General features: G+C 64.2%; 110 protein-coding genes and 5 pseudogenes (2 of these 115 cut by a window edge). 69 read left to right on the top strand and 46 right to left on the bottom strand.

Annotation, left to right across the window (positions count from 1 at the left end):
• The 4 genes from ACIU1A_RS16950 to ACIU1A_RS16935 form a co-directional block, all read left to right on the top strand.
• A protein-coding gene (locus ACIU1A_RS16950) for a sugar ABC transporter ATP-binding protein (RefSeq protein ID WP_404924738.1) crosses the window boundary here: on the top strand, positions 1-157 show its final stretch. 1,421 nt of this gene lie to the left of the window's left edge; only the last 157 of its 1,578 coding nucleotides appear in the window; its start codon lies off the left edge, out of view; it ends in the stop codon at positions 155-157.
• 17 nt (positions 158-174) lie between these two features.
• The gene (locus ACIU1A_RS16945; protein ID WP_404927940.1) at positions 175-1,146 is read left to right on the top strand and encodes an ABC transporter permease; all 972 of its coding nucleotides are present in this window, start codon (positions 175-177) and stop codon (positions 1,144-1,146) included.
• A 57-nt stretch (positions 1,147-1,203) separates the two neighbouring features.
• On the top strand, positions 1,204-2,154 hold the full coding sequence (locus ACIU1A_RS16940; protein ID WP_140499292.1) for a substrate-binding domain-containing protein: 951 nt from the start codon (positions 1,204-1,206) through the stop codon (positions 2,152-2,154).
• A gap of 66 nt (positions 2,155-2,220) precedes the next feature.
• On the top strand, positions 2,221-2,814 hold the full coding sequence (locus ACIU1A_RS16935; RefSeq protein WP_140499290.1) for a DJ-1/PfpI family protein: 594 nt from the start codon (positions 2,221-2,223) through the stop codon (positions 2,812-2,814).
• Between the two features lie 217 nt (positions 2,815-3,031).
• Here ACIU1A_RS16935 and ACIU1A_RS16930 read toward each other — a convergent pair whose 3' ends face one another.
• Genes ACIU1A_RS16930 through ACIU1A_RS16905 form a run of 6 tightly spaced genes read right to left on the bottom strand, consistent with a single transcriptional unit; the run spans position 3,032 to position 9,382 of the window.
• Complete coding sequence (locus tag ACIU1A_RS16930; RefSeq protein ID WP_404924737.1) at positions 3,032-3,538, bottom strand: sarcosine oxidase subunit gamma; 507 nt, start codon at positions 3,536-3,538, stop codon at positions 3,032-3,034.
• On the bottom strand, positions 3,531-6,479 hold the full coding sequence (locus ACIU1A_RS16925) for a sarcosine oxidase subunit alpha family protein (RefSeq protein WP_404924736.1): 2,949 nt from the start codon (positions 6,477-6,479) through the stop codon (positions 3,531-3,533). The genes ACIU1A_RS16930 and ACIU1A_RS16925 overlap by 8 nt, the downstream gene beginning before the upstream one ends.
• Complete coding sequence (locus ACIU1A_RS16920; RefSeq protein ID WP_140499288.1) at positions 6,476-6,742, bottom strand: sarcosine oxidase subunit delta; 267 nt, start codon at positions 6,740-6,742, stop codon at positions 6,476-6,478. Before ACIU1A_RS16920 ends, ACIU1A_RS16925 begins: the two co-directional genes overlap by 4 nt.
• Before the next feature lie 12 nt (positions 6,743-6,754).
• The gene (locus ACIU1A_RS16915) at positions 6,755-8,011 is read right to left on the bottom strand and encodes a sarcosine oxidase subunit beta family protein (RefSeq protein WP_404924735.1); all 1,257 of its coding nucleotides are present in this window, start codon (positions 8,009-8,011) and stop codon (positions 6,755-6,757) included.
• Between the two features lie 9 nt (positions 8,012-8,020).
• Positions 8,021-9,169, bottom strand: coding sequence for a M24 family metallopeptidase (locus tag ACIU1A_RS16910; protein ID WP_404924734.1), 1,149 nt, complete (start codon positions 9,167-9,169; stop codon positions 8,021-8,023).
• Between the two features lie 36 nt (positions 9,170-9,205).
• Complete coding sequence (locus ACIU1A_RS16905; RefSeq protein ID WP_404924733.1) at positions 9,206-9,382, bottom strand: hypothetical protein; 177 nt, start codon at positions 9,380-9,382, stop codon at positions 9,206-9,208.
• Between the two features lie 244 nt (positions 9,383-9,626).
• Here ACIU1A_RS16905 and ehuB (ACIU1A_RS16900) point away from each other — a divergent pair, with 244 nt between their 5' ends.
• The 6 genes from ehuB (ACIU1A_RS16900) to ACIU1A_RS16875 are packed head-to-tail and all read left to right on the top strand — an operon-like array spanning position 9,627 to position 13,435.
• Positions 9,627-10,232: an ectoine/hydroxyectoine ABC transporter substrate-binding protein EhuB gene (gene ehuB, locus ACIU1A_RS16900; RefSeq protein ID WP_404924732.1), complete on the top strand. Its 606-nt coding sequence runs from the start codon at positions 9,627-9,629 to the stop codon at positions 10,230-10,232.
• Entirely contained in the window at positions 10,169-10,495 is a 327-nt protein-coding gene (locus tag ACIU1A_RS16895; RefSeq protein WP_404928090.1) for a hypothetical protein, read from the top strand. Before ehuB (ACIU1A_RS16900) ends, ACIU1A_RS16895 begins: the two co-directional genes overlap by 64 nt.
• 57 nt (positions 10,496-10,552) lie before the next feature.
• On the top strand, positions 10,553-11,281 hold the full coding sequence (ehuC, locus tag ACIU1A_RS16890) for an ectoine/hydroxyectoine ABC transporter permease subunit EhuC (RefSeq protein ID WP_140517355.1): 729 nt from the start codon (positions 10,553-10,555) through the stop codon (positions 11,279-11,281).
• Positions 11,278-11,937: an ectoine/hydroxyectoine ABC transporter permease subunit EhuD gene (gene ehuD, locus ACIU1A_RS16885; protein ID WP_140499281.1), complete on the top strand. Its 660-nt coding sequence runs from the start codon at positions 11,278-11,280 to the stop codon at positions 11,935-11,937. Before ehuC (ACIU1A_RS16890) ends, ehuD (ACIU1A_RS16885) begins: the two co-directional genes overlap by 4 nt.
• Complete coding sequence (ehuA, locus tag ACIU1A_RS16880) at positions 11,934-12,713, top strand: ectoine/hydroxyectoine ABC transporter ATP-binding protein EhuA (RefSeq protein ID WP_404924731.1); 780 nt, start codon at positions 11,934-11,936, stop codon at positions 12,711-12,713. The genes ehuD (ACIU1A_RS16885) and ehuA (ACIU1A_RS16880) overlap by 4 nt, the downstream gene beginning before the upstream one ends.
• Positions 12,710-13,435: a GntR family transcriptional regulator gene (locus tag ACIU1A_RS16875; protein ID WP_404924730.1), complete on the top strand. Its 726-nt coding sequence runs from the start codon at positions 12,710-12,712 to the stop codon at positions 13,433-13,435. The genes ehuA (ACIU1A_RS16880) and ACIU1A_RS16875 overlap by 4 nt, the downstream gene beginning before the upstream one ends.
• A gap of 60 nt (positions 13,436-13,495) precedes the next feature.
• Here ACIU1A_RS16875 and ACIU1A_RS16870 read toward each other — a convergent pair whose 3' ends face one another.
• The 4 genes from ACIU1A_RS16870 to ACIU1A_RS16855 form a co-directional block, all read right to left on the bottom strand.
• Positions 13,496-14,611: an alcohol dehydrogenase family protein gene (locus tag ACIU1A_RS16870; RefSeq protein WP_404924729.1), complete on the bottom strand. Its 1,116-nt coding sequence runs from the start codon at positions 14,609-14,611 to the stop codon at positions 13,496-13,498.
• A gap of 105 nt (positions 14,612-14,716) precedes the next feature.
• Positions 14,717-16,096 carry an aspartate aminotransferase family protein gene (locus tag ACIU1A_RS16865; RefSeq protein WP_140582667.1) on the bottom strand — a complete coding sequence of 460 codons (1,380 nt, stop codon included), beginning with the start codon at positions 16,094-16,096 and terminating at the stop codon, positions 14,717-14,719.
• Between the two features lie 32 nt (positions 16,097-16,128).
• Positions 16,129-17,622, bottom strand: a complete 1,494-nt coding sequence (locus ACIU1A_RS16860) for an NAD-dependent succinate-semialdehyde dehydrogenase (RefSeq protein WP_404927939.1) — start codon at positions 17,620-17,622, stop codon at positions 16,129-16,131.
• Positions 17,623-17,821: 199 nt separating this feature from the next.
• Entirely contained in the window at positions 17,822-18,313 is a 492-nt protein-coding gene (locus ACIU1A_RS16855; protein WP_140517347.1) for an Lrp/AsnC family transcriptional regulator, read from the bottom strand.
• 84 nt (positions 18,314-18,397) lie between these two features.
• On the opposite strand from ACIU1A_RS16855, the gene ACIU1A_RS16850 reads away from it, so the two are divergent.
• From ACIU1A_RS16850 to ACIU1A_RS16780, 15 genes and pseudogenes are all read left to right on the top strand, one after another.
• A complete protein-coding gene (locus tag ACIU1A_RS16850; protein ID WP_140499275.1) occupies positions 18,398-19,783 on the top strand; it encodes a PLP-dependent aminotransferase family protein in 1,386 nt (461 codons plus the stop codon).
• Between the two features lie 221 nt (positions 19,784-20,004).
• Positions 20,005-20,796 carry an ectoine/hydroxyectoine ABC transporter ATP-binding protein EhuA gene (ehuA, locus tag ACIU1A_RS16845; RefSeq protein ID WP_140499274.1) on the top strand — a complete coding sequence of 264 codons (792 nt, stop codon included), beginning with the start codon at positions 20,005-20,007 and terminating at the stop codon, positions 20,794-20,796.
• A 93-nt stretch (positions 20,797-20,889) separates the two neighbouring features.
• Complete coding sequence (ehuB, locus tag ACIU1A_RS16840) at positions 20,890-21,741, top strand: ectoine/hydroxyectoine ABC transporter substrate-binding protein EhuB (protein ID WP_140499273.1); 852 nt, start codon at positions 20,890-20,892, stop codon at positions 21,739-21,741.
• Positions 21,742-21,948: 207 nt separating this feature from the next.
• The gene (gene ehuC / locus ACIU1A_RS16835; RefSeq protein ID WP_140517343.1) at positions 21,949-22,608 is read left to right on the top strand and encodes an ectoine/hydroxyectoine ABC transporter permease subunit EhuC; all 660 of its coding nucleotides are present in this window, start codon (positions 21,949-21,951) and stop codon (positions 22,606-22,608) included.
• Positions 22,609-22,624: 16 nt separating this feature from the next.
• Entirely contained in the window at positions 22,625-23,284 is a 660-nt protein-coding gene (gene ehuD / locus ACIU1A_RS16830; protein ID WP_140521357.1) for an ectoine/hydroxyectoine ABC transporter permease subunit EhuD, read from the top strand.
• A gap of 5 nt (positions 23,285-23,289) precedes the next feature.
• On the top strand, positions 23,290-24,066 hold the full coding sequence (gene eutA, locus ACIU1A_RS16825) for an ectoine utilization protein EutA (protein ID WP_404927819.1): 777 nt from the start codon (positions 23,290-23,292) through the stop codon (positions 24,064-24,066).
• Between the two features lie 28 nt (positions 24,067-24,094).
• On the top strand, positions 24,095-25,081 hold the full coding sequence (eutB, locus tag ACIU1A_RS16820; protein ID WP_404927818.1) for a hydroxyectoine utilization dehydratase EutB: 987 nt from the start codon (positions 24,095-24,097) through the stop codon (positions 25,079-25,081).
• Positions 25,081-26,073 (top strand): ectoine utilization protein EutC, encoded by a 993-nt coding sequence (gene eutC, locus ACIU1A_RS16815; protein ID WP_140674408.1) that lies wholly within the window; start codon positions 25,081-25,083, stop codon positions 26,071-26,073. The genes eutB and eutC overlap by 1 nt, the downstream gene beginning before the upstream one ends.
• A 138-nt stretch (positions 26,074-26,211) precedes the next feature.
• The gene (gene doeA, locus ACIU1A_RS16810; RefSeq protein ID WP_140556274.1) at positions 26,212-27,390 is read left to right on the top strand and encodes an ectoine hydrolase DoeA; all 1,179 of its coding nucleotides are present in this window, start codon (positions 26,212-26,214) and stop codon (positions 27,388-27,390) included.
• Positions 27,391-27,395: 5 nt separating this feature from the next.
• Entirely contained in the window at positions 27,396-28,397 is a 1,002-nt protein-coding gene (gene doeB / locus ACIU1A_RS16805; RefSeq protein ID WP_140879077.1) for a N(2)-acetyl-L-2,4-diaminobutanoate deacetylase DoeB, read from the top strand.
• Between the two features lie 259 nt (positions 28,398-28,656).
• A pseudogene (locus tag ACIU1A_RS16800) lies at positions 28,657-32,465 on the top strand (hydantoinase B/oxoprolinase family protein).
• Positions 32,466-32,536: 71 nt separating this feature from the next.
• A complete protein-coding gene (locus ACIU1A_RS16795; protein WP_404927816.1) occupies positions 32,537-33,532 on the top strand; it encodes a sugar kinase in 996 nt (331 codons plus the stop codon).
• Positions 33,529-34,791: a D-tagatose-bisphosphate aldolase, class II, non-catalytic subunit gene (locus ACIU1A_RS16790; protein WP_140663526.1), complete on the top strand. Its 1,263-nt coding sequence runs from the start codon at positions 33,529-33,531 to the stop codon at positions 34,789-34,791. Before ACIU1A_RS16795 ends, ACIU1A_RS16790 begins: the two co-directional genes overlap by 4 nt.
• 126 nt (positions 34,792-34,917) lie before the next feature.
• Positions 34,918-36,413: pseudogene (locus ACIU1A_RS16785) on the top strand (aldehyde dehydrogenase family protein).
• A 163-nt stretch (positions 36,414-36,576) separates the two neighbouring features.
• On the top strand, positions 36,577-36,852 hold the full coding sequence (locus ACIU1A_RS16780) for a hypothetical protein (protein WP_404927815.1): 276 nt from the start codon (positions 36,577-36,579) through the stop codon (positions 36,850-36,852).
• A gap of 25 nt (positions 36,853-36,877) precedes the next feature.
• Here the strand turns inward: ACIU1A_RS16780 and ACIU1A_RS16775 are convergent, their stop codons facing one another.
• On the bottom strand, positions 36,878-38,104 hold the full coding sequence (locus ACIU1A_RS16775; protein ID WP_404927814.1) for an NAD(P)/FAD-dependent oxidoreductase: 1,227 nt from the start codon (positions 38,102-38,104) through the stop codon (positions 36,878-36,880).
• Between the two features lie 410 nt (positions 38,105-38,514).
• Complete coding sequence (locus ACIU1A_RS16770; protein ID WP_404927812.1) at positions 38,515-39,375, bottom strand: CaiB/BaiF CoA transferase family protein; 861 nt, start codon at positions 39,373-39,375, stop codon at positions 38,515-38,517.
• Positions 39,376-39,497: 122 nt separating this feature from the next.
• On the opposite strand from ACIU1A_RS16770, the gene ACIU1A_RS16765 reads away from it, so the two are divergent.
• Positions 39,498-40,520 carry an LLM class flavin-dependent oxidoreductase gene (locus ACIU1A_RS16765; RefSeq protein WP_140622805.1) on the top strand — a complete coding sequence of 341 codons (1,023 nt, stop codon included), beginning with the start codon at positions 39,498-39,500 and terminating at the stop codon, positions 40,518-40,520.
• Positions 40,521-40,572: 52 nt separating this feature from the next.
• Entirely contained in the window at positions 40,573-41,220 is a 648-nt protein-coding gene (locus tag ACIU1A_RS16760) for a ThuA domain-containing protein (protein ID WP_404927811.1), read from the top strand.
• Positions 41,221-41,243: 23 nt separating this feature from the next.
• Here the strand turns inward: ACIU1A_RS16760 and ACIU1A_RS16755 are convergent, their stop codons facing one another.
• Positions 41,244-41,663, bottom strand: a complete 420-nt coding sequence (locus tag ACIU1A_RS16755; protein WP_404927810.1) for a VOC family protein — start codon at positions 41,661-41,663, stop codon at positions 41,244-41,246.
• 66 nt (positions 41,664-41,729) lie between these two features.
• Entirely contained in the window at positions 41,730-43,757 is a 2,028-nt protein-coding gene (locus ACIU1A_RS16750) for an amidase (RefSeq protein WP_404927938.1), read from the bottom strand.
• A gap of 375 nt (positions 43,758-44,132) precedes the next feature.
• Between ACIU1A_RS16750 and ACIU1A_RS16745 the strand changes: the two genes are divergently transcribed.
• The gene (locus tag ACIU1A_RS16745) at positions 44,133-44,333 is read left to right on the top strand and encodes a hypothetical protein (protein ID WP_404927809.1); all 201 of its coding nucleotides are present in this window, start codon (positions 44,133-44,135) and stop codon (positions 44,331-44,333) included.
• Positions 44,334-44,394: 61 nt separating this feature from the next.
• Here ACIU1A_RS16745 and ACIU1A_RS16740 read toward each other — a convergent pair whose 3' ends face one another.
• Entirely contained in the window at positions 44,395-45,543 is a 1,149-nt protein-coding gene (locus tag ACIU1A_RS16740) for an amidohydrolase (RefSeq protein WP_404927808.1), read from the bottom strand.
• Positions 45,544-45,643: 100 nt separating this feature from the next.
• A complete protein-coding gene (locus tag ACIU1A_RS16735; RefSeq protein WP_140499234.1) occupies positions 45,644-46,087 on the bottom strand; it encodes an SRPBCC family protein in 444 nt (147 codons plus the stop codon).
• A 248-nt stretch (positions 46,088-46,335) separates the two neighbouring features.
• On the opposite strand from ACIU1A_RS16735, the gene ACIU1A_RS16730 reads away from it, so the two are divergent.
• The 10 genes from ACIU1A_RS16730 (at position 46,336) to ACIU1A_RS16685 (ending at position 60,650) form a co-directional block, all read left to right on the top strand.
• Positions 46,336-47,196: a xanthine dehydrogenase family protein subunit M gene (locus tag ACIU1A_RS16730; RefSeq protein ID WP_140499232.1), complete on the top strand. Its 861-nt coding sequence runs from the start codon at positions 46,336-46,338 to the stop codon at positions 47,194-47,196.
• Positions 47,196-47,672 (top strand): (2Fe-2S)-binding protein, encoded by a 477-nt coding sequence (locus ACIU1A_RS16725; protein WP_140499230.1) that lies wholly within the window; start codon positions 47,196-47,198, stop codon positions 47,670-47,672. Before ACIU1A_RS16730 ends, ACIU1A_RS16725 begins: the two co-directional genes overlap by 1 nt.
• Positions 47,673-47,674: 2 nt before the next feature.
• Positions 47,675-49,939: a xanthine dehydrogenase family protein molybdopterin-binding subunit gene (locus ACIU1A_RS16720; protein ID WP_404927807.1), complete on the top strand. Its 2,265-nt coding sequence runs from the start codon at positions 47,675-47,677 to the stop codon at positions 49,937-49,939.
• Positions 49,939-50,184 carry a MoaD/ThiS family protein gene (locus ACIU1A_RS16715; protein WP_140521374.1) on the top strand — a complete coding sequence of 82 codons (246 nt, stop codon included), beginning with the start codon at positions 49,939-49,941 and terminating at the stop codon, positions 50,182-50,184. Before ACIU1A_RS16720 ends, ACIU1A_RS16715 begins: the two co-directional genes overlap by 1 nt.
• Before the next feature lie 192 nt (positions 50,185-50,376).
• A complete protein-coding gene (locus ACIU1A_RS16710; protein WP_140521375.1) occupies positions 50,377-50,784 on the top strand; it encodes a hypothetical protein in 408 nt (135 codons plus the stop codon).
• A gap of 356 nt (positions 50,785-51,140) precedes the next feature.
• Positions 51,141-57,539 carry a hypothetical protein gene (locus ACIU1A_RS16705; RefSeq protein WP_404927806.1) on the top strand — a complete coding sequence of 2,133 codons (6,399 nt, stop codon included), beginning with the start codon at positions 51,141-51,143 and terminating at the stop codon, positions 57,537-57,539.
• Positions 57,499-58,209 carry a hypothetical protein gene (locus tag ACIU1A_RS16700; RefSeq protein WP_140521377.1) on the top strand — a complete coding sequence of 237 codons (711 nt, stop codon included), beginning with the start codon at positions 57,499-57,501 and terminating at the stop codon, positions 58,207-58,209. Before ACIU1A_RS16705 ends, ACIU1A_RS16700 begins: the two co-directional genes overlap by 41 nt.
• 489 nt (positions 58,210-58,698) lie before the next feature.
• Positions 58,699-59,142, top strand: a complete 444-nt coding sequence (locus ACIU1A_RS16695; RefSeq protein WP_404927805.1) for a hypothetical protein — start codon at positions 58,699-58,701, stop codon at positions 59,140-59,142.
• A gap of 327 nt (positions 59,143-59,469) precedes the next feature.
• On the top strand, positions 59,470-60,303 hold the full coding sequence (locus tag ACIU1A_RS16690; protein WP_404927804.1) for a methyltransferase domain-containing protein: 834 nt from the start codon (positions 59,470-59,472) through the stop codon (positions 60,301-60,303).
• A 203-nt stretch (positions 60,304-60,506) separates the two neighbouring features.
• Positions 60,507-60,650, top strand: a complete 144-nt coding sequence (locus ACIU1A_RS16685; RefSeq protein ID WP_181168574.1) for a hypothetical protein — start codon at positions 60,507-60,509, stop codon at positions 60,648-60,650.
• Between the two features lie 9 nt (positions 60,651-60,659).
• Here the strand turns inward: ACIU1A_RS16685 and ACIU1A_RS16680 are convergent, their stop codons facing one another.
• From ACIU1A_RS16680 to ACIU1A_RS16670, 3 genes are all read right to left on the bottom strand, one after another.
• Positions 60,660-62,867, bottom strand: a complete 2,208-nt coding sequence (locus ACIU1A_RS16680) for a cation:proton antiporter (protein ID WP_246675523.1) — start codon at positions 62,865-62,867, stop codon at positions 60,660-60,662.
• A 470-nt stretch (positions 62,868-63,337) separates the two neighbouring features.
• The gene (locus ACIU1A_RS16675) at positions 63,338-64,612 is read right to left on the bottom strand and encodes a DUF763 domain-containing protein (RefSeq protein ID WP_404927803.1); all 1,275 of its coding nucleotides are present in this window, start codon (positions 64,610-64,612) and stop codon (positions 63,338-63,340) included.
• Positions 64,613-64,764: 152 nt separating this feature from the next.
• Positions 64,765-65,457, bottom strand: a complete 693-nt coding sequence (locus ACIU1A_RS16670; protein ID WP_140499219.1) for a DUF2270 domain-containing protein — start codon at positions 65,455-65,457, stop codon at positions 64,765-64,767.
• 228 nt (positions 65,458-65,685) lie between these two features.
• Between ACIU1A_RS16670 and ACIU1A_RS16665 the strand changes: the two genes are divergently transcribed.
• The 7 genes and pseudogenes from ACIU1A_RS16665 (at position 65,686) to ACIU1A_RS16635 (ending at position 68,986) form a co-directional block, all read left to right on the top strand.
• Positions 65,686-66,417 carry a gamma-glutamylcyclotransferase gene (locus ACIU1A_RS16665; protein WP_140516273.1) on the top strand — a complete coding sequence of 244 codons (732 nt, stop codon included), beginning with the start codon at positions 65,686-65,688 and terminating at the stop codon, positions 66,415-66,417.
• A 130-nt stretch (positions 66,418-66,547) separates the two neighbouring features.
• Positions 66,548-66,871 (top strand): ArsR/SmtB family transcription factor, encoded by a 324-nt coding sequence (locus tag ACIU1A_RS16660; RefSeq protein WP_404927802.1) that lies wholly within the window; start codon positions 66,548-66,550, stop codon positions 66,869-66,871.
• Complete coding sequence (locus ACIU1A_RS16655) at positions 66,868-67,299, top strand: SRPBCC domain-containing protein (RefSeq protein WP_404927801.1); 432 nt, start codon at positions 66,868-66,870, stop codon at positions 67,297-67,299. The genes ACIU1A_RS16660 and ACIU1A_RS16655 overlap by 4 nt, the downstream gene beginning before the upstream one ends.
• Positions 67,300-67,372: 73 nt before the next feature.
• The gene (locus ACIU1A_RS16650) at positions 67,373-67,765 is read left to right on the top strand and encodes a VOC family protein (protein ID WP_404927800.1); all 393 of its coding nucleotides are present in this window, start codon (positions 67,373-67,375) and stop codon (positions 67,763-67,765) included.
• Between the two features lie 34 nt (positions 67,766-67,799).
• Positions 67,800-68,024, top strand: a complete 225-nt coding sequence (locus ACIU1A_RS16645) for a hypothetical protein (RefSeq protein WP_140499210.1) — start codon at positions 67,800-67,802, stop codon at positions 68,022-68,024.
• Positions 68,025-68,035: 11 nt separating this feature from the next.
• Positions 68,036-68,488 (top strand): annotated as a pseudogene (locus ACIU1A_RS16640) (DUF1801 domain-containing protein); the annotation flags it as partial.
• 99 nt (positions 68,489-68,587) lie between these two features.
• The gene (locus ACIU1A_RS16635; protein ID WP_140499206.1) at positions 68,588-68,986 is read left to right on the top strand and encodes a DUF1801 domain-containing protein; all 399 of its coding nucleotides are present in this window, start codon (positions 68,588-68,590) and stop codon (positions 68,984-68,986) included.
• Between the two features lie 74 nt (positions 68,987-69,060).
• On the opposite strand, the gene ACIU1A_RS16630 is transcribed toward ACIU1A_RS16635, so the two are convergent.
• From ACIU1A_RS16630 to ACIU1A_RS16610, 5 genes are all read right to left on the bottom strand, one after another.
• On the bottom strand, positions 69,061-71,043 hold the full coding sequence (locus ACIU1A_RS16630; protein WP_404927799.1) for a glycoside hydrolase family 127 protein: 1,983 nt from the start codon (positions 71,041-71,043) through the stop codon (positions 69,061-69,063).
• Positions 71,044-71,064: 21 nt separating this feature from the next.
• Positions 71,065-71,922 (bottom strand): carbohydrate ABC transporter permease, encoded by an 858-nt coding sequence (locus tag ACIU1A_RS16625; RefSeq protein ID WP_140521386.1) that lies wholly within the window; start codon positions 71,920-71,922, stop codon positions 71,065-71,067.
• Positions 71,922-72,848 (bottom strand): carbohydrate ABC transporter permease, encoded by a 927-nt coding sequence (locus tag ACIU1A_RS16620; RefSeq protein ID WP_140630509.1) that lies wholly within the window; start codon positions 72,846-72,848, stop codon positions 71,922-71,924. Before ACIU1A_RS16620 ends, ACIU1A_RS16625 begins: the two co-directional genes overlap by 1 nt.
• A 374-nt stretch (positions 72,849-73,222) precedes the next feature.
• Positions 73,223-74,470 (bottom strand): ABC transporter substrate-binding protein, encoded by a 1,248-nt coding sequence (locus ACIU1A_RS16615; RefSeq protein WP_404927798.1) that lies wholly within the window; start codon positions 74,468-74,470, stop codon positions 73,223-73,225.
• A 63-nt stretch (positions 74,471-74,533) separates the two neighbouring features.
• On the bottom strand, positions 74,534-75,583 hold the full coding sequence (locus ACIU1A_RS16610; protein WP_404927797.1) for a LacI family DNA-binding transcriptional regulator: 1,050 nt from the start codon (positions 75,581-75,583) through the stop codon (positions 74,534-74,536).
• Between the two features lie 748 nt (positions 75,584-76,331).
• On the opposite strand from ACIU1A_RS16610, the gene ACIU1A_RS16605 reads away from it, so the two are divergent.
• Both ACIU1A_RS16605 and ACIU1A_RS16600 read left to right on the top strand, forming a co-directional pair.
• The gene (locus tag ACIU1A_RS16605; protein WP_404927796.1) at positions 76,332-76,538 is read left to right on the top strand and encodes a hypothetical protein; all 207 of its coding nucleotides are present in this window, start codon (positions 76,332-76,334) and stop codon (positions 76,536-76,538) included.
• Between the two features lie 5 nt (positions 76,539-76,543).
• Entirely contained in the window at positions 76,544-76,735 is a 192-nt protein-coding gene (locus ACIU1A_RS16600; RefSeq protein ID WP_140521391.1) for a hypothetical protein, read from the top strand.
• Positions 76,736-76,758: 23 nt separating this feature from the next.
• Here the strand turns inward: ACIU1A_RS16600 and ACIU1A_RS16595 are convergent, their stop codons facing one another.
• A complete protein-coding gene (locus tag ACIU1A_RS16595; protein ID WP_140499190.1) occupies positions 76,759-77,025 on the bottom strand; it encodes a DUF1488 domain-containing protein in 267 nt (88 codons plus the stop codon).
• Positions 77,022-77,270, bottom strand: coding sequence for a hypothetical protein (locus ACIU1A_RS16590; protein ID WP_140499188.1), 249 nt, complete (start codon positions 77,268-77,270; stop codon positions 77,022-77,024). Before ACIU1A_RS16590 ends, ACIU1A_RS16595 begins: the two co-directional genes overlap by 4 nt.
• Before the next feature lie 245 nt (positions 77,271-77,515).
• Here ACIU1A_RS16590 and groES point away from each other — a divergent pair, with 245 nt between their 5' ends.
• From groES to ACIU1A_RS16575, 3 genes are all read left to right on the top strand, one after another.
• Positions 77,516-77,830: a co-chaperone GroES gene (gene groES / locus ACIU1A_RS16585; RefSeq protein WP_140516246.1), complete on the top strand. Its 315-nt coding sequence runs from the start codon at positions 77,516-77,518 to the stop codon at positions 77,828-77,830.
• Between the two features lie 60 nt (positions 77,831-77,890).
• Positions 77,891-79,519 carry a chaperonin GroEL gene (gene groL, locus ACIU1A_RS16580; RefSeq protein WP_404927795.1) on the top strand — a complete coding sequence of 543 codons (1,629 nt, stop codon included), beginning with the start codon at positions 77,891-77,893 and terminating at the stop codon, positions 79,517-79,519.
• A 149-nt stretch (positions 79,520-79,668) separates the two neighbouring features.
• Positions 79,669-79,827: a hypothetical protein gene (locus ACIU1A_RS16575; RefSeq protein ID WP_224681432.1), complete on the top strand. Its 159-nt coding sequence runs from the start codon at positions 79,669-79,671 to the stop codon at positions 79,825-79,827.
• Between the two features lie 17 nt (positions 79,828-79,844).
• Here the strand turns inward: ACIU1A_RS16575 and ACIU1A_RS16570 are convergent, their stop codons facing one another.
• Positions 79,845-80,258, bottom strand: coding sequence for an NUDIX domain-containing protein (locus ACIU1A_RS16570; RefSeq protein ID WP_404927793.1), 414 nt, complete (start codon positions 80,256-80,258; stop codon positions 79,845-79,847).
• Between the two features lie 76 nt (positions 80,259-80,334).
• On the opposite strand from ACIU1A_RS16570, the gene ACIU1A_RS16565 reads away from it, so the two are divergent.
• On the top strand, positions 80,335-80,832 hold the full coding sequence (locus ACIU1A_RS16565) for a GAF domain-containing protein (RefSeq protein ID WP_404927792.1): 498 nt from the start codon (positions 80,335-80,337) through the stop codon (positions 80,830-80,832).
• A gap of 51 nt (positions 80,833-80,883) precedes the next feature.
• Here ACIU1A_RS16565 and ACIU1A_RS16560 read toward each other — a convergent pair whose 3' ends face one another.
• Positions 80,884-81,948 carry a YeiH family protein gene (locus ACIU1A_RS16560; RefSeq protein ID WP_404927791.1) on the bottom strand — a complete coding sequence of 355 codons (1,065 nt, stop codon included), beginning with the start codon at positions 81,946-81,948 and terminating at the stop codon, positions 80,884-80,886.
• Between the two features lie 419 nt (positions 81,949-82,367).
• Between ACIU1A_RS16560 and ACIU1A_RS16555 the strand changes: the two genes are divergently transcribed.
• The 5 genes from ACIU1A_RS16555 to ACIU1A_RS16535 all read left to right on the top strand — a co-directional run bounded on the left by ACIU1A_RS16555 (position 82,368) and on the right by ACIU1A_RS16535 (position 86,227).
• Positions 82,368-82,835, top strand: a complete 468-nt coding sequence (locus ACIU1A_RS16555; protein WP_404927790.1) for a GNAT family N-acetyltransferase — start codon at positions 82,368-82,370, stop codon at positions 82,833-82,835.
• A 20-nt stretch (positions 82,836-82,855) separates the two neighbouring features.
• Positions 82,856-83,239 (top strand): ACT domain-containing protein, encoded by a 384-nt coding sequence (locus tag ACIU1A_RS16550; protein ID WP_404927789.1) that lies wholly within the window; start codon positions 82,856-82,858, stop codon positions 83,237-83,239.
• Positions 83,240-83,393: 154 nt separating this feature from the next.
• Positions 83,394-84,827, top strand: coding sequence for an aldehyde dehydrogenase family protein (locus ACIU1A_RS16545; protein ID WP_404927788.1), 1,434 nt, complete (start codon positions 83,394-83,396; stop codon positions 84,825-84,827).
• A gap of 297 nt (positions 84,828-85,124) precedes the next feature.
• Positions 85,125-85,535: an MbcA/ParS/Xre antitoxin family protein gene (locus ACIU1A_RS16540; RefSeq protein WP_140559857.1), complete on the top strand. Its 411-nt coding sequence runs from the start codon at positions 85,125-85,127 to the stop codon at positions 85,533-85,535.
• The gene (locus ACIU1A_RS16535; RefSeq protein WP_404927787.1) at positions 85,529-86,227 is read left to right on the top strand and encodes an RES family NAD+ phosphorylase; all 699 of its coding nucleotides are present in this window, start codon (positions 85,529-85,531) and stop codon (positions 86,225-86,227) included. The genes ACIU1A_RS16540 and ACIU1A_RS16535 overlap by 7 nt, the downstream gene beginning before the upstream one ends.
• 15 nt (positions 86,228-86,242) lie before the next feature.
• Here the strand turns inward: ACIU1A_RS16535 and ACIU1A_RS16530 are convergent, their stop codons facing one another.
• From ACIU1A_RS16530 to ACIU1A_RS16500, 7 genes are all read right to left on the bottom strand, one after another.
• Complete coding sequence (locus tag ACIU1A_RS16530) at positions 86,243-86,986, bottom strand: amino acid ABC transporter ATP-binding protein (RefSeq protein ID WP_140499166.1); 744 nt, start codon at positions 86,984-86,986, stop codon at positions 86,243-86,245.
• 25 nt (positions 86,987-87,011) lie between these two features.
• Positions 87,012-87,686: an amino acid ABC transporter permease gene (locus ACIU1A_RS16525; protein ID WP_140630521.1), complete on the bottom strand. Its 675-nt coding sequence runs from the start codon at positions 87,684-87,686 to the stop codon at positions 87,012-87,014.
• Positions 87,683-88,354, bottom strand: a complete 672-nt coding sequence (locus ACIU1A_RS16520) for an amino acid ABC transporter permease (RefSeq protein ID WP_140499162.1) — start codon at positions 88,352-88,354, stop codon at positions 87,683-87,685. The genes ACIU1A_RS16525 and ACIU1A_RS16520 overlap by 4 nt, the downstream gene beginning before the upstream one ends.
• Before the next feature lie 128 nt (positions 88,355-88,482).
• Positions 88,483-89,271: an ABC transporter substrate-binding protein gene (locus tag ACIU1A_RS16515; protein WP_140781857.1), complete on the bottom strand. Its 789-nt coding sequence runs from the start codon at positions 89,269-89,271 to the stop codon at positions 88,483-88,485.
• Between the two features lie 110 nt (positions 89,272-89,381).
• On the bottom strand, positions 89,382-89,507 hold the full coding sequence (locus tag ACIU1A_RS16510; RefSeq protein WP_263486587.1) for a hypothetical protein: 126 nt from the start codon (positions 89,505-89,507) through the stop codon (positions 89,382-89,384).
• Positions 89,504-90,010 (bottom strand): Lrp/AsnC family transcriptional regulator, encoded by a 507-nt coding sequence (locus tag ACIU1A_RS16505; protein WP_140499160.1) that lies wholly within the window; start codon positions 90,008-90,010, stop codon positions 89,504-89,506. The genes ACIU1A_RS16510 and ACIU1A_RS16505 overlap by 4 nt, the downstream gene beginning before the upstream one ends.
• A 125-nt stretch (positions 90,011-90,135) precedes the next feature.
• Positions 90,136-91,008 (bottom strand): LysR substrate-binding domain-containing protein, encoded by an 873-nt coding sequence (locus ACIU1A_RS16500; protein WP_404927786.1) that lies wholly within the window; start codon positions 91,006-91,008, stop codon positions 90,136-90,138.
• Positions 91,009-91,163: 155 nt separating this feature from the next.
• On the opposite strand from ACIU1A_RS16500, the gene ACIU1A_RS16495 reads away from it, so the two are divergent.
• On the top strand, positions 91,164-91,379 hold the full coding sequence (locus tag ACIU1A_RS16495) for a hypothetical protein (protein WP_404927785.1): 216 nt from the start codon (positions 91,164-91,166) through the stop codon (positions 91,377-91,379).
• 21 nt (positions 91,380-91,400) lie between these two features.
• The gene (locus ACIU1A_RS16490; protein WP_404927784.1) at positions 91,401-92,150 is read left to right on the top strand and encodes a sulfite exporter TauE/SafE family protein; all 750 of its coding nucleotides are present in this window, start codon (positions 91,401-91,403) and stop codon (positions 92,148-92,150) included.
• A gap of 36 nt (positions 92,151-92,186) precedes the next feature.
• Here ACIU1A_RS16490 and ACIU1A_RS16485 read toward each other — a convergent pair whose 3' ends face one another.
• Entirely contained in the window at positions 92,187-92,636 is a 450-nt protein-coding gene (locus ACIU1A_RS16485) for a universal stress protein (protein ID WP_140552008.1), read from the bottom strand.
• A gap of 214 nt (positions 92,637-92,850) precedes the next feature.
• Here ACIU1A_RS16485 and ACIU1A_RS16480 point away from each other — a divergent pair, with 214 nt between their 5' ends.
• Positions 92,851-93,432, top strand: coding sequence for a histidine phosphatase family protein (locus ACIU1A_RS16480; protein WP_404927783.1), 582 nt, complete (start codon positions 92,851-92,853; stop codon positions 93,430-93,432).
• Between the two features lie 6 nt (positions 93,433-93,438).
• Here ACIU1A_RS16480 and ACIU1A_RS16475 read toward each other — a convergent pair whose 3' ends face one another.
• The 3 genes from ACIU1A_RS16475 to ACIU1A_RS16465 all read right to left on the bottom strand — a co-directional run bounded on the left by ACIU1A_RS16475 (position 93,439) and on the right by ACIU1A_RS16465 (position 95,725).
• Positions 93,439-93,840, bottom strand: coding sequence for a VOC family protein (locus ACIU1A_RS16475; protein ID WP_140516217.1), 402 nt, complete (start codon positions 93,838-93,840; stop codon positions 93,439-93,441).
• Positions 93,841-93,983: 143 nt separating this feature from the next.
• The gene (locus ACIU1A_RS16470; RefSeq protein ID WP_404927781.1) at positions 93,984-94,715 is read right to left on the bottom strand and encodes a pseudouridine synthase; all 732 of its coding nucleotides are present in this window, start codon (positions 94,713-94,715) and stop codon (positions 93,984-93,986) included.
• Positions 94,716-94,840: 125 nt separating this feature from the next.
• Positions 94,841-95,725, bottom strand: a complete 885-nt coding sequence (locus tag ACIU1A_RS16465; RefSeq protein WP_404927780.1) for an aldo/keto reductase family oxidoreductase — start codon at positions 95,723-95,725, stop codon at positions 94,841-94,843.
• Between the two features lie 95 nt (positions 95,726-95,820).
• Here ACIU1A_RS16465 and ACIU1A_RS16460 point away from each other — a divergent pair, with 95 nt between their 5' ends.
• Positions 95,821-96,720 (top strand): LysR family transcriptional regulator, encoded by a 900-nt coding sequence (locus ACIU1A_RS16460; RefSeq protein WP_140516211.1) that lies wholly within the window; start codon positions 95,821-95,823, stop codon positions 96,718-96,720.
• A gap of 83 nt (positions 96,721-96,803) precedes the next feature.
• On the opposite strand, the gene ACIU1A_RS16455 is transcribed toward ACIU1A_RS16460, so the two are convergent.
• Entirely contained in the window at positions 96,804-97,655 is an 852-nt protein-coding gene (locus ACIU1A_RS16455) for a helix-turn-helix transcriptional regulator (RefSeq protein ID WP_404927779.1), read from the bottom strand.
• Between the two features lie 90 nt (positions 97,656-97,745).
• On the opposite strand from ACIU1A_RS16455, the gene ACIU1A_RS16450 reads away from it, so the two are divergent.
• Entirely contained in the window at positions 97,746-98,636 is an 891-nt protein-coding gene (locus ACIU1A_RS16450; RefSeq protein ID WP_404927778.1) for an SDR family oxidoreductase, read from the top strand.
• 18 nt (positions 98,637-98,654) lie between these two features.
• On the opposite strand, the gene ACIU1A_RS16445 is transcribed toward ACIU1A_RS16450, so the two are convergent.
• A complete protein-coding gene (locus tag ACIU1A_RS16445; RefSeq protein ID WP_404927777.1) occupies positions 98,655-99,347 on the bottom strand; it encodes a RibD family protein in 693 nt (230 codons plus the stop codon).
• Between the two features lie 318 nt (positions 99,348-99,665).
• Between ACIU1A_RS16445 and ACIU1A_RS16440 the strand changes: the two genes are divergently transcribed.
• The 5 genes and pseudogenes from ACIU1A_RS16440 to ACIU1A_RS16420 all read left to right on the top strand — a co-directional run bounded on the left by ACIU1A_RS16440 (position 99,666) and on the right by ACIU1A_RS16420 (position 106,080).
• A complete protein-coding gene (locus tag ACIU1A_RS16440) occupies positions 99,666-100,613 on the top strand; it encodes a substrate-binding domain-containing protein (protein WP_140499137.1) in 948 nt (315 codons plus the stop codon).
• 311 nt (positions 100,614-100,924) lie between these two features.
• Positions 100,925-101,353, top strand: a pseudogene (locus ACIU1A_RS16435) (ATP-binding cassette domain-containing protein); the annotation flags it as partial.
• Entirely contained in the window at positions 101,348-102,409 is a 1,062-nt protein-coding gene (locus tag ACIU1A_RS16430) for a sugar ABC transporter ATP-binding protein (RefSeq protein ID WP_404927937.1), read from the top strand. The pseudogene ACIU1A_RS16435 and the gene ACIU1A_RS16430, both read left to right, overlap by 6 nt.
• On the top strand, positions 102,406-103,422 hold the full coding sequence (locus tag ACIU1A_RS16425; protein ID WP_140516199.1) for an ABC transporter permease: 1,017 nt from the start codon (positions 102,406-102,408) through the stop codon (positions 103,420-103,422). Before ACIU1A_RS16430 ends, ACIU1A_RS16425 begins: the two co-directional genes overlap by 4 nt.
• Positions 103,423-104,997: 1,575 nt before the next feature.
• Positions 104,998-106,080, top strand: coding sequence for a calcium:proton antiporter (locus ACIU1A_RS16420; RefSeq protein ID WP_404927936.1), 1,083 nt, complete (start codon positions 104,998-105,000; stop codon positions 106,078-106,080).
• Positions 106,081-106,102: 22 nt separating this feature from the next.
• Here ACIU1A_RS16420 and ACIU1A_RS16415 read toward each other — a convergent pair whose 3' ends face one another.
• The 4 genes from ACIU1A_RS16415 to ACIU1A_RS16400 all read right to left on the bottom strand — a co-directional run bounded on the left by ACIU1A_RS16415 (position 106,103) and on the right by ACIU1A_RS16400 (position 108,412).
• On the bottom strand, positions 106,103-106,678 hold the full coding sequence (locus ACIU1A_RS16415; protein WP_404927775.1) for a hypothetical protein: 576 nt from the start codon (positions 106,676-106,678) through the stop codon (positions 106,103-106,105).
• Positions 106,675-107,295: a hypothetical protein gene (locus tag ACIU1A_RS16410; protein ID WP_404927773.1), complete on the bottom strand. Its 621-nt coding sequence runs from the start codon at positions 107,293-107,295 to the stop codon at positions 106,675-106,677. Before ACIU1A_RS16410 ends, ACIU1A_RS16415 begins: the two co-directional genes overlap by 4 nt.
• A complete protein-coding gene (locus ACIU1A_RS16405; RefSeq protein WP_404927772.1) occupies positions 107,292-107,888 on the bottom strand; it encodes a hypothetical protein in 597 nt (198 codons plus the stop codon). Before ACIU1A_RS16405 ends, ACIU1A_RS16410 begins: the two co-directional genes overlap by 4 nt.
• Before the next feature lie 155 nt (positions 107,889-108,043).
• Positions 108,044-108,412, bottom strand: a complete 369-nt coding sequence (locus tag ACIU1A_RS16400) for a hypothetical protein (RefSeq protein WP_404927771.1) — start codon at positions 108,410-108,412, stop codon at positions 108,044-108,046.
• 173 nt (positions 108,413-108,585) lie between these two features.
• Between ACIU1A_RS16400 and ACIU1A_RS16395 the strand changes: the two genes are divergently transcribed.
• Positions 108,586-108,957: a hypothetical protein gene (locus ACIU1A_RS16395; protein ID WP_404927770.1), complete on the top strand. Its 372-nt coding sequence runs from the start codon at positions 108,586-108,588 to the stop codon at positions 108,955-108,957.
• Here the strand turns inward: ACIU1A_RS16395 and ACIU1A_RS16390 are convergent.
• Positions 108,951-109,654, bottom strand: a pseudogene (locus tag ACIU1A_RS16390) (XRE family transcriptional regulator). The gene ACIU1A_RS16395 and the pseudogene ACIU1A_RS16390 overlap by 7 nt on opposite strands.
• Positions 109,655-109,953: 299 nt before the next feature.
• Here ACIU1A_RS16390 and ACIU1A_RS16385 point away from each other — a divergent pair.
• The gene (locus ACIU1A_RS16385) at positions 109,954-110,100 is read left to right on the top strand and encodes a hypothetical protein (RefSeq protein WP_246675522.1); all 147 of its coding nucleotides are present in this window, start codon (positions 109,954-109,956) and stop codon (positions 110,098-110,100) included.
• A 123-nt stretch (positions 110,101-110,223) separates the two neighbouring features.
• Positions 110,224-110,368: the 5' end (the start) of a GcrA cell cycle regulator gene (locus tag ACIU1A_RS16380; protein ID WP_140499116.1), read on the top strand. It continues 440 nt past the right edge of the window; 145 of the gene's 585 nt are visible here — the first part of the coding sequence; it begins with the start codon at positions 110,224-110,226; its stop codon lies off the right edge, out of view.

Raw genomic sequence — 110,368 nt, 5'->3', positions numbered from 1 at the left:
GATGCAGGAGCTGGTCGGCATCTGCGACCGCGTCCTGGTCATGCGCGAAGGCAGGATCAGCGGCGAGGTCTCGGGCGAAACGATGATCGAAAGCAACATCGCGCTGCTGGCGACCAGTGACAAAGGCCATGACACGGCCCAAGGAGGAAGACAGTGACGGCGCTTACCCATTCCATGTCTGCCCGAAGCGACAGGCAGCACCATTTCTCGTGGACGGATGCCGGCCCTTTCCTTGCACTGTTCGCACTACTGGTGGCGGGATTCCTCATCAATCCGGATTTTCTTTCCGCGACAAACCTGGGCAACGTGATCACGCGCAGCGCTTATGTCGCCATCATAGCCGTCGGCGCCACATTCGTGATCTCATCAGGCGGGCTCGACCTTTCGGTCGGCTCGATGGTCGCCTTCATCGCCGGCTTCACGATCATGTTCATGAACATGATGGCCCCCAGCCTCGGCCTTTGGGCCATCCCGGCAGGCATGGTGATAGCAGTCGTCGCGGGGCTTCTATGCGGCCTCGCGAACGGTCTGATCGTCACGGTCGGAAGGATCGAGCCGTTCATCGCCACGCTCGGCACAATGGGTATCTTCCGCGCACTGATCACCTATATGACCGATGGCGGCACGATCCCGATCGATCGCTCGCTGCGGGACGCATACCGGCCGGTCTATTTCGGCGCCGTCGCGGGCATTCCGGTGCCGATCCTTCTGTCGGCGCTCGTTGCGGTGGTCGGCGCATTTGTCCTCTACAAGACCAAATATGGCCGCAAATGCGCGGCGGTGGGCGCGAACGAGGACGTCGCCCGCTATTCGGGCATCTCGGTCGTCAAGACGCGCACCATTGCCTATGTCATCCAGGGTGCATGCGTGGCGGTCGCCGCCATCTGTTACGTGCCTCGTCTGGGAGCCGCCACCCCGACCACCGGACAGCTTTGGGAGCTGCAGGTGATAACGGCCGTTGTCATTGGCGGAACGGCGCTGCGGGGCGGCAAGGGCCGCATCTGGGGCACCATCGCCGGTGCGGTGATCCTGGAACTGATCGCCAACCTGATGGTGTTGTCGGATTTCGTTTCCGAATACCTCGTCGCCGCGGTGCAGGGCGTCATCATCATCATCGCCATGCTCGTGCAAAGATTTTCGAAATAGCTCGTCTTCGGACCGGACGGGCGCCTGTTGTGTGGTCCATATCTCTGGGAGGTATTTATGTTTAGCAGGAAATGGGTTGCCGTTGCGGCAGTCGGCGCACTGATGGTGGCCGGCCAGGCGCTTGCAGCCGACAAGAAGGTGGTCGCGGTGTCGATCCCGGCGGCGGATCATGGCTGGACGGCCGGCATCGTCTATCACGCGCAGGCCGCCGCAAAGGAAATCAACGCGGCCTTCCCGGATGTCGAAGTCGTCGTGAAGACGTCGCCCTCGGCGGCCGACCAGGTAAGCGCGCTGGAGGATCTGTCGGCCAGCCGCAAGCTGGATGCGCTGGTGATACTGCCCTACACCTCCGAGGAACTGACCCAGCCGGTGAAAGCCATCAAGGAGATGGGTACGTTCATCACCGTCGTCGACAGGGGATTGACCGACCCTTCCATTCAGGACCTGTATCTTGCCGGCGACAACATCGCGGTTGGCACCAATACGGCGAAGTTCATGATCGACAAACTGGGCGGCAAAGGTGACGTCGTCGTGCTGCGCGGCATTCCCACCGTCATCGACGACGAGCGCATCAAGGGCTTCGAGGATACCATCAAGGGCACCGGCCTGAAGGTGCTCGACATGCAGTATGCCCACTGGAACAGCGACGAGGCCTTCAAGCTCATGCAGGATTACCTGGCCAAGCACCCGCACATCGATGCGGTCTGGGCCAATGACGACGACATGCTTCTCGGTGTGCTCGAGGCCGTCAAGCAGTCCGGCCGAACCGATATCAAGCTAGCGCTCGGCGGCAACGGCATGAAGGACATCGTGAAGAAGGTGATAGACGGGGATGCGATGACACCGGTCGAGACGCCGTATCCGCCGGCGATGATCAAGACCGCTATCTACATGACCGTGGCCAACTTGATCGGTCAGGCTCCGGTTCGCGGTGCCGTCAAACTCGACGCCCCGCTCATAACCCAGGCCAACGCCAAGGAATATTACTTCCCCGACTCCCCGTTCTGAGGCCCGCATCCGAATGAGGCAAGGCGCGTGATGCGCCTTGCATGCCAACAACAGAGAGGAAGAGCTATGCCAGGCAAGAAGATATTGATGCTGACCGGTGAGTTCACCGAGGAATACGAGATTTTCGTTTACCAGCAAGCGATGGAAGCCGTTGGTCACACGGTCCATGTCGTCTGCCCCGACAAGAATGCGGGCGACCTGATCAAGACCTCGCTGCACGATTTCGAAGGGGACCAGACCTACACCGAAAAGCTCGGGCACTACGCGCTGATCAACAAGACGTTCTCGGATGCGGAAAAGCAGCTCGACCAGTACCACGCGGTCTACTGCGCGGGCGGACGCGGACCGGAATACATCCGCACCGACAAGCGGGTGCAGACGATCGTTCGACACTTTCACGAGACCAAGAAGCCGATCTTCACGATCTGCCATGGCGTGCAGATCCTGATCGCGGTCGACGGTGTCGTGCGCGGCAAGAAGGTTGGTGCGCTGGGCGCTTGCGAGCCGGAAGTCACTCTCGCGGGCGGAACTTATATCGACCTCTCGCCGACGGAAGCCTATGTCGATGGCACGATGGTGTCGGCCAAGGGATGGACGGCGCTGGCCGCCTTTATCCGTGAGTGCCTGAAGGTGCTCGGCACGGAAATCCGCCACAACTGAGCCACGAACCAGGTGGAGGCCGGCGCGCTGCCGTGGCGTGTCGGCCTCCACAGTGATACCGAGGCCTTCGCCGATGCGGACAACTATATCGACCGTCGTGCAAAAGGTATGCGCGCGGTGCGTCCTGCCGGTTTAGCGGCCGCTGCGCCGGACAGGTCCAGCTTTTTCCTTATGCAATCGCGAGCGGAAAAACGTTACCCACTTTCCTGGGGTTGCTTCAACGCGCGGCGGCAATCCAGTCGGCAAGGCTGCGGGCGAAGCTTCGCGGCACGATCAGGTCGCAGCTGCTCTCGCCTGTTCGCAGATAGAGCGCCGGCACGTGATGGACGGACGTCTGTACGGCACGGCCGGGAGCCGAAGCGGCGGACGACCAGTCGACCGGCATGCAGGCAGAGAGAATGTCCTGAAGACGCGCACCCTCCATCCTGAACCGCACCCGGCCTTCGCCGAGCAGAACCGAGCAGCCCAATTCAGGATCGATCGCAATGGCCGGCGGTTCCGCACCTGTCTCGACGATCAGCCAAAGACGGCGGGGGGTGATCCTGACGATGAGGGCGCCAGCATGCCGAACCGTCTCGCCGACGTCGGCAGGAAGCGTCGCGCCCAAGGCCTGCGAGACGCTCGTTTCGAATCTTGTCAGCGTTTCTTCCCAGCCCTCGATTTGAACGATCGGGCAATCGGAGGCCCACAGGTTGAAGTCCTTCGACAGCACAGGCTCAACCATGCATGCGCTCTCCCTTGGGATCTAGGAAAACAGAAGGCACGACGCGGGCGCGAACCGTCTCTGTCCGCATCGGGTAGACCGCGGTGATCTCGTCTCCTTCGGCCGCGGCATTGCCGGCGAACAGCGCCAGTCCGACATAGTGGCCGAGTTCCGGGCTGAAGGTAACCGAGGTGATCCGACCGCGCCCGTGGCCGGTGACGGCATCGCCAGGCAGGAACAATATGGCGCCTCCGCGCAGCCGCTTGCCGTCCTCGATGCATTCCAGCCCGATGAGGCGCTGGCGGTCGGGTGCCTGAAAGGCCGGACGACGACGCAGGACGTCGCCGACGAATCCGCCGCGTTTGCCGGCCATGCGCCCGAGGCCGAGATCGTCGAGCGTGGTGCGGCCATCGATCTCGGGCCCGGCGACGTGGCCCTTTTCAACGCGCAGCGCACCAAGCGCCTCGACGCCATAAGGTTTGAGGCCGAACGGCGCGCCTGCTTCGATGAGACGGCTCCAGGCCTGTTCGCCGGCGCTGGCGCCGACATAGATCTCGTAGGCGCGCTCGCCGGAATAGCTGAGGCGGATAACGCGCAGGGCCCGTCCGTCGAACCCGGCTTCGATGACGCCCATATGCGGCAGCGTCTCGTTGGAGACATCGAGCGTGGGAAAGGCGGCGGCAAGGACATCGCGGCTTCGTGGCCCGGCGATCGACATCGCCGCCCACTCGTCGCTTACCGATGAGACCGCGACACGCAAATCCGGCCAGGCGGTGTCGAGCAGGAATTCCAGCCGCGACAGGACGTCGGCGGCCTTGGCGGTAGAGGTGGTCATGAAGAAGCGATTTTGCGACAAGCGCGTGGTGGTGCCGTCGTCGAAGACGATGCCGTCGTCGCGCAGCATGACGCCGTAGCGCGCGCGGCCAACCGGAAGCTTGGCGAAACCGTTGGCGTAGATGCGGTCGAGGAAGATGGCCGCGTCCGGTCCCTGCACGTCGATCTTGCCGAGGGTGGAAATGTCCATCAGCCCGGCGCCGCCGCGCACGATCCGCATCTCCGCGACATAGGCTTCATTCACGTCGCGTCCGGCATCGCGATAGAAATACGGACGCATCCAGAGGCCGACCTCGAGCATCTCGGCACCGTTTGCCAGGTGCCAGTCGTGCATCGGCGTGCGACGGACCGGCTTGAAGTGATGACCGACGGCGCGACCGGCCAGCGCGCCGATCGCGACCGCCGCGTAGGGCGGGCGAAAGGTCGTGGTTCCGGTTTGCGCAATCGTTGCCCGGCGCAGCGCCGCCATGGCCGAAAGTGCTGCGAAATTGCTGGTTTTGCCCTGGTCGGTCCCCATGCCGAGCGTGGTGTAGCGCTTCAGGTGTTCGACCGATTCATAGCCCTCGCGATGGGCGAGCTCGATGTCCTTGGTGGTCACATCCATCTGTAGATCGACGAAGGCCTTGCCGCGCCCAGCGGAAGAGATCGCACGAAAGGGAGCGGCCGGGGCCCCTTCGAGATCGAGTTCATCCGGCGCCGGCATGGCCGCCGGTTTTCCACAGAAGCATGCCGCTTCGACGCCGGCGCGGTGGCCGTCCTCGATCGCGTCGGCGGTCGAGAAGCGCCCCATCATCGCGCCGGCGCCGAACTGGCCTGCCGGAAAGCCGCCCGGAACGAAGCCGTCGATGTCGTCGCGATAGACGGGCCTGACGCCAAGATGCGAGGTGAGATGCACGGTCGGCGACCAGCCGCCGGAGACGCAGACGAAATCGCAGGCGATTTCCGATTTGGCGCTCGGGCCGGCAAGCCGTACGGCCTTCACCGCATGGCTGCCGCGCAGATCGGCGATCCGGGTTCCGGAGCGGATCTCTACGTTCAGGCGTCCGGCTTCCGCCGCCAGACCGGCGGGCGGAGCGCCGCGCTGGTCCGCGACCGTCACCTGCGCGCCGGCGGCGGCGAGGTCGAAAGCAGCGCGATAGGCACCGTCGTTCATCGTGGCCACGAGGATATTCTTCCCCGGCAGCACGGCGAAGCGGTTGAGATAGGTCCGGGCGGCGGACGCCAGCATGATGCCTGGCCGGTCGTTGTTGGAGAACACCAGCGGCCGTTCGATAGCACCGGCCGCAAAGATGATCGAGCCGGCGCGAAGCACGGTGAAAACCTGCCGCGCAGCGCCTTGCGCGACCTGGCCGTCATGCCGCTCGATCAGCCCCAGCGTGTTGCCGTCATAGGTGCCGAAGGCCATCGTCTTGCGCATCAGGGTGACGTTGGGCTGGCCTGCAAGCTCCGCCTCGATCTTTGTCAGCCAGGCTGCCGCCTTGCCATCGGTGCGCTCGGCAAGAAGTTGGCCACCGAGCAGAAAGTCCTGTTCGACGAGGACGACCCTGGCGCCGCTGGCTGCCGCGGCGCGCGCCGCCGACAGGCCGGCAGGGCCGCCGCCGACGACTGCAACATCGGCAAATGCATGCCGGGTCTCGTAACGGTCGGGATCGGGTTCGGTGCCGGCCCGGCCCAATCCCGCGGCTTTACGGATGAAATGCTCGTAGAACATCCAGGCGCGGCGGGTCGGACCCATGAAGGTCTTGTAGTAGAAGCCGGCAGAAAGAAGGGGCGCAAACAGGCCGTTGACGCTCTGCACGTCGAAGGCAAGGGACGGCCAGCGATTCTGGCTTTCGGCAGTCATACCTTCAGCCAGTTCCAGTGTCGTGGCCGGAAGGTTCGGTTCGCGCCGTCCACCGCTTCCGAGCGTAACCAGCGCGTTGGGTTCTTCCGGGCCGGCCGAGAAGATGCCGCGCGGCCGATGGTATTTGAAGCTGCGGCCTGTCAGCATGAGCCGATTGGCAAGCAGCGCGGAAGCAAGCGTATCGCCTCGATAGCCGCCCAGCTCGCGGCCGTCGAATGTGAAGCGGAGCGGCTGCGTGCGGTCGATGCGGCCGCCGGCGGCCAGACGATTTCCAATCATTTTCATGCTGGCATTTTCCTGGCGAAGCCGACCGATGCGATAGCGTGGTTCCTCGTGTCGCGCTCGATGACCAGCCATTGCCGGCAGCCGGTCACGTGCTGCCAGAATTCACGGTGCGGTCCCGCCGGGTTCTTGCGCACGTAGACATAGCGATACCACGCCTCCGGATCGGGATCGTCATGCGCCGGACGCACCGCGGAAGCGTCGCCGCCATAGCGGAACTCGTCATGGTCGCGCAGGCCGCAGCATGGGCAGTCGATGCGAAGCATTTCTCTCGTTCTCTATTGCAGCCAGGCCGAGGGGCCGGCGCCGGCTTCGTCGAGCGTGTGGCCGGTCCGGAAACGGTCGAGCGCGTAGGCGGCGGTCAGCGGATGCGGCTTGCCGGTGGCCAGCATATGGGCAAAGCACCAGCCGGAGGCCGGCGTCGCCTTGAAGCCGCCATAGCACCAGCCGCCATTGAGATAGAGCCCTTCTATCGGGGTCGGGCAGATGATCGGACTGGCGTCCGGCGTCATGTCCATGACGCCGCCCCAATGGCGCAGCAGCCTGACACGCGAGATGCAGGGCATCAGGGCTATCGCCGCCTCCGCCACTTCGCCCACGACGCCGAGATTGCCGCGCTGGGCGTAGGAATTGTAGCCGTCGAGATTGCCACCGAAGACCAGCCCGCCCTTGTCCGACTGGCTGACATAGAAATGGTCTGCGCCATAAGCGACGACGTGATCTACCAGCGGCTTGAGCGGCTCGGTGACGAAAGCCTGGAGCACGTGGCTTTCGATCGGCAGTTCCAGGCCGGCCCTGGCGGCGAGGAGCGAAGTATGGCCTGCGACGGCGAGGCCGACCTTGCCGGCGCCGATGCGGCCCTTGCTGGTCTCGACACCGACGATCCTTTCGCCGTCGCGGACAAAGCCGGTCACCTCACAATTCTGGATGATGTCGACCCCGTGGCCGTCGGCAGCGCGCGCATAGCCCCAGGCGACGGAATCATGGCGGGCGGTGCCTGCGCGGCCTTGCAAGATCGCACCATGGATCGGAAATCGCGCGGTTTCGGAGAAATCGAGATAGGGTACCAGCCGGCGCACAGCGCCGCGGTCGAGTATGTCGGCGTCGATGCCGTTCAGACGCATGATGTTGGCGCGATGGCTGAATGTGTCGAGTTGATCGGCCGAATGGGCAGTGACGATCTGGCCGCGCTGCGAAAACATCACGTTGAAGTTCAGCGCCCGCGACAAGCCTTCCCACAGCTTGACCGAGAATTCGTAGAACTGGGTGTTGCCGTCAAGCAGGTAGTTGGAGCGGATGACGGTGGTGTTGCGGCCGACATTGCCGCCGCCGACATAGCCCTTTTCCAGAACGGCGACATTGCGGATGCCGTGGTTCTCGGCGAGGTAGAAAGCCGTCGCAAGGCCATGCCCGCCGCCACCGACGACGATCACGTCATAGGCGGGCTTCGGCTCGGCCGCGCGCCAGGCGCGCCGCCAGTTCTTCTGGCCGGAAAGGGCATTGCGGAAAATCGAAAACGCCGAATAGCGCGCCATGTTCATGGTCTAGCGGACGATCGGGCCGGCCGGGGTGCGGGTCAGCACTTCGGCCCCCGCATCGGTCAGCAGCACGGTGTTGGAGATGAAATGGTCGCCGCGGCCGGTGCCCATCAGCCAGGACAGGATGTGGAAGCTCATCCCGGTCTCGATTTCGAGATCGGAATCGTGCCTGAGGCCCGTCACCGAATTGCCGCCGGTCCATGAGGGCGGCTGGCCGATGCCGACGAGATAGCCGCAATGATGGCGGCGATAATGCGACAGGCCGGCCTCGTCGGCGACGCCTTGCCAGGCGGCGTAGACATCGCGCGCCCTGGCGCCTGGCTCGAGCGCCCTGACGACGGCCTCGAATGCCTTGGCCGTGACCTCGGCCATGGCGGCATCTTCGTCCTTGATGTTGCCGATGCGGATCAGCCGGCCAAGCGGCGCGTGATAGCGCGAGACACAGCCCGACAGTTCGACGAAGACCGGCTCGCCGCTGCGATAGATGCCGTCGCCCCAGGTCGTGTGCTCCTCGCCGAGCCGGGCGGCGGGCCGGATGAACGGGCCGAAGCCCGGCGCGTGGCCGCCGGCGCGCACCATCGCCGCCACGCATTGGGCGGCAACCTCCTGCTCGGCGGCGCCGTCGGAGATGGCAGCGATGGCGGCACCTGCCGCAGCATCCGTGACCGTGGCGGCGCGGCGCATCAGCACCTGTTCCTCGGCGCTCTTCACCAACCGCATCTTGTCGACCAGTCCCGAGACGTCGCTCCACTTGGCGTCGGCCTGCGCCTCAAGCTTCAGGGCGAGGCCGTGGCTGAGGCCGGAGGTCCAGTTTTCGATGCCGATCCGTTTGCCGGCCAGGCCGAGTTCGGAAATGACGCGCGCGGCGAGGTCGGCCGCCGTCTCGCTGTCAGAGTGACCGCGGAATTCTGCTGCCTTCACCTGATTCTCGATCGTCACCTTCTCCATCGACCGGGTGACCAGGATAGGGCGCCGGTCGAGCGTGACGATCAGGAGGTGCGGCGCGAAATAACCCCAATGGTCGAGACCGGTGAGGTAGAAAACAGTCTCCGGCGAGGCGAAGACGGCGGCGTCGAGCTTGCGCTCTGCCAATGCCGTGCGAACTTTCGACAAGCGGCCGGCGATCTCGGCTTCGGAAAAGGGATTACGGTCCATTGAGGTGTCCTTGAGTTGCCGGTCCTGGGCTGATGGTCAGTCGATGAAGATGGGATCGCGGGTCACGTCGCAGAGCCGCTCGCCGCCGCCTTCGCTGGCGCTGGGATCCTGGCAGATGATGAGATCGAAGCCGGCCTTTGCCATGCGTTGCTTCACGTCGGCCAGGCGCCGCGCGTATTCCGCCTTGGTGGTGGGCCCGCCCGACGCGTCCAAAGCCGTTTTCCTTCCTGCCCTCATCCAAAGGCGGTTCGTATCCGCATCGAGAAAGCACACCTTAATTGTGCACAACTTGCGCATCACAAGGCCGCACAATCAAGCCCAACGGCGATTTTTCCAGATTCGTACAGTGCGTCTTGCGATATGTCCAGATGAGTTGTATACGTCTTAGTGCGCTTGACGCGATGGTGGAGAAACATCGTTCGAGCCCGATAATTATCGAAGAAGAAAAGGGGAAAGCATGTTCACGTCACAGATATCCCGCCGCGCGCTCGTGAAGGCCGCCGCCTGTCTTGCGCTCGCCGCGACCGCATTCACGTCACTGCCGGCCCATGCCGAAACGACGCTCGAACGCGCCAAGAAGGACGGCTATATCCGCGTCGGCTTCGCCAATGAGGCGCCATTCGGTTTCGCCACGCCTGACGGCAAATTGACCGGCGAAGCGCCGGAAGTCGCCAAGGCGGTGCTCGCCAAGATGGGCATTGCGCAGGTCGACGGTGTGCTGACCGAATTCGGCTCGCTCATTCCGGGTCTCAAGGCCGGCCGCTTCGACATCATCGCCGCCGGCATGTTCATCAATCCCAAGCGCTGCGCCGAGATCAATTTTTCCGAACCGTCCTATGGCATCGGCCAGGCCATGCTGGTCGCGAAGGGCAATCCGAAAGGCGTGAAGGACTATTCGAGCATCAAGGACAATCCCGATCTCAAGCTCGCCGTGATGGCGGGCGCCGTCGAGGGGGATATGCGAAGGACGCCGGCGTTGCCCAAGGACAAGTCGTTTCCTTGCCCGACCAATCCAGCCTGGTCGCGGCGGTCCAGTCTGGCCGTGCCGATGCTGCCGCGCTAACCGCGCTCTCGATCGCCGACATGGCCAAGAAGGCCGATGGCGTCGAATCGACCAAGCCCTTCGGTGAAGTTGCCGGCAAGTCGGTGAAGGGCCATGGCGGCTTCGGCTTCCGCAAGGAGGACACCGATCTGCAGGAAGCGTTCAACGCCGAACTGAAGAAGTTCCTCGGTACGCCGGAGCATATCGCGCTGGTCGAGCCGCTCGGCTTCGGCAAGGACTATCTGCCGAACAAGACGACTGCAGAGCTCTGCAAGGGCGAATAAATTCCCAACTGCTGGGCGGCGTGAAAACGCCGCCCTTTTTTTTCCTCGGAGAAGCAGATGGGTATCCGTACGCTCGTTGCCATGCTGGTCGTTTCGCTGGCCGTGATCGCGGCGCTGGCGACGCAGGAGACATACAGGCTGTTCCTACCGGGCCTATTGCAGGGTGCCGTCCTGACGATCGAGATCGCCGTCCTCGGCAGCCTGCTGGCGGTCGTGATGGGGGTGCTCGCCGCGCTGGCGCGCATGTATGGTCCAGCGCCCCTCAGATGGCTGGCGACGGTCTATGTCGAAATCTTTCGCGGCACCTCGGCGCTCGTGCAATTGTTCTGGCTGTTTTTCGTGCTGCCGCAATTCGGGGTCACGCTCGACGCGTTTCCCGTCGCGGTGCTGGCGCTTGGCTTGAATGTCGGCGCCTATGGATCCGAATGCGTGCGCGGCGCAATCCAGTCGGTCGCGCGCGGCCAATGGGAGGCGGGAACGGCGCTCAACATGAGCCGCGCGCAAATGCTACGCCGGATCATCCTGCCCCAGGCCTTCGTCGCCATGATCCCGCCCTGGGGCAATCTGTTCATCGAGCTTTTGAAATCGACGGCGCTGGTTTCGCTGATCACGCTCACGGACCTCGCCTTCAAGGCGCAGCAGATGAACCAGAACACCTTCAAGACCATTCCTATCTTCACGCTGGTGCTTTTGATGTATCTCGCCATGTCGCTCACCGTTTCTATCGGCATGCGGCTTCTCGAAAGGCGGGCCTCGCTCGGTCTGGCGCGGGGGAGGGCGGCGTGATCTGGGATTGGAGTTTTGCCGCCGAGATCCTGCCGGTGCTCGCACGCGCCGCCGTCGTCTCGATCGAGGCGACGCTGCTCGGCTTCGTCATCGCGGCTTTGCTCGGGCTGGTCCTCGCGGTAATCCGTATCGCGGTGCCCTGGACCGGCTGGACGATCTCGGTGCTGGTCGAACTGATCCGCTCGACGCCGCTGCTCATCCAGATCTTCTTCCTCTATTTCGTCTTTCCGAAATTCGGCGTCGTGCTCGACGCATTCACGGCCGGCGTTCTGGCCATCGGCATTCACTACGCCGCCTATTGCTCGGAAGTCTACCGCGCGGGCTTCGACAACATCCATCGCGGCCAGTGGGAAGCCTCGATCGCACTCAACCTCTCCTCCTGGACGACCTTTCGCGACATCATCATCCCGCAGGCGATACCGCCGATCGTGCCGGCGCTCGGCAACTATCTCGTCGCGCTGTTCAAGGAGACGCCGCTGCTGTCGGCCATCGCCGTGCTGGAACTCATGCAGACGGCCAAGATCATCGGCTCCGAAACCTTCCGCTACACCGAACCGATCACGCTGGTCGGCCTGTTCTTCCTGGCCATGAGCCTGGTTTCGGCCGCGCTCATCCGTGCTCTCGAACGCCTGCTCAACCGGAGGACCGCGCGATGACCGAACAACCGATGGTCCGTTTCGACAATGTCTCGAAGCGTTACGGCGCGCTCACCGTGCTCGACGGGCTGAACCTCGAAATCGCGCGCGGCGAGAAGGTTTCCGTCATCGGACCGTCCGGTTCCGGCAAGACCACGGTCTTGCGCATGCTGATGACGCTGGAGACGATCAATGACGGCGTCATCTGGGTCGAAGGCGAGACACTGACACATATGAAGCAAGGCGGAAAGCTGGTGCCCGCCAATCTTGCCCATATCCGCCGCATCCGGGCGAAGATCGGCATGGTGTTCCAGTCTTTCAACCTGTTTCCACACATGACGGCGATGGCCAATTGCATCGAGGCGCCGATGACAGTGCTTGGCATGAAGCGGGCCGATGCCGAAGCACGGGCGGCCGAGCTTCTCGACATGGTCGGGCTGTCGCAGAAGAAGGATCATTATCCTTCACAGCTTTCCGGCGGCCAGCAACAGCGCGTCGCCATTGCCAGGGCGCTGGCGATGCGGCCCAAGATAATGCTGTTCGACGAGGTGACGTCCGCGCTCGATCCGGAACTTGTCGGCGAAGTGCTGCAAGTGATAAGGCAAATCGGCCGCGAGCATGATTTGACGATGCTCATGGTCACCCACCAGATGGGCTTCGCCAAGGAATTTTCCGATCGCGTCTGCTTCTTCTACCAGGGTAAAATTTGCGAGCAGGGGCCGCCAGCAGAGCTTTTCGGCGCACCCAAGAATGAGCGGACGCGGCAGTTCCTGCACGCGGTCCTGGAGGCTGGATGACGCTTGATACGGATGCCTCGGCCAAGACAGTGCCGCCTTCGCGTCCGCTTTCGGCGCGCGAACGGTTCGAACGCATCTACCTAATCCTGCGCGACCGTATCTGCCTTCTCGATTATCCGCCGGGGAGCCGGCTCTCCGAAGAAGAACTCGCCCAGGAATTCGAGATCAGCCGCACACCGGTCCGACGCGTGCTGGCGCGGCTCGAGGCCGAAGGGCTTGTGCAATCGATCCACGGCGTCGGTACGATCGTTACCGACGTCGACATCGAGGAGTTGCAGCAGGTCTATCATCTGCGACTGGAACTCGCGCTGCTTGTCGGCAAGCTTTCGCCAATGCCCCGAACGGCGGTCGACCTCGATCGCATCCGAGCGCTCATCGCGCGCTGCGATTCCGATATGCTCAACCCGGATCAGCGTGCCTTCCTGCAGCTGAACATGGACTTCTTCACTGAACTATCCGGCATGACCGGGAACCAGCCCCTGCGCGAAATAAGCGAAAGACTGTATTTTCAGGTTGCGCGCGTAGTCCTCAAGATGATGCCGCAACTCGGCCTTGTGGAGGAGTTCACGGCCTTCCGGCGCGAAATGGAGGAAGTGCTGGCCGCGGCGGAAATCGGGGATTGGGAATCGATCGGGCACATCAGGCGAGCCCATATCTCGATGAGCTTTCGGCGCATGGTGCGCCATGCCGGCCGACATGATGAATTTGACGGCAAGACCTGACGGTCGTCCTTTGGCACGGTGACGCATCCGGCGCCGAGAAGCGCTGCTGCTCCGTCCTCTTTATTTAGGGTGCCGCCGTTCAGCCACGGCGTCAGGCACCACCACCAGCTTGCCGACGAAATCCTTGGCGATGAAATCGGCTTGGGCGCGGTGGAAATCGGAAAGCCTGTAGACGCCGCCGACCAGCGGCCGGATCTTGCCTTCCTCGATATAGCGCACGATACGGCGGAAATCCGCACGTGTGCCCTGGCTCGAGCCGTGAAGCTGAAGCTGCTTGAGATACATGGTCCTGAGATCGAGCTGGACGACCGGGCCGGCGATGGCGCCTGCGGTGGTGTAGCGGCCCTCGGGCCTCAGGATGCGCAACAGATCGTTGAAGATCGCGCCGCCGACAAGGTCGGCCACGACGTCGATGGGCTGGCCGCCGGTCACCTTGGCCACGGCTTGCGGCAGGTCGGCCACGCCACGGGTGATCACGGCTTCGGCGCCGATGTCGAGCACTGCCTGCTCCTTGCCCTTGCCGACGACGGCATAGGGAATGGCTCCGCGCGCCCGCGCCAATTGCACGATGCCGGAGCCGACGCCGCCCGAGGCGCCGGTGACCAGCACGCGTTCGCCGGCATTGAGCCCTGCACGTTCCAGCATCTGCTCGCCGGTGAGATAGGCGCAGCAGAAGGTGGCGAGTTCGAGGTCACTCAAGTCGGTGTCGACGACATGGGCGTTCTCGGCCGGCACAGCCTGGTATTCGGCGTAACCGCCGTCGCGGCCGTGGCCCATATAGTCGATGTCGGCGAGCGAATCGTCGTCGCGATTGTAGATCGAGAAATCGACCATCACTCGCTCGCCGATGCGATCCGGCGAGACGCCTGCGCCAACGGCGGCGATGGTGCCGACCGTGTCGGTGCCCTGGATGCGGGGGAAGGTCAGCGTGTTGCCCTGACGCCGCCATGTCGACACGGCCCCTGCGTCCTCCTCCGTGCCATAGGCGCCCTGGCGAACCCAGACGTCGGTATTGTTCATGCCGCAGGCGGTGACCTTGACCAGCACTTCGCCGGCGGCGGGCACAGGCACTTTCACGTCGGTGCGGTAGACGAGCTTTTCCGGGCCGCCGTGGCCGGTAAGCTGCACGGCCGCCATGGTGGCGGGGAGGGTGGGATGAGAGGTCATCGCGTTCACTTCCGAATACTTTGTACGTTGGCGCTGCCCCTCACCTTTACCCTCTCTCCGTGAACGACGAGAAGGTGCCGGCAGGCGGATGAGGGGCAGCGCCGATCTCGACAATTAGAGATTGGCGAACACGCTCCTCACGGCATCGGCGGTCTTGGCCACCACGGTGTCAGCCTCCTCGCGCGTCAGGCAAAGCGGTGGGGCGAAGCCCAGAATATCGCCCTGCGGCATGGCGCGGCCGATGACCCCGCTTGCGGCGAGGGCCGTGGCGATCTGCGGTCCGATCTTCTGCGCCGGATCGAAGAACACACGGTCGTCCTTGTCGGCGACGAACTCGACCGCCGCCAGCATGCCGTCACCGCGCACCTCGCCGACGTTTTTGTGGCCGCCGACGGCCTTGGCCAATTCGGCGCGGAAATAGGCGCCGGTCTCGCCGGCATTCCTCACCAGATCCATCTCATCGATCAGTTCGAGATTGGCCACACCCGCGGCGACGCAGATCGGATGCGCCGAATAGGTCCAGCCGTGCCCCAGTGAGCCGAGCTTGTCGGAGCCCTGCACCAGCACCTGCCACATCTTGTCGGCGACGATGACGCCCGACAGCGGCGCATAGGCGGAGGTCAGGCCCTTGGCGATGGTGATCAGGTCCGGCTTGATGCCGTAATGGTCGGAGCCGAACATGGTGCCCAGTCGGCCGAAGCCCGTCACCACTTCGTCGGCGACCAGGAGCACGTCGTACTTCTTCAGCACCGCCTGGATTTTCTCCCAGTAGCCGGCGGGCGGCGGCACGATGCCGCCAGTGCCGAGGATCGGCTCGCCGATGAAGGCGGCGACGGTCTCGGGCCCTTCGGCAAGGATCATCTCCTCCAGCTTGTCGGCGCAATGCTGCGAGAACTGCTCCTCGCTCATCGAGCGGTCGGCGCGGCGGAAATAATAGGGCGCCTCGGTGTGCAGGATCGGCGCGCGCGGCAAGTCGAAGGCGTTGTGGAAAAGATCGAGCCCGGTCAGCGATCCCGTCATGATGCCGGAGCCGTGATAGCCGCGCCAGCGCGAGATGATCTTCTTCTTCTCCGGGCGGCCAAGCACGTTGTTGTAGTACCAGATCAGCTTGATGTTGGTTTCGTTGGCATCCGAACCGGAGAGGCCGAAATAGACCCTCGACATGCCCTTCGGCGCACGGTCGATGATCATCTTCGACAGCGTGATCGAGGCCTCGGTGCCGTGGCCGACATAGGCGTGGTAATAGGCGAGGTTCGTGGCCTGGGCGGCGATGGCGTCAGCGATCTTCTGGCGGCCATAGCCGACATTGACGCAGTAGAGGCCGGCGAAGGCATCGATACTTTTTCTGCCGTTGCTGTCCCAGACGGTGACGCCTTCACCGCCGGCCATGATGCGCGTCGGCGATTCACCGCGCGCGTGGGTGCCCATATGCGTCGAGGGATGGAAGAAGTGATCACGATCCCAGGCGGCGAGTTCGTTGGACTGGTCGAGCATTCTTTTGACTCCTTGAGGAACGTGGACGCGGCTTAAGCGACGTCCAGGCAAAGATATTTGAGATCGGTGAAAGCTTCGAGCCCCTGACGCGAACCCTCGCGGCCAATGCCGGACTGCTTGACGCCGCCGAACGGGATCGGCGCACCGGTGATCTTGACGCGGTTGATGGCGACCATGCCGTAGTCCAGCGCCCTGCCCAGGCGCTGCTGGCGGGCGCCGTTCTCGGTCACGACATAGGCGACCAGACCATATTCAGTGGCGTTGGCGCGCGCGGTCACCTCGTCCTCGCTGTCGAACGGCGTCACGGCTGCGACCGGACCAAACGTTTCTTCGCGCATGATCAGTGCCTCGTCAGATACGTCAGCCAGCAGCGTCGGCTGGTAAAACAACGGGCCGGCCTGGTGCCTTATGCCGCCAACGAGGCAGCGGGCGCCATGGGCGAGCGCGTCGGTGACCTGCTCCTCGACCTTCTTGACGGCGCGCTCATGCATCAGCGGGCCGATGTCGCTTTCGTCGGCAAGGCCATTGCCGGTCCGCAGCGCCTCGATGCGCTTGGCGAAGGCGGCGCAGAAACGATCGTAGATCGGCCGCTGGACATAGATGCGGTTGGCCGCGAGGCAGTCCTGGCCGGACGTGGCGAATTTGGCGTCGACGGCGATGCGCACGGCCTTGTCGAGATCGGCGTCGGCAAAGACGATCAGCGGCGCGTGGCCGCCAAGCTCCATAACCAGCCGCTTCATCGTCGGCGCGCTCTGGGCCGCGATCAGCCTGCCGATCTCGGTCGAACCGGTGAAGCTCATGGCGCGCACGCGAGGGTCCTCGCACATTCGCCCGACAATGATCGACGCCTTGCCTGTGACGACATTGAAGACGCCGGCGGGCAGGCCGGCGCGCTCGCCGAGTTCGGCCAGTGCCAGCGCCGAGAGCGGCGTTTCCGAAGAAGGGTGGGCGACGATGGTGCAACCGGCGGCAAGGGCCGCAGCCGCCTTGCGGGTCAGCATGGCGGACGGGAAGTTCCACGGCGTCACGACGCCGACGACGCCGAGCGGCTCGCGCCGCACCGTCATTTCCGCGTTCGCCAGATGGCTGGTTACGCTTTCGGCGTTGAGGCGCTTTGCTTCCTCGGCATACCATTCGACGAAAGAGGCGGCATAATCGATCTCACCGAGCGATTCCTTCAAGGGCTTGCCCTGTTCCAGCGTCATCAGCAGAGCGAGGTCATCCTTCGCGGCGATGATGAGATCGAACCATTTGCGCAGGATTTTCGAGCGCTCCTGCGGCAACAGCGCCCGCCAGGCAGGGAAAGCGCGCGCCGCCGCGTCGATCGCACTTGCCGTCTGGCGGCCATCGAGCGCGGCGACGAAGGCCACCGTGGCGCCGGTCGCCGGGTCGGTGACCTCGAAGCTCTCCGCCGCCTCGCTTGCCGTCCAGTGCCCGTCGACATAGGCAAGCTCGCGCAGCAGCCGGCGGTCGGCGAGGCGGTCGAGCGCTTCATGGCGGTACGAACGGGCAAAATGCGCGGACATCATCGATTGCTCCCGATTGGGGTGATGCCGCAAGACTAGGGGCGTCGGCGCGAAGGATGAGGCTGTTTAGGTGCAGCTATATAGAGAGATTCTCTCTATTCGGCTGGGGAGCAGGACGATCTGTCTAGCCGCAGGGGTGGGGCGGGTGCTTTCGCGCATTCTCCGAGCGTACGGTGCCAGATGAACGCTGGTTTCGATCTCAGGACTGCACCGGCAACAGATCGGCAAGCGGTAGCACGGTCTCGTCCTTCACCGTCTTGATGACGATGTAGGTGAAGTAGCGATCGATGCCGATTTCGCGTTCGAGCAAGGCATCGACCAGCCGCTGATAGGTATCGATATCGCGCGCCATCACCTTCAGAACGTAGTCGACGCCGCCGCCCACCGACCAGCAGGCTACAATCTCAGGTATGTCGCGGATGACGCGCTCGAAGCGGTCGAAATCGGCCTGGCGATGGCTGGCCAGCGTCACCTCCATCAGCACGGTGGCGACGGGTGCGACGACGCGCATGGCAATCGAGGCATGATAGCCGGAGACGATGCCAGCCTTTTCCAGCTTGCGCAGCCGCATCCAGCACGGCGTCGGTGACAGGCCGACCTTGTCGGCCAGCGCCAGCTTGGTGATGCGCCCGTCACGCTGGATCGCGTCGAGGATTCTGAGGTCGATCGGGTCGAGTTTCGCGGCGGCCATCTGTATCCACTTTTTGGTCCCGCCGTACCATGACGGCGCATTATTTCGATTGTCAATTGCACTGATTTCGATCTCTAATAAGTCATGACATTATGGCAACCTGATCCCGCGCTCATCCGGCGGCCCGCCTACCAGTCGCTGGCCGACCAGTTCGCGCGCGCCATTCATGATGGGCGGCTCGCCAACGGCGCGCGGCTGCCGACGCATCGCCGGCTGGCCGACGAGTTGAAACTATCGGTGCAGACGGTCAGTCGCGCCTATGAGGAACTGATTCGCCGCGGCCTGATCTCGGGCGAGATCGGCCGCGGCAGCTTCGTCCAGACGCAGCGGCGCGAGCCGGAACCGCCCTATCTGCCGGAGCGGCTGGGCGAAGTGATCGATCTTTCGATCCTGAAGCCGGTCTGCGAGCCGATGCATCTGGAGCGGCTAAAGCAGGCGCTGGGCTGGCTGGCCGACAACCTGCCGTCGAGCTCGGCGCTGTCGTTCCGGCCCAACATGGTGTTTCCCCGTCACCGCGCCGTGGCGGTCGAGTGGCTGAAACTGTGCGGTCTTGATGCGTCGCCGCAGAATATCAGCCTTACCAATGGCGCTACCGCCGGCATGACGGTGGCGCTGATGAGCGTGGCGCCGCCCGGCTCGACCGTCGCCACCGAGGCGATCGGCCACCATACGCTGGTGCCGCTCGCCCGCTATCTCGGCTTCAACCTCGAAGGCCTGCCGATAGACGGCAATGGCCTTATCCCGGAAGCGCTGGACGAGGCCTGCCGGATCTCCGACATCCGCGCCGTGTTCGTGCAGCCTTCGGTGATCAACCCGACGGCGACGCTGATGGATGCGGCGCGGCGCGAGCAGATTGCGGCGGTTGCGCGCAGGCACGACATAGCCATCATCGAGAACGATGTGCTGGGGCCGCTGGTCGAGGACCGGCCGCCGCCGGTCGCCGCCTTCGCGCCTGAACGCACGCTCTACGTCACGTCCTTCACCAAGATCGTGGTGCCGGGCCTGCGCATCGGCTATCTCGCCGCACCCGACCGCTATGTCGCCGCGGTCGCCAACCGGCATCTGGTTTCCAACTGGATGGCGACGCCGCTGGTGGCGGAAATCGCCACCAAATGGGTGACCGACGGCACCGCGATGGAACTGGTGCGCTGGCAACGCACAGCATTGCGGCGACGCCAGGACATCGTCGCCGAGGTGCTGGCCGGCGTCGACTATCGCACCCGGCGCGACGGACTGCATGTCTGGTTGCAGTTGCCGGCCGACCGTGCCGAGGAGAGCTTCGTCGCCCAGGCGCGCCTGCAAGGCGTGGCGATCGCGCCCGGCGCCTCCTTCCGCATCTCGCAAGCGCCCTGGCAACCGGCGGTGCGCATCTCGCTGGGCTCGACCACCGAGGGGGAACTGCGCGCCGGCCTCGGCGTTGTCACCAAGCTGCTGCTTGGCGACCCCGAGCATCTGCTGCTCGCAATCTAGCGAGATGTGCCGCTATCCAGACGATGCCGACCGCCAAAGGCGTCCCCGGTGCTGTCATTTTCGGTTCGACTTGATTTCGATCTCGGCACATTGCTAGGCACTGAATGTCCAAGAATTGTGCGGGATCAGAATAATTGTCATGATATTATTTTCCCAATTGACATGATTTGGCGGGTTCCGCATCGTTAAGGGCATAGGCTTCTCCAGCACGGGAAATTCGTTTGTCCGCATCCGCGCCTATCATCAAGGTCGATGGCATTTCGAAAAGCTTCGGCACTTTCAAGGTGCTGGACGGCCTGTCCATGCAGGTCATGCCCGGCGAGAAGCTGGCGCTGATTGGCCCGTCCGGCTCGGGCAAGACGACGATCCTGCGCATCCTGATGACGCTGGAGCGCATCGATGGCGGCCACATCCAGATCGACGGCGAGCATCTCTATCACATGGAGCGAAACGGCCAGCTGCTGGCCGCCGACGAGCGGCATCTGGCCAGGATGCGCCAGAAGATCGGCATGGTCTTCCAGCTGTTCAATCTGTTCCCGCACAAATGCGTCATCGACAATGTCACGCTGGCGCCGATGCTGACCAAGGGCACGCCGCGCGCTGCCGCCGAGAAGCGGGCGATGGAATTGCTCGACATGGTCGGCATGGCCGACAAGGCCAAGGCCATGCCGGCACAGCTTTCGGGCGGCCAGAAGCAGCGCGTCGCGATTGCCCGCGCGCTGGCGCTGTCGCCCCGGATCATGCTGTTCGACGAGGTCACCTCGGCGCTCGATCCCGAACTGGTCGAGGAGGTGCTCAACGTGATGCGCAAGCTCGCGGCCGAAACCGACATGACGATGCTGCTCGTCACCCATGAAATGGGCTTTGCCCACGACTTCGCCGACCGGGTGCTGTTCTTCGACCGCGGCCGCATCGTCGAGGAGGGCAAACCCGATGAGATTTTCCGCCATCCCAAACAGGAGCGCACGCAAGGTTTCCTGAAGAAGATCATCGCGGCCGGACATCGCGTCTGACCGCCATGCCAGAGGCGGCGACACCGTCCGCAAGGGCGGTATTGCCGTCCTGAAATGACTGCAACCAAGAACACAAACATGGAGTTGGGAACAATGAAAAAACTTGGCATTCTGGCCGGCGTCGCCGGTCTTGCGCTGACCGCCGTGCTCGCGGCCTCGAACATCGGATCGGCCGACGACAGCAAGCTCGAGCAGCTGAAGGCGCAAGGCTTCGCCCGCCTCGCCATCGCCAACGAGCCGCCCTACACGGCGGTCGCCGCCGACGGCAAGGTTTCGGGCGCCGCGCCCGACGTGGCACGGGAAATCTTCAAGCGGCTGGGCGTCGCCGACGTCGCCGCGTCGATCTCGGAATATGGTGCCATGATCCCCGGCCTGCAGGCCGGGCGTTTCGATGTCGTCACCGCCGGCCTGTTCATGAAGCCGGAGCGTTGTGCGGCGGTTGCCTATTCCGAGCCGGTGCTGTGCGACGCCGAGGCGATGCTGGTGAAGAAAGGCAATCCGAAGGGCTTCAAGAGCTACGAGGATGTCGCCAAGGACACCTCCGCCACCATCGGCGCGCCCGGCGGCGGCACCGAGGAGAAGCTCGCGCTCAACGCCGGCGTGCCGCGTGACCGCGTCATCGTCGTGCCCGACGGCCAGAGCGGGCTGAAGATGGTGCAGGACGGCCGCATCGACGCCTATTCGCTCCCCGTCCTGTCGATCAACGATCTGATGAAGAAGGCCAATGACCCGAGCCTCGAAGTCATAGCACCCGTGCAGGGCGCGCCCGTCTATTGCGACGGCGCCGCGTTCAAGAAGGGTGACGAGGCGCTGCGCGACGCCTTCGACGTCGAGCTCGCCAAGATGAAGAAGTCGGGCGAGTTCGCCAAGATCATCGAGCCCTACGGCTTCTCGGCGGCGGCGGCGATGTCGACGACGCGCGACAAGCTCTGCGCGGCGAAATAAGCTCTTTTCCTTCTCCCCGTCCACGGAGAGAAGGTGGCCCGAAGGGCCGGATGAGGGGCAGCGCGCGTTTCTGCGAGCTTGGAGCCGCCTCTCATCCGCCTGCCCGTCCTTCGCGGCAGCTGCGCTGCAGCTAAGGAGGGTGAACCTGCATCTTCTCCCCGTGAGAGGGGGAAGTTGTTAAAACCAAACGTTGGAAGCCTCTGATACATGACCCAGTGGTCCGGCTATCTCGGCCTGATATTGCAGGGAGCGCTTGTCACCATCGAGCTGACGCTGATGGGGTCGGTGCTGGCCCTCATCATGGCCTTCCTGGCCGGGATGGGGCGGCTGTCGCGCTTCTTCGCGTTGCGGGCGCTCGCCACCGCCTATATCGAGTTCTTCCGCGGCACATCGATTTTCGTACAGCTGTTCTGGGCCTATTTCGTGTTGCCCCTGGCGGGCGTCGAGCTCACTCCGCTGCAAGCCGGCGTGCTGGCGCTGGGCCTCAATGTCGGCGCCTATGCGGCGGAAGTGGTACGCGGCGCCATCCAGTCGGTCGGCGCCGAGCAATACGAGGCCTGCACGGCTCTCAATCTCGGCCGCTGGCAAGGCATGCGCCATGTCATCCTGCCGCAGGCGCTTCTGGTGATGCTGCCGACCTTCGGCAACAACGCCATCGAACTGCTCAAGGCGACATCCGTCGTCTCCCTGATTTCGCTCGCCGATCTCACCTTCCAGGCGCAGGTGGTGCGCTCGCAGACCGGCAGCACGCTGATGCCGTTCACCACCATCCTGGTGATCTATTTCGCGCTCGCGCTCGTCATCTCCTGGGGCGTGCGGTCGCTGGAGCGGCGCATGGCGCGCGGCCTCGACGGAGTGCGCGTCTGATGGATTGGGCCCTGTAATGGATTGGGACTGGGATTTCGTCCGGCAGATCCTGCCGACGCTGATCGAGGGGGTGAAGATCACCATCCTGGCGACGGTGCTCGGCTCGGTGCTGGCGGCAATCGTCGGGCTGGGCATCGCACTGGCCCGCCGCTCGCCGAACAAGATGATGTCGCGCACGGTCGGCTGGGCGGCCGAATTCATCCGCGGCACGCCGCTGCTGGTGCAGCTCTACTTCATCTTCTACGTGCTGCCCGATTTCGGCATCCTGCTGCCGCCGCTGGTGGCCGGCGTCATCGGGCTTGGGCTGCACTACGGCACCTATACGGCGGAGGTCTATCGCGCCGGCATCGAGAACGTGCCGCGCGGCCAGTGGGAGGCGGCCAAAGCCTGCAATCTCAGCGCTCGCCAGACCTGGACCCACATCGTCATACCGCAGGCAATCCCGCCGATGATCCCGGCGCTGGCCAATTATTTCATCGCCATGTTCAAGGAGACGCCGCTGCTGTCGGCGATCACCGTGCTGGAGCTGATGAACCAGGCCAAGAGCGTCGCCAACACCTATTACCGCTATGTCGAGCCGATGACGCTGGTCGGCGCCTTCTTCCTGATCATCAGCCTTTTCTCGGTTATGCTGCTGCGCTGGCTGGAACATCGCTACGGCAAGATCGAAAGGTAGTTCCCATGAAGCCGCTTCCCGAAATCAGGCTGATGCCGACAAGGCCCGCACTCGAGGTGCGCCCGTTGGAAAAGCGCGTCGGCCTGATCATCCTGGCCACCGACCACACCAGCGAGCCGGACTTCCGTCGCATGGTGGCGAGTGAGAGGATCGGCATCTATGTCGCCCGCATCCCCTATAAGAATCCGACCACACCTCAGAATCTGCGCAAGATGCAGCACGAACTGACGGCTGGCGCGGCGCTGATCCTGCCGGACGAACCGCTCGATGCCATCTGCTACTCCTGCACGTCGGCCTCCGTGGTGATCGGCGATGCCGAGATCGAGGCGGCGATCCAGGCGGCCAAGCCTGGCGTGCCCGTGGTCACGCCGCCGATGGCGGGCGTGCGCGGACTGAGGGCTCTGGGCGCGAAGAGGATCAGTATTCTCACCCCCTACACCGTCGAGACGAGCCGGCCGATGGCGGCCTATTTCGCCGAACGCGGCTTCGAGATCGCCAGCTTCACCTGTCTCGGCTTCGAGGATGACCGCGAGATGGCGCGCATTGCGCCGGCAGCCCTCGTCGATCTGGCGTGCGAGGCGACTGACCCGCAGGCCGAGGCGTTGTTCGTGTCCTGCACGGCGCTGCGCTCGGCGCTGGCGGTTGCCGCGATGGAACAGGCTATCGGCCGCCCGGTCGTCACCAGCAACCAGGCGAGCGCGTGGAATTGCCTGCGACTGTGTGGCGATGATGTGCCGCGTCCGGAGTTCGGGCGGCTGACGACCTTGCCGCTTGGACAGTAAGGTCATGTCCTGCATGCACGAGCGACCCATGACGCACGCCGTCGCCCTTTCAGACATCCGCGCCGCGCGCCAACGCATCACCGGCAAGGTCGAGCCGACACCGGTCGTGCCGTCCGAGAGCCTGTCGGAGCGGCTCGGCCTTCCCGTTCACCTTAAGCTGGAGCACCGCCAGACCACGGGCAGCTTTAAGCTGCGTGGCGCCTCGAACGCCATTGCTTCGCTCAATGCCGAGCAGCGGGCACGCGGTGTTGTCGCGGCCTCGACCGGCAATCACGGCCGCGCACTCGCCCATGCCGCCAGGCTCGAAGGCATGCGCGCGGTTGTCTGCATGTCGCGGCTGGTGCCTCGGAACAAGCTCGATGCCATTCGCTGCCTCGGCGCGGAAATCCGGATTGTCGGCGACAGCCAGGACGACGCGCAGCAGGAGGTCGGGCGGCTGGTGGGGCAAGAGGGTCTGGTGATGCTGCCACCCTTCGACCATCCCGACATCATCGCCGGGCAGGGCACGCTCGGGCTGGAGATCATGGAGCAGGTTCCTGACGCCGCTCTGGTGCTGGTGCAGCTCTCCGGCGGCGGGTTGGCTTCCGGGATTGCCGCAGCGGTCAAGGGCGTCAGGCCGAGCACAAAGGTCGTCGGCATCTCGATGGCGCGCGGCGCGGCGATGAAAACCAGCCTCGATGCAGGGCGCCCGGTGCAGGTGGAGGAACTGCCGACACTGGCGGATTCGCTCGGCGGCGGCATCGGCCTCGACAACCGGCTGACCTTTTCCATGTGCCGAGACCTGCTCGACGACGTCGTGCTGCTTTCCGAAGACGAGATCGCCGCCGGCATCCGCCATGCCTATGAACAGGAGCGCGAGGTCGTAGAGGGCGCCGGCGCGGTCGGTATCGCTGCGCTGCTTGCCGGCAAGGTGAAGCCAAACGGACCGGTGGTCGTTCTGCTTTCCGGTCGTAATATCGATATGAGCCTGCACAGAAAGATCGTTTGCGGCGAAGTAGTTGCGGAGCGCGCCTGATGAACCGGATGACCATCCTTACCGAGAAAGAACTACGCGAGATCGTAGCTCTCGATCTCGACGCCGTCGCCTGCGTCGAAAACGCCTTCCGGGCGCTCGCTACCCTGCCGGTGGCGATGCCGCCGATCCTGCGGCTCGACATCCCCGAGCATCGCGGCGAGGTCGACGTGAAGACCGCCTATGTGCCTGGCATCGACGGCTTCGCCATTAAGATCAGCCCCGGCTTCTTCGACAATCCCAAGCTCGGCCTGCCCAGCGTCAACGGCATGATGGTGCTGCTGTCGGCAAAAACCGGTCTGGTCGAGGCGTTGCTGCTCGACAATGGCTATCTCACCGACGTCCGCACCGCAGCCGCCGGGGCGGTCGCCGCAAAACATCTGTCGCGGCCGGATTCATCCATTGCCGCGATCTTCGGCGCCGGCGTGCAGGCCGGATTGCAGCTCGAGGCGCTGCGCCTGGTGCGGCCGATCGAAGAAGCTCGCATCTGGGCGCGCGACGCGGCCAAGGCGCAAGCCGCGGCCGGCGCCTTGAGCGAAAAACTGGGCATCGTGGTGCGCGCAGAACCGGATGCGGCCAAGGCGGCCGCCGGCGCCGACATCATCGTCACCACCACGCCCTCGACAGAACCATTGATCAAGGCCGGCTTCGTCTCGGCCGGCCAGCACATCACCGCCATGGGCTCGGACGCCGAGCACAAGAACGAGATCGCACCGGCAATCCTGCGCATGGCCGATCTCTATGTCGCCGACAGCGCAAGGCAGACGCGCCGGCTCGGTGAATTGCACCATGCCATCTCCGCCGGCGTGATGGCGGCGGACGCGGAGGTGGCCGAACTCGGCCAGATCATCGCCGGCGAACGGCATGGCCGGCGCGCGGCGGACGACATCACCATCGCCGACCTGACCGGCACCGGCGTGCAGGACACCGCGATCGCCACGCTAGCCCGTGACCGGGCCCGGGTTGCGAAAGCCGGAACCATTTTTGAAAGTTGATGCTGGCCGCAAGAGCATGATCCGGAAAAGTGGAAACCGGTTTTCCGAGGAGATCATGCTCAAACAAAAAATTACCTGGAGCCAGGTTCAACGGAAGTTGAAGCGGGTTCCAGGGCCCAACAAACGAGGACCAACAAAATGCAACCGAACTTGAAATTCTCGCGAAGCGAGTATGCGGATCGCCTCGCCAAGACGCGGAAAGCCATGGCGGTGAAAGGCGTCGATCTGCTTATTGTCAGCGACCCCTCCAACATGGCCTGGCTCACCGGCTATGACGGCTGGTCCTTCTACGTGCATCAGGCCGTCATCGTGCCGCCGTCGGGCGAGCCGGTCTGGTATGGCCGCGGCCAGGACGCCAACGGCGCCAAGCGCACCGCCTATCTCGCGCATGACAACATCGTCGGCTATGCCGATCACTATGTGCAGTCGACCGAGCGCCATCCGATGGATTTCCTGTCGAGCGTGCTTGCCGATCGCGGCTGGGGCAAGCTGACCGTCGGCGTCGAGATGGACAATTACTGGTTCTCGGCCGCCGCCTTCGCCTCTTTGCAGAAGCACCTGCCCAATGCCCGTTTCGTCGACGCCACCGCGCTGGTCAACTGGCAGCGCGCGGTGAAGAGCCCGACCGAGATCGACTTTATGCGCAAGGCCGCCCGCATCGTCGAGGCGATGCACCAGCGCATCGTCGACAAGATAGAGGTCGGCATGCGCAAATGCGATCTCGTCGCCGAGATCTATGATGCCGGCACGCGTGGCGTCGACGGCATCGGCGGCGACTATCCAGCGATCGTGCCGCTGCTGCCGTCGGGCGCCGACGCCTCGGCGCCGCACCTGACCTGGGATGACAAGCCGATGAAGTCGGGCGAGGGCACGTTTTTCGAAATCGCCGGGTGCTACAACAGGTACCACTGCCCGTTGTCGCGAACAGTGTTCCTCGGCAAGCCGACACAGGAATTCCTCGATGCGGAGAAGGCGACGCTCGAAGGCATGGACGCGGGGCTCGCGGCAGCCAAGCCCGGCAACACGTGCGAAGACATCGCCAACGCCTTCTTCGCGGTGTTGAAGAAATATGGCATCGTCAAGGACAACCGCACCGGCTATCCGATCGGCCTTTCCTATCCGCCGGACTGGGGCGAACGCACGATGAGCCTGCGCCCCGGAGACCGCACCGAGCTGAAGCCCGGCATGACCTTCCATTTTATGACCGGCCTGTGGCTGGAGACGATGGGGCTGGAAATCACCGAATCCATCCTGATCACTGAGACGGGCGTCGAGTGCCTGGCCAATGTGCCGCGCAAGCTGGTGGTGAAGAATTGAAACCGATGTCCGACCTTCGTCCGTCGCCGGTCTCGCCCTCGGTCGATTTCGATCGCGACGGCGCACAGCACGGTTTCCTGCGCCTGCCCTACAGCCGCGACGATTCGGCGTGGGGCTCGGTGATGATCCCGATCTGCGTCCTGCGCAACGGCAAGGGGCCGACGGCCCTTCTGACCGGCGGCAATCATGGCGACGAATATGAAGGGCCGCTGGCGCTCTATGATCTGGCGCGCACGCTCGATCCCGCCCAAGTCAGCGGCACGGTCATCATCGTGCCGGCGATGAACTATCCGGCCTTCCGCGCCGGCACGCGCACCTCGCCGATCGACAAGGGCAACATGAACCGCAGCTTTCCAGGCCGGCCAGACGGTACGGTGACGGAAAAGATCGCCGATTATTTCCAGCGGGAGCTGCTTCCCCGCGCGGATATCGTGTTCGACTTCCATTCCGGCGGCAAGACGCTGGACTTCGTGCCGTTCTGCGCCGCCCATGCGCTGCCGGACAAGGCCCTGGAACAAAGGGCCTTCGCGGCGGTCGAAGCCTTCGCGGCGCCGTTCTCGATGCGCATGATCGAGATCGATGCCGTCGGCATGTACGATACCGCCGCCGAGGACATGGGCAAGGTGTTCGTCACGACCGAGCTCGGCGGTGGAGGCACGTCGAGAGCCGAGACGGTGCGGATCGCCCGGCGCGGCATGCTCAACGTGCTGAGGCATGCCGGCATCGTTGCCGGTGAGGTCGAAAAGACGCCAACCCAATGGCTCGACATGCCGTCCGGCGATTGCTTTGCCTTCGCGGAGGAAGACGGCATGGTCGAGACGATGGTCGATCTCGGCGAGCCCGTCGAGAAGGGCGCGGTGCTGGCACGCATCCATTCCACCGGCCGAACCGGCATCGCCCCTCAAGAGATCCGGGCAAAAATGTCGGGCATGTTGGCGGCGCGGCACTTCCCCGGCCTGGTCAAGGCCGGCGACTGCGTCTCGGTGGTTGCCGCATTGGTCGATTGACGGAAGGGCCCCCGCCTTCAGGCAAGTTCGGGCCTATCCCGCATTTTTCCATCCTGGATCCAGATAGCGGCCGGCGAGCCAGCCGGCCGCGCTCACGGCTCCGGCCGGCGCGCTGCGGAGGCGCGTGCCTTGCCAGGGCCTCAGACATCCAAAGCCACCGTCATCGAAGAGGCGATGGCGCGACGACTTGTTCCGGCGCGAACTCGGGTATCAAAGAGTATGACTTTGCTGCCATACTCGCGATAAAGAGGGTGTCGGAATGCAACAAAAATGGGATTTCTGGATCGACCGCGGCGGCACGTTCACCGATGTTATCGGCCGTGATCCCGAGGGCGGCCTGCATCCGCGCAAGCTTCTGTCCGAAAATCCCGAGGCCTATGCCGACGCAGCCATCCAGGGCATTCGCGACCTTCTCGGGCTGCGCCCCGGCGAGCCTATCCCCGCCGGGCTGATAGGCGACCTAAAGATGGGCACCACGGTCGCCACCAACGCGCTGCTGGAGCGCAAAGGCGACCGCGTGCTTTTGCTCATCACCAAGGGATTTCGCGATTCGTTGAGGATCGCCTATCAGGCGCGGCCTGACATCTTCGCCAAGGAGATCGTCCTCCCAGAACAGCTCTACGAGCGCGTCATCGAGGTCAACGAACGCGTGCTTGCCGACGGCTGCGTCGAACGGCTGCTCGACATCGCTGCCTGTCGCCCGGCAATCGAACAGGCAAAGGCGGACGGCATTGATGCGGTCGCCATTGTCTTCATGCACGCCTGGAAATATCCCGATCACGAAAAGGCCGTCGCAAAGGTCTGCCGCAAGCTCGGTTTCGGCCAGGTTTCGGTCAGCCACGAGGTGTCGCCGCTGATCAAGCTGGTCGGCCGCGGGGACACCACCGTGGTCGACGCCTATCTGTCTCCGATCCTGTCGAGATATGTGCAAAGGGTAGGCCAGGAACTCGGCGTTCTCTCCCCCTCGAGGGGGAGATGTCGGCGAAGCCGGCAGAGGGGATCGCCGCAGAAGGCACCACCAAGACGTCGAACCCCGTCGACCCGACCCGACCCGGCAGCTTCGCCGCCACTCTCCCCTCGAGGGGAAGGGAAAATCCCCGCCTGATGTTCATGATGTCTTCTGGCGGGCTCACCGCCGCGGACCTGTTCCAGGGCAAGGATGCGCTGCTGTCTGGCCCGGCCGGCGGGGTCGTCGGCATGGTCGAGACGGCCAGGCTCGCCGGCTTCGAAAAGGTGATCGGTTTCGACATGGGCGGCACCTCCACCGATGTCGCCCATTATGACGGCGAATATGAGCGCGCCTTCGATACCGAGGTCGCAGGCGTGCGCGTGCGCGCGCCGATGATGCGCATCCACACCGTCGCGGCCGGCGGCGGCTCGGTCCTGCACTACGAAGCAGGCCGCTTTCGCACCGGCCCGGACTCCGCCGGCGCCAATCCAGGCCCCGCCGCCTACAGGCGCGGCGGCCCGCTCGCCGTCACCGACGCCAACGTCATGCTCGGCAAGCTGCAGCCGGATTTTTTCCCGGCCATCTTCGGCCCCGGCCAGAACGAGCCGCTCGACGCGGAGATCGTGCGCCAGAAATTCACCGCGCTCGCCGCTAAAATCGGCGACGGCCGCTCGGCCGAAGCGGTGGCCGAAGGGTTCGTCACAATCGCGGTGGAAAACATGGCCAACGCCATCAAGAAGATCTCGGTGCAGCGCGGCTACGACGTCACCGAATATCTTCTGAACTGTTTTGGCGGCGCAGGCGGCCAGCACGCCTGCCTGGTCGCCGACGCACTCGGCATGGAGGCGGTGCTGATCCATCCGTTTTCCGGCTTGCTGTCGGCCTACGGCATCGGCCTGTCTTCGGTCTTTGCCTCACGCCAGCAGGCCTTGCTTGCACCGCTCGCGGAAGAATCGAGGCCGGCAATCGAAGGCCTGATCGCGGCCTTGCAAACCGCCGTTGTCGCGGAACTCGCCGCACAAGGCATCGCCGAGGACGCGGTGACCGCCAGACCGGCGTTGCAGATCCGTTATGACGGCACCGACACCGCACTTCCGGTGCATTTCGACCATGGCTCGATGTTGCGGGCGAGGGTCGATTTCGAGGCTGCCCACAAGGCGCAATTCGGTTTCGTCTATGAGGACAAGCCGATGATCGTCGAAGCTGTGAGCGTCGAGGGGACGGAGGCGGGCGGCGAGCAGAATACCGAAGTCTATGCGCAGGCGGGGCAGCCATCAAAAGCCAGGGCCGAGGAGGTCCGGCGGATCTATACGGAAGGAAAATGGCACGAAGCCGACGTCTGTCGGCGCGAGGCGTTGCGGCCGTCCGATCGGGTCGCTGGCCCCGCACTGATCATCGAGCCCAACCAGACTATCGTCGTCGAGCCGGGCTGGCAGGCCGAGATCACGGCCAGGAACCATGTGTTGATGCGGCGTACCAGCAAGAAACGCCGGCAGGCGGCACTTGGCACCGAGGCCGATCCGGTGATGCTGGAAGTGTTCAACAATTTGTTCATGTCGATCGCCGAGCAGATGGGCGTGACGCTGCAGAACACCGCCTATTCCGTCAACATCAAGGAAAGGCTGGATTTCTCCTGCGCCGTTTTCGACCGGAACGGCGCGCTGGTCGCCAACGCGCCGCATATGCCGGTGCATCTGGGCTCGATGGACCGCTCGGTCGAGACCATCATCCGGCTGAATTCCGGCGACATTCATCCCGGCGACGTCTTTGCCCTCAATGCCCCCTATAATGGCGGCACGCATCTGCCCGATATCACGGTGGTAACGCCGGTTTTCGAGGAAGAGCGGCCGATTTCCCCCACAAGAGGGGAGATTGGCCAATCGCCCAAGATCCTCTTCTGGGTGGCCTCGCGCGGCCACCACGCAGATATCGGCGGTACCGCGCCGGGCTCGATGACGCCACTTGCCACCACGGTCGACGAGGAAGGCGTGCTGTTCGACAATTTCCGTATCGTCGATCGCGGAAAGTTCCGCGAGAATGAGCTGCAGACGCTGCTCACCGATCACCGCTATCCGGCCCGCAATCCGCACCAGAATATCGCCGATCTCAAGGCGCAACTCGCTGCCAACGAAAAGGGCGTGGCGGAGCTGCGCAAGATGGTGGCGCATTTCGGGCTCGATGTCGTCGAGGCCTATATGGGCCATGTGCAGGACAATGCGGCCGAAAGCGTGCGGCGCGTGATCGAGCGGTTGCCGGATACATCGGCCTATGAATATCCCACCGACACCGGCCAGGTGATCAAGGTGAAGATATCGGTCGACCGGCAAAAGCGTGAGGCGACGGTCGACTTCACCGGCACGTCGCCGATGATGAAGAACAATTTCAACGCGCCAGAGCCTGTCGCCCGGGCCGCGGTCCTCTATGCCTTCCGCGTCATGGTCGAGGACATGATCCCGATGAATGCCGGTTGCCTGAGGCCCATCAACATCATCATCCCGGATGGCTCGATGCTGAAACCCGCTTATCCCGCCGCCGTCGTCGCGGGCAATGTCGAGACCTCGCAGCACGTCACCAACGCCCTGTTCGGCGCCATGGGCGCCATGGCCAATGCGCAAGGCACCATGAACAATTTGACCTTCGGCAACAGCAAGTACCAGTATTACGAAACGATCTGTTCCGGTTCGCCCGCCGGCCAGATGAATTCCGGCCGCGGCTTTGCCGGCACGTCGGGCGTTCACACCCATATGACCAATTCGCGCCTTACCGACCCCGAAATACTGGAGCTGCGCTTTCCGGTGATGCTGGAGGATTTCCACATCCGCGAGGGCTCCGGCGGCAAGGGCAGGTGGAATGCCGGCGACGGCACGAAGCGCACCATCCGCTTCCTGGAGAAGATGGAATGCGCCATCCTGTCCTCGCATCGCAACCGGCCGCCGCAAGGGCTGGACGGCGGTGGCGATGGCGAGGCCGGCTCGACCAAGGTGCGCCGCAAGGACGGCACGGTCGAGGTGCTGAAAGCCTGCGACCAGACGGTGCTTCAGGCCGGCGACGCCGTCATCGTGACGACGCCGACGCCCGGGGCGTTTGGAAGGCCGGAGCCAGGGCCGTCCAACGTTTGATAGAATCGCGGAACCGCTCTATCCGTTTTTGGAATCCGCATTTCCCTTGCCTTTCACACCGGGCCTTCGCCATGCCAAGCAAATCCTTATTGAAGACACTGGCGCCCGATGGACTCGGGCCGACCGTCACCGTGGGCGAGATCCTGGTGGAGATCATGGCCACCAGCCGTGGCAACGGCTTTCTCGAGCCCATCGCGCTGACCGGACCCTATCCGAGTGGGGCGCCGGCGATCTTCGTCGACCAATGCGCCAGGCTTGGCGGGCGGGCCGGCATCATCGCCTGCGTCGGCGATGATGATTTCGGCCGGATCAATGTCGAGCGCCTGCGCCGGGACGGTGCGGATGTCTCGGCCATCGCCGTCAGCCCAGACTATCCGACGGGCAGCGCCTTCGTGCGCTACCGTGAGGACGGTTCGCGCGACTTCGTCTACAATATCGGCAAATCGGCCGCGGCGCGGGTCGGCTTGACCCCTGAGGCCAGGGCGCTGCTGGCGCGTTCGGGCCATTTGCACGTCATGGGCACCGCACTCAGCATTCCCGTCATTTGGGAGGTGCTCGACCATGCCATCGATGTGGTCAAGGGACGTGGCGGAAGCATCTCGCTCGATCCCAATCTTCGCAAGGAACTGCTCGGCCATGGCCAGACGCGCGAGCGCTTCGCACGGCTTCTCGACATTGCGGATCTGATCCTGCCGTCGGGTGAGGAACTCCACACCGCTTCGGGCAACGACAATGAAGCCGACGCGCTCGCCTCGCTGTTTGCCCGCGGCGCCGGCGAGGTCGTCGTCAAGCGGGGCGCGTTGGGCGCGTCCCTGTTCGGCGCCGACGGCAGCCGCGTCGAGTCGCCCGGCTTCCTGGTCGAGGAGATCGATCCGACCGGCGCGGGCGACTGTTTTGGCGGCGCCTACATCGCCTGCCGCAGGCTCGGCATGCCTGCCGTGACCGCGCTCGATTACGCGAATGCGGCAGGCGCGCGCAACGTCACGCGGCAAGGCCCGATGGAAGGAGCCGGTACGCGCGCTGAACTCGATCTGTTCATTGCCAACACGCCGAGGCGACGCCCGTGACCGATCCATTGCTGAAACTTGCAAATTCCCGGCGGCGGGGCGCGGCGGAAGGCATCACCTCCGTCTGCTCGTCCCATCCGGTCGTGATCCGGGCCGCAGTGCGCGACGCCGCGCTGTTCTCGCGGCCGCTGCTGATCGAGGCGACCTGCAACCAGGTCAACCAGTTCGGCGGCTATACCGGCATGCAGCCCGCCGACTTCGTCGCGGCGGTGACCGCTATTGCCGGCTCCGAAGGCCTTGCGCCCGAGCGGGTCATCTTCGGCGGGGATCATCTCGGTCCCAATCCATGGCGAAAGGAAGATGCCGGCGCGGCCATGGCGAAGGCCGAGGACATGGTGTCCGCCTATGTCCGGGCCGGTTTCCGCAAGATCCATCTCGATGCCTCCATGGGATGCGCGGGCGAGCCGGCGGCGCTGGATGACGCTACGATTGCCAGGCGCGCCGCCCGCCTGGCGCGCAAGGCCGAGGACGCCGCCAGCGGGACCGACCGGCCACTCTACGTGATCGGCACCGAGGTTCCGCCGCCGGGCGGAGCGGATCATCTCATCGGCGAAATCAGCCCCACAAGCCTGTCCGCGGTCCAGCACACACTGGCGGTGCATCGGCAGATCTTCCACGAGAACGGCCTCGCAGACGCCTTCTCGCGGGTCATCGCCGTGGTGGTGCAGCCGGGCGTGGAGTTCGGCAACGAGAACGTGGTCTTCTACGATCGCGCCAAGGCGCTGCATCTGCGCGAATTGCTCGACCAGGAAGCGGGCCTGGTCTACGAAGCCCATTCCACCGACTATCAGACGCAAGCGGCCCTACGCGAACTGGTCGAGGACGGCTTTGCCATCCTCAAGGTGGGGCCGCAGCTGACTTTCGAACTGCGCCAAGCGCTCTATGGGCTGGACCTGATCGCCTCCGACCTGTTGCCTGACTACGGCGCGCGCCCGCTTTATCAGACCATGGAAGCGCTGATGACGGCCGATGCCAAGGACTGGCACAGCCACTACCACGGCTCTGCGGCGCAACAGCGCGTGCAGCGGCACTATTCGCTGTCGGACCGCATACGTTACTACTGGAACCATCAGGAGGCGATGGAAGCTGTCCAGCGATTGACGGCCGCCTTGTCAGGCAAGGCCGTGCCGGTGACGCTGTTCCATCAGCATCTGCCTGCGCTCGACCGCTTCGCCGGGCAGCCGCTCGATCCGGAGGCGGTGTTGGTGGCCGCGGTTCAGCAGGCGCTGGAGGGCTACCGCTTCGCCTGCAGCGGGTGAGGCGGACGATATCCGGGAGCGTGCAAACGGGGTCTCCGTCCGATCGTTCCGACGACTTGTCGGCTTCCTGCTTGAGGTGTGCCGGCGCCGGAGTAATAGTCGCGGCGGAATTGCGAGGAGGAGAAGATGACGCTGAACTTCGACCCGAGGGCGAAGGCCGCGACGCTCTACCATGGCGAATTCCGGCCGATGTTCATCGGCGGCAAGTGGGTCGCGGCGCAGTCCGGACAGGAGATGCAGCGCTGAACCCGGCGACAGGGCAGGTGTTGGCGACGGTACCTCGCGGAGGCGTCGCCGACATCGACGCGGCGGTGGCGGCTGCGCGCACCGCTTTCGAAGGCCCGTGGTCGGGATTTTCTCCTTACGAGCGGCAGTGCGTGCTGCTCAGGATTGCCGATCTCTTCGAGAAGAACTGGGAGGAGCTCTGCGTCTCCGACACGCTCGACATGGGCCTGCCGATCACGCGCACGCTCGCCAACCGGCGCCGCGTCATCGGCATGCTGCGCTTCTATGCCGGGATGGCGACCGTGCTGCATGGCGAATCAATCGACAATTCGATCCCGGGCGAGATCGTCACCTTCACAAGGCGCGAACCGGTGGGCGTGGTCGGCGCCATCATTCCCTGGAACGCGCCGACCGCCGCCTCGATCTGGAAGATCGCGCCGGCCCTCGCCACCGGCTGCACCATCGTGCTGAAGCCCTCGGAAGATGCGTCGCTGACGCCGCTCTTGATCGCGCGGCTGATGCAGGAAGCGGGCGTTCCCGACGGGGTCGTCAACATCGTCACCGGAACCGGGGCCGAAGCCGGCGCGCGGCTGGCCGAACATCCCGACGTCAACAAGATCGTCTTCACCGGCTCGACGCTCACCGGCCAGGTCATCGCCCGGGCGGGTGTGGCCAATCTCAAGCGCGTTTCGTTGGAGCTCGGCGGCAAGTCGCCGTTCATCGTGTGCCGCGACGCCGATATCGACAAGGCCGTTCCGATCGCGGCGATGGCCGTCTTCGTGCATTCGGGCCAGGTCTGCATCGCCGGTTCGCGACTGTTCGTGGCACGCGAAATCCATGACGAGTTCGTGCGCCGGCTCGCCGATTTCGCCGGCAGGCTGCGCATCGGCCACGGCATCGAGGCCGAAACCGAAATAGGGCCGCTTATCAATGCCAGGCAGGCCGGCAAGGTGGAGGGCTACATCAAGGCCGGCAGCGAGGAGGGCGCGGAACTGGTCGCCGGCGGATCGCGCCTGACCGGCGGTCTCTATGACGGCGGCAATTTCATCGCCCCAACCGTCTTCGGCGCGGTGTCCGACACGATGACCATAGCGCGCGAAGAGATCTTCGGGCCGGTTATCTCGGCAATGCCCTTCGATACGCTTGACGAAGCCGTCGCCCGCGCCAATGCGACGCCCTATGGGCTGGCCGCCGGCATCTTCACCAGCCATCTCGGAACCGCACAGAAGCTCGCCCGCCGCGTCAAGGCGGGTTCGGTCTGGGTCAACATGTACCACGCCATCGACCCCGCCGTGCCGTTCGGCGGCATGAAAATGTCGGGCTACGGCCGCGAGGGCGGCATCGAACATCTGCACGAGTATCTGGAGACCAAGTCGGTATGGATCCAGACCGACTAAGGCTTTTGTCGGTTGTCAGGCGAGCCGGCCTGCGCCGCCGGTTCCCAGGCTGCCGCTCATGCACGCCGGCTGCAAATCAACCGGCGCCCGTTCTCAGGAACTTTTCTTTATCCGGCGATTTTGGATATAAGATGAAATCCGGTTGGCCAGGAAGGTGTTGTCGATGACGACGAAACGCTTCGCGATCTGCGCTCTCGCCCTTGTGATGGGCTGCGGCATCGTCTCTTCGGCGTCCGCCGGGGCCAGGCACCGCCACCACCAGGGCGAACCCGTACGCTATGTTCCCGCTGACGGCGATATTATCGACATACTGTTCGGCAGCCCGCGCTACTATGACCGGCAGCTTGTCACGACGGCCGCCGGCGCCTGTTCCTACCACCGGGTGGGGCCGGATGCGAATGCGCTGAACAAAATCAACGATCACCATTGCGGAAAATAGCGGGCCGACCGCTCCGCAAGCAGGCTCATGACGCTTCCCATCCGGGAAAGCGGTCCGGCCGCAGCCATGTCTGGGCTGGGCTGCCATTGCCGGAAAACACGGCGTCAACCAGCCAGCGCGCGGTGGCGGGGGCGGCATGCATGCCGATGGAACCCATGCCGCCATGCACGAACAGGCCCTCGACGGCCGTCCTGCCAGCGACCGGCAAGCCATCGGACAGCATCGGGCGGTTGCCGGGATAGACGTTCCTGACCTGCGGCGCGCCGAGGCCCGGCAGCATGCGCAGCGTGCGGCTGGCGATCCGGCTCGCCATGTCGGTGTTGCGGACGAGATCGCGGAAGGCCGGCTGGACGGAGGCGCCAAGCCTGGCATCGCCGCCGCCCATGGGGTTGAGGCAGATGGCTTCCACCGCCGGCTGGTCGTCGCGCTGCGCGGCGACATCGGCAAGGCCGTCGAGCCTCATGCGCCGGCCGAGCTCTTCCTGATCCGGCCAGGTCAATTCCTCGACGATCCAGGGCAGCTCGAAGTCGAGTTTTCCCAACTGGACCAACCAGCCGCGGCCGGCGGTGAAGGGCAGGCCGGGCAGCGGTCCGTCGCCGACGGTGCGGCGCAGAAGGTCCGACATCCACAATCCGTTAGCGATGAAGACGAGATCGGCGGGAACGATCCCCTGGTCGGTCAAGATACCCTGGACCTTGCCGCCACTGGAGAAGATCTGGGCGACGCGCAGGCCAGTACGGATCGTCGCGCCGGCCTCACGGGCGGCGTGGGCGAAGGCATGTGTCGCGCCCATGGGTTCCAGCGTCCATGCACGGCCGGCGGAATAGGCGCCTGCCACGTTGAAGCCGACACGCGGGTGGTCGCGCGCCAGTTCCTTGCCCGTGATCTTTTCCATCGCCACGCCGGCTTCCCTGTAGCGGTCGGCCACGGCGGCAGCCGCCTCGAAACTCGCCTCGTCTTCGGAAATCAGCAGATGTGCGATGGCGGCGAATTCGAAGGGAACGGGTCCGTCGGCAAGCTCGGCATAGATCGCGACGCTGGCGTCCAGCAGTTCGACGACCTCTTTCTGCGGGCCGGTGAGCAAGGTGCCGGTGTTTCGTCCTGAGGACTCGGCGGCGATCATGCTCTGCTCGAGGATCGTCGTCTTGAGACCGTGGCGGGCCAGTTCATAGGCGAGCGTGCAGCCGGCGATGCCGCCGCCGATGACCACGGCATCCATTGGTGTCTGGACGCGAGTCGAGTTGAAGGACATGGAGCGCAGCCTCCTCCCAATGAAAGCATCTCGTATACTCGTATACGAGATGCTTTTCAAGTATGCCGCCCACGACTGCCGCAAGTGCCGCCACGATATCGTCTTCGGTCCGAGCCGGGCGCAGGCCAGCCGGCGATTTCCTCAGCCAAAGGCGGGTAGCCGAAAGCTGCCTTTTCAACGACTTGCGGTTGGATCCGCAAGTTCGGCACGAATCTCCGCACCATGTTCGTCGCGTGCCGGACTTTTTCGCCGGTGCCTTTGCCGTCCGTTTGGAAAAACGGGGGGCAGAGGCAGCTTGGAGGGCGCCATTCTCGACCAACCAGGAGCCGCGTGCGGCCATGTGCGGATGCAGCGCCGCCTCATGCGGGCTGAGCACAGGCCCGACGCAGGCATCCGTCCCTCGAACAATTTCATCCACTCGTCTCGGGATTTTTCGGCAAAGATCGCTTCAGCCGGCTGCCGAGCTCAGGCCAGAGGCCGCGGTCGAACTGAGCGGCGAACTGCGGATCGCCGCCCAGGCTAAGCCTGTCGAGGAACAGCGCATAGAATTTCGGCTCGACGCACTGGACGCTGATGAAGCCGCCATCTGCCGTGCGGTACACGCGGCACCAATGCGGTCCGTCCAGAAGACTCCGGCCACGCTCGGCGGCAAGCACGCCGGATTGTGCGAGGGACATCAAAAGATTCATCATGTGGGCCGAGCCGTCGACGATCGCCGCGTCGACGACCGTGCCTTCGCCACAGGCGCGGGCGTTCATGATGGCGGCCAGCATGCCGATCACCAGATAGAGCGCGCCGCCGCCTATGTCGCCGACCAGCGTCGGCGGCGCCATTGGCGGCTCGCCCGGCAGGGAAGCATACCAGAGTGCGCCCGACACGCCGGTATAGTTCATGTCGTGGCCGGCGGTGCGGGCGAGCGGGCCTTCCTGCCCCCAGCCGGTCATGCGGCCATAGGCCAGGCGAGGGTTGGCGGCCAGACACACATCTGGACCAAGCCCGAGACGCTCCATCACGCCCGGCCGGAAGCCCTCGATCAGGCCGTCGGCGGTGGCGATCAAGCGCATCAGCACGGCAACGTCCCCGGCATCCCTGAGGTCGAGCGCGATAGAGCGCTTGCCGCGATCGAGCAGCGAGCGCTCGGGAAGGCCCGGCACGGATGCATGCTTGCGGTGGACGACGATCACGTCGGCGCCGAGATCGGCGAGCAGCATGCCGGCAAAGGGCGCCGGCCCCAACGCCTCGATCTCGACGATGCGGATTCCCCTGAGCATCCCACCCTCCACGGCATTCAAACTTTCGGTAAGGCACACTTTTGGTGTCACGCAGGGGCGACGGTGTGTAACCCTGCTCTTTTGGCATTGAAGCACGTGTCGCCGGTATATACGTCAGGGCCATGAAAAAAATCGGTTTCCTGTCATTCGGGCACTGGACGCCCTCGTCGCAATCGCAGGTGCGCTCGGCGTCGGACGCGCTGTTGCAATCCATTGATCTCGCCGTCGCGGCCGAGCAACTCGGCGCTGACGGCGCGTATTTCCGCGTCCACCATTTTGCCCGACAGCTCGCCTCGCCATTTCCGCTGCTGGCGGCGGTCGGCGCCAAGACCAGCCACATCGAGATCGGCACGGCGGTCATCGACATGCGCTACGAGAATCCGCTCTACATGGCGGAGGACGCGGGTGCCGCCGACATCATCGCAGGCGGGCGCCTGCAGCTCGGCATCAGCCGGGGCTCGCCCGAACAGGTGATCGATGGCTGGCGCTATTTCGGCTACGCGCCGCAGGAAGGCAAAAGCGACGCCGACATGGCGCGGCATCACGCCGAGGTCTTCCTCGACACGCTGCGCGGCGAGGGCTTCGCCCAGCCCAATCCGCGGCCGATGTTTCCCAACCCGCCCGGCTTGCTGCGCCTGGAGCCGCATTCTGAAGGCCTGCGCGAGCGCATCTGGTGGGGTGCCGCCACCAACGCCACTTCGGAGTGGGCGGCGAAGCTGGGCATGAATTTGCAGAGCTCGACCCTCAAATTCGACGAAAGCGGCAAGCCCTTCCATATCCAGCAGGCCGAGCAGATCCGGATCTATCGCGAGGCCTGGAAGGCGGCCGGCCATGAACGCGAACCGCGCGTCTCGGTCAGCCGCAGCATTTTCGCGCTGGTCGACGACCGGGACCGCGCCTATTTCGGGCGCGGCAATGAGGGCCGCGACCAGATCGGCTTCATCGAGGAAAACACGCGGGCGATCTTCGGGCGCAGCTATGCCGCCGAGCCGGACGTGCTGATCAAGGAGTTGGCCGAGGACGAGGCGATCGCCGAGGCCGACACGCTGCTGCTCACCGTGCCCAACCAACTCGGCGTCGACTACAACGCCCATGCCATCGAGGCGATCCTGACCCATGTCGCGCCGGCGCTGGGTTGGCGCTGACAGCCGAGCCGTGTAACCATCGCTGCTGCGGACAGTTCAGGAGGTTCACTGCATGGCAAAGAAGGCCTTGATTGCCTGGGGTGGGTGGGAAGGCCATACGCCCCAGCGCAGCGCCACTGTGGTGCGCGACATGCTGGAGCGCAATGGATACACGGTCACGCTCGGCGAGGGCACGGGGATGTTTGCCGATCCGGAGCTGAACTCATTCGATCTCATCGTGCCCGTCATCACCATGTCGAAGATCGAAAAGTCCGAGCTGCAGAATCTGACGCGCGCGGTTCGACAGGGAACGGGACTCGGCGGTTTCCACGGCACGATGGGCGACAGTTTCCGCAACGAGCCGGACTATCAGTTCATGACCGGCGGCCAATGGGTCGCGCATCCCGGCGACATCATCGACTATCGCGTGGTCATCACCAAACCGGACGATCCGATCACGAGAGGCATTGGCGACTTCGCCTACCGGTCGGAGCAGTACTACATGCATGTCGACCCGAGCAACGAGGTGCTGGCGACGACCACCTTCACCGACGAGCATTTCCCGGGCATCGGCGGCGTCGACATGCCGGTTGTCTGGAAGCGAAGATATGGCGCAGGCAAGGTCTTCTACAGTTCGCTCGGACACACGGCGGATGAGTTCGCGATGCCGGAAATGGCTGTCATCGTCGAGCGTGGTTTGCTCTGGGCCGCGCGGGGGTAGCTGCCCACTGAAACCGCGACAGCCTACCAATCGGCGACGCGATCGCCGCCTGTGAATTGCGCGCTCTTGCCGGTGTATTCGAACAGTTCGATCTTCACGCCGTCGGGGTCGCGCAGCCAAGCCTGATAGGTGTCGTCGCAGGCGAGCTTTTTCGCGGTGACCTCCACGCCCCTGGACGCGATATGCCTGATCGCGGCGTCGATATCCTCCACCTCCAGGCAGAAATGGTTGATCTGGTTCGTCTCACCGAACCGCGCGCCCTCTTTGTGAAAAACCTCGATATGGCTGCGGCCGCCGCAATTAAGGTAGAAACCGAAAATCTTTCCGTCGCGCAGGAAATTGAACTGGATATCAATGCCCAGGACATCCTCGTAGAAGCGCCGTGTCTCGTCCAGATCATTGGCGAAGATGCAGACATGGGCGAGTTGTTTGACCTTGATCATGGCTGGCTCCTCATAATTTCGCAGGTTCACATAGCCCGGCGCGAAATTGGCCGCGCGCGCTCACCATCATCCAATACCGCCGGTGACCACATAGGCGCCCGCGCTGCGTCCATCCCGCAGCCGCATCACCGCCGTGACGATCGAGCCGTAGGGGCCGCGCCAGACGCTGTGGATCCGTTGATGCTCCGCGGCCGGGACAAACGCCCGGCCGGTCAGACGCGCGCCGGCTCGGCGCATCGCGACGGCCTCTCCGTTGACGTGCACCTTGATGCTGGCGTGCTCCGTCTCGGTTGCGTCGACGGGGAGGTCGAGCGTGATGACGATCTCGTCCTGATCGCCGCTGTCGCGCGTCTCGGCCGCAAGCTTGATCGCGAGCGTAGGCGCCTTGCCATTGCCGGCTTGATTGGCCCGGCGCGAAAACACATCGTCTGCCAGTTCCGGCGTGCGCGGCGGCTGGGTGCGGCGCTGCGTGGAGCGCTCGTAATCGCCGGCTATGCGCAACAGCCTTTCATCGTCATAGGCCTTGCCGGCGAAGGTCAGGCCGACCGGCATGCCGATGTCGGCCATGGTGCCCATCGGCACGGTAACGGTCGGGATGCCGAAATGCCGCCACACCAGATTGCCGTTGGCGACCCAGGTGCCGTTGCGCCAGGCAAGCGCCGCGGAGGCCTCAGTGATGTCGGCATCGGCGGGCCCGACATCGGCGACGGCAGGCAGCACGACAGCATCAAGCCTGTTCGCGTCCAGCCAGTCCTCGAAATCGAGCCGCCGCGTCGCTTCCAGCCCTTTCAGCCCGTCCTCCATCGTCGGAATGGCCCGGAACGGCGTGACGCCTGATTTCGCGCGCTCGACATACTGTGCCAAGTCGAAACCGCCTTCATAACGGTCGGGCAGCGTGCCCGGTGGCTGCGGAAAGATTTTCGGGCCGTCGACCGAAACGAGATCGGGAATGTTCAGATCATCGTTCGCGCGCAAAAAATCATCCCAGGCTGAGATGCAGAGGTGCCAGATCTCGCGATCGGCGAAGTCCGGCGGCACCAGAGCGCGGTCGACCATGGTGCGCGCGCCGGGGCGATCGCGCTCATAGTTGGAGACGACAGGGAAATCGACCTCCAACACTTCGGCTCCAAGCCGTCTCAGATCCGCCGCCGCCTGCTCCCAGAGATCAAGCACCGAGGCGCGGGTTTCGATCGGCCGGTCGGCGCCGCTGTCGCGGCCGATATACATTCTGGGCACGCCAAGCCGCACGCCTTGCAGCGACCCTGCAAGTGTCAGATCGGTGTAGCGCGGCGGCCGAATTTCGGAACTCTTCGGCAGTGCGACCCAGGGCTGCGCGCGCCAAAAATCGCCCCGCGTCTCGGGATCGTCGGCGACGATCACATCCAGCAATTCGAGCGTGTCGGGCACGCTGCGCGTGTGCGGCACGACGACATCCATGGTCGGCACCAGGGGCCAGTTGCCGCGCACCGAAATGACACCGCGCGAGGGCGTATAGGCGACCAGCGCGTTGTTGGTGGCCGGCGCACGGCCGGACGACCAGGTTTCTTCGCCAAGCCCGAAAGCGCAGAAGCTCGCCGCTGTCGCGGTGCCCGAGCCATTCGAGGAGCCGGACGCGAAGGCGGCGGTCAGATAATCGGCATTGTAGGGGCTTTCGGCGCGGCCATAGACTCCGCGCTGCATGCCGCCATTGGCCATGGGCGGCATGTTGGTGAGGCCGATCAGCACCGCGCCGCCGGCGCGCAGCCGGGCGACGGTGAAGACGTCCTCGTTGGCGATGAGATGCTCGAAGGCCGGCGAGCCGGCGGCAACAGTCAAGCCGGACACTTTGTAACTGTCCTTGGCGGTGTAGGGGATGCCATCGAGCGGGCCGAACGTCTTGTTCTGACTGCGGCGCCGGTCCGAAGCCGCGGCTTCCTCGAACATCTCAGGATTGAGAACCGGCACCGCATTGAGGCTGATGCCGTGCCGGTCGAAGTGCGCGATGCGCCTGAGATAAGCACCGACAAGTTCGACGCTGCTCACCGTGCCGTCGTCGAGTGCGCGCCGCAACTGTTCGATCGTCGCTTCGACGATGTGAAAGCTGGCATCGGTCATCTTCTGGCCCCTGGCGATCGTTTCCAGGCATGGATGAGCGAGGCCGCCGGCTTCGGCAAGGGCCAATTGCGATTGACGGTGGTCCTGGCGCGGGTCAGGCACGATGCCGCGGTTGCATATCCCGATTGGCAAAAAGCGGCTGACCGATGCAACCTCTAATAGAGACGGCGCGTCAGGTGCCTTCTGGAGCGGCGAGGTCCGGATTCGGCAACGAGGAGTTGCGCCTCTGGTGTAGTCCGTGGGCAACTATTCGCCAAATAGTGAATATCAGTCCCTCAAAACGACTTGCAAGCGTAAGCTGAAGCTCGCAGAAGTTGCGGCGGAAGCATGCATTGAAGAAAACTCATGCCGCCACCCCAGCATGAAAGGGGGATCATGCCTGACCAGAATGCCCTGATCCGCGCTGCTATTGGGCGGCTGCTCTCCGAAAAAACCGGGGTTGCCGCCCTTTCAATGAAGGAAAGCATTGAGGAATTGCTGGAGCGAACCGGCGAAACGGTGACCGAGGACCGCCTGCAGGACCTGCTGCTCGAGATGGCCGAGGTCCGTGGAATGATGGTCGTTCTCGACGTTTAGCGAAGTCCGTTCCGCCACAGCCCAGCGTTCTGGCTCGCCCCGATCGGCCATTTGGCAGCTCTCACCCCAGCAAATTGCGCGCCGTGCGCATGAAGATCCTCGAGCCGATCGGGATCAAATCGTCGGGGAAATCATAGTCGGGATTGTGCAGGGCAGGGTGGCGTTCGCCGGCGCCAAGGAAGAACATGGCCGACGTCGCGCTGTGGCCGAACAGGCCGAAATCCTCCGAGGCGCGCATCGGCAGGGCTTCCTCCGAGTGCGCGACGCCTTCTTCCTGAAGGGCTCGCTGGAGATGCCCCACCGCGTCGGGCGCGTTGACGCTGGCGACGAAGATCTCGTGATAATCCCAGCTTGCGGACAGGCGATGCTGGCCGGCGATCTTCGTGACCAGCGCTTGCGCGGCGGCGCACAGATCCGCCATGCGCTCGTCGCGCCGGGTGCGCAGCGTCGCCCAGACTTCGGCGTGGGCCGGCGCGATGCCGAACACGGCTTCGCCCATCTCGGCGTGGGTGACGGTGACCATGGCGAAATCGTCGTCGGCGAAAGTTCCGCGCCCGAGCGCGGGCAGGGCAGGCATCAGTTCGCTGATCGCCGGCATCGGCGAGATTCCGGTCTCGGGCATGGAGGAATGCGCGGTCTTGCCCTCCAGCACGATGCGCATGCCGCGCGAGGCACAGTTGACCACGCCGGGCTTGAGCCGCACCTCGCCGAACGGCACGCCGGGCAGATTGTGCAGCGAGAAGGCGAAATCGGGCGCGATCTCGCCGAAGCGGGGATCGGCGACGACGCCGGCGGCGCCATTGCCGGTTTCCTCCGCCGGCTGGAACATCAGCACGACGCGACCGCTGGCGGGCCGCTCGCGCCCCAACTGGCGGCCCAGCGCCGCCAGGATCGCGGTGTGTCCGTCATGGCCGCACATATGCGACTTGCCGGGCACTTGCGAGGCATGCGGCACGCCGGACAGTTCTTCGATGGGCAAGGCGTCGAGTTCCGAACGAAACAGGACGGTTGGTCCGTTTTTGCCGCTGTCATAGACCGCTGCGACACCATGTCCGCCCAATCCGGTCAGCACCTTGTCGGGATTGGTATCGGCGAGGAAGTCGACGACGGCTTTCGCCGTCTTTTCCTCCTCGTTCGAGATTTCCGGCTGCTGGTGCAGCTTGCGCCGCCACTCGGTCAGCTCGACGATGTCCCGGTTGGTGAGAGTCATGCTTTTTGGCCTCCGCTAAATTCTTCCCGACGCGCCCGGTCACCTGGGCGCGTCGGGAAGATAGCTAGCGGCAAATGGCTGAGACCGCCACCGTCTTGACCTATTGATTAATCTCGGGTTCGACGAGTTTTGCCAGGTTGCGGAGCGATTCCTGCCAGCCGAGATAGCAGGCCTCGACCGGGATGACGTCGGGAATGCCGGCCTGGGTGATGTCGATCTCGGTGCCGACAGATACTTTTTTCAGGGTGACGGTCACCTGGATCTCGCCCGGCAGATTGGGGTCGTCGAACCTGTCGGTGTAGCGCAGGCGCTCACCGGGAACGAGTTCGAGATACTCGCCGCCGAAGGCATGGCTGTCGCCGGTGGTGAAGTTGCGGAACGACATCTTGAACGTGCCGCCCACCTTGCCCTCGAAGTGATGAACCGTGCAGGTGAAGCCGTTCGGCGGCAGCCACTTCGCCAGCGCGTCGGCCTCGACGAAGGCGCGATAGACTTTTTCCGGGCTGGTGGTGAGAACACGGTGCAAACGTACGGTGCCGGGCATATCATATCCTTTCATAATGCCTGTTCGATGCCCCAAGGACGAGCGGGGCCCGGCCAGTCCGACACCGGCTCCCGGAATTTTTTCAGAGCCTCGGCCGCGGCCTGCGCGACTGGCTTACGCCAGTTCAGCCTGGGTTGGGACTCGATTTTGCGGCGGCTGGCCCAATCGTCGAAAATGACGAACCGGATAGCCATTATGAGGAGACTGTTTATAACGGTCGCTGAGATCGCTGTGACCAAGGGGAGACGATGCGCTACATACGTCCACTTTCAATCGAAGATGCCGTTGGCCACTTGGCCGGATCGGCCGGAACGGCGGCCATTCTCGCCGGAGGCAGCGACCTGCTGGTGAGGATGAAGGGCGGCTTCATCGAACCCGAACTGATCGTCGACATCAAGGCGATCGCGGCCTTGAGCGAAATCAGGGAAACGGCCGACGGCTTCAGCATCGGTGCGGCGGTGCCCTGCGCGGTGCTGGGAGAGAACGCGGCCCTGAAGAAGGCCTGGCCCGGCGTCGTCGAGGCGGCCAAGCTGATCGGCTCGAAGCAGGTGCAGGGACGCTGCACCATCGTTGGCAATCTGTGCAACGCCTCGCCGGCGGCCGACAGCGTGCCGGCGCTGGTGGCGGCCGGCGCCAGGGCGGTGATCGTCGGGCCCGCGGGCCGGCGCACCATTGCGGTGGAGGCGGTGCCGACCGGACCGGGCAAGACGTCGCTCGCCAAGGGTGAGATCATCGAGGCGATCCTGCTCGACAGCCAAGCGCCGCGCTCGGGCGACGCGTATCTCAGATTCATTCCCCGCACCGAGATGGATATCGCGGTGGTCAGCGCCGGCGTGAACCTGACGCTCGACGAGCAAGGTGTCGTCAAGGCGGCCCGCGTGGCGCTGGGCGCCGCCGCGCCCACGGTGCTTCTGGTGCAGGAGGCCGCCGAGGCCCTCATCGGCAGGACGCTGGACGAAGCCGCGCTCGAGCGGCTCGCCAAGGTCTGCTCCGGGGCCTGCCGGCCCATCGACGACAAGCGGGGCACGATCGAGTTCAGACGGAAAGTCGCGGGCGTGCTGGCCAGGCGGGCCGCCACGTCAGCCTACAAGCGTGCAGGAGGCAAGTGATGGCCGGTGTAGCAGTTTCAACCACGATCAACGGCGACAGCGTCGAGTATCTCTGCCAGCCCGACGAGACGCTGCTCGACGTGCTGCGCGACCGGCTCGGGCTGACCGGCGCCAAGGAAGGCTGCGGCACCGGCGACTGCGGCGCCTGCAGCGTCATCCTCGACGACCGGCTGGTGTGCTCGTGCCTGGTGCTGGGCGCGGAGGCGCAAGGGCGCCGCGTGGAGACCGTCGAGGGCATGGCGCATGGCGAGCGGTTGCATCCGCTCCAGCAGAAGTTCCTGGAGCACGCCGCGCTGCAATGCGGCGTCTGCACGCCGGGCTTCCTGATCGCGGCGAAGGACCTTTTGGCCAAGAATCCCGACCCGACCGAGGAGGAGATCCGCTTCGGGCTGGCCGGGAATCTCTGCCGCTGCACCGGCTATGACAAGATCGTGCGCGCCGTCCAGGACGCCGCAAGCGTGATGAAGGGAGCCTGACCATGAATTTCGATCCGCGTTTTTCCAATCGCAATTTCGCTTCGGTCGGCACGCGTCCCATCCGTCCCGACGGCGTCGACAAGGTGACCGGCCGCGCCCGCTACGGCGCCGACTTCAACATGGCCGGCCAGTTGGTCGGGCGCGTGCTGCGCAGCCCGCACGCCCACGCCAAAATCAGGAAGATCGACACTTCGAAGGCGGAAAAGCTCGCCGGCGTGAAGGCGGTGATCACCGCCGCCGACCTGCCCGACCTCACCGACGGCGATGCCGCCATGTACGACATCCTCGACAATTGCATGGCGCGCACCAAGGCGCTCTATGACGGCCATGCGGTGGCCGCGGTCGCCGCGATCGACGCCCGCACCGCCAGGCAGGCGCTGAAGCTGATCGAGGTCGACTACGAGGTGCTGCCGCATGTCACCGATGTCGACGAGGCGATGCAGCACCACGCGCCGCTGATCAACGACGCCGTCTTCACCGAGGGGCTGGAGGAAAAGCCGGTCAAGCCGTCCAACGTCACCAAGCGCAGCCAGTTCGGCCATGGCGACGTGCATCAGGGCTTTGGGCAGGCCGACTTCATCGTCGAGCGTTCCTTCAAGACCGAGCAGACGCACCAGGGCTATATCGAGCCGCATGCCTGCGTGGCCAATGTCAGCTCCGACGGCACGGCGGACCTGTGGGTCTGCACGCAGGGCCATTTCGTCTACCGCCAGCATTGCGCCCAGTTGCTGGGCATGGAAGCCTCGAAGCTGCGCGTCACCTCCTCCGAGATCGGCGGCGGCTTCGGCGGCAAGACCCATGTCTGGGCCGAGCCGGTGGCGCTTGCCCTGTCGCGCAAGGCCGGCCGCCCGGTGAAGCTGGTGATGACGCGCGACGAGGTGTTCCGCGCCTCGGGCCCGACCAGCGCCACCTCGATCGACGTCAAGATCGGCGCCCGCAAGGACGGCACGATCACGGCCGCGGAAGCGACCTTGCGCTACACCAGCGGCCCCTATGCCGGCACCTGGGCCGAGATCGGCGCCATGACGGCGTTCGCCTGCTACAGGCTGGAGAACGTCAGGACCGTCGGCTACGAAGTGCTGGTCAACCGGCCGAAGACCGCGGCCTATCGCGCTCCGTCGGCGCCGATGGCGGCCTTCGCAGTGGAAAGCGCCGTCGACGAGCTCGCCAAGGAGCTCGGCATGGACCCGGTCGATTTCCGCATCAGGAACGCCGCGCAGGAAGGCACGCGCTCGTCCTACGGCCCGGTCTACGGCCCGATCGGCATCGGCCCGACGCTGGAGGCGGTGAAGAACCATGCCCACATGAAGGCGCCGCTCGGCCCGAACCAGGGCCGCGGCATGGCCTGCGGCTTCTGGTTCAACTTCGGCGGCCAGACCTGCACCGACCTCAACATCGGCATGGACGGCTCGGTCTCGCTTGCCGTCGGAACAGTCGACGTCGGCGGTTCGCGCGCGTCGCTGTCGCTGGTGGCGGCGGAGGAGCTCGGCATCGATTATTCGCAGGTCAAGGCCGTCGTCGCCGACACGTCCAGCCTCGGCTACAACGACATGACCGACGGCAGCCGCGGCACCTTCTCCTCCTCCATGGCGACCATCTCGGCCGCCCGCAACGCCATCAAGATCCTGCGCGAGCGCGCCGCGCAGATGTGGGACATTTCGGTCGACGACGTGGTCTGGGAACAGGGCCACGCGGTGGCCAAGGGCGAGAAGCACGGCAATCTCGGCAAGCTGTCGCTGAAGGAGATCGCCGCGCAATCCGGCAAGACGGGCGGGCCGATCGCCGGCCATAGCGAGCTCGTCGCCGACGGCGCCGGCGTCTCCTTCGCCACCCATATCTGCGACATCGAGGTCGATCCCGAGACCGGCTCGACCAGGGTGATCCGCTACACGGTGGTGCAGGATGCCGGCAAGGCGGTGCACCCGACCTATGTCGAGGGCCAGTACCAGGGCGGTGCCGCGCAAGGCATCGGCTGGGCGCTCAACGAGGAGTATATATACGGCAAGGACGGGCGGCTGCAGAACGCCGGCTTCCTCGACTACCGCATCCCGGTGTGCTCCGACCTGCCGATGATCGACACGCAGATCCTGGAAATTCCCAACCCCAACCACCCCTATGGCGTGCGCGGCGTCGGCGAGACCTCGATCGTGCCGCCGCTGGCGGCGATCGCCAATGCCGTGTCGAACGCCGCCGGCGTGCGCATGACGCACATCCCGATGTCGCCGCCGCGCATCCTGGCGGCGATCGAGGCGGAACGGGAAGGCTGATGGTGCAAGTGACGCTCTGGGGGGCGCTTGCCGCGACCGCCGGAGGCCAGAGCAAGGTCGAGGTCGAGGCCAAGGACATAAGGGAACTGTTCAGGAAACTGGCTGAACAGTATCCCGGGCTTGAACCGCTGATAGATCGGGGGATCGCGGTTGCGATCGATGGGGTGATTTATCGCGATACGTGGGGGAAGAAGCTGCCGGAAGGGGCGGAGATTTTTCTGCTGCCGCGCTTGGCTGGGGGGTGAGGGGGATAGGTATCGCTTGGCCGAAGGTGCGAACGTCTTGTTAGGGGCCGGTTGCGGACTGGCCGCTTTTGGCCTCCTGAGCGCCAACCCGGACGATCGTCGCCGAGTGACGAGCGAAGATGCCTGTGTCAGTATGACCGTATGGAGATAGAAGACATCCAAGCCCGCTTCGAGAAGGCTGTCGAGTTGTTCATGAACGACCAAAGCCAGTTGCTCGAACTTAATGCTAATGAGCGCGCCATCGGGGCGACGCTCGCCCATTTGTTTGTGCGAGAGATGTTTCCTGACCATCGTGTCGATGCCGAGTACAACCGTGTCGGCCTTGATGGTAGTGCCAAGCGCCTAAATCTTCCGATGGAATGCGGCGGCGAGAACGCGCGCGTGTTTCCGGACATCGTCGTGCATCGGCGCGGCGACAATCAAGAGAACATTCTTGCAGTCGAAATCAAGTTGACCACAAACAGGCAGCCACGCCGCTGCGATCTCATAAAGCTTGAGGCCTTCCGTGAGCAGCTTCAATATCGGGTTGGCGTTTTTCTCGAACTGCCTGCGGGCAAGGACTTTGGACAAAAGGATGCCAGCATGCAGTGGTTCACCTAGCGCACCCGTTCTTGAAGTGGTCGATTGGGTGCTTGATCGTTCGAACCGCAGCTACATCCTAGTTCATTCGGAGGTCGACCTCCTCCGTGGGCTTTGAACTAGGACGGACACACATGAGAAAAATCCGTCACATCCCATTTGCTCTCAGGTCTATCCGCCTCCCAAGCCCATGGGGCCGGAGCGGTGTGTCAGTTCAAGAATGGAAGACGCGGGACGCCGTCCAGTCCATCGTTACGGTATCCAACTAGGCATAGTCCATCAGGCTGCGAGTTCACTTGGTCAATTCGACGACTAACATAGATTACCGCGGGGCGCGGGGCTCTAACGCAGGGGACCAATTCCACGAGCTTTGGGCTTTGCTGCAAATTCTTGAACTGTTAAAGCCGGGAACCAGCCTTACCGCAGTTGGCGTTGAGGGAGTGAAGGCGGACACGCCGGCTGGCACCGATGGCCCGACATGGGACGGCGTTGATGTCGCTTTGTATTATGGAGCTGCGTCGCTCGAAGACGCCGACCGGGTTGAATTCGCTCAGCTAAAATATTCCTCGGCGAATCCTGAGACTCCGTGGACCGTAGCCCGGATGACTTACAACACCGCGAAAAAGGGAAACAACTCTCCACTGCGTAAGTTGGCAGACGCCTTCAAGGGTGGACGAGCCCGTATGAAAACCGGAACGGCGATGAGAATCCGCTTCGTTAGCAATCAGGCGATTGCTGACGACCTCGGTACGGCGCTGGCGGCACGATGGACAGGCGATCTCGCTACGGCGGGGCTGCCGGAGATTGTTGTTGCAAACCTGCGCGATTTACAAAGCGCTAGCGGCTTGAACCAATCAGAGTTTGCCGAATTCGTCGCCTGCCTCGATGTCACTGAATGCGGCGTTGGTTCGCGCTTCAAGCTTCAGGAGAACATTGTCAGCGTTGTCGCAGAACATCTTGGCGACGATGTTTCCTCGGAAGCCCGCGATCTTCAGATGCGTGTCCGCGAGCTGATGTTGCCGGAACGCGCGAATGAGGTGGTCACAGGAAAGAATGTCCTCCTGTGGTTCGGTTTTTCTGCTCGTGATGGACTGTTTCCATCGGAACCCGATATCCGTCTTCCCGCCAATCCCATTAAACGCGCTGCCGCCCATACCGTGCTGAATCAGTTGAACAATGGATCACGCGTCGTCTTGGTCCACGGTGTTGGCGGCTGCGGGAAAACCACACTCATGCGGCAGGTTCAGGATGGACTTCCGTCAGGATCCGTTTCTGTGAACTTTGATTGCTTTGGCGGCGGCCGGTACATCTATGCGGACGACAAACGTCATCTGCCGGAAAAAGCCTTCTTGCAACTAACCAACGAGATTGCATTAGCTCTGCAATTGCCGCTTTTTATCCCTCGCGACCTGAAGTATCCGGCCCATATCGGGCTATTCCTGTCAAAACTTAGAACTGCGGCGAAAGCGCTAGAACAACTCGACCCCAATGCGTTCCTCGTCATCATCATAGACGCGGCCGATAACCCCGTGGCAGCGGCCAGTGCCGCAAACCCGCAGGAACGTTCGTTTGTCCACGATCTCGCCAACGCCAATCTTGCGGAGCTTCCGGACAATATTCGCTTCATTCTTTCAGCACGCACGGCACGCAAGGACACGCTCCTGCTGCCGTCTGATATCATCGAAGTCGAGTGCCCTTTATTCGACCTATCGGAGACGAAGCAAAACCTAGAGACTGTGGTGTCAAACCCCTCCGATACCTATGCTGAACAGTTCCATGCGCTTTCACACCAGAATCCCCGCGTGCAGGCATACGCGATTTCTGCGTCGAGCTCGGATCGTTCCAAGCTTCTGGACGTCCTACGCCCTGGTGGAAAAACGCTGCCCGACGTTCTCAGATTGACGTTTGACTCAGCGTTAAAGAAGCTCGGGCAGTCCGCGATATTTGACCGGCTGCTGGCGGCGCTCGCGTTCCTTCCTGCCCCAGCCAATGTCGGCGCCATAGCTCGCGTCGCAGGTTCACAAGATGGCATCGTTCGCGATTGGGCGGGTGACCTCTTACCGGGCCTCAGGCTCGATGACGGAGCGATCTCTATCGCGGATGAGGACTTCGAAGCATACATAAGAGAGACATCGTCTAAGGACAGAATCCCCACTCTCGCACGCATTGCGGATGATTTCCTGTCGAACTTCGCAACCGACGCCTATGCCTCCCTGCACGTAGCTGATGCGCTTGGCGCCGCTGATCGGGCAAACCAGCTTCTTACGGTTGTCGAACGCGACCCGCAGGTAGGCGCTATCGGTGATGCCGTTTTGAAACGCCAGGTTCAGGTGCGGCGGCTATGGCTCGCGCTGCGGGCGTCTCGGCATGCCGGTACCGTAGTTGATGCGCTGAAAACCATTCTCATTAGCGCCGAGGCCGAGAAGGACGACAGCACGCTCACCGACTTGCTCGAAAAGGAACTGGACTTGTCCGTCGAGTTCAGCGGGGCCTCTCTGCGACGGACCATATTGCTGGAGCGTGATCGTATTGCCGAGCACGGCACTTTTCTCGCCTATGACGCGGCAAGAGCCGGCCGCGCGGATGACGGCATAACAACCAGGGAACAACTCCATTTTTACGATGCATGGCTCCAGGAACGCCGGAATGTTCCGGAGGACAAAATCAAGGACTGGGAGATTGAAGATCGAGAAATTGCCGCGCGGACGGAAGCAATCCTTTACCTTGGAGGGCCGGAGCAAGCGTTTCTCAATCTGATGCGGTGGTCACCACGCAGCGTGCCTCTTCGCGTCGCTTTCATCCTCATTCCCCAACTTATCGCCACGGGCAAGTCGAGCGTCCTGCGCGACTTGCTGAATCAAAACCTCGTTCCTAGGCCATGGGACTTGGTCGTTTGGACGGCTCTTGCGAGCGCGGGTGAGAGCGTTGACGCCAAGGCCATCGAACAGTCATTGAAACGTGTCCGGCGCAGACTCGTACCGGACCCTGGAGAATTCTTGAGTTCGTATGGTGAAGAAGGCTGGCAAAAGAGCCTGCTGGATTCGCTCATCGTTTCATGTGAGCTCGCATACCGCCTCAATGTAGATACGACGGTACTTCTCGGAACATTGAACGAAATTATGAAATGCGTGGAGGGCAAGCCGCGTCATTTATATAGCCACGATTTCTACCGCATCGATGCGCTATATCGCTGCTGGTTGTTGCGCACCGAACTTCGCGGTGACGCATCGGACATCAAAGAGTTTTCAAGCTACGTTAAGTCGTTGGAGCCACCACCACCGCCGGAAGACAAACCCAAAAGGGGTTCGAAGAAAGCGACACCCCATTCGCCGCGAGACGATCAAAGGGATCGCCGCCTTCAGATCATCCTGCACACATTGTTTCCTGTGTATGCAGCTCGTCTTGCCGTATTGATTGCTAGCCGAAATGCGCAGTCCATATCTCCATCGCTTCTTGAACCGCTAGGTTCAATCGGCTCTTCGGCATGGGAGTTCGACCAGGACCACGACAGTATCTATCTGCGCGCTGTCGCCGCTCGCGCTGTTATGAGCCTGCTAATCGTTCCCCGGCTTACGGCCGTCGAGCTTGAGGCAAGGGCTAGCGGCCTGCTGCGTGGCAAATACGGCGATTGGCTCGCCGTACGCCGAGCCAAGCTCTGGGAGCAGATGCGGGTACGCCCAGCGGAGGCGAATGCTCTCATCGAGCTGATCGCCAAAGCTTCGGCAGAGGTGCGCGATGCGCGGGCTTCCGCTTCCGACAAATTGGAAACGATGGTCCGCCTGGCACGGCTAGCGCTGCCCGTCAGCCGGTCCGATTCCGAAGCCCTGTTCAACGATGCCGTCGGCATCGCGAAGGAGATCGACCACGAGGCGATCGATCAAATCGAGTTTGCCGAGGCGGCAGCCCAAGCGGCTAGCTTCGAGGACCCGCAGGAAGGCCGCCGTATTGCCGGCAATTTGTTCACGTTCGTCTCCGGGGCTTACGAACGGCTGTCCAGTCGAGATTTCAATTGGAATGCAGCTGTTGAGGCTTTGGTCGCTACCGACCTGCCTTGCGCGCTTGCTGCCGTTTCGCGATGGGCGGATGAGGGGGCGGTGCAAATAGAGATCACTTTAGAGACGCTGATACCTCTCGAGCTAAAAAGGGAACTGATCGGCGCCCGAGAGGCGGCAGCGCTGGCCCTTGTCATGGAATCCGCTGATGCGACGATCTGCCGGGAAGTAGCGGTCCACGCGGCCGGTTCCGATCCTGAGGTGGTTGAGGAGGTCGCCAAAGACGCGCTGCTGCTCGCTTCCCAGTCGGGACGCGTCAGTAATTCTAGTGCCATCCTTGAACAACTCCCAGCATCTGCGCACCGGTCGTCCTGGACAGCGCGGCTTCAACGGACCGTTGAATTCCACAAACTGCTTGGAAACCGAGAACAGCCCGCGCGAGTGGCTGGCCGTGGCCGCCCGGCCCGCTCGAAAATAGCCGACGAACTCGCCAAGGAATTTGTGTTTGAACCGACCGGACCGTTTGCTAACGCGGAAGCGATTGAGACGGTTCTCAAGGAGGCTACCGCGTCGGGGTTGCGCCACACTGATCGTGTGCTGCTCGAGAAGATGATGGATGCGTCGTCGGATGTGAAGCACCGGGTTCCATTTCTCAAAGCGATTGTTTCCATCTCGGATGAGGCGATTTGGAGGGGGACCAGAGAGGAGGCTCTCTTCGCAGCCATCAAACGATGGAAAGGCACGCCAGGCGTAGATCGATGGTGCCGTGACGAGCTTCCCGCTGTTGTCGTCAGGTGGTTTGGCAGCCTCGCGCGCTGGATCAAGCAAGGCCAATCGACGCTAGGAGAAATGCTGCAACTGACCGGCCTTGATGCCAGCGGCAAGCTGAGCTTGATCCTCTCAGGAGTAGCTGAAGATGGCGATGCTTTAGGAAGCCGTTCCCTCTTTGGCGTCGCTGAGTTGATTTGCGAGAACATCGGGCCCCATGACCTCGGCCTTATCTTGAGTTGGTACAGCGACCGGATGCTCGCCCGAATCCCAGCGGCACAACGCCAAAGCTTCCCGCTTCAAAACGTCCCGTTGCGGACGGCAGAGGCGATCGGCCGATTTGTCGTTGCGCTCATGAGCGACATCGACACGCGCATCCGTTGGCGTGCCGCTCATTGCTTCCGGAGGCTCGCGAGATTTAAATGTCAGGACGCTGTCAGTGCGACGATCTCGCAAATGGACCGCGCTGACGACCCGGCATTCCGCGATCCCACCGCGCCCTTTTTCTTTCTCGGTGCGCGCTTGTGGCTTGCGCTCGCGATGTATCGAGTCAGCGCAGAAAGCCCCTCAGCGCTTGCGCCGTTCAAAGATGTCATTCTGAGCCTTGCGACCTCACGGGTTCTGCCACACGTGGGGATCCGCGAATATGCCAAACGCACGCTCATTCAACTGGCTTCGTCGGGCGACATCGGCTTGGATGCCGCCGAGAAACTAGCGCTTGATAGCGTCAACCTTCCTCTCAAAGGCGAGACTGGCAAAGAAAGAAAATTGGGCGCATCATTTGACAAATATAGCCGGGATGAAAAGCGGCGGTTCAGGTTCGATGGCCTGGACACCTTGCGATACTGGTACGAAGACATTTTGCGTATCTTTCCGACCGTCTTTCCGGACCAGGTTCTGAAGATCGCGGAGCGATGGATCGTTGACAAATGGGGGGCGGATCCCGAGGCAACCCGGTGGGACAAGGAGTCGAGAAAGGGCCGTTACAACGAGCGACGTTTCGGTCTCTGGAGCACCAGCCACGGTTCGCTGCCCACCATTGAGCGATACGGAAGCCATCTTGAATGGCATGCCATGCACTGTACGATCGGCGAACTCTTGGAGACTCATCCGGTCGCAAAAGGCGAGATGTACTATGATCGCTTCGACTACTGGCTAAGCCGTTCTCTCCCAACATCGCCGCCCGAGTGGTTGTCCGACCACCGCACTACAACTCCGCTGGAAGCGCAATTCTGGCGCGAAGACCCGCGAACTGACCAAGGTTGGCTCTCAAATGCGGGACGGGATGATGTTCTGAAGGAAATCGGGCTCTTAAAGTCCTCCCGGCCCGGATGGATCGTTGTCAAAGGCTACTGCACCGCGCATTTTCCCAAACGGGAAGCCAATACCGCCATTCATACCGCGCTGGTTTCATCCAAACCTGCCTTGTCGCTGGTCCGGGCGCTTCAAACGGTGAGCAACCACTATGATTTCCGTATTCCCGATGAGGGTGACGATGATGAAATCAACGAGCCCCTCTACAAGCTGACCGGCTGGCTCGCCCATTTTCAGGGAGATACCCGCTTCGATGACCGCGATCCTTCTCGTTATGAGGTCGGTCGAATCCAAGCCGGCCCGGGCCAAGCGCTGGTCAATTCATTCGAATTGGTGCAGCAAACGGATGGTGAGGTAGTTTGGGTTTGTAAAAAATCGGGCGAGGCTGCTTTAATATACGAAGCATGGTGCGATGAGCCGTCTCGCGAAGACGATTACCCTCGCCAAACCAAATCGGACGGTTGGCGGCTTTGGGCACGGACGGGTATAGTTCAATCGTTCTTAATGGAAAAGAAAATGGACTTGGTCTGCGAAGTGCGGATCGATCGCAGACTTAGGAATGAATACCGGAGCTCTTACGACTCGGATGAAAAAAAGAAAACTCATGACAAAATCCTCCTCCTCGCAGGGGACGGCTCCATCCGCGACTACAGAGGACACTTTGGCGTTTGGCAAACGTCTCGTCGCCGAGTACGGGCTTGACTCCAGCGTAGATACCCTTGGTCGGTGGCTGGTTCATCATATCGCCGAGCTTATCCGAGACGCTGAAGATGGAGCCGCTGCAGATGTCAGCGATCGCCGGGCCGCTGCTGTGGCCGCAATCTTGAAGTTTTGGGAGCACCGCCGGTCGATGGATAGAATCGATCCGCTCCGCGAGCTCAAACCTATGCTCAGCGTCATAAGAACGTTGAATCCCGATGAAAATAGATGGGGCGGGTACAGAGGAAACGGAAGCACCGCGCTTTGGGACCTCTATTCCGCTGTGCGGCAGATCATCATCTTCCGTCTGCTGGATAAAGCGCCTGCCACCCAGGTTGAACAAAGCAAGTTTCTTTCAGACGAGGAGGCTGAAATAGTCGGCGCATTGAATATTTGGCTTGCCGAGTATCAAAAGGAAAGGTTGAAGGCGAAACCTAAACGGCGGTCGCGAAAGCGCCAAGCAGAGGCCAATGATTTTGACCCCAAGACTTACGTGCTTTCAGAGATCGAAGATGCCCGACAGGCGCTCGACGCTCTGGAACGGGAGGTGAGTGGCCTCCCTCCCATCCCTAAACCCAATCCGTACGAACTCCTGATAAATGAAGGGCTCCCGCAAATCCGGATAGTCACGGTACCACCTAACGAGGACGAAGACGACAACTCGGAATTATAGTCTGGCCGGGCAGAGCGCTCCTTCGCATAGAGGCGAGAGAAACAGAACGCGCATGACACGCATCATGATCGAATCTGTTCTCGATATCTGAGATGAAGACCCGAGCGGCTATTCTGTTGGCCTCGGCTCGAACGTACGCTTCCGGCTACAGGCAAGATTTGGTTGAACGTCCGATTTGCGGCGCAAAGCAGCCGTTCAGGATTTGACCTGCTACGCTCTCAACGTGGGCCCCGTATTCACCTCCAGCGCCTCTTCCGCCTGATGCGGGCCGACCGGCTCGCACAGTTGCCCAGGCGCACGCGGAAGCGTTCGCCTATGCGCAGGCGCAGCCATTCGACCTGCTTGCCGCTCGGTCTGCCTGACATAGTAGATATGGGCGTGATAGTTGGCGATCTCCGAAGTGACTGAAATGGCCGTGTTCTCGCTCAATTGGAATCGACCTGACGGCAGACCTGTGCTCTAACTACCAGACCTTGGGAGGGGAGCACAATGTATCGGGGTGTCATTTTGACTGCCGCGCTAGCACTTGCTGGCTGCGCAACTACTTCCGAAATGCCGCTGGCTCCGAACGTGGTACGGTTGGATACTCACGCAAGCGGCGCCTTTTTTACCGGGTCTGCAGGTGCGATCACGTTGAAGAAAGCAGCCGAGGCGACACTGTCTCGCGGCTATACACACTTTCGTTTTGACCAAGCCTCGACTGCCAGCGGTTCTCGGTTTGTCGGTATGTCCAGCAATACATTTGGGAATGCAAATGCAACAATCATGGGCAATACGGCTTACGGTACTTATAGCGGAACAACCATCAACACGCCCATGTATGCTCCGACGGCTGATATCGGTGTCACTGTAATAATGTTCCATGCCGATGAATCCGGCGCCCAAGGCGCGTTTGATGCCGCTGAAGTCCTCAAGAAAGGTGGACGGGTGTGACGGGGGCGATCGAAGACTCCAACAAGAGGCGGGACAAGAAGCAGCGGGCCACACTCCGTCCTGGGTGAGCCTAGGTGTTGGTGCGGGTTGCCGGTCCAGACTGCGGATCGCTTCTAGCGCAACGCGTACAACGCAACGCCGCATTCAGACGTCTGCTTCTGGGTAAGTGCAATCAACGTCCTTGCGGCCCACTTGCGGCGCATCCTGTCCATCCAACCTTCAACTGACGAGGGCAATCACCGGCGCTAATTCACTCAGCTTCGTAGCCATTGCGTGATGCCGCTCGGTGCGCTTCTATCCGTGGCGCGCCATTGGGGGGGAAATCATTTGTCTGCCAGGAACCAAACGTCGACCGGCCACGAAGCGAGCGAGGCCGGGTGGCTCGATCTTCATTTTGAATCGTCGCGGCCTGAATATGAGGCGGCCTTGCTCGATGTCGGCATCCGCCCGGGCTGGCGCGTGCTCGATGCCGGCTGCGGCAGCGGCGGCTTCCTGCCGCTCATCGCCCGGGCCGTCGGCCCCTCCGGCTTCATCGCGGCGCTCGACCTCGCGCCCGAAAACATTGCCCGGGTCGAGGCGCTCGCGGGCACGCTGTCCGAGCCACCGGACATTGCCACGCATGTCGGCAGCATCCTGTCGCTGCCATTCGCCGACGCATCGTTCGATTGCGTCTGGTCCGGCAATGTCATGCAGTATCTGACACCGGCCGAGTTCGAGCTTGCCGTCGGCGAGGCCAGGCGCGTCTTGAAGCCGGGCGGCATCTTCGCGGTCAAGGATTTCGATTCGACCATCCTGCAGATCCTGCCCATGGACCGGGCGCTGCTGGCGCGCTTCATGGCAGCCAGGCTGCAGGGATTTCGCGACCGGGGCGTGCTCGGCACCGATTGCGGTTCGACGCTTCCGGCGCGCCTGCGCCAGGCGGGCCTGCAGGTCATCAGCCGCAAGGGCTGGCTTGTCGAGCGCTGGGCGCCCGCGCCTCGCTTCACGCGTGACTATGTTCGCGACCTGCTGGCCTATTTTGCCAGCGTCGCACCGGGTTACGCCCTGCCTGACGCCGACCAGGTCTATTGGCGGGACCTGAAGGAGCGGCCGGATAGCCTGCTCGACGATCCGGACTTCTGCTACCGCGAATTCTTCGTCATGACGGTCTGTCGGATTTAGCGCTCCGCCGCGACGGCGGAAGCCTCGGGGCGGGTGCGCGAGCCGCAGGCAAACCCGGTTCCGAGATCGAGGCTGAACCAAGCCGCATTCGCCAACCCTCCGCTCAAATGGCCGGCTTTCGAGCGAATTTCTTCGCGAACCGTTAATTCGGCCGTGCTGTTAATAAGCATCTGCTAATGAACTGGTTCGCGCGGGGGTACGCAATGACCAAGAATCTCGGCAATGCACGCTATGTGCCGCCAAAGGAACAGCAAGGCTCGGCCCTCGGCAAGGTCGCGCCGGCCTTGTTTCCGCTGGCCGTGGTGGCGCTGGGCTATGTGATCGGCAGGCAGTTCTTCGGCCTATAGGCTCGGCCATCAGGCACCGGTTTCGGCCGCGGCTTCGGGCCTTGCTTCGGCGCGGATGCGGTCGCTTGCCACGAGCACGACCGGGCAGGGGACGGCGGCCAGCACCGCCATGGCGGTGTCGCCGAAGAACAGTTCCTCGCCCGGCCGCTGCGTGACGCCCATCACCACCATCGCCGCCCCCTTGGCCACTTCCCTGGCGATCGCCTTGTCGGGGGTGGCGCGGGCGCGGATGGCGGTGTCGACGGCGACGCCGTAGCGGTCGGCGAGGTCGACGACGTCCTTGAGCACCGCCTCCTCGCGACGATGCGAAACGGTGCCTTGCCGGGCGCCTTTGCGCGCCTGCGAGACATAGAGCACCTTGACCCGCGCCCGGTGCGGCCTTGCCAGCGCCAGGGCGAAATCGGCGGCGCGGCGCGACACTTCCGTGCCGTTGACGGGCACCAGGATGGTGGTTCCGGCGCGCAGCACCGGCATCTTGCCCCCGGCGCCGGCACCGTTCAGCACCAGGCAGAGCGGACCGTCGAAGCCGCTGGTCATGTCGTTCAGCGCTTCGGTGAACGATCCCTTCTCGGTCAACATGGCCTCGAGCCCGACCAGCAGCAGGCCATAGCCCTTGCGCGCCTCCTCGGCGATCGTCCGCGCGGTCGCTTCGCGTTCGCTGCGGGCGGTGAGATGCACCTTCTCGACCGGCGTGTCCTCGGCCTTGCTGACCGCTTTGGCGCTTCTGGCGGCGCCCTTCTTGACCTCCTTCAAGGCACGCTCCGGGCCCTTGTCGCGGGCCGGGCCGGCAAGCCTGCCGTCCTTGAGGTGGAGAAGCGTGGTCGGCATGCCGCTGCCGCCGCCGACCAGGCCTGCGAGATAGGCGGTGAACTTGCCGACGGGGCTGTCGTCGACCAGCAGCAGCAGCCGCTCCAGCTTGGAGACGAAGCCGCGCTCGTCGAGCAGCTCGCGGTCGACGCGCTGCTTCTCGGCGTCTTCGACGGGCAGCCGGCCGAGCGCCCAGCGCAGCATGGGCGGCATGGCGAGGGTGGTGATGACAGCCATGGTGACGATCATGGTGAACAGATTGTGGGACAGGATGTTCATCGACAGGCCGATCGAGGCGACGATCACTTCGGTCGAGCCGCGCGCGTTCATGGCGCTGCCGACGGCGGTCGCCTCCTTCAGCGTCATGCCGGCGAAGCGGCCGCCGATGAAGGCGCCTCCGAACTTGCCGATGCTGGCGATGAGCACCAGCGCCAGCGTCAGCAGCGCCAGCGTCGGGTCGGCGAGCACGGTGAGGTCGGCCGAAAGCCCGGCCATGCCGAAGAAGATCGGCATGAAGAGCGCCGTGATGACGCCGCGCAACTGGCTCTCGATGTGGCTGGACAGGATCGGCGATTCGCCGACCAATATGCCGGCGACGAAGGCGCCGAGCACGGTATGGACGCCGATCAGGTTGGTGATCAGCGCCATCACGCCCATGATGATCAGGATGACCGATATGACGGCATATTCGCTGCGGAAACTATCGTTGCTCCAGCGGATCAGCGTAAACACCAGCCGGCGGCCGATGGTGAAGGAGAACACCATGAACAGCGCCACTTCGGCCACCGTGACCACCAGCGGCACGATTTGGAGGCTGCCGTTGGTGGCGATGCCGAAGGTGACGGCGATGATCAGCCAGCCGATCGTGTCCTCGATGATGGCCGAGGAGATGATGACCTGGCCGAGATTGCGGCGCATGAAGTTCATCTCGCGCACCACCATGGCGACGATCTTGACCGAGGAGATCGACAGGGCCGTGCCCAGGAAAAGCCCGGCGACGACGCGCTCGCCGGGGTCGGGCAGCAGCGTGCCGGGCAGGAACTGCGCCAGCGCGAAACCGCAGGCAAAGGGCACGACGACGCCGGTGACCGAGATCGAAAAACACGCCGCGCCCACCCGGCGCACCAGGCGCAGGTCCGTCTCCATGCCGGTGAGCAGCAGGAGCAGCAGGACGCCGAGCTGGGAGACCGCCTCGATCATGCTCTTCTGCGCGGGGTCGGTCGAGAAGATCAGCTGCTGCGCGCCGGGCCAGAGCCAGCCGAACAGCGAAGGCCCCAGCAGGATGCCGCCGATCAGCTGGCCCATGATCGCCGGCTGGCCGTAGCGCTGGAAGATTTCGCCCAGGCCACGGCCGACCAGAAGCAGAAGCACGATCTCGGCGACGAAAACGCCCTCCGCCGAGCCGCCCATGCCCGCTGCGTGGCTGCTTGCCTGGGCGGCCCAGGCCGGGCCTGCTAAGGCAAGGACGGCGGAAGGGATGAGAATGGCAGGAAGAAATCTCGTTTGCGGCCAGTGCCTAGTCATCCAACCCCTCAACGCGGATCAAGTCCGCTGCGCATAAACGTGCAATGCCGCGCAAGGTTGCGGCGGGTCGGGCCAATCTGTTCGGGCCAATCTGTTGGGGTAAGTGCCGACATAAAAGACAGCCCTCTTCTCCCCGTCTCTATACGGGGAGAAGGTGCCGGCAGGCGGATGAGGGGCAGCGCCGACATGGGAGAAATACAGGATCCAGATGCTATTTGCCGAAAGCTTGGCGCCGCCCCTCATTGTCCTGCCGGACATTTCTCCCCGTATAGTGACGGGGAGAAAGGCCCATACCGGCTGGACGCCGCCCGCGGATTGCTTCGCCAATTGTCGGCGTAGCGGCCGCGATCGGCGATCTAGCCCGACTTCTTGGCGCCGCCCGGCAAAGCACCCTCAGGCGGCGGCTCCGGGCCGAAGACGCTGCGGCCGCCGAGCAGATGCGACTGGTCGAACTCGCCGGCGACGATCTCCTTCAGGCTCGGACCGGTGACGTAGCGCTCCAGTCGCCGCGCCTGGCCGTCGAGCCGCTGCAAGGCGGCAAGCTCCTCCTCGCGGCCGAGCTTGGCCTTGGCGACCGCCGACTTCATGACGGCGATGGTTTCGTCATAGACCTTCAGCGGCACCGGAAAGGGATGCCGGTCCTTGCCGCCATGCGCCAGCGAGAAGCGCGCCGGGTCGGAAAAGCGGCACGGCGCGCCATGCACCACCTCCGCCACCATCGCCAGCGCCCGCACCGTACGGGCGCCGACGCCCGGCACCAGCAGCAATTCGGGAAAGTCCGTCGGGCCGCTCTCGATGGCGGCGGAGATGTTGCCGTGCAACCGGCGCATGACGATGTCGCTTTCGCGCACGTCATGATGCGCCGGCATGACCAGATTGGGCAGCATCGGCTGTGCATTGTCGCGCTTTGCTTCAGTCGCCGCAGGCTCGATGGCGGCGAATTCGTGCACGATCCGGTCGGGACCGAGCTGGCGCAGAAGATCGAGCTGGCCGCTGCGCGAGGCCTCGGCGCGATGGTCGGTGAGGTTGACGATCTCGCCCTGCCGCTCGCCCTCGATGGCCGCGTGCGGCTGGTCGACGAAACTCTTCAGCCCTTCCGACAGCCAGTGGTAACGGCGCGCCTGCCTTCTGTCGCCGTTCATGCCTTGCTGGACGACCACCCAGCGGCTGTCGTCAGTGACGATGAAGCCATGCAGATAGAGGTCGAAACCGTCCTGAACGGCGGCGCTGTCGACCTTGGCGACCAGGCGGCTGGCGGTGGCAAGGGCCGCGCCGTCGAAGCCGACACGTTCGCCGATCATCTCCAGCTCGTGCGGCGTCTTGCGCGAATGAGCGCCACGACCGCCGCAGACATGAATGCCGAGCTCGCCCGACAGCGGCGTCAGCCCGCGCTTCAGCGCGCCAATGACGCTGGTGGTGATGCCGGACGAATGCCAGTCCATGCCCATCACCGCACCGAAGGACTGGAACCAGAAGGGATGCGCCAGCCGGCGCAGCAGCTCGTCGCGGCCATAATGGTGGATGATCGCCTGGCACAGCACCGCGCCGAGCCGCGTCATGCGGTCGCCCAGCCATTTCGGGACCCGTCCGCCATGCAGCGGCAGGTCGGCGCTGCCGCTTCGCTGCGTCACTTGTTTCGATGCTCCGTGGCCGACCCCCCAGAGGCCGGCTCTCTCCCTCTAGATGGCATCCATGCGGCTATTTTCCAAGCCGGCACACAGGCGCTCATTCGCGGTTTGATTCAGGATGGCGCCTCACCCGGTTGTTCGCAAAGAATCGCGGACTAGACATGCACGTCTCCGAAGGAGAGTTCGCCGTTGTCGTCGGGCGTCAGTAAGGCGACGGCCAGCAGGCCGGCAAAGAGGATGGCGACCAGCGTGACGATGACCAGGCCGGGCACGGGACCCAGGGCGGCGGCGCTGACGGCCTCGCGCAATGTGCCGACGAAACCCACCGGCGCGGCCCGATCGAGCAGGCTCGGCGTCGACAGTTTGAGGATCCAGGCGAGCAGCAGGATCAGCATCATATGGATGTAGTTGCGGCGCAAACGGCGCGCCAGCGCCACCCGCTGCGAGACCAGGAATTTCGGCGTGCGCAGGCTTTCGCCGACGATCAGCAGCCAGTCCGAGGCGAAGTCCGGCTGCGGCGAGAATATCTGCGCGAAATAGTGGCGCTCGAACTGGCGCACGCGGGCGCGGTAGACATCGAAGAAGCGGTAGCGCCGCGCCTCGATCCACAGCAACAGCAGCACCAGCAGCATGGCGAACAACAGCACACCGTGATGGGCACTGGCCGTCGACAGCGACACCGACAGCATCGCGGCCACGACGGTGATCGCCCAGTTGCTGGTCCTGTCGATACGGTCGCGCCATCCCGCCATGCGCGCAATCTCGGCGCGATGGAAATGCGACATCACGGTGACCATTTCGCTGGGCGAAAGCGTCCTGCCGATGGGCGTTGCCGGCGCATCGTTCATAGTTCCCTCCCAACCCAATGAAACGCGTCGAACGCGATCTCGTTCCGCCGGCGGCGGATGGCGCCGACCCAGGCGGACTTTCGGCCACTTCTGTCGCGACGGCGGTGCGCCGAGGCTTTTCAAACGCTTGGGCAGGTCCGCTCAGCTTCTGAGTCAGCGTCCGAGTGGCCCTGGCTCTTGAGAATCCCTTTGCCTTGGGCAACATGGCGGCAAGGCTGGAGTACGAAGATGAACAGTCCGATATCCGCCGCACGTTCACAGTCCACGTCGCGAACCGCGGCGATGGCGCTGACGGAGGCGCTGGTCGCCCGCACCTTGCGCGCGGTCGAGGATGCCGGGCCGACGCCGGGTATGGTCTACATGACCGATGCCGACTATGCGCGTTTCAGCGACGAAATCCTGGCCGATGCGCCGGCCGGGCCGTTGAAACTGTTCGCCTATGGCTCGCTGCTGTGGAAGCCGGCGGGCGAGGTAAGGGGCGGTGAGCGCGCGGTGGCGACCGGCTGGCACCGCTCCTTCTGCTTCACCGTGCAGCGGTTTCGCGGCACGATCGAGCAGCCCGGCCTGATGATGGCGCTCGACCGTGGTGGCCAATGCCAGGGCATGGTGTTCGAGATCGCGGAGCCGGTTGCCGACAATCTCGAGGCGCTGCTGCGCCGCGAGATGACCATCCTGCCCGCCGTCAACGTGCCGCGCTGGCTGCGGGTCAGGACCGAGGGCGGCATGTGCCGCGCGCTCGGCTTCGTCGTCGATCCCGCCAATGCGCGCTATGTCGGCAGGCTGGACAAACGGGCGATCGCGGCGACGCTGGCCCGGGCCGCTGGCCATTGGGGCTCGGGCGCGCAATATCTGTTCGAGACCATCCGCCACCTCGACGCCTGCGGCATTCGCGATCGCAACCTGTGGCAGTTGCAGGCGCTGGTGGCCGAGGAGATCAACCGCGTCCACGCCACGGTTTAGCGATCGGCGTTTCCAGCGCAACGCGACCCGGAAGTTTCCGGACGCCTTCCCGCCACTCCAAATCTTCCGCTTGACGAATACATATCCCGACGGTTATACGTCGATCAATAGCCAACGGGTTATCGATTAAATGCCGGATGCTCATAATGCGCTCTTCAGGACGCTCGCCGACCCGACACGGCGCGCCATCTTCGAACGGCTGTGCCGCCAGGGAGAGCAGACGGTGGGAGCGCTGACGATCCAGTCGGGGGTCTCGCAGCCGGCCGTGTCGAAGCATCTGGGCGTGCTGAAGCAGGCCGGGCTGGTGCGCGACCGCCATGAAGGCCGCCAGACGCATTACAGCGCGCAGCTCGGCGCGCTGGCGCCGCTGATGGACTGGACGCGTGAGATGGCCGGGTTCTGGGAAAGCCGGTTCGACGATCTCGAGGATCTGCTCAAAAGGATGGACCAGTGAACGACACTGCCGCCGACACCCGCACTGTCGTCGTCGAGCGGCAGATTTCGCATCCGCCGGAAAAACTCTGGCGCGCACTGACGCAACCGCATCTGATTGAGGAGTGGCTGATGAAGAACGATTTAAATCCGGTCGTGGGCCATCGCTTCAAGCTCAGCACCGCCTGGGGCGGCGTGCTGGATTGCGAGGTGCTTGCCGTCGAGCCGCACAAGACGCTGTCCTACACCTGGAACCTCGCGCACCAGGACCCGGCCTTCGATCTCAGGAGCGTGGTGACCTTCATCCTCACCCCGACGGCTGCCGGAACACATCTGCGCATGGAGCAGTCCGGTTTCCGGCCCGAGCAGAGGCGGGCCTATGGCGGCGCCAAGATGGGATGGCCGAAATTCCTGGAGAAGCTGGAAGAGCTCCTGGCACGGACGGACTGAAATCCGCCAGCCGGGGTTCATGGCAAGGCTGTTCGAAGGCGGCCGCCGCAACAAAACCTATGGAGGACATGCGATGAAGATCAAATTGACCCGCGTCTATGTGGACGACCAGGAGAAGGCACTTGCCTTCTACACCGACGTGCTGGGCTTCACCAAGAAGGCCGATTTCAGCAACGGTCCGTTTCGCTGGCTGACAGTGGCCTCGCCGGACGAGCCTGAGGGAACCGAGCTGCAGCTTGCGCTGAACGACAACCCCGCGGCCAAGGCCTACCAGCAGGCCTTGTTCAAGCAGGGCCAGCCGGCGCTGATGCTCTTCACCGACGACATCAAGGCCGATCACGAGCGCATCAAGGCGCGGGGCGGGGCCTTCGTCATGGCGCCGACCGAGGTGACCGGTTCCACCATTGCGCAGCTCAACGACAGCTGCGGCAACCTCATCCAGATCACGCAGCTGGCGCGCTGGTAAGCGGCGTTTCGTTCATTTTTCAAGAGGAGGTAGCATGGATTGGAACAAATGGGTCCGGCAAACGCATCGCTGGCTATCGATCATCTTCACGGGGACTGTCCTCGCCAACTTCGTCGCCATGGGCTTGGGGCAGCCGCCTGCCTGGGTGGTCTATTCGCCGCTGCTGCCGCTTTTCCTGCTGCTGTTCAGCGGCCTCTACATGTTCGTGCTGCCATACGCTGCCAAGCGGCTTAACGGGCGGCAGCGCGCGAGCCAGTAAGGACGGGATGGATGGCGAAGACGCAGGGACAATCAGCCAAAGGCGCCGCCAGACCTGCAACCGCCGGTCCGGTCCTGCTTTCTGGCGGCAATCCGCACATCGCCAAGGGCGAAGGCAACGCGCCCGTCCAGGCCTATATCGCGGCCATGCCGGGCTGGAAGAGCGAGGTCGGGGGCCGCCTCGACGCGCTCATCGAGCGTGCCGTGCCTGATGTGCGCAAGGCCGTCAAATGGAACTCGCCCTTCTATGGCGTGGAAGGCGAGGGATGGTTCCTCAGCTTTCATTGCTTCACGAAATACATAAAGGTGGCCTTCTTTCGCGGCATGTCGCTGGACCCGGTGCCGCCTGGCCAGTCCAAAAGCAAGGACACGCGTTACCTTGACATTCATGAGGACGACCAGTTCGACGAGGCCCAGTTCACCGAGTGGGTGAAGCAGGCGAGCCGACTGCCCGGCGAACGGATGTGGGATTTGCGCGCCGGGCCCGGATTTGCCGCGCGCAACAGAGCGCCTATGATCGGGCGGACGGGCGGTGACCGCCCTCAAGGCTGAAGGAGAACGGACATGACGAAGAGCGGGTCGCCAGAAGGCAGGTCTCCTTCGCAGCTCATAGACGGCAGGATCGAGGAACTCGGCGACTGGCGGGGCGAGATGCTGAGCCGGCTGCGCGGCCTGATCCGGCAAGCCGACCCCGAGATCGTCGAGGAGTGGAAATGGCGCGGGGTCCCGGTGTGGGAGCATGCCGGAATGATCTGCACCGGCGAGACCTACAAGAACGTCGTCAAGCTGACCTTTGCCAAGGGTGCGGCGCTGCCCGATCCGTCGCGCCTGTTCAACTCCAGCCTGGAAGGAAACACCAGGCGCGCCATCGATTTCCAAGAGGGCGAGGAGGTCGACGAGGAAGCGTTCAAGGCGCTTATCCACGCCGCCGTCGCTCTGAACAAGTCAAAGGCCCGGCGATAGGGTCCGTGTGACTGGCACCGAAGAACGCGGCGGGCAGAACGAAGCCTGTCGCGCTCCTTCGCGCCCTTCTGGCCTCATCCGTCCCTCAGCCACACCAGCATCTCGCCGGGCTCGCGGTTGTCCCAGGCGAAATAGGGAATGGCGGTCAGCCGCGTCTGTCTGGCAGAGGGCGGATCGGTGCGGTAAAGCCCGTTTTGCCAGCCCTCATCGGTATCGGCCAGCGCTGTGGTCGAAAGCGCCACCACGCCGCCCAGCAGGTCCGGCTCGTCATGCGCCTCGATGCTTGCGGTGCGCGGCAATGCGATGCGGTGCAGGCTGCCGTCATTGTCGGTCGCCTCGACGCAGTAGATCAGCGGGCCGCGCGAGAGCGCCACGCGGCCGGCGTCCTGGCGCACCTGCGGGTTGGCGTAGAGCCGTTCGATCGGCATTTCGAGATCGAGGCGGACGCTATCGCCCTTCTTCCATGTGCGCCGGATCGCCGCGTAGCCATCGCTGGTGACGTCCTCGAGCTTCACCGTCTCGCCATTGACCTTGAGCGCCGCGCCGGCGCTCCATGCCGGCACGCGCAGATGCAGGGTGAACGCGACCGGCGCCTGCGGCTCGATGGTGATGGCGACCGCCCCGTCCCAGGGGTAGCGGCTCGCCTGCGTCAGCGTGACCGGCACGCCCGCTATGTCGAAACGAGCAGTGGAATCGCCATAGAGATGGACGGCAAGCGCGTCGTCCGCCAGGCTGTAGAAATAGCTGCCGATGGAGGCCACCATGCGCCCGATATTGGGTGGGCAGCACGGGCAGCGGTGCCATTTCCATCTGTTGTGCCGGCCCCGGCTTTCCAGCGGGTTTTCGTAGAAGAACAGCGAGCCGTCGAGCGACAGGCCCGAGATCGAGCCGTTGTAGAGCGCCCGCTCCATGATATCGGCGTAGCGGGCGTTCGGCCCCATGCCGAGCATGCGGCTGGCCCAGAACACCAGGCCGACAGCGGCACAGGTCTCGGCGTAGGCGCTCTCATTGGGCAGGTCGAAATCGCTGGTAAAGCCCTCATTGTGCGCCGACGGTCCGAGCCCGCCGGTGATGTAGAGGTTCTTGCTGGTGAGATCGTCCCACAGCCGGTCGAGCGCCACCCGCAAGCTGTCGTCGCCATATTCGGTGGCGATGTCGGCCATGCCGGAATAGAGATACATCGCCCTGACCGCATGACCGACGACCTTGTCCTGCTCGCGCACCGGAATGTGCGACTGGCTGTATTCATAGGTCTTGAAATGATAGGCCTTGGGATCGGTGCCGCGGGCGCGCGCCTCCTCGTCGAAATAATGCGGTTGCTGGCCGCGCTGGTCGATGAAGTATTTCGCCAGCTCCATGTATTTGTTCTCGCCAGTCACCCGCGCCAGCTTCACCAGCGCCAGCTCGATCTCCTCATGGCCGCAATAGCCCTTCTTCTTGCCCGGCTCGGGCCCGAGCACCGAGGCGATATGGTCGGCATAGCGGCACATGACGTCGAGCAGCTTGCGCTTGCCGGTCGCCTGGTAATAGGCGACGGCGCCCTCGATCAGGTGGCCGGCGCAATAGAGCTCGTGGCAATCGCGCAGATTGGTCCAGCGCAGGCCGGGCTGGATGCGCTGGTACCAGCTCGAGAGATAGCCGTCCGGCTGCTGCAGCTTTTCGTAGAGGTCGATGACGGCGTCGATCTTCTTCTCCAGCTCCGGGTTCTTGGCGCGGTAGAGCGAATAGGCCGCCGTCTCGATCGTCTTGCCCCAGTCGGAGTCCCAGAACATCTGCGTCGTCACCGTCGAGCCGGTGAAGCCGGGGGAAGCCGCCTCGTCGGGCGAAGGGGAATGGAACGGGATGACGACGCCGGGCGAGGGCCGGTCCGGATCGATCTGCTCCAGCATGCCCGCCTCGACGCAGCGGTCGTAGAGGATATCGGCGGTGCGCGCGGCGACGGCATCGGCACGGTCGCCCCAGAAGCCGTGCACGTCGACCTGCGGTACCGGTAGCGGCCGGAAGGCGAGTTTGGGCCTGGAGGCGCTGGCAGGCCTGGCGGAAGACGATGCGGTCATGAACTTACTCCATTCGATCGATCACTTGACGGCCCCGGCCATCAGGCCGCGGATGTAGAAGCGCTGCAAAGCCAGGAACAGGATCAGGCACGGCACCATCATCACGGTGACGCCCGCCTGCACCGCGCCCCAGTCGATGGCGCCGAAGCGGCCGGACTGGAGTGCGGTCATCATCACCGGCAGCGTGAACTTGGACTGGTCGGTCATCAGCACCAAAGCGGCGAGGAACTCGTTCCAGGCGCCGAGGAAGGCGAACAGCGCAATGGTGACGACGCCCGGCCAGACCAGCGGCAGCATCACCTTCAACAGCATGGTGGCGTTTCCGGCGCCGTCCATGCGTGCGGCCTCCTCGATCTCGCGCGGCACCGCGTCGAAGGCGTTGCGCATCATGAAGATCGAGAACGGCAGTTGCAGCGTCACATAGACGCCGACCAGCCCGGTCAGCGTGTTGTGCAGGCCAAGCTTGGTGAGCACCAGGAAGATCGGCGTCAGGATCGACTGGAACGGGATCATGATCGTCGACAGGATGAGGACGAAGAACAGGTCCTTGAGCGGAAATCGGAAACGCGAGAAACCGTAGCCGGCGAGCACGGAGACGACGACCGAGACCAGCACCGTCATGACAGAGACGTAGATGCTGTTCTGCGCCGAGACCCAGAGCCCGTCGCCGAAGGTGTTGAGCGTGGCGTAGTTCTCCAGCGAGAAGCCTGTCGTCGGCCAGGGCGGCAACGGCGGCTGGCGCGCCTCCTGCGCCGGCTTGAAGGCCGACAGCGCGGCCCACACGATCGGCGCCACGAACAACACCGAGGCGACGATGCCGGTGGAGTGCCTGACGACGCTGGCGGCGAGCTTGCCTTGAGCGGACATTGCCTGCGCCATCAGTCGACGCCCTCGGGCTTCCTCAGCAGCCAGAGCTGGACGAGGCTGAGCGCCACCAGGATCACCAGCAGCACCATGGAGAGCGCCGCGCCATATCCGAGCTTGAACGACACGAAGGACTGGTTGAAAATCCAGTACACCGCCGTCAGCGTCTGGTTGCGCGGGCCGCCGCGCAGGATGATGTAGAACTGGTCGAAGGCGAGGACCGAGCCGGCCACCGACAGGATCAGCGCCAGCGCCAGCGTGCGGCGCATCAGCGGCAAGGTGATGGCCCGGAACCTCGCGAACGGGCCGGCGCCGTCGATGACGGCGGCCTCCTGCAAATCCTGCGGGATCGATTGCAGGCCGGTCATCAGGATGATCATAGTGAAGCCGGCGACCTTCCACACCACCATGGCGATGATCGACCAGAAGGCCGGCTGGAAGGTGGCCAGAAGATTGAATTTCCTGTCGATCAGGCCGAGGTTGTAGGCGGCCGGGCTGAACAGGCCGGAATCGACGTTGAGCAGCCATGACCAGAGCAGGCTCGCCGAGGCGAAACCGACCACCGCCGGCATGAAGAAGGCGGTGCGGTAGAGATTGGTGAACGGGCGCGGCCGCTCGATGAAGATGGCAAGCGGGAAGGCGACGGCGAAGATCGCGATGGTGACGATCACCGTGTAATAGCCGGTGAATTTCAGCGCATTCCAGAACCTGGTGTCGCGCAGGATCGCGACGTAATTGTCGAGGCCGATGAAGGAGTGCACGCCCATCAGGGGCCAGTTGTGCAGCGACATCCACGCCGTCATGCCGAGCGGGATGACGAAGAACACCATGACCAGCGCCACGGCCGGCGCGACGTAGATGAGACCGATCCATTGCCGTCGCCCGGCGCCGACGAGTTTTCGGGCGCGGGGCGGGGCGGTGGTTGCTGTGATGGTGGTCATGGCTGGCCCGCTTTTCCTTCTCCCCTTGTGGGGTGAGCGGCCGGTTCGCCGGAGGCGAATTCATCGTGCCAGTGGCACGATGAAAAGCCGGCGAACACCGGGACGCTGCGAAGCAGCGGGGACCCGGCAGAGTGGATCGGCCACCACCCGGCCCTTCGCAGGCTCAGGGCGTTCGAAGCTCGAAAAGCCAAGCAGTTGGCTTTTCGTCCGCTGCGCGGACCGCTTCTCACCCCACAAGGGGAGAAGGGGAGGCGAAGTGCGCTAGGTCCCAAGCTGTCGATGCTAGTGAGTCTTCTCAACGCGATAGCCCTGTATCTGAACCAAACAATATCCGGCCACCCGCTCAGGGAGACAGGCGGGCGGCCGGCAGGCGCCTATTTCTGCGGCGCCTGGTCGATGATCGACTGCATGGTCTCCTGCGCATTGGCGATGGCGCCGTCGACGTCGTCGCCGAAGAACACCTCGTTGACCATCTGCGTCCACGGGCCGTTGGCGGAGTTGATCAGGTCGTTGAACACCACCGAATAGGGCGTCTTGCCCTTGGCCATGGCCTCGGCTGCGACCTGGTAGCGCGGGTCGAGGTCCTTCAGCGCGTCCTTGGCGATGTCGCCGCGCACCGGCAGGCTGCCATATTTGGCCAGGATCGTCTGGCCCTCCAGCGAATAGGCGAAGTCGAGGAACTCCTTCACCACATCGATCTTCTTGGTGCCCTTGGTGACGACGAAATTGTCGCCGCCGGCAAAGGACGACCAGCCGCCATCCTTGCCCGGCAGGAAGGTGATGCCGTAGTCGATGTCGGGATACTGGGTGTTGAGCGCGCCGATAGCGAAGGCACCCGACGGCGAGATGCCGATGTTGCCGCCGGCGAAGGCGGCGAAGAAATTGGCGCCGGTGTCGGTCTGGGCGCCTTCCGGCACCAGGCCCTTCTTGACCATCGAACGATAGAGATCGATGGCGCCGCGCAGCTGCGGGCTGTCCAGCGTCGCCTTGGAGCCGTCCTGCGAGAGGATGTCGCCGCCCGAGGCCCAGACCAGCGGCGTGAAGGTGAAGATGTTGCAGCCGCCGCAATTGCCGGAGAAGTAGAAGCCCTTGATGTTGCCGCCGAGCGCGTTGACTTTTTCGGCGTCGGCTTGGATCTCGGCCCAATTGGCTGGGCCCTTTTCGGGGTCGAGGCCGGCCTGCTTGAACAGCTTCTTGTTCCAGATCAGCACCGAGGCGTCGGCGGAGAAGGGCAGGCCGTAGATGCGGTCCTTGTAGGTGCCGGTCTTCACATGAGCCGGCGACAGGCTGGCGAAATAGGGGAGCGACTTGGCCCAGTCGGTGATGTCCTCCAACTGGCCGGCGGCGGCGAAGGAGGGCGTATAGATCAGGTCGAGCGACAGCGCGTCAGGCGCCGTGCCGCCGGCGGCGGCAGCACCGTATTTCGGAATGATCTCGGCGTTGGGGATGATGTCGAGCTTGATCTGGTTGGTGTGGCCCTTGTTGTAGGCATCGACGATGCGCGGCATGAAGTTCGAGCCGTCGGCGCGCACCCAGATGTTGGCGGTCTCGGCGGCGGCAAATTGCAGCCCGCAGCCGAATACGGCGGCCGTCAAGGCCAGCCTGGCAATCAAAGTCCTCATATTCTCCTCCTCCACGTTTTGGCCGCGACGCGCGGCTTGCCGCCGATTGCGGCGTTTGGTTCTTCAGCCGTCCGGCAGGCGGCCGCAGGACTGACGCACCACCAGCCGGCACAGCAGTTTCCGGATGCCTGGCGCGGCGGGCTTGCCGCCGACCAGGGAAAGCAAGGTCAGCCCCGCTTCGCGGCCGAGCGCAGCCAGGTTCATGTCGACCGAGGTCAGCGGCGGGCGCGTCGCTTCGGCCACGATCTCCCAATTGTCGAAACCGATGACGCCGACATCGCCGGGCACGTCGAGACCGCGTTCGCGCAAGGCATCGATGACGCCGCGCGCGATCTGGTCGTTGCCGCAGAAGACGGCGTCCGGTCTTTCGCTTGCGTCGTCGGCCGCGCCGTCGAACAGCCTCGCCACGGCTTCGTGTCCCCAGGCCTCCGACCACGAGCCGAGCAGCGGCTCGGTGACCGACAGGCCGTTCTCGGTCAGAACATCGCGATAGGCCTGCGCCCTGGCGTGCACCACGGCAAAGCTCGCCGGTCCCGAGACATGGGCGATGCGCCTGCGGCCGAGCCGACAGAAATGCTCCACCGCCAGCCGCGCGCCGCCAGCGTCGTCGGAGACGAAGGCGACGGCGTCGGGATCGGGCTGGGTGAAGGCATAGATCACCGGAATGCGCAGATTAGACAGGTCGACCGGCAGATGACGGTCGATGCGCTTGCCGGTGGCGATGATGCCGTCGACGCGCTTGTCGAGCATGGCCTCGACATGGAGCTGGCCGAGACGCGGATCCTCCTCGACATTGCACAGGAACACCGAGACGCCGGCGTCGACCAGCGCGTCGGAAATGCCCGACATCAGCGGCAGCGAGAAGCGGCCATAGGTATCGTTGGTGAGCAGGCCGACGGTGAAGGAGCGTCGCCGCAGCAGGCTCTGCGCCAGGCTGTTGGGCCGGAAGCCGAGGCGCTGCGCGGTCTCGCGAATGCGCTCGCGGGTCTCGGCGGTCATGCGGCCCTGATCGTTGAGCGCCTTCGAGGCGGTGGCGACGCTGACGCCAGCCTCGGCCGCTACGTCACGCAAGGTGACGGGCTTGGGAAAGGCTGACTGATCGTCCAATGCCATTGCGGCGAAAATCCCGATTGGGAAAAGGTTTTCTCTTGCAGGCCGGAATGAGACCCGGCCGAGGGCCGAGCCCGATCGGAAATGTTTGGAAAAACCTTTTCTCAACCCAAACTAGGCCAGATTCAGAGGCTGTTCAAGAGGAAAAGTGGCTGGTCCTCCGGTGGTGCGAAGCGGCCGCCGGAGGGCGGGCTCACGGGCTCGGCGCCCGGCGAGTTCATCAGGCGAATTCCTGATCGGCAGCCGTCAGTGCTGCCATGGCGCGAGCCAACCAAAGCAGCAATCGGCGACATGTCTACAAACTACTCTTCGGTCTTAACGCTTGCGCAAATATTATCGGTTAGTTCGCTAGTCATGGCCTCGTGGCGGAGCGGCTACGCTGGAGACGGCAAATCTCTGAAGCCTCGGTTCGATCCCGAGGCGAGGCCTCCAAAAATCATATGACGTAGAGAAAAATCATATGACGTAGAGCCTGCGTCGGACCATCAAGGGCGATGGGCCTTGCCAGCTTGCATTTGCGGCCCGGGCCGGACAGGTCCTCGTCTTCGTCGTGACACTGACGCGCCGGCAAGAAGACTGCTACCCAGCCGCCTTGCGCGCTTTCAGCATCTGACGATCGGGGTCACGTGGCATGCGGCCGGCGTTAAAGCAGCCTATTTGCATTTGGCATGCAGGGCACTCGCCAAAAGAGTGCTATGGAAGGGCGAGAGCTTGCCCGCTCCGACTTTCCCCGACATTCGAGGCCATTTTCGTGCGTGAACCGTCGCTGTTGCCCGTCTTTGGAAAACTTGGCGCCAAGGGACCCCGTGTCGTCGCGGTGGAACCGGTCTCGTCGGCAGGTATCGCCCCGCGGCTGCGGGAGGCTCTGGCCGCCCATGGCGGCATGGTGTTGAAGCTGTCGGTCGTCGCCTGGACGATATCGGTCCTGGGCATGGTCTTCTTCATGTTGCAGGGCTGAGGCAAATGGCCAACCGCTACGCACTGCGCATGGACTTGCCCCAAAGCTGGGCCATCATCGACGTCTTCACCGGCCAGCCCGTCGTCGTCAGGCAAAGGGCGATGGTCGGCATGAGCCCGCGCGACGCCAACGCCATGGTCGATCAGATGAATGTCCGGGACGTCAAGCGCCGGGAGAAGGCGGAGCGTAAATCCTGATCCAGCGCCGTCCGCCTGTCGTCTCAGCGGAAGTCGTCGGCCGTCAGCACATACATGCTCTTGCGCGTGCGGTCATAGGCCTTTGACGCTACGTCGCGGATAACACTGCTCTCGGTGTCGAAGGTGGCGAGATACCCGGCTTCATTGGCTGCCGTCGCCGGCTGCATCCTGGTCATGGCATCGGCGGCGACCGAGAAGGAAATCTGGAACATGCCGTCATAGCCGACGAAACGGATGCGCTTGCCGGCCTCGTCGTAGCTGCGGCTGCGGTTGGGGAAGGTCAGGCTCATGATTTTGCCTCCGTCGTTTTCTTCACCGCGCGTTTCTTCTTCGGCGTCGGGTTCAGGGCCTCGGCCACGCGGTCGGCTTCTTCCTTGGCCAGCCGCAATTGCCTCAGCCTTGCCGTCTTGATCTCCCTGGCCCTCGCTTCGGACATATATTCGGCGGTTGCCTTGTTGCGCTCCGCCGTCTTCTTCTGCTTGTCGACAAAGCGCGCTTCAGCTTTTTCCATGATCGTCTGGTTGCCGTCGGCCATCGAGGAAATCTCCCTTGCGTCTGAAATCGTGAAAATGAACTTGTCCGATAAATAGGCACTCTGTCGGGAAAATTCAAATTTTTGAAATATTTGGTCGTTTTCCGACCCGATGAAACCGGGCGCCGACATAATACTATGATTATTCAATATCCGCTCGGAATAAATTTTGGCACTCCTATCTATCGAGTGCCAAAGAGCCTATAGAAGGGGGCGGCCGCCTATGCCGGCCCCAGAAAGAAGTTCTCATGAAATTTCGGCCACTCCACGACCGCGTCGTCATCCGGCGCGCCGAAGGCGACATCAAATCCAAGGGCGGCATCATCATTCCCGACAATGCCAAGGAAAAGCCGCAGGAAGGCGAAGTGATCGCGGTTGGTCCCGGCGCCCGCGACGAAAACGGCGCACTTGTTCCGCTCGACGTCAAGGCCGGCGACTTGATCCTGTTCGGCAAATGGTCGGGCACGGAGGTCAAGATCGACGGCGAGGATCTTCTGATCATGAAGGAAGCCGACATCATGGGCGTTATCGAAAAGAGCGTCGAAGCCAAGAAGGCCGCCTGACTGAAGCGCCGCGCCTCTGCGCGGTGACGGCTCCACTCCAAATGCGAACTGGATAAAATCATGTCTGCCAAGGAAATCAAATTCTCCACCGATGCGCGCGACCGTATGCTGCGCGGCGTCGAGATCCTCACCAATGCGGTCAAGGTCACGCTCGGCCCCAAGGGCCGCAACGTCATCATCGACAAGGCCTATGGGGCGCCGCGCATCACCAAGGACGGCGTCACCGTCGCCAAGGAAATCGAGCTTGCCGACAAGTTCGAGAACATGGGCGCGCAGATGGTGCGCGAAGTGGCCTCGAAGACCAACGACCTCGCCGGCGACGGCACCACCACTGCCACGGTGCTGGCCGCCTCGATCCTGCGCGAAGGCGCCAAGCTGGTTGCCGCCGGCATGAACCCGATGGACCTCAAGCGCGGCATCGACCAGGCCGTCGCGGCCGTCGTCGTGGAAATCAAGGCGAAGGCCAAGAAGGTCAAATCGTCGGCCGAGATCGCGCAGGTCGGCACAATCGCCGCCAATGGCGATGCCAGCGTCGGCGAGATGATCGCCAAGGCGATGGACAAGGTCGGAAATGACGGCGTCATCACCGTCGAGGAAGCCAAGACCGCCAACACCGAGCTCGACGTCGTCGAAGGCATGCAGTTCGACCGCGGCTATCTCTCGCCTTATTTCGTCACCAATGCCGACAAGATGCGCGCGGAGCTGGAAGAGCCCTATATTCTCATCCACGAGAAGAAGCTCGGCAATCTGCAGGCAATGCTGCCGATCCTGGAAGCGGTGGTGCAGAGCGGCAAGCCGCTGCTGATCATCTCCGAGGACGTCGAAGGCGAGGCTCTGGCGACGCTGGTCGTCAACAAGCTGCGCGGCGGCCTCAAGGTCGCGGCCGTCAAGGCGCCGGGCTTCGGCGACCGCCGCAAGGCGATGCTGGAAGACATCGCGGTGCTCACATCCGGCCAGATGATCTCCGAGGATCTCGGCATCAAGCTGGAGAACGTCACCATCGAGATGCTCGGCCGCGCCAAGCGCGTGCTGATCGAAAAGGACACCACCACGATCATCGACGGCGCCGGCACCAAGGCGACCATTCAGGCGCGTGTCGCCCAGATCAAGGGCCAGATCGAGGAAACCACCTCCGACTATGACAAGGAGAAGCTGCAGGAGCGGCTGGCCAAGCTCTCCGGCGGGGTTGCCGTCATCCGCGTCGGCGGCGCCACAGAGTCGGAAGTCAAGGAAAAGAAGGATCGCATCGACGACGCGCTGAACGCCACGCGCGCGGCGGTCGAGGAAGGCATCGTGCCAGGCGGCGGCGTGGCTCTGCTGCGTGCCAGGACGGCGCTTGCCGGCCTGAGCGGCGCCAGTGCCGATGTCACCGCCGGCATCTCGATCGTGCTCAGGGCACTCGAAGCGCCGCTCCGCCAGATCGCCGAGAATTCGGGCGTCGAAGGCTCTGTTGTCGTCGGCAAGCTCTCCGACAGCAAGGACCACAACCAGGGTTTCGATGCCCAGAACGAGGCGTATGTCGACATGATCAAGGCGGGCATCGTCGATCCGGCGAAAGTGGTGCGCACCGCGTTGCAGGATGCCGGCTCGATCGCCGCGCTTTTGATCACCGCCGAAGCGATGATCTCGGACATTCCGGCCAAGGATGCCGCGCCTGCGGGCGGCGGTGGCGGCATGGGCGGCTACTAAGATCTGGCCGGCTCGCGAACGTGGTTTCATAAAAGCCATCTTTCAGACCTGATCCGTATCTCGCCAAAACGGTCTTTGCCACAGGCGAGACGACTATCGCCGGGGGATTCTCTCCCGGCGCGTAGGCCTCTGGCCCAGGAGATCGATCCATGATCATGTTCGTGCAGAAGCCACAGACGGTCGTCACGACCGAAACGACAGAGGAAAGCCGCTTCGACCGCATCCGCAGGATTGCCGCCGACAAGCACAAGAAATCCGAGCCCGATCCGGCAACGCCACAAAAGGGCGAACCCAAGCGTCCGATGTAATAGCGGCGCCGCCGCCGCTACATTCCGCTCAACCTCAGCACCACATCGCGCGTCAGCGGCGCAAGTTCGACGGAATTGGTCGAGCCGGGCTCCAGCCAGATGATCTCCTCGATCTCGGCGGCGGCTATCGGCTGGCCGTCGATGGAGAGCGCGAACAATTCCGCCTCGACCGTGCTGTCCGGCTCGTTGGCGGCCGTGGCCGAGAACAGGCCGAGCCAGGAGGTGGTGGCGGGGTCGATCGCCAATCCGAGTTCCTCGCGCAGTTCGCGCACCAGAGCATCGAGCGGAGCCTCGCGCGGCTCGATCTTGCCGCCGGGCTGCATGAAGGCGCTGGTGCCGCGCTTGCGCACCAGAAGCAGCCGGCCCGACGCATCCGCGATGACGCCGGGAGCGATCCTGATCTTGCGGCTTTCGTGGCGGGTAGGATTCACGGTAGACTGTTCCGGTGGTCGTTTGGTGCAGAGCCTGCGGAAAACGGAACCGCGATTCTCAGTTCGGAGACAAGCCATGTTCGCAGCCAAGGCCATCGACACTTCGAACAAGGCCGCGTTCTACCGCGATCTTGCCGCGCAACTGAAGGCGCTGCTCGAGGGCGAGGGCGACTCGATTGCCAATGCCGCCAACACCGCGGCGCTGATCTTCCAGATGGTGCCCGATCTCAACTGGGCGGGCTTCTATTTCCTGGCCTCGGACGAGGAATTGGTGCTGGGTCCGTTCCAGGGCAAGCCGGCCTGCGTGCGCATTGCCGTAGGCAAGGGCGTATGCGGCACGGCGGTCGAACTCGGCACCTCGATGCTTATTAAGGACGTGCACGATTTCCCCGGCCACATCGCCTGCGACGCCGATCTGCGTTCGGAACTGGTCGTGCTTCTCGAAGACGATGAAGGCGTCTTCGGCGTGCTCGATCTCGACAGCCCGCTGCCCGGCCGCTTCGACAAGGCGGACCAGGCCGGCATCGAAACGCTGGCCGCGATCTATGTCGCGGCCAGTTCGTTCGAGGATTAGGCGCTTTCCTGCCGGACAGAAGGGGGCGCCGTAGAGCGCTACCTTTGGGGCCTAGGCCAACTTCACCAGCATCAGGCTGAAGCCGCCGATGAACAGGAAGGCCGAGAAGGCGAGCGCCAGCGGGCGCAGGCCGCGCGAGCGCAGCTGCGAGATATCGGCCTGCAGGCCCATGGCGGCCAGCCCCATGGTCAGCATGATGGTGGTGGCGAGTGCCATCGCCGACTTCACGTCGGCGGGTATCGCGACAAGGCTGTTCAGAGCCGCGACGGCGACGAAGGCGGCGACGAACCATGGCATGGGCGGGCGCGCCGCCTGCTGGTCGCTGCTGCTCTTGCGGCGCGCCATCAGGCCCAGCGCGATGACCATCGGCGCCAGCATGGCGACGCGGGTGAGCTTGGCGACGGTGGCGATCTCGCCCGACTGGGTGCCGTTCTGGAAGCCGGCGCCGATGACTTGCGCCACCTCATGGATCGAGGCGCCCGCCCACAGGCCGAAAGCATGCTGGTCGAGGCCGAGCAGCGGCGCCAGCAGCGGGAAGCCGAGCATGGCGACGGTGCCGAACAAGGTGATCGAGGCGACGGCGTAGGTGACGTCCTCGTCGCGCGCGTCGGTGACGATGTTGGTGGCCACGATTGCCGAGGCACCGCAGATCGAGGTGCCGGCGGCGATCAGCTGCGCCAGTTTCGCGTCGACGCCGATCAGCCGGCCGAGCGTGATGGTGAAGACGAAGGTGGCGCCAAGGGTGGCTGCCACGATGCCGACACCTCCGGCGCCGATCGACACCACCTGGCCGAGCGTCAGCTGGAAACCGAGCAGCACGATGGCGAAGCGCAGCAGCCGGCGCTGCGAAAACGCGATGCCGGCCTTGGCGTGCCCCGGCGTGCCGAGCACGTTGGAGTAGATCATGCCGGCGACGACGGCTATTATCATCGGGCTGAACAGGGCAAAGCCGGAGACGTTGCGGGCCGAGAAGGCCACCGCAGTGATCATCGCGACCAATATCATACCGGGCACGGGTCCGGCCTTGGTCGAGTCGAGCGCCTTGCGGCGCTGCGCGGGTTCGGCGGAAATCAGGCTTTTTGGAATATCGTTCGCAATGTGGGATAAGGAAGACAACGTCATGCTCCAGGCGACTTCGCCCGGGGAATGCCATTCCCCGACTAATCTTTCCAATGAATTATTTTCGTTAGAATGATCGATTTTCCAGGACGGTTTTCCGGCTTACGTGACCAAAATGCGGTCGTCGGCCAAGGGCCGATACGGCATGCCTCTAATCAGGGTTGGTGAGGCAGCGCGGTAAAGAGGCTGGGGCACCGCCAGAAGGTGGCTTGGCGTCGGCTTGACGAGCCACTCATGCTGCGCCAGCTTGGCGCCATGTTCGTTCTTCCCCGCGCCAATGTCATGCGACGCCGAACCTGTACACTGCGAGGCGGCATGATTGCGCGACGACGAGGAGTGGCCCGTTAATTCCGGTTCGTTCTTCCCAGCCCCGCCCGCGAAACCGCCGGCGGGCTTTTCATGTCTGGAGCCTCTCGATGAGCATCAATCCTTCCATCCAGTTCCGGCAGGCCAGGCCGGCGGACGCCACCGCCATCCGGGACATCGTGCGCTTGGCCTATGCCAAATGGGTGCCGCTGATCGGCCGCGAACCGCTGCCCATGCGTGCCGACTATGACATAGCCGTTGCCGAGCATGAGTTCGACCTTGCGATCGAGGAGGGCGAAATCGTCGGCGTGATCGAAACCATGCCGGCCGACGACCATGTCTGGATCGAGAATGTCTGCGTGGCGCCGCATGCGCAGGGAAGGGGGATCGGCCGGCTGTTGCTGGAGCGGGCTGAACGCAAGGCGGCCGAAGCGGGCCGCAACGAACTTCGCCTGCTGACCAATGGCGCCTTCGCGGCCAATGTGTCGCTTTACAAGAGGCACGGCTATAGGATCGACCGGGAGGAGCCGTTCATGAACGGTACGACTGTTTATATGAGCAAGAGGCTCGCTGGATAGACCGCAATCGGAGTTCGACAATGGCTGCCAAAATCAGGCTGAAGCAACTGCCCGGGCTGTACGCGATTTCGCGGCTCGAGCCTGGAGCGAGCATTCCCGGTTGGGCGGACGGGCCAGGCTTCGTCAGCATCACCAGAACCGAGGATGAACTTTCGATCGTCTGTCTGCAGGATCGCGTTCCAGATGCCGTCAAGCGGGATGACGAGTGGATCGCCTTCAAGCTCCAAGGGCCTTTCGCTTTCGATGAAACCGGCATCGTGTTGTCGGTCATCAGGCCGCTGTCGGAAAACGAGCTGGGCATTTTCGTGGTTTCGACTTTCGACGGCGATCACCTGCTGGTGAAAGCCGCCGATCGGGTCGCGGCGACACGGCTTCTAGGCGAAGCCGGGCATACTCTGCTGTAATTCGTTCTGCTCCAGCTATCGCCCGCCCGGCTGGTTCAACCGCTCGCGGCTCGCTCACCAGTTCGGGGGTTGCGTTTGACAGTGCCGGTCGCGCATCGTTATTTCTAGCCAGATATCACGCCGGACGGCTGTGCGGCGCCCCTCAGGAGAAATCATGTCACACAATCTGCAGTTCTACATCGATGGCGCGTGGGTCGATCCTGTCGTGCCCAACACGATCGATGTCATCGATCCGTCGAACGAAGATAGCTTCGCGCAGATTTCGCTGGGTTCCAAGGCCGACGTCGACAAGGCGGTGGCCGCCGCGAAGCGGGCCTTCGGCACATTCGGCTTCACCTCGGTCGAGGAACGGCTCGACATCCTCAACCGCGTCATCGAGGTCTACAAGAAGCGCAGCCAGGACCTTGCGCTCGCCGTGTCGCGCGAGATGGGCGCGCCGCGCCGGATGGCGCTCGACAGCCAGGTCGGCATCGGGCTCGCGCATCTGGCCAAGATGGCGGAAGTGCTGAAGAGCTTCCAGTTCCGGCAGGTCAAGGGCTCCTCGCTGATCGTCAAGGAGCCGATCGGCGTCGTCGGCCTGATCACGCCATGGAACTGGCCGCTGAACCAGATCACCTGCAAGGTGGGTCCGGCGCTTGCCGCCGGTTGCACCATGGTGCTGAAGCCATCCGAGATCGCGCCGCTCGACGCCATCGTCTTCGCCGAGATCCTCGACGAGGCCGGCGTGCCGAAGGGCGTGTTCAACCTCGTCAATGGCGACGGTCCCGGCGTCGGCCAGGCGCTGTCCAGCCATCCCGATATCGACATGATGTCGTTCACCGGCTCCACCCGGGCCGGCATATTGGTGGCCAAGGCCGCCGCCGACACGGTCAAGCGCGTGCACCAGGAACTTGGCGGCAAGTCGGCCAACATCCTGTTCCCGGACGTCGACCTCGCCACCGCGGTGACCAAGGGCGTCGCCGGCTGCTTCAGCAACAGCGGCCAGTCCTGCAACGCGCCAACCCGTATGTTCGTGCCACGCGACCGTCATGACGAGGCGACTTCCTACGCCAAGGCGGCGGCGGAAAAGTTCGTGGTCGGTCCGGCCGACGCTCCCGGCACCAAGCTCGGCCCTGTCGTCAGCCAGGCCCAGTTCGACAAGATCCAGGACATGATTCAGAGCGGCATCGACGAGGGAGCCACGCTGGTCACGGGCGGCCCCGGCCGTCCGGCCGAACTCAACCGTGGCTACTATGTCAGGCCGACCGTGTTCGCCGATGTCACCCACGATATGCGCATCGCGCGCGAGGAGATTTTCGGGCCGGTGCTGGCCATCATGCCCTACGACACGGTCGAGCAGGCGGTCGAGCAGGCCAACGACACCGTCTACGGCCTTGCCTCCTATATCCAGGCCAAGGATATCCAGAAGGCGCGCGACGTCGCGGCGCGCATGCGCTCCGGCAACGTCTACATCAACTATCCCCAATGGGACGCCGGCCTGCCCTTCGGCGGCTACAAGCAATCCGGCAACGGCCGCGAATACGCCGAATACGGGCTGGAGGATTTTCTGGAGATCAAGGGTATCGCGGGGTATGAGGCGGCGGAGTAGGCGGACAAGAGCCGCCCTCACAGAACGTGGGTTCCTCGGCCCCGCAAAGCGGGGGAGAGGTGGCGGCGAAGCGGTCGGAGAGGGGGCTGCGGCGCTGGAAGGTTTTCACGGCATATCCACGCCGCGCCATTCCCCCGCTCCGTCTCGGCTTCGCCGAGCCACCTCTCCCCCACCTTTGTGGGGGCGAGGAACCCTGGTCTGTTATGCCGCGCCACCTTTTTAGGTGGCCGCTCTGGTCCTGTTTCCTTGCCAATTGGCAAATACATGCTATATGTCTGCCAATAGCGGGAGCAGAAAATGCAGCTTCAGTCCATCGTCACCACGCCGGCCGCGGTCGGCAGCGCCATCTCGGATGAAGAGGCGGGCGCCCTGGCGCGCACCACGGTCAATCTGTTCAAGGCGTGGGGCCTCACCGACCTCGAGGCCTGCATCCTGCTCGGCGGCATGTCGGCGCGCACCTGGGCGCGCTGGAAGGAAGGCGGCATCGGCCGGATCGACCGTGACCTGCGCACCCGCATGGCGCATCTGATGGGCATCCACAAGGGTTTGCGCTATCTCTTCACCGAGCCGGCGCGCGGCTATGCCTGGATCCGCAAGCCCAATGCCACGTTCGGCGGCCAATCGGCGCTCGACCTGATGCTGCGCGGCGAAATCTCCGACCTTGCCGCGATGCGCGAATGGCTCGACGCGGAGCGTGGTGGATGGTGAGTGGGCTCGCGGTCCGGCGCCGCGTCCACTGGCCCCAGACCTTCCGCATCATCCGCTCCATCCATCCGCCTATCGACCTCTTCGAGGACATTGCCGACCCGCGCGATTGGGAAGCGCTGGCCGCCGTCGAGGAGAAGACCAATCCGCGCATCCGGCTGGAACTCGGCGACCTCGGCAAGGTTCCTGCCGAAAGGCGGGTGTCCGGACCCGGCGCAAGTTTCGTGATGGCGCCCTTCGTGCATTGCTCGACCTTGCGGCCCGGGCGGTTTTCCGATGGCAGCTACGGCATCTACTATGCCGGCGACAGCGAGGAGGTGGCGCTGGCCGAAACCATCCACCACCACCAGAATTTTATGCGCGCCACCAAGGAGGAGCCGGGCTGGACCGCGGATTTCCGCGTGCTGATCGGCAGCGTCGATCGCGACCTCGATAACGTCAACGCGGTGCCCGGCGCGCTCGACCCGGACGACTACACCGCCTCGCAGGCCGAAGGCCGCGCCTTGCGTGCGGCCGGCAGCGACGGGCTGGTGTGGAACAGCGTGCGCATGCCAAGCGGGCAGTGCATCGGCATCTTCTGGCCGGATGCAATCACCGTTCCCGTCCAGGGGAGGCACTACAGCTACCACTGGGACGGCCGCCGCGTGGATTTCGTGCGCCAGCACGATACAGGCAAGGTGCTGGCGGTCACTTGAAGGCGGCGGCGCCGGTCAGTGCCGCAGGATCTTGCTCAGGAAGGCGCGGCTGCGATCGGTCCTGGGGTGCGAGAAGAACTCGTCGGGCGTGCCGCTTTCGACGATGGCGCCGGCATCCATGAACACCACGCGCTGGGCGACCTTGCGGGCAAAGCCCATCTCATGCGTCACCACCATCATGGTCATGCCTTCCTCGGCAACCGCGACCATGACGTCGAGCACTTCCGAAATCATCTCGGGGTCGAGCGCGGATGTCGGCTCGTCGAACAGCATGATCTTGGGGCGCATGCCGAGACAGCGGGCGATCGCCACGCGCTGCTGCTGTCCGCCTGAAAGCTGCGCAGGATAGGCGTTGACCTTGTCGGCAAGCCCGACCTTGGCCAGCAGTTCGCGGCCGGCCTGCTCGGCCTCGGCGCGCGGGATCTTGCGGACATGGATCGGCGCCAGCGTGACGTTTTCGAGCGCGGTCTTGTGCGGGTAGAGGTTGAAGGACTGGAAGACGAAGCCGATCTCGGTGCGCAGCTTCGTCATGTTGGTGGCGGGGTCGCCGAGCCGCTGGCCGTCGACGACAAGGTCGCCGTCCTTGATCGTCTCCAGCCCGTTGATGCAGCGGATAAGCGTGCTCTTGCCCGACCCGCTCGGGCCGCAGACGACGACCACTTCGCGCGGCTCGACGCTGAGCGTGATGTCCCTCAGCACGTTGAGCGGGCCGAACCATTTGTTGACGCCGCGAAAATCGATCATGCCCGTTTTGGTCATGTGGTCAGAACCTTTGGGTTCGATGTCATATCTGCACCTCGCCATGGGCGGCACCCATGCGCCGTTCGAGCCGGCGGGCGAGCATGATCAGCGGATAGCAGACGATGAAATAGCCGACGCCGACGAGGAAGAACACCAGCAGGCCGTTCGGCACGCGCTGCACCACCAGCCAGCCGACGCGGGTGAGGTCGGTCAGGCCGATCGCCGACACGACCGAAGAATCCTTGATCAGCAGCACATATTGCCCGACCAGCGGCGGCAGCACGATGCGCATCGCCTGGGGCAGCACCACCTGGCGCATGCGCTGCCAGCGCGACAGGCCGGACGCCAGTGCCGCCTCGACCTGGCCCGTCGGAACCGAACGAATGCCGGCGGCGACGATCTCGCAGATGAAGCAGGCGGCGAGGTTGGTCAGCGCGATGATGCCGGCGGTGAAGGCGTCGAGCTCGATGCCCAGCTCCGGCAAGATGAAGAAGATCAGGAATATCTGCACCAGGAACGGGGTGCCCCGGATGAGGTCTACCCAGGCACCGATCACGCCGGAGATCAACCGGTTGCCGCCGGTCCGCAAGATGCCCAGGCCGAAGCCGAGCAGGGTGCCCAGCACCAGGCTGATCAGCGACAGCACCACGGTCATGCCGAGGCCGCGCAGCGCCAGCGGATAGCTGCCCGCTAGGCTTTGCAACTGCTGCCAGATCATATGCGCGCTCCCGCCGAGCCGAGCCAGCGGCCGGAGAGAACCGCCAGCCCTTTGAGGCCGTAATAGAGCATGAGGTAGAAGGCGGCGATGGTGAGAAATCCTTCCGCCGGCATGAAACGGTCGGAGGCGAGCAACTGGCCGGCGCGCGTCAGCTCGGCAACCGAGATCAGCGACAGGAGCGCCGAATCCTTGACCAGCACGATCGCTTGTCCCAGCAGCGGCGGGATCGTCACCTTGAACGCCTGCGGCAAGACCACCAGGCGCATGCGCTGGACATAGGTCATGCCCGAAGCAACACTGGCCTCAACCTGGCCGCGCGGGATCGACAGGATGCCGGCGCGAATGATTTCAGCGACATAGGCGCCGCTGTTCAGTGACAACGCGAGGATGCCGACGACGAGTTCGGGCAGCACGAAACCGAGGCGCGGCAGGCCGAAATAGAGAAAATAGAGCTGCGCCAGCAAGGGCGTGGCGCGTACGGCGTCGATATAGGCCTTGGCCGGCACCCGAAACAGCCAGCCGCGCTGCAGGTTCATCGCGCACAGCAGGATGCCGACCGCGAGCGCGCCGAAAAAGGACAGCGCCGACAGCCACACGGTCGTGACCAGGCCCTGCCCGAACAGGGGCAGGTATTCGACGATGGTGCGGAAGCTGAAATTCTCGAGCATGGGCGTGAATGGTGGGTAGGGAATAGTGAGTAGTGAGTAGTGAGTAGTGAGTAGGCAGGCGGATCCGGAATTCCCTATCCACTACTCACTAATTCGCTACTCACTAATCCCTAATCCCCAATTCCTAATCAGTGATCTTTCTTCCAGTCTTCCGAATTGACCCAGTAGTCGAGGTTCTTCTGCAGGCGGCCGTCGATGGTGACCTGGTTGAGGAACAGGTTCATCCAGATCAGGAGATCCGGCTCGTCATAGCGGGTGGCGAAGGCAAGCGGCTCCTTCGAGAGGAGGTCCGGCATGATTGTGAAGGTGCCGGCCGGATAGGCCGTCGACTGGCCCTTGACCGCCGAGACATCGTTGACGCCGCAATCGGCCTGGCCGTTGTTGACGGCGTCGAGCAGCAGCGGACCGCCGCCCTTGTAGCTCTTGATGTCGGCATCGGGGAAGGCGGCCTTGGCTTCCTTCTCGCCGGTGGCGCCGAGCAGCACGGCGATCTTGGTGCCCTTGGCCTTGCAGTCCTCGGTGGTCTTGAACTTGCCGTCGGCCTTGGTGAAGACGGTGCTGCCCGTATACATGTAAGGCGTGGTGAAGGCGACCTTCATGCCGCGTGCCAGCGTCGGCGTCATGTCGGCGACCAGAAGGTCGGCCTTGCCCGAAAGCAGCGCCGGGATCAGGCCGTCCCAGTCGAAGTCGAGGAAGGTGATCTTGACGCCCATTTCCTTGGCCATCAGTTCGGCCAGTTCCACGGAACTGCCGGTGCGTTCGCCATTGGCGCCGACCAGCGAGAAGGGCGGTCCCTGCGTCTGCACGGCGACACGCAGTTCGCCGCGCTTGGTGATGTCGTCGAGCGATCCGGCGCTGGCGGCGGCGGTGAGACCGGCCAGTGCGAGGCCGGCGATGAAAAGCTTGGCAATCTTCATTGGTTTCATTGGGCATTCCTCCTTTTGTCGTCTTGTTGTCTACCCTACAGGGTGCTTTTTGCGCGGCGGCGCCGTTGCCAGCGGCGGCCACCGTTCGAAAATCCGTCTCCTCAGTGCCGGGCCGCCGTTTCGGCGACCGCGATGCCGCGCCTGGGCAACGCGCCGAAGAAAGGCGCGTCCGGCACATGCAGCAGCGGGTTGAGCAGGCCGAGGCTCTCGAGAACCGCTATCCTCATGCCGGCTCCTTGCGAATGCTGTCGTCCGACCAGCAGCCTTCCGGCAGACTGACCCATTTGTTGCAGGATGCCATGACCACGAAGGTCTCGCTGCGCACGACCTCGCCCGGCTCGCCGGCGCCCGGGATCAACTCGCTGGTGACGCGGTAGAGATCGGCGACGTCGCCGGCCACCGTCACGTCGACGATGATGTCGAAGCGCCCGGTGACGACCGAGGCCGAGTTGACGAAGGGCAGTTCGGAAATGCGCTGCGCCAGCTCGCGGGCGCGGCCGCGCCCTTGCGCGTTGATGCCGACGATGGCCGAGATCAGTTCGGGCCGCTCCGTCAGGTTCAGGAGCCCGACGATCTTGAGCAGGTTGCGGTCGAGCAGGTTGCGCAGCCGCGTGCGCACCGTCGGCACCGAGATCGCCAGAATCTCGGCAAGGCGGTTGATGCCCGGCTGCGCGTCCTGCGACAGCTGTTTGACCAGCCGCCGATCGGTCAGATCGAGATGTTCCCGCAAGTCCCCCGTCTTTCATAAAACGAAAAAAGCTAGGCAATTTTTTTGCCTATGTGCAAACAAGCTATTTCATGGATTCCTCAAAGGCAAGGCATGATTCCACGCGAATTCAGCATGTGGCGGCGGCTTCACACCAGCGCGGTCACCAACAGCTTGGCCTGCGGCGTCAACGTGTCGAAGCGGCGGGCGCAGAGATTGAGCTGGCGGGTTCCCCAGTCGTCCGTCAGCCGCAGGCTGCGCAGGCTGGGCGCCGAGCGGCGCACCGTGCTTTCCGGCACGATGGCGACGCCCGCGCCCTGCGCCACCAGCCTGCAGACATTGTCGAGGCCGGGCACGCGGATGCGAAAATGCAGATGACCGCCCAGGCGCGCGGCTTGGCGGGAGATGTGCTCCTGCAAGGCATGGCCGGCGCTCAGGCCGACAAAGGTTTCACCGAGAATGTCGGCGAGGCCGGTCGCGCGGCCTTCGAGGCCGGGGCGGTTGCGCGCGGCGATCACCACCAGCCGGTCAACGAAGAACGGTTTCTGTTCGAGATGGGAAAGGCCGGCCCAGGTCGCAGCAATGCCAAGATCGGCGGCGCCGCTCGCCACCGCCTCGGCGATCTCGTGGCTGGGGCGCTCATCGAGCTCTATGTCGATGCCGGGATGCGCGACCAGAAAGGCCGGCAGCTTGTCGCGCAGAAGCTCGCTGGTGGCGGCCGTGTTGGCGAGCAGGCGGACCCGCGCGCGCAGTCCGGTGGCATAGGCGCCGAGCTCGCCGGCCATCGCCTCGATCTGGTTCTGCACCGCGCGCGCGTGGTGCAGCAGTGCCTGGCCGGCGGCGGTCGGCACCACGCCGCGCCGGCGGCGCTCCAGCAGCGGCGCGCCGAGCCTGTCCTCCATGCCCTTGATGCGGGCGCTGGCCGAGGCCAGCGCGAGGCCCGCGAGCTCGGCGCCATGGGTGATGCTGCCGCGCTCGGCAACCAGCAGGAACAGCCGGAGATCGACGAGGTCGAAGCGCATTTTTTCCTCCCGCAAGACAGCCCGGGCGCACGCGATCGACGGCGCATCCGGCCGACCGCTTCCGGCCCCAGCCTTCGCCTCGGGCGAAGGCTGGGGCCGTAAATTCCACATTGTGGGTGACGGCGAATTTCGTCAAACAGTTTCGGTGGAGGTCCATGATGAGAAAACCAGCATCGAACCGGCAAGGGCTCGGCATTGCTGAAAGCGCGGCGATGCTGCTGGCGGTTGCCGTCGCCCTTCTGGCCGTGGCGCGCTCGGATTCCGGCATGCCAGGATGCGCCATGACATCCGCCTCTGTCAGCAGCGCCGCCGCCGGACCGGCGGGGCCGGCAGCGGGGATCGAGGCTGCCGACATGCTGCTCCATGATTGAGCCGCTGCCGGACACGCCATCATGCTGAGCGCCGCCGCCGTCGCCTGGATCTGCGCCGTCTTCCTTGCCGCCGGCTTCGTCAAGGGCGTGGTAGGGATGGGCCTGCCGACGGTGGCGATGGGCCTGCTGGCGGTGACCATCGCGCCGGCCGAGGCGGCCACGCTTCTGCTGATCCCGTCGCTGGCTACCAACCTGTGGCAATTATTCACCGGTCCTTCGTTCGGCGGGCTCGTCAGGCGGCTATGGACGATGATGGCCGGCGTGGTGATCGGCACCGTTGCGGGCGCCGGCCTGCTCACCGGCGCGCATACGGTGGCCGCGTCCGGCGCGCTCGGCGTGGCACTGATGCTCTATGCCGTTCTCGGCCTCGCCAAGGCCGGCTTCTCAACGCCGCCACGCCACGAGGCCTTGCTATCGCCGCTGGTCGGGGTGGCGACCGGTCTGGTCACCGGCGCCACCGGCGTCTTCGTCATTCCGGCGGTGCCCTACCTGCAATCGCTGCGGCTGGGCAGGGAAGAGCTGATCCAGGCGCTCGGCCTGTCCTTCACCGTGTCGACGGCGGCGCTGGCCATCGGGCTGTTCAGGGCCGGCGCCCTGGCCTCGCCGACGGCCGGGCTGGCGGGTTCGGTCGCGGCGCTGGCGCCTGCGCTCGCCGGCATGGCTGTCGGCCAGGCGCTGCGCCGGCGCATGAGCGTCGAGACTTTTCGCAAAGTGTTCTTCGCCGGGCTCTTGGCGCTGGGATTTTATCTGGTGGCCGAGGCGGCGTTCTGAGTGCGGCTTGCAGAGCGCCGACTGGCCGGACCCGGCTTACCGCACCACCAGGACCGGGATTTCGCTGTAGGATACGACTTCCGCCGTCTGGCTTCCCAGAAGCAGCCTGCCCAATCCGCGGCGGCCGTGCGAGGCCATGACAATCAGGTCGCAGCGTTCGGTCTGCGACAGCTCCAGGATCGCCTCGGCGGGCCTTCTGTCCTCGATGTGCACGACCTTGGCCGACACGCCCAGCCCCTCGGCGGAAGCCTTGCATTTGTCGAGCACCTCCTTGCCGTATTTGCGGGCTTCTTCCTGATAGGCGGCCAGCTCATCGCCCGCGGCGTAGCCGGCCATGGCGCCGCCCCAGGCGAAGATCGGGAATTGTTCCGAGACGGTGACGAAGGTCACGGTGGCGCCGAGGCCCTTTGCCAGCCCGAGGCCGTGGGCAACGCCCTTATCGGCCAGTTCCGACCCGTCGGTGGCGATGAGCAGATGTTTGTACATGATGATCGTGACCTATCGTGCTTGGTGAACTATGGACCACACATAGTTATGCCCGGCGCCCAGTCATTGTGCCAATGCGGCGGGGATCAGGGCCAGGGAATGTGGTGGGCATTTCATGGACCGCACCCAAACGTTCCACCCCGGACTTTCGCGCCAGCTGGATTCCCCTTCGCCGCATCGTCCTCTAAGGTGCGGCAACTTCGAAAGGCCCGTCATGAGCAGCGCGTTTCCTCAAATCCATCTGGTCCGACATGGCGAGACGGCGTGGAGCCTGTCGGGCCAGCACACCGGCCGCACCGACATGCCGCTGACGGCAGCCGGCGAGGCGGCCGCGCGGGGTGTGGCGGATCGGCTGAAAGGCCTGCCGTTTTCGGCCGTGTGGTCGAGCCCCTCGCAACGCGCCTACAACACCAGCGTGCTTGCCGGCTTCGGGGCGCAAAGCATCAAGATGGACGACCTGCAGGAATGGGACTACGGCGCCTATGAAGGGCGAACCACCAGGGAGATCCTGGCCGAACGGCCGGGCTGGAACGTCTTTCGCGACGGCTGCCCGCAAGGCGAAACGGCGGCCGATGTGGGCGCCCGCGCCGACAGGATCATCGATCGCCTGCGCGAGGCCAACGCCGACACGCTGATCTTTTCCAGCGCGCACTTCCTGCGCGTGCTCACCGCCCGCTGGCTCGACTTGCCGCCGCAGGACGGCGCGCTGTTCGTGCTCGATACGGCCAGCATCAGCGTGCTCGGCTACGAGCATGACCTCGGCGAGCCGGTGGTGCGCAAGTGGAACGGGAAGTAGGGCGGCCTAGCTGTCGAACTTCCGGATCGCCTCGGCGGTTACCGGCGTGAAGAAATTCACCAGATTGCAGTCGGGGTCGCGGAACAGCAGCGAGCGGTTGCCCCAGGGCATGGTGGTAGGCTCCTGGACAATTGCGCCCTTGATTGTTTCCGCCAACTTGGCAAATTCGGCATCGACGTCGCCGACTCGGAATTCGATGATGGCCGTGCGGTTGTCGGCTGGGCGGGCGATGTCGCTGCCGAACAGCATCAGGGTGCGCGTGCTGCCGATCGCCAGCGTGCAGGCCGGCGTCGCCAGTTCGGCGAAATCCTCCGTGTACATCGTCACCGGCATGCCGGTGATCTCGCCATAGAAGCGCACGAGGCGCTGGACATCGGACGTGATGATGCGGACAGAGACGAAATTCATCGCATTGGCTCCCTGATCGTCGAAGCCGCGGCTGGGCTCCCGGCCTTCTATATGCCGGGGCTCCTGACAGCTTTCCGTCAGGAGACGGAAGTGCCGGCGCGATTTTCAGATATGCCGAACGACAGTGCCAACCCTGCGCCTATTCACCCCGCCAGCAGCGCCAATTCATCGGGCGTCAAATGCCTCGCCATACCCTTGGCGAGATCGCCGAGCGGCAAGCGGCCAATGGCCACGCGGATCAGGCGCTTGACCTCGATGCCGTGGGCGGCGAGCAGGCGCCGGATGTGGCGATTACGGCCCTCGTCGAGCACGATCTCCAGCCAGGCGGTGCGGCCGCCGCTGCGCAGCAGCTCGATCGAGTTGGCGCTCAAGGTCTCGCCGTCGATACGCGCGCCGGCGCGCAACGCTTCCAGCACCGCCGCGTCGGGCACCGTGGCGATCTGAACATGATAGGTCTTGGGCAGGTGCGAGGCCGGGTCCATCAGCCGGTTGGCGAAGCGCGTGTCGTTGGTCATCAGCAGCAGGCCTTCGCTCGCCTTGTCCAGCCGGCCGACCGGCGAGACGAAAGGCAGGTCAAGCCCTTCAAGACAGGCATAGACGGTGTCGCGCTCGAGCGGGTCGTCGCGGGTCGTGACCAGCCCGCGCGGCTTGTTAAGCATGAGATAGACCTTGCGCTCGGCAACGATTTTTTCGCCGTCGACGGCGATGCGGTCGCGATTCATATCGACGCGCAGGGAAGCATCGCGCGCGACCTTGCCACCGACGCGCACGCGGCCCTCGGCGATCAGCCGCTCGGCCTGGGTGCGCGAGCACAGGCCGAGCTTCGACAGCGCGCGGTTGAGGCTGACGCCGGGTCGTGGTGGTCGTGGAGCCATGCTGCTTCGGATCGATCCGTTGTACCGGACCAGATGCCATGGCCGGCGACGGCTGCGCAAGCCGCCGCCGAGGTCGGGATCTTGCCGGACAGCGGTGCCGCCCGGCAAGCGCTAGTCGCGCCGGCTTAGGCTGCTTGCTCGGTCTCGCCCGCGATCCCGTTCAGCACGGAAAGCGCGTCGGCTGGCAGCTCCAGCTCCGCCGCCGCCATGTTTTGCCTGAGATGCGCAATGGACGAGGTGCCGGGGATGAGCAGGATGTTGGGCGCGCGACGCAGGAGCCAGGCGAGCGCCACCTGCATGGGCGTGGCGCCGAGTTTTTGCGCGACATCGGCCAGCGTGCTGGATTGCAGCGGCGTGAAGCCACCGAGCGGGAAAAACGGCACATAGGCGATGCCGGCCGCGGCAAGCTCGTCGATCAGTGCGTCATCCTCGCGATGCGCGATGTTGTACTGGTTCTGCACGCAAACGATGTCGACGATGCCGCGCCCCTGCGCGATCTGGGTTGATGTGACATTGCTCAAGCCGATATGGCGCACCAGACCCTGACGCTGCAGTTCGGCGAGCGTATTCAGTTGGGGTTCGAGCGAGCCTTCGGCCGGGCCGTGTATGCCGTGCATGGAGCGCAGGTTGACGACCTCCATCGTGTCCAGTCCCAGATTGCGGAGATTGTCGTGCACGGCCTGCGTCAGTTCCTGCGGCGACATTGCGGGGATCCACGATGCATCGGCGCCGCGCCGGGCACTGACCTTGGTGACAATGGTGAGATTGGCGGGATAGGGGTGCAGCGCCTCGCGGATGATCAGGTTGGTGACGTGCGGACCGTAGAAATCGCTGGTGTCGATATGGTCGATACCGCTCGCCACCGCCTCGCGCAGCACGGCGAGTGCACCGTCATGGTCTTTCGGCGGGCCGAACACGCCGGGTCCGGCCAATTGCATGGCGCCGTAGCCCATGCGCTTCACGATGCGGTCGCCAAGCTTGAATGTTCCGGCCTTGCTGATGTCAGTCATGGTCTCAATCTCCTGTGGATCGGCCCAGATATAGACAATGCCCGCTTGCGCGATAATATGGCGCAATCGGCACAGGCTGTGCAGAAAGGCGAACAATGGCGGATCTGGGCGACCTCCAGGCATTCATGGCGGTGGCGCGCGCCGGCGGCTTTCGCGAGGCGGCCAGGGTCAGCGGCGTCAGCGCCTCCAGCCTCAGCGAAACGGTGCGGCGGCTGGAGGCGGGGCTCGGCGTGCGGCTCCTCAACCGCACCACGCGCAGCGTCGCACCGACCGAGGCCGGCGCACGCCTGCTGGAGCGGCTGGGCCCCGCGCTCGGCGAGGTCGAGGCAGCACTCGATGTCGTCAACGGCTTTCGCGGCCGCCCGGCCGGCACGCTGCGGCTCAACGTGCCTGTCGTGGCGGCGAAACTGGTGCTGCCGCGCCTTCTGCCGCCCTTCCTTGCCGCCTATCCCGACATAAGGCTGGAGGTGACCGCCGAGGACAGTTTCGTCGACATACTGGCGAGCGGCTGCGATGCCGGCATCCGCTATGACGAGCGGCTGGAGCAGGACATGATCGCCGTACCGATCGGCCCGCGCCGGCAGCGCTTCGCCACCGCTGCCGCAACGGTCTATCTCGACCGGCGTGGCCGGCCCGACCATCCGCGCGACCTCCTCGATCACGCATGCCTGCGCGGCCGCTTCGCCAGCGGCCTGACGCCGCCCTGGGAGTTCGAGCGCGACGGCGAGATAGTGAGCGTCGAGCCGACCGGGCCGCTGCTGGTCAGCACCGGCACGGCTATGGCGCTTGCGCTCGATGTGGCGGTCGCCGGCGGCGGCATCGTCTCGCTGTTCGAGGACTGGCTGCGCCCCTATTTCGACGATGGCCGGCTCGAGCCGGTACTGGAGCCCTGGTGGCAGGAATTTTCCGGCCCGTTCCTCTATTATCCCGGCCGCCGCCTCATCCCGGCGCCGCTACGGGCATTCATCGACTTTGTCGGCGGGATGCGGTGGTGAGGCGCCGCGATAACGGTTTCAAGGACGCATCGTCGGACGCAACCGGCTGCGCATTTCTGGAATGTTCCAGGAAGGAGCAGGGATCATCGCACCGGCTCCGATGACACCTGCGCTTTGGAGTGCCGGGCCAGTTCGCGAATCCGCTCCGCGACCGCGCTGTCGACCGGATTGTAGACGGTCAGGCTCAGATCCGGGCGGCCGTCGACCGCGAATCCCGAATATTCCAGCTCGATGTCGCCGAGCACCGGGTGCTTCAGCCGCTTGGTTCCGTCGCCGTGGCTGAGCACGTCGTTCTCGCGCCACAGGGCGGCGAATTCGGGGCTGGCGCTGCACAGTTCGTCGACGAGTTCGCGTACCTCGGACACCGCGCCGGCACGCGCCGCGTCGGCGCGGAAGGCGCCCACCACGAAACGGGCGAGGCTTTCCCAGTCGTGCTGCTTTTCGCGGATGGCCGGGCTGCGGAACATGAAGCGCAAAATGTTGCGCTGGTCGGCGGGCAGGGCGCTGTAATCGGTCAGCACGACCTGGGCGGCGCGGTTCCAGGCAACGACATCCCAGGTGGCGGTCCTGACCAAGGCGGGGCTCGCTTCAAGCGTGTCGAGGAGGCGCTGCAGCCGGGGGCTGATGCCTTCCACGCCGATATAGCGGACCTCGGGCGGGCGTCCGAGCCCGAGCATGAAAAGATGCTCGCGCTCGGCCTCGGTCAGCATCAGCCCCTTGGCGATGCGGTTCAGCACATCGGCCGAAGGCGCGCCGCCACGACCCTGCTCCAGCCATGTGTACCAGGTAGGGCTGATGTTGGCGCGCTGGGCCACCTCTTCCCGGCGCAGCCCCGGCGTGCGCCGACGCCCTGAAAATCCGAACGAGGCCGGATCGAGCCGGGTGCGCCGGTCTCTCAGAAACGCCGCGAGCGAACCGGCGGAATTGGTGGGCATCCTGTTAGCCATTATACCACGATAAGATCACTACTTTAATGGAATAATAGACCGGCGATACTGCGCAGGCAATCGTGCAGGAGAATTCGCATGCGTATCTTTTTGACCGGCGCGACCGGTTTCATCGGCTCGGCGCTCGTTGCCGAGCTCATCAAGGCGGGCCATCAGGTGGTCGGCGTCACTCGCTCCGAAGCGGGGGCCGAAGCGCTGACGGCGGCGGGCGCCGAAGTGCATCGGGGAACGCTCGAGGATCCCGAGGGCCTGCGCGACGGCGCGGCGAAGGCGGAAGCGGTGATCCACACGGCCTTCGACCATGATTTCTCGCGCTTTGTCGAGAATTGCGAGAAGGATAGCCGCGTCATCGCGGCACTCGGCCAGGCATTGGCCGGATCCGACCGGCCGCTGGTGATCACTTCCGGCGTCGGCGTGGGCAGCCCCGGACATGGCGAGCTTGCCAGCGAAGACGTCTTCAACGCCAGCCATCCCAATCCGCGCATCGCCTCGGAACTCGCCGGCAATGCCTTGCTGGAAGCCGGCGTCAACGTCTCGGTGGTGCGGCTGCCGCAGGTTCACAACCCGGCCAAGCAAGGGCTCATCACGCCACTCATCGAAATCGTGCGCCAGAAAGGCGTTTCGGCCTATGTCGGCGAGGGCCGCAACCGCTATGCGGCGGGCCATCTCCTGGACGCGGCGCGCCTCTACCGGCTGGCGGTGGAAAAGCGGCAGCCGGGCGCGCGCTATCACGCGGTCGGCGAAGAAGGCGTGGAAGTGCGCGCTATCGCCGAGGTGATCGGGCGGGGCCTCAACGTGCCGGTGGTTTCGATCGCGCCGGAACAGGCGGCGGAGCATTTCGGCTGGATGGCGATGTTCGCACCGATGGATCTGCCGGCCTCCAGCGCGCTGACCCGGGCGCGGCTCGGCTGGCAGCCGACCGGCCCGACGCTGATCGCCGATCTCGAGGCCATGCGGTACGACGCATGATGCGCCGATAAAGCGTCGTCAGCCGACGGCGTAGCGCAAATGGACGAGCCCGTGGGCGAGGGCTTCGCAGCTTTTGAGCGACAGTTGCATCTTGCCCGCGAGGCCGGTTTCGCCGAATTCGACGAAATCCTGGTTCGCCGCCCGCCCATCAAGAGCGGGAGCGACGAGAAGGCTGAGCTCATCGACAAGGCCGTCCGCGAAGAAGGAGCCGTTGATGCCGGCGCCGCCCTCGATCAGCAGCCGGCGAATGGCGAATTCGCGGTTGAGAACTTCGAGCATCCGGCCGAGATCCATGTCAGCCGTTTCCGCCACGATATAGGACACGCCGTCGGCAGCGAGCTCGGCCAGGTGGCTGTCGGCGACATCGTGCCCAAGCAGCACCACGACATGGTCGCCGCCAATGTCGGGTTTGGAAAAGTGGAGCTTGCCCGATGGATCGAGCGCCACCGCGTAGCTTCCCGTACCGGTTTGCGCGACATGATAGGGTCGGTCGACCTTGCCCGCATCGGCCGGCGGGTGCGCGCCGGCCTTGCTCATCTCGGCCATGGTGACGCGGCCGACGATCCAGCCGTCGCCCGCAAAATCATTATGGATATACTCGTAGAGGCTCGACCATTCGGCCCGGGTTCCGTCCGGGCTGGCCGTGTAGCGGCTCGGGTGGAGACTGCCGTCCAGCGACGCGATCATATGGCAGATGATGTGCGGTTTCATGCGGGTGTCTCCAGGGAATGGGCTCAGGCGCGGTTCAAACTAGGGCCAGCGCCGGAGAATGGAAGCTGGGCACCCGGCTCATCCAAATTCCGACCATTGCCGACTGGGCCTGTTATATCGATGTTGCACAAATGGTTGAGCCTGGGCTAGCATCCGTTTGCTGGTGCCGACGGGAGGCAGTTTTTGCAACGGCGATCAGCTGGAGCGGCATGCGTTAGCAAACGCAAGGAGGATGCTCCAACACTTTGAACCGACGCATGATCCTTCCTGAAACCGTCCCGGTTTCCGGGGCCGTGCGTTCTTGTGGAGGAGGATCCCATGAACAGACGTGAATTCCTGATGACGTCCGTGGCCGCGGGCGCGATGGTGCTTGCCGCGCCCTCGGTATTTGCGCAGGACAAGCTCACCATTCTCGGCTCGGTGCCCAGTCTCGGCTTTCCGTTCTTCGTGCACATGCTGAACGAGATCAAGGCGGAAGCCGCCACGCAAGGCGTCAACCTGACCGAGAGCGATGGCCAGAACTCGGCCACCAAGCAGACCGCCGACATCGAGGCGGCCCTGGTGCAGAAGGTCAACGCCATCGTGATCTCGCCGCTCGACGTCAACGCGCTGGCGCCGGCCATCGAGGAAGCGGTCAAGGCCGGCGTTCCCGTGGTGACGATCGACCGCCGCGTCGACGGCGTCGAGGGCATCCTCGCCCATGTCGGCGCCGACAACGTCAAGGGCGGCGAGGCGGAAGCGCAGGCCGTGGTGGCGGCGTTCCCCAACGGCGCGAAACTGTTCCACCTCCAGGGCCAACCCGGCGCCGGGCCGGCGATCGACCGCAACAAGGGCGTGCACAATGTGCTCGATCCCTTGAAGGACAAGTACCAGATCGTCTTCGAGCAGACCGCCAATTTCGCCCGCGCCGAGGCGCTGTCGGTGACGGAAGCCGGCCTTGCCGCCAACGGCAAGCCGGACGCGATCGTCTGTGCCAATGACGACATGGCGCTGGGCGCGCTCGAAGCCTGCGCGGCGCGCAACTTCACCGACGTCAAGATCTACGGCTTCGATGCGCTGCCGGAAGCGCTGGTCGCGGTCCGCGACGGCAAGCTCGCCGGCACGGTCGAACAGTTCCCCGGCCAGCAGTCGCGCACCGCCGTGCAGATCGCCGTCGCCTACGCCAGGGACAAGACGGAGCCGAAGGAGAAGCTGGTGCTATTGACGCCGATCGTCATCGGCAAGGACAATCTCGACAAGGCCGAGAGGTTGAACGAGACGAAGTGAGCTCGCATGGAGAGGTCGGCGGGGCAGCACCCCCTCTGGCCTGCCGGCCATCTCCCCCGCAAGGGGGAGATCGGCAGTGTCGATGTCCGCATTCTCATTGCGGCGTTGAAAATTGGCGAATGCGGAACAGACAGCCAATCTCCCCCTTGCGGGGGAGATGTCCGGCAGGACAGAGGGGGTGTTCACGCGCCGACGGGTCCGGAAACTGCATCGAGGGAAGCACCCATTCCATGGCTGAAGCCGCACCCGTCCTGCTCGCCGTCGAGGGCGTCACCAAGCATTTCGCCGGCGTCACCGCGCTTCGCGATGTCTCGCTCGACATTAGGCCCGGCGAAATTCTCGGCCTGCTGGGCGAGAACGGCGCCGGCAAGTCGACGCTGCTCAAGATCCTGTCGGGCGTCATGCCGCCGTCGGGCGGGCGCATCAGCTTCGACGGCGCCGACTACCGGCCGTCGAGCCCGCAGGATGCCAAGCGGCTAGGTATCGTCACCATCTACCAGGAGCTCAGCCTGATCCCGACGCTGACGGTGGCGGAGAACATCTTCATCGGCCGCGCCCCGACCGGTCCGCTCGGCCTCGTCTCCTGGCGCAAGATGGAGCAGGACTCCCGCACCATCATCGCCCGCGTCGGCCTCACGATCGATCCGATGACGCCGGTCTCGGCGCTTTCGGTGGCCGAGCAGCAGCTCGTCGAGATTGCACGGGCGCTGTCGCTGAAGAGCCGGCTGATCATCATGGACGAGCCGACATCAGCGCTGACCGAGACAGAGGTGCAGCGGCTGCTGTCGATCATGGACAGGCTGCGCAAGGACCATGTCGCCATTATGTTCGTCACCCATCGGCTGGAGGAGGCCGCCGCCATCTGCGACCGCATGACGGTGCTCCGGGACGGCAGGTTGGCCGGCAATCTCGACCGCGAAGGCGGGCCGATCCGATTGCCGCGCATCATCGAGAAAATGGTCGGCCGCGCGGCGTCCGAGCTCTATGCGCGGCCGGCGCAGCGCACGGTGGCCGGCGACGTCGTGCTGTCGGTGCGCGGGTTGCGCACGGTGCGCGATCCCGAAGCGCCGCACGCCATCGTGCTCGACGGCGTCGATATCGACCTCAAGGCCGGCGAGATCCTGGGTGTCGCCGGCCTCGTCGGCTCGGGTCGCACGGAGCTGGCGCGCGCTATCTTCGGCGCCGACCGGATCGCGGGCGGCACGATCACGCTCAACGGCAGGCCCATCGCGCCGGCCTCGCCGGCGGATGCCATAGCGCTCGGCATCGGCCTGGTGCCTGAGGATCGCAAGCATCAGGCGATCTTCGCCGCGCTCGGCATCCTGCCGAATTTCTCCGTCGCCTCGCTCGGGCGGTTCAGCAATGGCTTCGGCTTCATGGCCGAGCGGCGCGAGCGCGATGCGCTGGCGGGGTTCCGGAAAATGCTATCGATCCGCATGGCGTCGGCCGAGCAGGCGATCGAGGGCCTATCAGGCGGCAACCAGCAGAAGGTGATCCTGGCGCGCTGGCTGGCGCGCGACCCCAAGGTGCTGATCGTCGACGAGCCGACGCGCGGCGTTGATGTCGGCGCCAAGGCCGAGGTGCACCAGATCCTGGTGCAATTGGCAGCGCGGGGCATAGCGGTGATGATGATTTCGTCCGAGCTGCCCGAAGTGCTGGCTGTGTCGGACCGGATCGTGACCATGCGCAAGGGGCGCATCACCGGGCAGATGCCGGGCATCGAGGCAAGCGAGGAAAAACTGATGGAACTGATGGCGCTCGACCAGCCGGGAGCGGTTGAGGAGGAGGCACGATGAGCGTGGCCGAGGAGCAGAGCCGGCGTGGCGGCATCAGCATTGCGCGGCTCTTGATGAATTTCGGGCCGCTGCTATTCCTGGCGGCGCTGGTGGTCGTCTTCACCGTGCTGAAGCCGAGCTTCATCGATCCGATCAATCTGTTCAACATCACCCGCCAGATATCGATCACCGGGCTGATCGCGCTCGGCATGACCTTCGTCATCCTCACCGCCGGCATCGATCTTTCGGTCGGCTCGCTGCTCGCCTTCTGCGGCATGGTGGCGGCCGTGGTCGCCAAGGGCGGCACCGCCAACACGCTGTCGCTGTCGACGTCGGGAACGCAGGGCTATGGCTGGTTCGCGGCGCTGCTTGCCGCCGTGGTGGTGGGGGCGGTGGCCGGCGGTGTTCAGGGCTTTGCCATCACCAGGCTGAAAGTGCCGCCCTTCGTCGTCACGCTTGGCGGGCTCACCGTGTTTCGCGGCCTGACGCTGACCATCTCCAATGGCGGCCCGATCTCGGGCTTCGACGCTTCTATGCGCTGGTTCGGCACCGGGCTGATCGGCCCCGTGCCGGTGCCGGCGATCATCTTCGCGGCGGCCGCCATCCTGTGCCACATCGTGCTACGCTACACGCGCTATGGACGCGCCGTCTACGCCGTCGGCGGCAATGCCGAGGCCGCACGGCTGTCGGGCTTGCGCGTCGACCGCATCCTGGTCTCGGTCTATGTCATCGTCGGCTTCTTCGCCGGGCTCGCCGCCTTCGTGCTGTCGGCCAGGCTGAATTCGTCCGAAGCGGTGGCCGGCATCGGCTACGAGCTGACGGTCATTTCGGCCGTCGTCATCGGCGGTACCTCGCTGTTCGGCGGCATCGGCTCGGTGGGCGGCACCGTGGTGGGCGCCGCCCTGATCGGCGTGCTACAGAACGGGCTCCAGTTCAACAACGTCTCGTCCTACACGCAAAGCATCGTCATCGGCCTGATCCTGATCCTGGCGGTGGCGTTCGATCGCTGGCTGAAGTCGCGGGTGAGGCGCTAATTCCTTCTCCCTTGTCGTCGGAGAAGGGGAAATCGCCGCTCTGCCATAGGCAGGAGAGCTCGCTACCTTTCTTGCAAAACAACCCCCCTTTGCTAGAAGGATTTCGGGCGGGTGGCATTCTGAGAGAACCTCATGTTTGCCGATATCATCAGACCGATCAGCTTGAGTTTTTCGCTGCTGCGGCGGTTCTGGCCGCAGCTCGTCGTGCTGGTGCTGGCCGGTGTTCTGGCCGGAGATCTCTTGCTGCAACTGGCGGCCAAGGTGGCGCTCGCAAATCATTTCGCCGGGCTCGCCATGCTGACGCTGGTGGCACTGGCGCAACTGGTGGTGACGGTGGCGATGTTCCATGTGCTGCGTCCCGGCTTGCCCCATGTGCTGGCCGCGCAGCGTGGCGCGGAAAAGGCCACGGTCGCCGAGGGGCAGGGAACCGCGGACCGGCGCGGTTCGCGGCTGGTGCGCATGATCACCATCGCGCTGTTACCCTTCTTCGCCTATTACGCGGCCTGGGGGTTCCTCGGCGACATCGTGCGGCAATATTCGCGCGAAACGCTCGACCAGGCCGGCTTCGGCCAGAGCGCCAATGTTCTGGACGTGCTGGATTCGCGCTGGCTGCTGGTCTCGGTGGCGGTGTCCTGGCTGGTGCGCCGGCTGGCCAAGTTCATGCAGGCGAAAACGGGCGCCGCCTCGTTCTGGCAGATCGTGGTGGTGATCTGCGAGACCAACTGGATCTTCGTCGGCCTCTACGTCATCAGCCGCTGGAAGGACAGCGCGCTGCAATGGCTGATGAGCCGCAATTTCTGGTCGGTTCTGCAGGCGTCGGCCGACGGGCTGGCGAGCCCGGTGCCGGCGGCGACGGCCGCGCCGATGGTGCCGGTCGAGATCACCTCGATCGCGCCCTCGACGATCGCTGTCAACCTGTTCTTCTACATGCTCTTGCCGCTGATCTGGCTGGTGATGGCGGCGCTGATCTATGGCTATGATGTGCGCGACGACACGGCACTGATGCGCGTGCACGGCCGGCTGGAACGCGTCGGCAAGCGCTATGCCGGCCTGCCGAAATTCCTGCGCGATTTCGTCGAGCATTTCGTCGCCGGCTACCGCTCGCGCTATCTGCCGATCGCCAATAGCGTGCGGCTGACGGTGAGTTCCAGCCTCGTATTGCTGTGTACGCTGATCGTCGGCTATCGCCTGCTCGACTGGGGCGCGGCCTGGCTGTGGCTCGGCGCGACGCGGCTGATCGGCCCGCACGAGCTCGACGTCTGGCAGATCCTGTCGCATGGCGTGACGCTGTTGTTCGGCAGCCCGTTCCAGGATTCCTCCACCGGCATCCTGGTCGAGCCGCTGCGCATCTGCTTCCTCGCCGCGGTGCTGGAGACGGCGTTCTCGCTTTCGAAGGGGGCGGTCGTTCCCGGTAGCGATGGGAACGACCGTAGCGTATCCTTGCCGCGCCTTGCCATGTACGTGCGATGGGGCGAAAGTGCGATCTTTCCTGGTCTCGTAAACAGACCGCCTGTTTGCACTCGCAAGATCGAAGAGAATGGCATGACTTACTTCTTCCGCCGTCGAAGTGAGGCAATGACCTTCGGCCTGCCTGTGGTCTGCTGCGCGCTGGCGTCGATATTGCAATCGAACATAGAGCCGATCGAAGATCGGACGGCGATTGTGGTGATCGTTGCCGGCATATCGATCATCCTTACCTTGGCAACCGTCTTTGCCGTGGTGCGACATGCGGAGGCGATAGCCCGACGTGTCGGACAGCCGTACGGCACGCTGGTCCTTACCTTGGCCGTAACGACGATCGAAGTGTCGATCATCGTCTCGATGATGCGACATGGCGCCAACAATCCGACCTTGGCGCGAGAATCCGTGTTCTCCACGGTCATGATCGTTTGCACCGGCATCGTGGGGCTGTGCCTGACACTTGGCGGGTGGCGGCACCGCCACCAGGACATCCGAAGGCAAGGCACAAGTTCCTTTCTTTCGGTGCTGACCGCGATCACGGTGCTGACGATGGTGCTCCCGAACTATACGCTTGCCACCAGCCCCGGGACATTTTCTCCCACGCAACTGGCCTTCGTCGCGCTGCTGTCGCTCTTGCTCTACGGCAGTTTCGTTTTCGCCCAGAGCTACAGCCAGAAAGAGGACTTCCTGGAGGTGCAGGTGCGTGAAAGCGCTCCGGAAAGTCATTCTCCGCAGGTCCACGGCGTGCCAACGCATTTCGTCTTCCTGCTTCTGGGACTGGTCGGGATCGTCCTGCTGACCGAACGGGTCGCGGCTGGCGTTGAAGATGGCCTTACCTACCTGCAGATCCCGCAATCGGATGCGATCGTCGGCGCGATGATTGCGTTTGTCGTGCTGCTCCCCGAGGCGATCTCCGCCATCAAGGCATCATGGGGGAATGAGCTCCAGCGCGCATTGAACGTCGCTTTGGGCTCGGCGTGCGCGACCATCGGACTGACGATCCCGGCAGTGGCGGCGGCCAGCCTCATCACCGGAAAGTCGCTCAACCTCGGTCTCGGTCCGAGCGACGTGATTTTGCTGGTTCTGGCCCTTGCGGTGAGTGTCGTAAGTTTCAGTACCGGACGCACGACGGTTCTCACCGGACTTGCTCACCTCGTCGTCTTTGTTGCCTACGTTCTGTTGATCGCCGTGCCGTGACTCCGGACTGCCGGCGCTGTCGCTACTTCGGCGGCCGTTGAAACCGCAGGTACCACGGCCGCCCGCTTCCCAGCCCAATGGCGGGACGGATGGTCTTGATGGCATCCTCCGGCACGATGAAGGTGTCGCCGATGGTGATGACGTCGCCTGTCTTGGCGCCGGAGAAGATCGCCGAGGTGCAGTTCATCACGCCGTCCGGCAGTCTGACGCCCGAAATCATGTCGGGGAGCCAGCGGCGGCCGGCGGCATCGGTCAGTATCAGCCTGCAGCCCAGCCATTGCTTCTGCAGGTCGGGATCGCCGACGGTGACGGAGAAGGTGGCGATGACGGCGAAGGCCTGATCGGGCAAGCGGCCGGCCTTGCCGCCGCGCAGGTCCGCCAGTTTCCAGTCGCTGCCGCCGAAGTGCGCGGACTGGCCAAACTCGACATCCCTGGCGATGAGGTCTTCGCCGCCCAGCCATTCGCGCAGGCTGTCATGGCTGGTTTCTGCCAGCGCCAGCGGCAGCAGGATGACAAGCGCCGCCAGGCTGCGCCTGCGCCATTTTTTCTCGGCCTGCCGCTCGGCGGCCGGCCCCATGTCGGTCGCGACGGCGCTCATGGCTTGCCCTGCTGTGTCTGGCCCGCAGAAGTCTGGCCCGGTGGTGCATCCAGATCGTATTGCGGCAGGATGCCGGCCGGTTGTCCATCGGCACCGGCCGGCAACCCGTCGAAGCTGATGCGGGCCTGCGCATCGAGCGGACCGAATTGGCGTTCCGAGATGAGCAGCCTGGCGCCGCGGATCTGGTCAGGCGGCACTTCGAAGATGAACAGGCCGCGTTTTTGCAAGCCGGGATCGACGCTGTGCGGCGGCATGTCCTGGCGATAGCCCAGCCGCTCCGTCTGGCGGTAGCGCAGACCGGTCGGACCTTGCCAGGTGCCGTCCGCGACCGTGATGGAGGCGTCGGTCGCGGTGAGGCTGGTCGTCACCACCGCCCATACGCCGCTCGTCGTCAAAAGCTTTTGCTGCCCGAACTGGTTGGTCTTCAGCGTGCGGGCGAAGACAACCTCGTCCAGCCGCACGTCGAAGCTACGCGCCCGCACCGTGTCGTGCATGGCACCGTCGACCGGGATGGGCGCGGTGAGGTCGGCATAATGCGGCTTGGAAAGCTGCATGCCGTAGCTCAGCGCCACCGTGGCGGCGAGAATCACGAGATTGCCGAGGACCCGCATCCTCATGAGCCGGCTCCCGGCGTGTCCGTTGCCGGCATATCGGCGAACGGCAAGGTGACGGTGCCGAGACGGTAGGGATTGTACCAGCCGGGCGTGCCGTAGAGAGTGTCGCGCGGCTTGAAGATCTCCGCGGTGACGCCGAAGGCGAGCGTCGGCGGCACGGCGGCGTCGCCGGCCAGCGGCCAGACATAGGCCAGGCGCTCGGTCATGCCGGGGTGCAGTTCCGGCGCCAGGGTCGAATCGCGTATCAGGGCGATCATCGGCATCGAGTCCGGCAGGGTGATTCCCTCCGGCTTGAGGACAGCGAAGTAGGCCTTGTTGGATTCGGCCGTGCGGTTGGTCATGTCGGCCTCCAGCACCAGTGCCTTCTGGCCCGGTTTCAGCGGCACGCCATGGATGTCGGCATGGCTGACGTAGGCACGCACCGGTTTGATGCGCCAGCGGCCGGCATCGATGGCGGCATCGGACGGCAGTTGCGGCGGAGGGTGAGCGGGCAGGGCGCCAAAGGCGCCCATGAGGCCGGCCGCCAACAGCGCGGCGATGGTTCCCGCGCCTGCCGTCATCCAGGCCTGGACTCTTGAACGGGCAGTCTTGAACATTCCCTGATATGCACGTCGAACGATCAGCCACCCGCAGGCAATCTAGGAAGAAAACGCGCGGATGGGAACCCGCAAATGGCGGCATTGCCCAGCTCTTCTCGTGGCTGCGTCTCTCTCGTGGCGCAGTGTGGTCGCCGACGGCTTGGCGAGCCCGCCTATGCCGCCTCCAAGGCCCAAATGCGGTGGCCGTAGCGGCGGAAGAAGCGCGCCAGCAGGCGTTGTTGCCTCGCCCTGGCGAGGTCCGCCAGGCGCCGTTCCTGGCGCCAGCGCGGCATGTTGCGCCAGAAGGAGATGAAGCGGGCGGCGTCCTCGATGGCTTCCTGTGCCGATAGCGCCGGGCCGATCGCCGCCAGGAAAAGCGCTTCCGATTGTTTCAGCGCGTCGACGACCACCTTGCGCCTGAAATGGCCGAGGCGCGCCTGGCGGATGCCGTGTTCGCGGATTCTCGCGAAGGCCTCGATGAGAGCGTGACTGTCGCCGCCATAGCCGCGGGCATGAGCGAAATCGGCGGCAAGGGCGTCCATCGTCTCTCCCGGGGTGCTGCACGCGCGCCGACTCGGCTTTGCAAGCGGTATAGAAGCATAACTCAAAAATTGGCGAAAGAGAAACTTTTGCGGAGCCCTGAAAGATGCGACTCGACTCTCGTTTCAAAACACAGGAATATGCGAACAAACAAGGAACAAAGAGGCGAGCCGCGATGGCATTGGCGGGCAAGGGATCAGTGATTGCGGATGTCGTTTCGATATCGGTCGAATGCGCCGATTGCGGCCGCAACAGGTGGTGGAAGCCCGATCAGCTGCGGCGCTTCGGCGTGACTGGCAATACGCCGCTGGCAGCGCTTTCGGGCCGGCTGGTCTGCTCGGCCTGCCGCGCCGACGGGCTGCCGGGCACGGCGATCCAGATCCGGGCGGCGTTTATCGACGAGCGCCAGCGCGTGCGCAGCGAGGCGCTGATGCTGAGCGAGCGCGAGATGCCGCTGGAGGATCGGGGCGGGCGTGAGGGTGGCATCGACGCTGGGTTTTGCCTGCTCTCCTTGTGGGAGGAAGAATTGCCCCGTCGCCCTCAATAGCCTAGCAATTCCTTCAACGGAATGACCCGCCAGACCTGCTTGATGGCGTAGCGGTTGAAGGTCAACGTCTTCGGCGGATTGTACTGTTCGACCACCAGTTCGGCGGCGGTGCGCTTGACCAATTTCTTGATGAAGGCCTTGCCGTTGCGTTCGTTCTCTTCCGGGAACGTTTCGATCACCACGTGATCGCCCGGGACGGCATCGCGGCCGCCGCAATAGATCAGGTCTCCGGGCTCGTAACGGGGTACCATGGAATCCGACAGCACGTGCAGCGCGAACACCTTAGCCAGGTTGCGGATGCCGGGGGGCGCTGGACATAGCCGGCGGGCTCGCCGTTGAAGGTGAAATCGCCGTCGTCGCCGCCAACCGCGGCGCCCAGCACCTGGATGTCCATCGGCCCGGCGGGGGGCGGCCCGGCATCGGTGACGATCTCGGCGTCGTTGACCGGTCCGGCATCGTCGAGGAAAACCACCTCGCCCTTGCCGAGCGCCACCGGGTCGACGCGCAGAAAGGCGGCGGTCTTCAGGAGGTTTTCCGTCTTGGGCAGGTTGCGACCGGTTTCCCAATTGCCGACGGCGGCGACGTCGGTGTCGTTGTGCTCGGCGATGTGGCGCATGACCAGGCCGCGCTGCTTGCGCGCCTGGCGGATTGCCGCGCCGACCTTGACCGACAGTTGCGTTTTCACCATGGCACCCATGTGACCAACAAGCGCTGCTTTCGTCCATGAAAGAATGGCTTGCATAAGATTTTGAGTTATGCTTATATCCGTTCATGCAAAAGCTCAACCCCTTTCGAGTCGAAAGCGCCCTCAGGCCAGCTTCACGCGAGCCGGCCAGCGCTCATTCCCTTTCGCCCCGGCTGTCCTCCTCCCCGGCCAGGGCGAAGCGTGAGGCTGATTGCCCCGATGCATCAGCCGCACGTCCGGTCCGCCCGTCACCGGCGGCCGGAACGGCCGGAGCCGCCGCTCCCCGCGGCTCCGGCCCCCAATTCAGCGCGGTGCGGATCCGCTCCCTGATCCGCACCGAGGACGGCACCGTGATCCTGCTCGACAGGCTGACGGGCAGGGCGGTTTCCGCACCCGACCGGGTGACGGCAGAGGCGCGGCTGGCGCGCCTCGCCGCGCTGGACGGCCGGCCGGGCTGAGGCCGCCAATCCAACGGCCGACAGGCCGGATCGAACCCGACAATGCCCACCGCCTGCGGCGGGCCGACACTCGCCGGCCGCGTCGCGCGCTGCCGCGGCCGCGCAATGGACGGAGACCAGGACATGGCACTTTACGGCGACAAGGAATTGCAGGCGATCGCCGGCTGGCTGACGGACGGACTTTCCGCCTCGCGCATCGCGGCTCGGTTCAGCGCGTCGCGAGGCAGCCCGGTGTCGCGCGACGCCATCATCGGCATCGTTCACCGCA

It is taken from the genome of Mesorhizobium maamorense (assembly GCF_044998965.1).
Lineage (GTDB): Bacteria > Pseudomonadota > Alphaproteobacteria > Rhizobiales > Rhizobiaceae > Mesorhizobium.
The sequence above is the reverse complement of the archived record's forward strand: the minus strand, read 5'-3'. Positions and strand labels throughout refer to the sequence as shown.

Bases quoted from the DNA above. Each gene is read 5' to 3' on its own strand.
- ACIU1A_RS16945 (WP_404927940.1), top strand. From the start codon at position 175: ATGTCTGCCCGAAGCGACAGGCAGCACCATTTCTCGTGGACGGATGCC.
- ACIU1A_RS16940 (WP_140499292.1), top strand. From the start codon at position 1,204: ATGTTTAGCAGGAAATGGGTTGCCGTTGCGGCAGTCGGCGCACTGATG.
- ACIU1A_RS16935 (WP_140499290.1), top strand. From the start codon at position 2,221: ATGCCAGGCAAGAAGATATTGATGCTGACCGGTGAGTTCACCGAGGAA.
- ACIU1A_RS16930 (WP_404924737.1), bottom strand. From the start codon at position 3,538: ATGGTTGAGCCTGTGCTGTCGAAGGACTTCAACCTGTGGGCCTCCGAT.
- ACIU1A_RS16925 (WP_404924736.1), bottom strand. From the start codon at position 6,479: ATGAAAATGATTGGAAATCGTCTGGCCGCCGGCGGCCGCATCGACCGC.
- ACIU1A_RS16920 (WP_140499288.1), bottom strand. From the start codon at position 6,742: ATGCTTCGCATCGACTGCCCATGCTGCGGCCTGCGCGACCATGACGAG.
- ACIU1A_RS16915 (WP_404924735.1), bottom strand. From the start codon at position 8,011: ATGGCGCGCTATTCGGCGTTTTCGATTTTCCGCAATGCCCTTTCCGGC.
- ACIU1A_RS16910 (WP_404924734.1), bottom strand. From the start codon at position 9,169: ATGGACCGTAATCCCTTTTCCGAAGCCGAGATCGCCGGCCGCTTGTCG.
- ehuB (WP_404924732.1), top strand. From the start codon at position 9,627: ATGTTCACGTCACAGATATCCCGCCGCGCGCTCGTGAAGGCCGCCGCC.
- ehuC (WP_140517355.1), top strand. From the start codon at position 10,553: ATGGGTATCCGTACGCTCGTTGCCATGCTGGTCGTTTCGCTGGCCGTG.
- ehuA (WP_404924731.1), top strand. From the start codon at position 11,934: ATGACCGAACAACCGATGGTCCGTTTCGACAATGTCTCGAAGCGTTAC.
- ACIU1A_RS16875 (WP_404924730.1), top strand. From the start codon at position 12,710: ATGACGCTTGATACGGATGCCTCGGCCAAGACAGTGCCGCCTTCGCGT.
- ACIU1A_RS16865 (WP_140582667.1), bottom strand. From the start codon at position 16,096: ATGCTCGACCAGTCCAACGAACTCGCCGCCTGGGATCGTGATCACTTC.
- ACIU1A_RS16860 (WP_404927939.1), bottom strand. From the start codon at position 17,622: ATGTCCGCGCATTTTGCCCGTTCGTACCGCCATGAAGCGCTCGACCGC.
- ACIU1A_RS16855 (WP_140517347.1), bottom strand. From the start codon at position 18,313: ATGGCCGCCGCGAAACTCGACCCGATCGACCTCAGAATCCTCGACGCG.
- ACIU1A_RS16850 (WP_140499275.1), top strand. From the start codon at position 18,398: ATGACATTATGGCAACCTGATCCCGCGCTCATCCGGCGGCCCGCCTAC.
- ehuB (WP_140499273.1), top strand. From the start codon at position 20,890: ATGAAAAAACTTGGCATTCTGGCCGGCGTCGCCGGTCTTGCGCTGACC.
- ehuC (WP_140517343.1), top strand. From the start codon at position 21,949: ATGACCCAGTGGTCCGGCTATCTCGGCCTGATATTGCAGGGAGCGCTT.
- ehuD (WP_140521357.1), top strand. From the start codon at position 22,625: ATGGATTGGGACTGGGATTTCGTCCGGCAGATCCTGCCGACGCTGATC.
- eutA (WP_404927819.1), top strand. From the start codon at position 23,290: ATGAAGCCGCTTCCCGAAATCAGGCTGATGCCGACAAGGCCCGCACTC.
- eutB (WP_404927818.1), top strand. From the start codon at position 24,095: ATGACGCACGCCGTCGCCCTTTCAGACATCCGCGCCGCGCGCCAACGC.
- eutC (WP_140674408.1), top strand. From the start codon at position 25,081: ATGAACCGGATGACCATCCTTACCGAGAAAGAACTACGCGAGATCGTA.
- doeA (WP_140556274.1), top strand. From the start codon at position 26,212: ATGCAACCGAACTTGAAATTCTCGCGAAGCGAGTATGCGGATCGCCTC.
- doeB (WP_140879077.1), top strand. From the start codon at position 27,396: ATGTCCGACCTTCGTCCGTCGCCGGTCTCGCCCTCGGTCGATTTCGAT.
- ACIU1A_RS16795 (WP_404927816.1), top strand. From the start codon at position 32,537: ATGCCAAGCAAATCCTTATTGAAGACACTGGCGCCCGATGGACTCGGG.
- ACIU1A_RS16780 (WP_404927815.1), top strand. From the start codon at position 36,577: ATGACGACGAAACGCTTCGCGATCTGCGCTCTCGCCCTTGTGATGGGC.
- ACIU1A_RS16775 (WP_404927814.1), bottom strand. From the start codon at position 38,104: ATGTCCTTCAACTCGACTCGCGTCCAGACACCAATGGATGCCGTGGTC.
- ACIU1A_RS16770 (WP_404927812.1), bottom strand. From the start codon at position 39,375: ATGCTCAGGGGAATCCGCATCGTCGAGATCGAGGCGTTGGGGCCGGCG.
- ACIU1A_RS16765 (WP_140622805.1), top strand. From the start codon at position 39,498: ATGAAAAAAATCGGTTTCCTGTCATTCGGGCACTGGACGCCCTCGTCG.
- ACIU1A_RS16760 (WP_404927811.1), top strand. From the start codon at position 40,573: ATGGCAAAGAAGGCCTTGATTGCCTGGGGTGGGTGGGAAGGCCATACG.
- ACIU1A_RS16755 (WP_404927810.1), bottom strand. From the start codon at position 41,663: ATGATCAAGGTCAAACAACTCGCCCATGTCTGCATCTTCGCCAATGAT.
- ACIU1A_RS16750 (WP_404927938.1), bottom strand. From the start codon at position 43,757: ATGACCGATGCCAGCTTTCACATCGTCGAAGCGACGATCGAACAGTTG.
- ACIU1A_RS16745 (WP_404927809.1), top strand. From the start codon at position 44,133: ATGCCTGACCAGAATGCCCTGATCCGCGCTGCTATTGGGCGGCTGCTC.
- ACIU1A_RS16740 (WP_404927808.1), bottom strand. From the start codon at position 45,543: ATGACTCTCACCAACCGGGACATCGTCGAGCTGACCGAGTGGCGGCGC.
- ACIU1A_RS16735 (WP_140499234.1), bottom strand. From the start codon at position 46,087: ATGCCCGGCACCGTACGTTTGCACCGTGTTCTCACCACCAGCCCGGAA.
- ACIU1A_RS16730 (WP_140499232.1), top strand. From the start codon at position 46,336: ATGCGCTACATACGTCCACTTTCAATCGAAGATGCCGTTGGCCACTTG.
- ACIU1A_RS16725 (WP_140499230.1), top strand. From the start codon at position 47,196: ATGGCCGGTGTAGCAGTTTCAACCACGATCAACGGCGACAGCGTCGAG.
- ACIU1A_RS16720 (WP_404927807.1), top strand. From the start codon at position 47,675: ATGAATTTCGATCCGCGTTTTTCCAATCGCAATTTCGCTTCGGTCGGC.
- ACIU1A_RS16715 (WP_140521374.1), top strand. From the start codon at position 49,939: ATGGTGCAAGTGACGCTCTGGGGGGCGCTTGCCGCGACCGCCGGAGGC.
- ACIU1A_RS16710 (WP_140521375.1), top strand. From the start codon at position 50,377: ATGAACGACCAAAGCCAGTTGCTCGAACTTAATGCTAATGAGCGCGCC.
- ACIU1A_RS16695 (WP_404927805.1), top strand. From the start codon at position 58,699: ATGTATCGGGGTGTCATTTTGACTGCCGCGCTAGCACTTGCTGGCTGC.
- ACIU1A_RS16685 (WP_181168574.1), top strand. From the start codon at position 60,507: ATGACCAAGAATCTCGGCAATGCACGCTATGTGCCGCCAAAGGAACAG.
- ACIU1A_RS16680 (WP_246675523.1), bottom strand. From the start codon at position 62,867: ATGGGCGGCTCGGCGGAGGGCGTTTTCGTCGCCGAGATCGTGCTTCTG.
- ACIU1A_RS16670 (WP_140499219.1), bottom strand. From the start codon at position 65,457: ATGAACGATGCGCCGGCAACGCCCATCGGCAGGACGCTTTCGCCCAGC.
- ACIU1A_RS16665 (WP_140516273.1), top strand. From the start codon at position 65,686: ATGAACAGTCCGATATCCGCCGCACGTTCACAGTCCACGTCGCGAACC.
- ACIU1A_RS16660 (WP_404927802.1), top strand. From the start codon at position 66,548: ATGCCGGATGCTCATAATGCGCTCTTCAGGACGCTCGCCGACCCGACA.
- ACIU1A_RS16650 (WP_404927800.1), top strand. From the start codon at position 67,373: ATGAAGATCAAATTGACCCGCGTCTATGTGGACGACCAGGAGAAGGCA.
- ACIU1A_RS16645 (WP_140499210.1), top strand. From the start codon at position 67,800: ATGGATTGGAACAAATGGGTCCGGCAAACGCATCGCTGGCTATCGATC.
- ACIU1A_RS16635 (WP_140499206.1), top strand. From the start codon at position 68,588: ATGACGAAGAGCGGGTCGCCAGAAGGCAGGTCTCCTTCGCAGCTCATA.
- ACIU1A_RS16630 (WP_404927799.1), bottom strand. From the start codon at position 71,043: ATGACCGCATCGTCTTCCGCCAGGCCTGCCAGCGCCTCCAGGCCCAAA.
- ACIU1A_RS16625 (WP_140521386.1), bottom strand. From the start codon at position 71,922: ATGGCGCAGGCAATGTCCGCTCAAGGCAAGCTCGCCGCCAGCGTCGTC.
- ACIU1A_RS16620 (WP_140630509.1), bottom strand. From the start codon at position 72,848: ATGACCACCATCACAGCAACCACCGCCCCGCCCCGCGCCCGAAAACTC.
- ACIU1A_RS16615 (WP_404927798.1), bottom strand. From the start codon at position 74,470: ATGAGGACTTTGATTGCCAGGCTGGCCTTGACGGCCGCCGTATTCGGC.
- ACIU1A_RS16610 (WP_404927797.1), bottom strand. From the start codon at position 75,583: ATGGCATTGGACGATCAGTCAGCCTTTCCCAAGCCCGTCACCTTGCGT.
- ACIU1A_RS16600 (WP_140521391.1), top strand. From the start codon at position 76,544: ATGGCCAACCGCTACGCACTGCGCATGGACTTGCCCCAAAGCTGGGCC.
- ACIU1A_RS16595 (WP_140499190.1), bottom strand. From the start codon at position 77,025: ATGAGCCTGACCTTCCCCAACCGCAGCCGCAGCTACGACGAGGCCGGC.
- ACIU1A_RS16590 (WP_140499188.1), bottom strand. From the start codon at position 77,270: ATGGCCGACGGCAACCAGACGATCATGGAAAAAGCTGAAGCGCGCTTT.
- groES (WP_140516246.1), top strand. From the start codon at position 77,516: ATGAAATTTCGGCCACTCCACGACCGCGTCGTCATCCGGCGCGCCGAA.
- groL (WP_404927795.1), top strand. From the start codon at position 77,891: ATGTCTGCCAAGGAAATCAAATTCTCCACCGATGCGCGCGACCGTATG.
- ACIU1A_RS16575 (WP_224681432.1), top strand. From the start codon at position 79,669: ATGATCATGTTCGTGCAGAAGCCACAGACGGTCGTCACGACCGAAACG.
- ACIU1A_RS16565 (WP_404927792.1), top strand. From the start codon at position 80,335: ATGTTCGCAGCCAAGGCCATCGACACTTCGAACAAGGCCGCGTTCTAC.
- ACIU1A_RS16555 (WP_404927790.1), top strand. From the start codon at position 82,368: ATGAGCATCAATCCTTCCATCCAGTTCCGGCAGGCCAGGCCGGCGGAC.
- ACIU1A_RS16550 (WP_404927789.1), top strand. From the start codon at position 82,856: ATGGCTGCCAAAATCAGGCTGAAGCAACTGCCCGGGCTGTACGCGATT.
- ACIU1A_RS16545 (WP_404927788.1), top strand. From the start codon at position 83,394: ATGTCACACAATCTGCAGTTCTACATCGATGGCGCGTGGGTCGATCCT.
- ACIU1A_RS16540 (WP_140559857.1), top strand. From the start codon at position 85,125: ATGCAGCTTCAGTCCATCGTCACCACGCCGGCCGCGGTCGGCAGCGCC.
- ACIU1A_RS16535 (WP_404927787.1), top strand. From the start codon at position 85,529: ATGGTGAGTGGGCTCGCGGTCCGGCGCCGCGTCCACTGGCCCCAGACC.
- ACIU1A_RS16530 (WP_140499166.1), bottom strand. From the start codon at position 86,986: ATGACCAAAACGGGCATGATCGATTTTCGCGGCGTCAACAAATGGTTC.
- ACIU1A_RS16525 (WP_140630521.1), bottom strand. From the start codon at position 87,686: ATGATCTGGCAGCAGTTGCAAAGCCTAGCGGGCAGCTATCCGCTGGCG.
- ACIU1A_RS16520 (WP_140499162.1), bottom strand. From the start codon at position 88,354: ATGCTCGAGAATTTCAGCTTCCGCACCATCGTCGAATACCTGCCCCTG.
- ACIU1A_RS16515 (WP_140781857.1), bottom strand. From the start codon at position 89,271: ATGAAGATTGCCAAGCTTTTCATCGCCGGCCTCGCACTGGCCGGTCTC.
- ACIU1A_RS16510 (WP_263486587.1), bottom strand. From the start codon at position 89,507: ATGAGGATAGCGGTTCTCGAGAGCCTCGGCCTGCTCAACCCGCTGCTG.
- ACIU1A_RS16500 (WP_404927786.1), bottom strand. From the start codon at position 91,008: ATGCGCTTCGACCTCGTCGATCTCCGGCTGTTCCTGCTGGTTGCCGAG.
- ACIU1A_RS16495 (WP_404927785.1), top strand. From the start codon at position 91,164: ATGATGAGAAAACCAGCATCGAACCGGCAAGGGCTCGGCATTGCTGAA.
- ACIU1A_RS16490 (WP_404927784.1), top strand. From the start codon at position 91,401: ATGCTGAGCGCCGCCGCCGTCGCCTGGATCTGCGCCGTCTTCCTTGCC.
- ACIU1A_RS16485 (WP_140552008.1), bottom strand. From the start codon at position 92,636: ATGTACAAACATCTGCTCATCGCCACCGACGGGTCGGAACTGGCCGAT.
- ACIU1A_RS16480 (WP_404927783.1), top strand. From the start codon at position 92,851: ATGAGCAGCGCGTTTCCTCAAATCCATCTGGTCCGACATGGCGAGACG.
- ACIU1A_RS16475 (WP_140516217.1), bottom strand. From the start codon at position 93,840: ATGAATTTCGTCTCTGTCCGCATCATCACGTCCGATGTCCAGCGCCTC.
- ACIU1A_RS16470 (WP_404927781.1), bottom strand. From the start codon at position 94,715: ATGGCTCCACGACCACCACGACCCGGCGTCAGCCTCAACCGCGCGCTG.
- ACIU1A_RS16465 (WP_404927780.1), bottom strand. From the start codon at position 95,725: ATGACTGACATCAGCAAGGCCGGAACATTCAAGCTTGGCGACCGCATC.
- ACIU1A_RS16460 (WP_140516211.1), top strand. From the start codon at position 95,821: ATGGCGGATCTGGGCGACCTCCAGGCATTCATGGCGGTGGCGCGCGCC.
- ACIU1A_RS16455 (WP_404927779.1), bottom strand. From the start codon at position 97,655: ATGCCCACCAATTCCGCCGGTTCGCTCGCGGCGTTTCTGAGAGACCGG.
- ACIU1A_RS16450 (WP_404927778.1), top strand. From the start codon at position 97,746: ATGCGTATCTTTTTGACCGGCGCGACCGGTTTCATCGGCTCGGCGCTC.
- ACIU1A_RS16445 (WP_404927777.1), bottom strand. From the start codon at position 99,347: ATGAAACCGCACATCATCTGCCATATGATCGCGTCGCTGGACGGCAGT.
- ACIU1A_RS16440 (WP_140499137.1), top strand. From the start codon at position 99,666: ATGAACAGACGTGAATTCCTGATGACGTCCGTGGCCGCGGGCGCGATG.
- ACIU1A_RS16430 (WP_404927937.1), top strand. From the start codon at position 101,348: ATGGACGAGCCGACATCAGCGCTGACCGAGACAGAGGTGCAGCGGCTG.
- ACIU1A_RS16425 (WP_140516199.1), top strand. From the start codon at position 102,406: ATGAGCGTGGCCGAGGAGCAGAGCCGGCGTGGCGGCATCAGCATTGCG.
- ACIU1A_RS16420 (WP_404927936.1), top strand. From the start codon at position 104,998: ATGACCTTCGGCCTGCCTGTGGTCTGCTGCGCGCTGGCGTCGATATTG.
- ACIU1A_RS16415 (WP_404927775.1), bottom strand. From the start codon at position 106,678: ATGAGCGCCGTCGCGACCGACATGGGGCCGGCCGCCGAGCGGCAGGCC.
- ACIU1A_RS16410 (WP_404927773.1), bottom strand. From the start codon at position 107,295: ATGAGGATGCGGGTCCTCGGCAATCTCGTGATTCTCGCCGCCACGGTG.
- ACIU1A_RS16405 (WP_404927772.1), bottom strand. From the start codon at position 107,888: ATGTTCAAGACTGCCCGTTCAAGAGTCCAGGCCTGGATGACGGCAGGC.
- ACIU1A_RS16400 (WP_404927771.1), bottom strand. From the start codon at position 108,412: ATGGACGCCCTTGCCGCCGATTTCGCTCATGCCCGCGGCTATGGCGGC.
- ACIU1A_RS16395 (WP_404927770.1), top strand. From the start codon at position 108,586: ATGGCATTGGCGGGCAAGGGATCAGTGATTGCGGATGTCGTTTCGATA.